The following is a 115343-nucleotide window of genomic DNA, read 5'->3' as shown; positions in this document are numbered from 1 at the left end:
ATCCTGTCATAACGCGCTTTCCGGCTCTTTCCAGGTAAAAGCTACCCACGATGGTGCCCCCGGGTGTTTCCGTGTACCTGCTGAAGTCAATGCCCCCGGCACTCGGCATAATCACCTTTCCGGTTACCATAAATTGCTGGTAAGCCGTATTGCCCGGCGGCTGGTAAAGAAACCAGGGAATGGAATCGCCCCAGTTGAGATGGCCTCCGGAGGGATACCCGGTCCATTTCAAACTTAAGGCAGCGTCTGCAGGTCCGTTATTACCGGAAGATACCACGGCTGCATCCAGGTTGTGTATGCCCTGTGCCAGTACAACACCCAGTGGAACCGTGCCGTGCAGCCAGGGGCCGTTGTCGATGCGGAAGGTGACACCTTCAGGGCCGATATAAATATTGGATACCAGTATATATAGTCCTGTACCGGGTCCTTTCAACGTTACAGAAACGGCTACCGGGTTGCGTGCGGGCATGCCTGAGGGGGCTGTATAAACGGCTTCTGAACCAGCGGGGCTCAGTGTACCGGCTCCGCCCAGTTTCCACTCTTTAATATACGCTGCGGTTACGTCATGCTGTGGACCGATAGGGCGGGGTGTGCCCGGAACAGGAGGAACGACAAAATCATCCGACAGGTTATTGTTTACACGCAGCTCCTGCGTTTGCCCCGGATTTACAGCACCGGATGTGGGATAAAGTGTAAACGCCTTAAACAGGCTCCAGTCACTAAAATGAGTAGTGCTAACGGATAATGTATTTGCCGTCGCATCTTTTGCGGCACCCTGTCCCCACCACACGCCTTGTTCATCCTGGTAGGCAATGCCCACAGCCTCAGGGGCTGTGCCTTCAAAAACAAGCGTGTCATATTGGAAAGACAGTGTAACCGGTTTTGAAAAGGGAACACCATGCGGCAGTAAGCGGTAGGCAGAACCTGTTCCGGCAATATTGGTGTTCGTGATCCGCTGGATGCTGAATCCCTGGTTTGCAGAAACGGCACCGGCAGGTATGGTGATGTGCAGCCGGCCGTCGGCAGATTGGAGCGTTCCGCCGGCAGGGCCGATCATTGTTGTTACAGCGGCTTCAAGCGGTTCCCCGATGGGTGTTACCTGGCCGCTATTATTGTTCGTTTCAGGAATCGGAGGATCTTCGTTCCCGGTTTCCGGAATCAGCGATATTTTTTTGCAGGATGCCGCAATGAGGATCATAAAGCCCAGCAGCAACAGCAGGATCCGGAAGCGCCCGGAAAAAGCAATTCTTTTCATTTGTTTTGATTTTATAATAAGATTGAATCGAAAGCCCGTCCTGCTCATCGCTGTGCACAGCAGGATGCCGGGACGAATGATGGGTGCAGGATTAAAATTTCAGCAGGAACGAAAGCGCATCGGCCGTGCCCTTCATTTTAAGACGAATATGCTTTGTGCCATTGGGTTCCGTTCCCTGTTCATATGTGTATTGGGTTTCTTTAGTAATCTCGCTGTCAGCCAGGTCCCGGTTCTCCGTGGTCTGCCCGTTTTTGGTTTGTTTGTAATGCGCCGAATGGGCGTGTGTAACGATGGTTTTACTGGCCTCGTTTATTTCCACGGTTCCTTTGGTAACCGACTGGTGGTAAGTGGCTACACCACCTGATACAGTTTTGGAAGTGAAATACTGCTCATACGTGCCGTTGACGTTGAATTTAAAGGCAATGGCTAATTCAAAACCGTTGCCAATATACTCGGCCGGGTTCTGATTCCAATACTCCGTAGTGGAAAAGTAGCCATACATCCAGCCGCCCTGTAATGCAGCAGGAACGGGTGTTTTGGGGCCATCGCCATAGGCGCCGGAAGCATCGGTTTGGTTTTTTTCGCAAGCACCCAGCAAACTTGAAAAGGTTAGCAGGGTAAATAAAATTGTTCTGTACATGATGGATTGTTTTAGAACACAAAACTATCCCGGCTCTAAAAGATGCATCACTCCATCTGCAGTGAATTGATGATTTGATGTGATGAATTGCTTGCGACACCTGCCTTGTGTGTATACAGTATAATCGCAACGCAGTATCAATCGGCAGGTACTTCAGTCTCTTGATCTGTTAGATCTGAGTTTAAATCAGCGGGAATCTGCAGGACGGAAATGCATATAGATGACCCGCGTATAGATTCAATCCGAACAAAAGTGTGCCCGTTCTTAATCATAAATTGCTAACTTTCAGGAAAAGTTATTCAGTACCATGATCCGCCGTTACAATAATCTGCTGCTCTTTGTCCTCGTGCTGCTTTTAGGTGCAGGTATCGGATATAACCTGCATACGAGCCACCGCGCTGTGGTTATTCCCGGCGATGTGTTGAAGATTATCAGCCACCATTATACCGACACAGTGGACGTGTCAGATCTGGAACGGATTGCACTTAATAAGATGGCGACCCGGCTCAATGGTGTTGCAGTTACTACAGGACGGGCCTCCGGCACTGGTGCCATAGATAGTGAACAGCCGGTGATCACGGTTGTAAAAACAGAACCGCGGACAGCTTATATAGAGTTGTCACCGCTTGCTAAAGGAGCCTATACAGTTTTTGTAAAAAAACTGGAAAGAATCAAATCCGAAGGCGTTAACAGGATTACGTTGGATCTGAGAGGCGTACGCGGCACTTCATTTGACGATGCCATAGAAATTGCTGATGAGTTTTTGGAAGGGGATAAGCGCATCACTTCTTTAAAACGGGCACATGAGCGAGAAAAGATATACCGGGCGAAAAGAGCAGGCATGTTTGAAACAGGAGCGTTAACCGTGCTGGTAGATAGTCTTACCGGCGCCGCCGGTAAACTGCTCTGCGCGGCACTTCGCGACTGGAAGCGGGCACAAATAACGGGCAGCCATTTTACAGATTCTGCTATTGAAATGAAACGGTTCTCTGTTGGGAAACATTATGAGCTGTTGCTGCCTACCGGAAGATATTATGCGCCACTGGGTGAAAAGTTGTAAAGACTACTGCTGTATCAGGCGTGTCTTCTTTTAACCTGCAAAATCAGATTACACATTTTATCCGGAATTTATTTTTAAAACCTTATCCGGTCCATTCCTTCATCAGTTTTTCAAAAGCTTCTTTTAATGCAGCCAGTTCCCGCTCCACCACCTGCAGCCGTTCTTCAAGGTGGCTGTTGGAAGCTGCTGCAGGAGGTGCTGTAGTTTCCGCTGTATAGGTTTCCAGTAGCGCTTCATCCGCAAATAAATGCATATAACGGGCTTCTTTTTGTCCCGGCTGCCGGGATAACTGCCGTACATAAGGCGTTGCTGCGGTAGATAATTTTTCCAATACGGATTGCACCTCGGCCAGGTCATCAAATTCATATAGCCGGCCGGAGCTGCTGTTGATTTCGCCGGGGGTGAGCGGTCCTCTCAGAAAGAGCAGGCAGAGCACCGCCAGCTCATCCGGTGTAAACTGATAATTGAGGGCAATGGTATGCCGGTATTTAACCACCCGGCTGCTGCCCCCGGTAACGGTTGCCGCCAGGTTTTTCCGTTTTAACCGGTCCAGGACCAGGGTAACGGTTTGCTCATCATAATTCACAACGGGATAACGCGCTGTTTTCTGGTTACAGGCGGCGGTTAGTCCGTTTAAGGTCATGGGATAATACTCCGGCGTGGCCTTTGATTTTTCCATCAGGGCCCCCAGCACGCGGATTTCTTCGGCATCCAGCACCGGTAATGATTTCGATTCAGTTAATTCGTTGCTCATGCGGGTAAAAATACGATAAGAACGGCGAGTTTCCGGTGTATCAGGGCAAAATGTTATGTCTTCCTGGTACTACAGTATTTGGCCACGAAGGACCGAAGACGCCAAGAAACACTAAGTTTTTTTTCTTTGAAGGTCTTTGTGACTTAGAGTCTTGGTGGTTCCATCGTATTTGTCCACAAAGGCTGAGTTCCTGTAAATGGTGTAAATTTATAGAAGCAATGGCGGACGCCTGCCCCACACCTGCCCTTTAAAAATAGCCCTTCTTTTGTAACCTTTTAAAGCGATACAGACTCTAATAGAGTAACAGCAAAAAATAAGTTATGGAATCAACCAATACCGAGCAGTCTTTGAAGCCCGTCTTCAACCTGTTACGCATTACCTTCGTCATTGTTCCCATTGTTGCAGGGCTTGATAAATTTACCAACCTGCTCACCAGCTGGGAGCATTATATCAATCCTTCCATTGCAACAATGCTACCCTTTCCGGCGCCTACATTTATGAAGATCGTGGGCGTTATTGAAATCGTGGCAGGCTTCATTGTATTGCGGAAAGCCGCGCCTGGAGGGTATATTGTTGCGGCCTGGCTTACACTTATAGCGGTAACATTGCTGGTTGGATTTCATTATCCCGATGTGGCCGTAAGGGACCTGGTAATGGCCATCGGGGCATTTTCTATGGCAAAAATGGCCGGAGTTTTTTCATCGGGCAAACAGTAGCATGACTTCATTTAAACGGCTTACAGATACAGAAACGATCCGGCGGGTGCTGGAAGGCGAAACGGCACTTTACGAAATCCTGATCCGGCGGTACAATCCGTACCTCTATAAGATCGGCCGATCCTATAACTATAATCATCAGGATACGCAGGACCTGATGCAGGACACCTTTATCGACGCCTACAAAAATTTAGCGCAGTTTGAAGGGCGATCCGAGTTTAAGACCTGGATCATCCGGATCATGATGCATAACTGTTACCGGAAGCAACGCAAGGCCGGGTTTAAAAATGAGATCGCAACGGATATCAATGATAATGCAATACCCATGTTTACAGGTTTTGATAACGATACAGGAAAAATGGTTCAAAACAGCGAATTGGGCCGGGTAATTGAAGAAGCGCTTGGCCGGCTGCCGTTCGATTATCGTATTGTATTTTCTCTTAGGGAAATGAGCGGCTTAAACGTATCCGAAACCGCTGGTTTGCTTGCAATCTCCGAGGCCAATGTAAAAGTGCGGCTGAGCCGGGCAAAGGCAATGCTGAAGCATGAAATCGAGAAAATGTATGCACCTTCTGAAATCTTCGAATTTAACCTGGTTTATTGCGACGTGATCGTTGCAAATGTTATGAAAAAAGTCAACACACTTTAATGGAATTACACAGGATGGAAGCAGTTATAATCCCGGAGGCGGAAACGTTTTTTGCAAACACCCCAATGCGCCCGGGTGCCTTTGAACAAAGCGATACCGAAAAGATCAGTGCGGTCGAATATCATTTTTCGCAGATCCTGCAAACCCTTGGACTCGATTTAAATGACAACAGTCTGAGTGGAACACCGGCGCGGGTGGCAAAGATGTTTGTGAAGGAACGCTTCAGCGGTCTGAACCCCGCCAACAAACCCCGTATCAGCCTTTTTGAAAACAAATACGGCTATCACCGGATGCTCATCGAAAAGGATATTTCCCTGTATTCCTGTTGTGAGCATCATTTTGTACCCATCATTGGTAAAGTGCATGTGGCCTATATTCCCGGTGACCGGGTCATCGGGCTTTCCAAGATCAACCGCCTGGTGCAGTACTATGCCAAACGGCCCCAGGTGCAGGAGCGGCTCACCATCCAGATCGCCGATGGATTGAAAGCGGCGCTGTGTCATCATGATGTGGCCGTGGTTATAGAGGCCGATCATTTATGTGTGGCGGCCCGGGGCATTAGGGATGTGCAGAGCAATACGGGTACTTCAAGCTATTCCGGGAAGTTCCAGAATGAAAACACCCGGGCGGAATTCCTCGCATTCATCCGCAATAAATAAACCCTTATTTATTAAACTCCGGGTAAGGGAATCCTTTCCCGGTTTCGCAAAGAAATTTCAGGCTTCTGAAGAAAAGTGCCCAATCGTAACTGCAGGAAGCAAACTCCGGTGTATAGTCCTTCCACCCGTCGTGATGAAAGAGCAGCACCGTTCCTTTGGCGTGTGGCTGCAGTTCAAAGCTCAGGGTGGTGCCAATCCAGTCTTCATACCCTTTTAAACAGCGCCATTTTATGCAGGTAAAGGGAACCAGTTCCGCTACCTCCATCTCCTTAAAATAACCAGGCCCAAATGCAAACCGCAGTATACTGCCTGTTTCCGGCCTGGCACTGGTATCCGGCGTCCACCAGCCGGCCAGCCCTTCCTGTGTGGTCAGTGCTTCATAAACTTTTTCCGGCGGAGCCTCAATGAGTAGCCGGTGATAGATACTTTTCATTGTTGAGGGATTGTTGAAATACAAAGGTAAGAGCGGGAAACAGCAGCTGCCGGATGTAAATTGGACCCTTTGCCCGGGCAATCCGGACATTTTTGATGCTTGTATTGGCGTTTAAAAGAAAATAGGAATAAAAATTTGTGTAGTTAAATGACTACATGTATATTTGTAGTCAAATAGCTACACAATGAATTTAAGACGCGATGTTTTCCAGGCCATAGCCGATCCTACAAGAAGGGCGATCCTGCTGCTGGTAGCAGCACAATCGATGACCGCCGGCGCCATTGCGGCCAATTTCGATACCGCCCGGCCCACGGTATCCAAACACCTGCAGATTCTTACGGAATGCGAGCTGCTGCAGCAGGAGCAGAACGGCCGCGAAATGTATTACCACTTTAATCCCCAAAAAATGAAAGAAGTAGCCGACTTTATCGAGCCGTTCCGCAAGATGTGGGACGACCGGTTCAACAAACTGGAAGACGTAATGAAAAAATACAAATCAAAAAAATAAAAACGATATGGAACGGAAAACAAAAATCAACGCCGAAGACGGGCGGCAGGACCTCGTGATCACCAGGGAATTTGACCTCCCGGTAGACCTGTTGTTCAGGGCCTATGCAGAGCCCGGATTGGTAGAACAATGGATGGGCACCAAAGTGCTGAAACTGGAAAACAAACAGCATGGCGGCTACCAGTTTGAAACCAGCAATGCAGAAGGAACCGTGGTCTTTCGCGCCAATGGTGCCATTCATGAGTTTGTACCGGAAAAGCGCATCACCCGCACTTTTGAAATGGAAAACGCGCCCTTTGGTATCCAGCTGGAGTTTCTGCAATTTGAGCCTTTATCGGAAGATACCAGCCGGCTCATTATGCAGGTGGTGTACCGGTCGGAAAAACACCGGGCCGAGCAACTGAAACTGCCCTTTTCCTATGGCATCAATATGGCGCACGACCGCCTGGAGCAAATCCTGAGTAAGTTAAAATAACCGTTGATGCGGATACCGCATTCAAATCATGTAAACCATTATTATGAAAAAAAGAGATCAAATCATTTACTGGATTGCCACAGTCTGGCTGGCCCTGGGCATGCTGTCTACCGGCATGGTACAGCTGATCCAAACAAAGGAAGAAACCGCCCTGATGGCGCACCTGGGCTACCCGGCATACCTGCTTACGCTGCTGGGCATCTGGAAAATACTGGGCGTAGCGGCCGTGCTCATGCCCCGCTTTCCGTTACTGAAAGAATGGGCCTATGCCGGTTTTTTCTTTGCCATGACCGGGGCTATTGTTTCGCACCTGGTGCTGGGCGACGGCGGTAAAGATCTTTTTGGCCCATCCTTACTGCTGGTACTTACCATGGTGTCCTGGTATTTCCGGCCGGCAAGCCGCAAAGTCAATAAGCCTTCCTAACTTTATAGCAGCAGATCAAAAACTTGTATATGAACCCTAAAACCGATTTCTATTTTAATAAAGGAAAATGGCAGGAGGAAACAAAGCTCCTGCGGACGATTGTGCTCGATTGCGGTCTTGCCGAAGAGCTCAAATGGGGCTGTCCCTGCTATGTTTTTGAAGGACGCAATATCGTGCTCATCCATGTGTTTAAGGAATATTGTGCCCTGCTGCTTTTTAAAGGTGCCCTGCTGCAGGACCCTGCGGGCATCCTGATCCAGCAAACAGAGAATGTACAGTCGGCCCGCCAGATCCGTTTTACGGGCGTAAAGGAAATTAAGGACCAGGCAGCGGTCATTAAATCCTATATTTATGAAGCCATCGAAGTAGAGCGGACGGGTTTAAAAGTACCGCTGAAAAAAACAAAGGATTACGCCATGCCGGAAGAGTTTCAGCAAAAGCTGGATCAGTTGCCCGCACTGAAGAAGGCCTTTGCAGCGCTCACACCCGGCCGGCAACGGGCATACCTGTTTTATTTTTCGCAGGCCAAGCAATCCAAAACCCGGGCCGCCAGGGTGGAAAAATATATACCAAATATCCTGGAAGGAAAGGGGCCGGAAGATTAGCCCTGCGCTGTTTTACAAAAATGCTTTAATAACCGTAATGATGCTTACAGCCATTCATCCCAAATTACCCATGCGGAATAAAGCCCTTACCAAGGCGTTTTATACCGGCCAGCTGGGCTTTCAGCAAATCGGGAACGATTATGAAGGCTACCTGATGGTGGGCAAGGAGGCTATCCAGATTCATTTTTTTGAGTTTAAGGAACTGGATCCCGCCGAAAACTACGGGCAGGTATATATTCGTACCAATAATATCGACGCGTTGTACCAATCCCTGCTGGACGGCGCCGTAGCCATACACCCCGCGGGGCAGTTGCAGGTAAAGCCCTGGGGTCAAAAAGAATTTGCGTTGCTGGATCCGGATAATAATTTGCTTACGTTCGGGCAGTCTGTTTAACCGGATACCGGCGAAAGAAGAACCTTTAAACAGCACAACATGAAATCTTCAAAAAAACAATTACCCGCATCACAGGCGGCCACATTACTCGGCATCCTGAAAGCCCGCTTTGAAAAGCATAAAGGCCGGCATAAGGGCTTGGAATGGTCCGCCGTACAGGCAAAGCTGGAGGCCCGGCCGGAAGCGCTCTGGTCGCTGGAGGAAATGGAACGCACCGGTGGCGAACCGGATGTGGTAGGGTATGATAAAAAAACGGGGCAGTACCTGTTTGCAGACTGTGCGTCCGAAAGTCCCAAAGGCCGGCGGAGCCTTTGTTTTGACGGAGATGCGCTGGCATCCCGGAAGGAGCACAAGCCGGCAGACAGCGCTATGGAAATGGCAAAGGCCATGAGCATTGAACTGCTTACGGAAGAACAGTACCGGGCATTACAGGAGCTGGGCGCTTTTGATCTCAAAACCTCCAGCTGGATACAAACACCGTCCGCCATCCGGAAGCTGGGCGGCGCGCTTTTTTGCGACCGGCGTTATGATCATGTGTTTACGTATCACAACGGTGCCGAATCTTACTATGCGGCACGGGGCTTCCGGGGAATGCTAAGGGTATAATTGGTATGGGCATACGAATGTCGTCTCCTTAAAGGGATCCGAAAGTATTTTTTATACATCAGAGGTTCTGACATGCTGGTAGCTGTATGCAACCGCAATGGTCACCCAACGAATACGCTAAGCGGATTTTTCAGCATTCAGGTTCCCGTTGCGCGCATCGCGTTCAATCGAACCACAGGGTTCGTGCTGTTTAAAAATATCTTGGAGACGGCGTGCAACCAGCATGACAAGCAGCCTCATCATAAGCGGCCTTTCATCTGCGAATCAGCGGCCTTGATTAGGAAAACAAAATATCCTGGCTCCCGGCACCGCATCTGCAGTAATCAATAAAAATCGCTTAAAGCAACAACATGGGGTGGCATACAGCCATCTCCTGTTTTTAATAGAGCACCCTGGTTTTAATGGTGTGCTCTATTTTTTTTAATTCTTTCAGTAATTGTTTATCGTAGTTCTTATCAATGTCAATAATTGTATAACCCGCAATAGCATTGGTCATCAGGAACTGCGCGCTGATATTGATCTGGTGCCGCGCCAGCAGCAGGTTCACCTGGGCCATAACCCCCGGTACGTTCTTATGAATATGGATGATGCGGTGGGTATTGTTCACGGCCGGCAGCTGCAGTTTGGGAAAATTGCAGCTATCGCTGATGGCGCCCTTGTTCATAAAGTCGATCATGCGTTGCGCCGGTTGCCCGTTGGTTTTCGCATTGCCAAATACCACGATGCCCATTTCGGTGCAAAGCTCCAGCGGAACGCCGGTTTTCATCTTCCCGCTAACGCCGATCGCTTTTAAGCGGGGGGCTTTTTTTAATTTTTTTGCGTCCAATACCACATCCGGGGTTATCAGCAGCATGCTGGCCTGTTGCAGCGCTTTATCATCCGCATCCTGCTCATACACCAGGGTAAAGCCTTCCTGTACCAGGGGCTGCAGGTCCTTTTCCGGTACTGCGCCCAGTACCAGGCAATGGATCCGGTTTTTGGGGTAGGAGATGGAGCCCGGCAATTTGTTGAGGTATAAAAATTCATCAAAGCTGGGTGTTACATGGTCGGCCTTGGCCGTTACGCTTTTGCGGGAAATATTTTCAGTATAGGCAAAGAATTTTTTAATGAGCCCGCTTTCCCGTAACTGGAAATCGGAATAGCCATCGCCAATGCCATATAGCTCGCCCTGCAGGTTCAGTTCGCGGATCAGGATCACTTTTCCTCCCTCTTTGCTCAGCGGGTTCTGGTCATCATACCCGATGATCTTTCCCGCGGCATCAAATACAAACGTGTTGGCGTAAATATTTTCCTTTTTGATATGGAATTTCTTCACCACGGGGGTTATAAATTCCTTAAATCCGCCGGAAACGATCAGTACATCTTCCGCATGTTTTTTAAAGAAGGCCGCGTTGCGCGAAAAGGATTTGGATACTCTCTTTTTCAGGTGCACCACCAGTTTTTTCAGGTGCGATTTGTTGGCCTCCAGCAGTTGTACGCGGGCGGCCAGGCTGTCTGAAAAAGACATGGTACCGTTCATGGCCTGGTTGGTAAAATCTTCAATCTTTTTATAAACAGCCTCCCGGCTGGGATTGTCTTTTAAAGAGATGCGCACCAGTTCATCCAGGGCTTCCACCTGTGTAAACGTGCTGTCGAAATCGATGATGTAGTATTTTTTTTGTTTCATCCTTCAATCTTGGGCAATTTCGGTGCAAAAGTAGGGGCTAATACCGTTCGGCAGCCGGTTTTTTTGCCGGCAGCAGTCCGAAAACGTTGTAGCAGGTTTTTTAGTTCCCCGACATCTTTGTTTATATATTTATACAAATGTTTGTTTGCTTGCTGCTACAAGCGCTTGTTATCTGATACATAAACCCTAAAACTAAAAAACGATGAAAAAAAGATCAACGATTGGCCTCGTGGCCATTGCCTGCGCCTTTGCCCTGCCCCAGTGTAAAAAAGCATCCGATGCGGCACCTGAGCCCGCTACCGGCACCAGTGCCCGCTCCGTTACCTCCCTGTTGTTTGACGGTGCGGCTTCACAGGGTTCGGCCAATGTATGGAAAGACATCAACATTGAAGGTTCCGGAACCGTAACCACCATTAATGATGAAACCAGCACCCTTTGCTGGAAGTTTTTAAAACCCTCCGGCAGCCATCGCACGGAAGGGCATGGCGCCAAGAACTACCAGGCCCAGGACGGGGATGAGATCTACATCGGGTGGACGAGCAAGCTCTACATGCCCTCCACCTTACAAACCGACGCGGTATTCCAGTGGAAATCTTATCCCACCGGCACCACGGCCAACCATCCCATTATGCTGCGCACCAAAAACGGTAAGCTCGACCTGCAGTACTTCGACATCAACCATGTAGCCTATGTGCCCTGGTCGGTAACCCTTTCCACCAGCAGCTGGCTGCGGTTTGTGTTGCGCATGAAACTATCTTACAGTGCCTCCACCGGCTATATCGAACTATGGTACAACGGCACCAAGCAAACCTTTTCAAACGGCAGCCAGCGCTATTATTGCCGCACGATGGATGCGGACTACTGCGATCCCAAATGGGGCGTGTACGGCGGAGATGAAGCCCAGGTTACAAATATCGTTAAAGGCATCCGCATTGGCACCAGCTATGCCGATGTAGCGCAGTAGCCAAAACGGCACGGCGCTGCGGATGACTGATGGCCTGTTCTATAAAGTGGTTGTCTCAAAAGTCCGTCATTTCGAACGTAACGCAATGAAGCTGAGAAATCTCCTGTATGTCATTTTCAGATAATGAGATTTCTCCTCCCGATAGTCGGGGTCGCTTCGTTCCGCAAAAAAGGCGGGATCGAAATGACGGTTTCGGACTTTTGAGACAACCACTTTTGGTTTTATGTCCGTCATTTTTTGCATCCAAACCACTTATCTTTAATGCCATGACCTACCTGCAAAAAATACAACGGCTCTATCACCTGGAGCCCAACGATCATTCCGGCTTTGCCGATGCTGAGCTTGCAGCACTGGAACAGCAGTTGGGCACGGCCCTTCCGGTCCCCCTTAAAAACTATTATACCGCCCTGGGCAAACAGGAGCAGGTGAACCATAGCTATAACCGGCTGTTACCGCCCGGTAAGGAAATGGATTTTTCGGCAGACGGATACCTGGTGTTTTATGAAGAAAACCAGGCCGTATGCTGCTGGGGTATTCAGAAAGAAGACCTGGCGCAGGATAACCCGCCCGTTTGGGGCAACTATGGTACCGAAACCGCGCCGGACTGGCACCAGGAAGCCGGCACCACCGAGGATTTTTTCCTGCTAATGGCGGTGTATAACGGCACCATGGGCGGGCTGCCGTATAACGCCAACTGCCTGGGAACCGTAGACCCGGCCATGGTACGGTTTATAGAAGCACGCTACACATTGGTTCCGGCAATCAGCTGGGAGCGGCAAAGGGTATATACGGATGATTTTTACGAGGTACTCAGCCTGTCCTTTGCTGAGGCCGGTCATTGTAATGCCCTCTTCGCCGGCACCAGCGATGCCCAACGGTTTGGCCGGCTGCTGGATGCAATCGATGTGGAATGGTCTTATATTGCGGATGAAGAATAAGGAGTCCGTTTTAAGACGATTGGGAGGCGGGCGAAATAGCGGCTGGTGCCCGGCCTTGCTGCCTCCCGGTCTCATACCTCCGTTCGGTTGTTTTGCGGCTTGCGTTCAGATCGCCGATACGAGTAGCAAGGCATACTTAACGGTGCTTTTAAAATGTTGGGTATATTTATTGTTCATAACTAAGCTAATCGTATAAAACCACGAGTGTATGAAAAAAAGCAAATTACTGGAAATGAATAATATGGGCATTGTGGTGGAATCACTGGACAATGCCATTGCCTTTTTTGAAGAAATAGGATTGAAGCTTGAAGGACGCGCGATGGTTGAGGGCGAATGGGCCGGCCGCGTAACCGGGTTGGGCAACCAGTCGGTAGAAGTGGCGATGATGGTTACCCCCGATGGTCATTCGCGGCTTGAGCTATCCCGGTTTCTTGCCCCGGCTCCAGTAGCAGATCACAGGAGTGCGCCTGTAAACACCCTGGGGTATCTCCGCATCATGTTCCGGGTAGATCATCTCGACGAATTGCTAAGCAGGCTGAAGCCGCATGGTGCTGAACTTGTTGGGGAAGTGGTGCAGTATGAAAACCTGTACCGGCTATGTTATATCCGCGGGGTGGAAGGGCTTCTTATCGGGCTGGCCGAGCAGCTTGACCAGCCGGAGGCTGCTGATCGTTAAAGCTCAGAAACCTGAACGCTTCAGAGATCCGGACGAGGCAGCCAAGGCGTTTCAGCCGTGTTTCAATGCTTGCGAAAATCCAGGAAAAGAAGGGGAGGTTGAATTTACATATCCTCATTTACATGAAGATTGGCTCCATGTGATGCTTTGACAGATAGAGGAGAATCTCTTTCTTCCGAAACAGGACCAATAAACCGTAAACGAAAATAATATCTAGAATGGAAATTGCAGACATTTGCTACCTTGATGGGTCTAAAATTCAGGTGCAAACTGTTCAAAAAGGCGAACTGGAGCGATTATTGAATAGCCAAAATATAAAACATAAACCCACAGATTACTGGGATGATTGTTATGAGCTTAATGGTGAGTATCTTATAAATATCGAAGATGCTGGGCTTATGTTTGAAAGTGTAGAGTCCATGCTTAAATTCTTAGGCAAAACTAGTTTTCTTAAAAATCCGCTCAACAGGCAGTTTGTTTTTTTTGAACTTGTTGAGAAGAATGAGTTGAAATTACTTATGAATGCTCCTCCAAAAGGATTTAAAAAAAAAAGAAAGTTTTATGTTTGAAGAGATGTATCAATTCGATGATGGACGAATATTGTTTGCGGATAAGTATTTGAGGAGTGGTGAAATCTTTATGACCGAGAGAGACTATGGCATGTACAAGCAGTTGATCCATGGTGAGTAATTGGTAGTCTTTTAAAAGTTTTATAGTAGTTATTAAAATAACACCGAAATTCGAGAACGTAAATTGTTAGTTGATGATTGCATTGTTTAACTATCAAAACCAATCAATAATTTTTTAGTCAATTATCAAGAGTAGTTCCAATTCAGAAAACAAAGGTAAGTATGATAGATTGGGGGCATTAACTAATTTAACAATAGAGTATATGAAAGTTTTTTGTCATGACGATCGAATCATTGAGGTACCTTATGATAGTTTAACGGGGGTATCACTTGATAATTTAAATCTGCATCGTGCACAACTCGAGAGTATTGATCTTTCAAACTCTAGCTTTGAAAATGCCAATCTAAGGGGGCTTTTCTATTTAGATCGAAGATGAAAGAGTGCAATCTATTAGCTACAAACCTAATTGTTGCAGACTTGAGAGAGACTGATTTGTCAAATGCAAATTTGAAAAAGTGCTTAGCTCTTTCTACGCTGTTTGAAAATGCAAATCTTCAAAACGCGACTTTTGAGGGAGCAAATATTGGAAGGGCAAATTTTAAGAATGCAAACCTTCAAGGAGCCAATCTAAATTGTATTGGAGTAGAACAGGCAATTTTTGAAAACGCGACGTTTGATGGTGATACCATTTGGCCGGATAACTTTAGCATAGAAGCTTGTGGTGCGGAAAAGGTTTAGTAAGATGAACTTGCAGCGGTGGCAAATTTTTTCTGAATATTTTTCTATACCTGGCTAAAGACGATCGATAATTCAGATATTCGGGTGGGGATAGGCACTATAAAAAATAGTAGTTTCCTTTACTGTCCCCTCGGTCTTACGAGTCGCCCAATAAAAAGCATTATTTTCCTTTGGTCAACCGCTCAATATGATCATCAATTTCCTGTTCGGTTACCGCGTCAAATACGGCTCCGAACTGGGCAAGGCTGTAGCCCAGTGCACCCAGCAGGCGATAGAGGGTAGAACCTTTGATATCTGTTTTAGCAGTAATGGTGTCAGAAATAGTGCCTTTACGGATACCGGTGCTGCTTGATAGTTTGCCATAGCTGTCATCTGCCCGGGATGGGGTGTATTGCCGGACGCGAGGTTCAATTGCTTATTCGCCTGAATAAGTTTTTGCAGCGCCACTGCATACCTGAATACATCTAAGGAGCTTCTACCTATTAATTGGGCGTCTTTCGATGGAAATGCCGTCTTGAAAATTTATGTAATTTTTTTTTGGTAATATTATTTCTTATTGTACATTTACTCTAATATCGAAAAAGTATAAAATTAACTATGTAACACAAAATGACCTAAAAACAGCTGTCTATGAACGTTGAATATTAACCTCAAACCTGCTGGAGGATTCTGCTTACACCAAAAGGAAGATTGCGAAAACAACTTCATAGCTGATTATTGTTCTATAGTTGTGGAATAAAGTGAAGATGGCCTTTGTGGGGCAGTCAAGTAAATCGTATATCGATAAATGGTGCTGCCGCTTGAATGCCACTCCATGTGATATGGCCGTGCTTATAGGAACAGAATTAAAAACTATATAAGGAAAATAAAACTGCATATCGGAGAAGAGAAACCATTCTAATATTTTAAAAGCAACATGATGAAAACACGTATATTTTTTCTGATGCTATTACTGTCGTTGGAGGCAGCAGCACAAGATGAAGTCCAGTTGGCAAATCTTCCAAAAGTTGTTCCGGCTTCGCCCACAGCAGCAAACCTCGGAATGTATAAGCAGGAGGATGTTAGCTATTATACGGGTACTCCAAATATTAATATTCCTCTTTTTGCCATTAATACTGGACACTTGAATTTACCGATTAGTTTGTCTTATCATGCAAATGGAATTAAAGTAGAAGAGATGTCGTCTATTGTTGGTTTGGGGTGGAATTTAAATGCAGGAGGGTCAATAACCCGATCTATTAATGGTTCAGATGATTTGTTTGATTATACTGGAGGGGCGGCTAATTATATAAGCCAGACCGTGAAGCTGCGGGATGTCTTCAATAATCAATCTACTACTCAAAGTAAGGAGATTATGGCCCGGATTGCTGCAAAACAATATGACGGGCAACCGGATGTGTTTTATATCAATTGCAACGGTTTAAGTGGAAAGTTTTTTTATAATCAGGATAAGGGTGGATTCATTTTTAGCCCCAATCAGAATGTAAAAATTTCCTATGATAACCATGAACAAAGTTTCACTCTCACAAATACATCTGGGATCGAATATACATTTGATGTAGCAGAAGTAAATACTCAGGATTTAAGTACCGGGGGTGTTGTCCCTGTTACCACTGCATGGTTTCTGTCAAAAATTAAGGATTTAAAGTCTCAAGAGGAATTATTAATTGCTTATGAGCCGGTGAGCTATAATTTTGAAACCCTGGGCGTTGAAACGAAGGGAGAACAGTTTGATTACTTTGGAACGGATCCGCAGCATGTATTGCCGGACAACATTACGATGCGGGTGGCACCATATAACTCAAACAGAATGTCGACTTTCAGAGTAAAGAGGATAGACTTTAAGAACGGGTATCTTTTGTTTAATAAATCGACCTCATCTAGATATGATATAGTCAATGACTATAGTTTAAATTCAATAGAGGTTTATAGTGGTCAGACTAAAATAAGAAAGATTGATTTTTATCAGTCTTATTTTAAGAGTGACGATGTAACGGATGTATCTAGTCCATCAGCACGTACTAAAATCAGACTGAAACTCGATAGTTTAAAAATCTGGGATGGGAGTAACGTCAATAGCTTCCAGCCATATAAGTTTAAGTATTATGGTAATGGGGCGATTGTTGATCGTTTGTCCCGGGCGCAGGACTATTGGGGCTATTATAACTATAGTAACGGGCAGACGATGCTTCCACCGGTTCAATATGAATATTGGCCCATGCCTGGTAACGACAGGAATGCAAATCCCAGTTTCACCGGTACAATTAGTGAGATTTCTTACCCAACAGGAGGCTTTACAAGTTTTGAGTTTGAGGGAAACCAGATTGCTGCACCTGCTAATCCAGCGGAGCCGTCTAATTTAGATTATATGGCAGAACTCCTTGCGGGCATTGAATGGTCAACTACCTATAGTAATGGTCAAAGCCAAATAATAATACACAAATCTTATTTTGAAAAGCAGATTGGTTTTGATAGCAGTCAAAGCATAACGGTGAATGGCGATGTGCCTGCTTTATATTTGTATGTCCGCCCACAGAGCCCTTCGGAAATAGAAAATTTTAGATGGAATGCGGATCCTAACGGCTATTATCCTAATGAAATATTAAAACCTGAAGTAAAATTTTTTAATGTAAACAACCCAGGCACTAATCTTTTGAGCAGTGCTGTGCCTGATAATGCTCAGGGAGATGGGTGGTACAGGCTTACTAACGTTCCGGCGGGTGTATATAAGATGATGGTCGATTATTCTGAAATCGTTAACAATGGTTTTGCCTTGGCTGCGTATTGTGAATTGTATTCAATGTATAATACGGCAATACGAATTCCTTTCCTGGGTTCTAATCCAACAACACCCGTGTGGCAGAACAAATATGTTGGGGGGCTTCGGATAAAGCAAATTTTGGATTACCCGTCGGCGAGTAGTGCTCCATTAATCACAAAATTTACCTATAATTCAGATCAAGGGCTTTCCACTGGAGCTATCCAGTTTGTTCCTCAATTCTATTACAAAGCAGCTTATTTTGATCCTCCCATGGGTGGATCGGGTGGGTTTCAGGACTTCTTTACCTACCTAAAGCGCTTTTCTATGCCAAATGTGCCGATGGCTTATACGCAGGGAAGTCATATTGGGTATCAAAGAGTGACTGTAGAGCAGGTCAATTCCAGTTCTACTGAAAGCCAAAGAAAGATATACTTTTTTTCTACATTCAATAACTATCCCGATGATATACGCAATAGTTATCCTTTTTGCAGGGGGACAAATTTCGATTGGAAACGAGGGTTACTCGAATCCGAATTGACGTTTAAAAAAGAGGGAAACTATTTTAAGCTGGTAAATCAAAAAGATTACGAATATAAAACGGTAATGCCTGCAAGCTCAAATGCAACCAAATCCATAGGCGTTGATGCCGGATTTATGTTTGGCGACGAATATGTGTTGGATGTGCGACCAGACCCAGCATTGCGGGCTCAGTATCCAATCGTTGCTGATAGTTATGAGGTGATTTCGGAGGATTTTAGCCTGGCAAAAAAGACAGAGATCACATTCGATGATAATAGCAGGCAGGTAATATCTTCAAAAGAATATTTTTATGACATTCCTGCACTGTTGGTTCCAACCAGAGTAAGGACTAAAAATAGTAAGAATGATAGTATAGATGTTGTATCGAAGTATCCGCTAACTTACAACCCGACTGCAGCCGATAATGCTGGAATCAAAGGCCTGGTGGACAACAATATTTATACACCGATTGAGCAATATGAAGTAAATCTGAATAAAAATACGGTTGCACCTGGACAGGTTACCTATTATAATGGAAATCTGAACCCTAAAGAAATTTGGGCACTGCAGCCAATCAATCCGATTCCGAAAAGTAATTTTTTGGAAAGCAAATTAGTAAATAATGTTCTTCAGACAGATCCTAACTATGGGCAACGATTGAAGTTTAATTTATATGATGCTTATGGTAATGTTTTAGAACAGCAAAAGAGTTATGATGGAAAGGAAGTCTTCTTATGGGGATATAACAACCAGTATCCTGTGGCCAAAATCGTTGGCAGCGATTTCGCAACTGTGGATTTGGTGGTAGACATAGATTTATTAAACAACCCAGTTAGTACTGAGGCCCAGATCCGTGCCGAACTGAATAAGCTTCGCACCGACAGCCGTACTAAAAATGCACTAGTAACAAGTTATACCTATAGACCTTTAATTGGTGTTACTTCGGAAACTGATCCTTCAGGGAAGATTACTTTTTATGAGTATGACGGATTGGGCCGCCTGAGTTTTATAAAGGATGAAAAGGGCAATATCCTAAAGACAATCTGTTATAACTATGCGGGTCAGGTGGTGAATTGTAACCAGTAAACCTAAAAAATTTTGTTATGCAACTTTTAACTAAAAATATACTTTTGTCAAGAATTTGCAGATATACCATATCCGTAGTACTCTTGTTAATTGCATCCTTGTTGGCAAAATCGCAGGTTACGCCCTCGGGTAATCAGAACTATGTTTATACTCGTACCATTTTAAAGGACAACGTCAAAACACAGGGTGACCTGGATGCACTTACATCAGCGGATGTTCGTGCGGAAATACAGTATTTTGACGGGCTTGGCCGGCCAATGCAAAATATAAGTGTACAAGCGGCTCCCGGTTTTAAGGACATTGTTACTCCTATAGCATATGATGCTTTTGGGCGCCAGGATAAAGGCTATCTTCCGTATGCTGCTTCGGGTACAAGTGGTTCGTACCGGAGTAGCGGCTTAACAGAGCAAGCTTCGTTTTATGGAACGGCACAAACATCCATTCCGGTTATTCCGAATCCATATTCACAGAAAGTTTTTGAAGCGTCGCCATTGAGCCGGGTATTGGAAGTGGCGGCCCCGGGTCAAAGCTGGGCCTTGGGTAGTGGGCATACGGTGCAAACCAGGTATGAAGTCAATGGCCCCGGTGATAATGTAAGGCTTTGGGATATACAGAATAACGGAATGGTAAATACAGGAGCTGTAAGCACCGGCTATTACGATGCGGGTCAATTATATAAAAATGTGACCCTGGATGAGCACCAAAACGAGGTGGTGGAATACAAAGATAAAGAAGGACAAGTGGTTTGTAAAAAGGTACAGGATGGTGGAACTACAGGTTCCCCGTCCTATATGGTTACTCAATATGTGTATGATGATTTTAACCAACTGGCCTATGTGATACCGCCGGCATTGGAAAGTATAACAAGTTTTACGGAAAGTGACCAGGACTTTTTAAAATATATCTATGCATATCACTATGATGAAAGGCTCCGGTTGGTTGAAAAGAAAATACCAGGGAAAGGCTGGGAATATACGGTGTATAGTCTTACTGACCGGCCGGTGCTTACGCAGGATGCTGCGCAGCGGGATCGTGGTGTTTGGGCCTTTATTAAATATGATGCCCTGGGCAGAGTGGTTATAACGGGGGAGACAGCTAATCCTGATTCGAGGGCTGCGCTGCAGCTAAACGCCAATGGCAGAACGGTTCATACAGAAGCGCGGGATAATACACAGCCATGGGGATACTCAAATGTTGCGATTCCAACAACGGTAACCAAGGTGCTGACGGTTAACTATTATGATGATTACAGCATTTTCTCAGCCACCAATCCCTTTTCGACCTTCTTTACCCAACCCAACGGCACACAGAATGAAAGTCAGCGGACCAAGGGGTTGCCTACGGTAACGGCCACGAATGTCCTGGGTACTACAACCTATCTGTATACGGCCACTTACTACACCGACGATAAAGCGAGGGTGAGCAAGGTAGTGAAACAGCACCAGCTCAATGGTGTGGATATTACGACCAGTACTTATAACTTTGCAGGCGAGCTAACGACAATCGTTCGCCAACATTACAATAATAACAATACGGCTAGTCCTGTTGTTATGGTAACTACAACTAACCAGTACGACCAGGCAGGACGGCTGAAGCAAACGCAAGAAATCATCAATAGTCAGCAGCCGGTAACGACCAATTATACCTACAATGCGGTAGGGCAGCTGGAACGCAAATCGGTTGGCGGCCAGGATATAGACTATCAATACAACGCCCGAGGGTGGTTGGCCCGACAAAGCTCGGCTCTGTTTACCCAGGAATTGAAATATGACGACGCCAGCCAGAACGCACAGTTTAATGGCAATATAGCACAGCAATTATGGAGCACTAACGGGCAAAACCATAATTATAACTATAGCTATGACAAGGCCAATCGTTTACTGAGCGGGATCAGCGATGAAAATAACAATGAAACGATGGGCTATGACAAAATGGGAAATATTACCAGTTTGTACCGGCAAGGCGCGGCTGCTATTACATCTGGCTTAGGAACCCTTTCCTATACCTACAATGGTAACCAGCTGCAAAGCGTGAATGGAGGTTATGTAAAGAACTACCAGTACAATAATAATGGCAGTATGACCAGCGATGGAATGTTTGGTTTTCAATATAATGAGTTAAATTTGCCCAGGCAGGTGACGGGTACGCCGGTGGGCACGGTTACCTATACCTACGATGCCAGTGGAGCGAAACTTACTAAACAAACAGTGAGTGAAACACGACAGTATGTTGAAGGGATCGAATATACCGGTGGCAATATAGATCTTTTACATATCTCTTCAGGGTTGGCGCGTAATAGTGGGGGAATCTACAACTATGAATTTTTCCTCACAGATCATTTAGGTAATACAAGGGTGGTGCATAATGGGGCGGGAACAGTGTATCAGCGAACTGATTATATGCCGTTTGGGATGAGCATAGGTCGTGTTGCCAATACGCCGAATAAGTATTTATACAACGGAAAGGAGCAGCAACAGGAGCTTGGCGGTACAGATGGTGGACAATACGATTATGGCGCGAGGTTCTATGACCCGGTAATTGGTAGGTGGCATGTGATTGACCCGCTGGCGGAGAAGATGCGACGACACTCTCCTTATAATTATGCTTTTGATAATCCGATAAGATTTGTTGATCCGGACGGAATGGAGGCTGACAATTGGTATAAGGCGAAGAACAAAGAAGGGAAAGAGACTTACATGTGGGTGGAGGGGAGTAGGGAAATTGAAGGGGCGGAGAATATGGGACAGGAATTGAGCCTGGAAACAGTAGGTAGACAGAGTGGTAAAGTATATGATTCATATAATCTCAATGCTGATGGATCTATAACAAATAATATAACATCAGAAATTACGACCAATAAGATCGTGACTGAGAATGATGTTACAATAAAGGGAGCTGACGCACCGGGACTTACGACTTTTGGTATTCATAATTCAGCAGTTGGTTTGCTTGGTACTTCCCCTTTAAAAATAGGCAGCCTCATCAAATCAATAGTTGGTCTTTTTAAGTCGCCTCAATCTGTTGAAAAAGCTGCTATAGTTGGTGATGAAATTGTACAGGTTTTTCATAAAGGTGAACTAAGTGGAGGAGTAGTGTCTTCTACACGAAGTCTTTCTACAGGATTAGATAAAGCTGCTGTAGAGGCCCTGAATAGATCTGGAAAGGTTTGGGAATTTAATATCCCCAAGACCCAGTTTTTGAAGTGGAAGTATGCTCAGAAACTTGAACTCTTCAGAGATCTGGACGAGGCGACTAAAGTCATAAATGAAGAAGTGCGTTTTTCGCCAGAGCTAGCTCCTTTTTTAAATAAGTATTTAATTAAACCATAAAAGATGAAAGCTGATTTTTGCTGTTCAATACTCACGGAAAATATTGTTGAAGCAGGGCGAAAAGGATTTTCTGTTATTCCCTTCAAACATGAAGATGATCTTTATACTAATGACCTGTATAGCTTTTTGCTGCAGTTTAGGAGTATGGATTTTGCCGCTGATAACAAATGCATCATGGCACAGAGAGCAATTGCGTATTGCCCTTGGTGTGGTACCGAGTTGCACCAATTGACCCGTATAAACGAGGCCGGATTGGAATATTACGCGAAAAGGAATCAGAAGTTGATTATTTGATGAGTATCTAGTAAAGTGTGTGAGTGAAACCGAATCCTAACAGGTTATCGCGACATGGCGGTACTAAATTTAGGGCATGCTATATGATAAAAAGTTTGGCATTAGACAGAAGAAGAGAGTTTGTTTTAAATTGAGTTGGGAAAGTGATTTGTTAACGTCAGAAGTAAAAAAATGGTGAAGATATTTTCACTATAGGGATAGATCGGGACTTTGCAATAACGAAACCCTCTGATTTGTTACCATGGAAGTGGGTTGTGCATGGCGCTTTATTTGTAGGTACTGCGTATTATATAGCTAAAATGGAAAAAGAAATGGAAGGTATAATGAGGCGTGCAGGAGGTCCTCAAGGTTATATGTATTCGCTTACTGCTAATGTCTCGGGTCAATATCCTGTTTTGACATGGGGGAATAAGGCTAATTCGACAACACATCTGAATAAGGACGCAGTATGGAAATATGGTGAGACCTCCTCGAAAAGTGATAGATATTCAGCTGCAGAACTGGGAAGAATAGGAGCCGGAGGAGTAACTCCAAACCCCTTGGTTTACGGTAATCAAATCCAAATAAAAATTGCAGAAAAGGTTGCTATCTATGGCTATTTTATACAAAATGGACATCTTCCACCCGGTAATAAAATTTTTAGATAATATGAAGTTTAATATTAGTTTAAGACTTTTCGATATTTCTATTTCCGACACTGCTCGTAAGCATACAGAAAAGGTGGTTAGCGAGTTAAGGGATAGTATAAATGCCAGTTTAGAAAAACAAGATTACGGAAATAGTATTCTTGAATATGAAATTATTCTTTATGTTATAAATATGCCGAAAGGATACGAACATTTATATACAGATTTTAAACCTAAGTATATGGAGCGTAAATTATTGACGAGTAAACTTACAGGCGAAAAATATGAAATAAATAAATGTTTTAACTACAGCATAAAAATTGAAGGCGAATTATATAGCAAATTTATAAGTTCAGTGGCTAGAGATAGCAAGCGAATTTTGGCTTCTGAGATCCTAAAATCTTTATCGTATTTAGATGCTTTACCAAAGAAAGTTAATGATTTTGACAAGGAACGATTTAGAGCGGATATGGAGCGCTTCTTAGATAAAGAAATCTGAAGTTACTAAATGTCATTGCCGTTTTCACCTTTAATCTCATACCGGATCAGGTCAATGGCATTTTCTGCGGCCTCCTTGTTACTAAATATACTTATGGCCACATTTCCAGAATCGACTTTATGCAGGTGTAAGTATCCCTAAAAACCAGACAGTTTAAAATTAGAGAGATTTACTAAATTTAAACTGTAAAAAATGAAAAAGACAAGATTCACAGAGACACAGATTGTTTCAGCCTTAAAGCGCCAGGAAGGCGGTATACCGACCAAAGAACTCTGTCGTGAGCTGGGCATATCCGAAGCCACTTTCTACAATTGGAAGAGTAAGTATGGCGGCATGGAAGCCTCAGATGTGAAGCGCATGAAAGAGTTGGAAGAAGAGAATGCCCGATTAAAACGCATGTATGCGAACCTGGCAATGGATAACGAGATATTAAGGGATTTGTTCTCAAAAAAAGGCTGGGCCCTGCCACCAAAAGGCAATTAAGCAAGGAGCTTGTAAAGGAGCGAAAGATACCGGTGAGCCGGGCCTGTAAGATAATCTCATTACCACGATCCCAATATTATTATTCGTCAGTCAAGGACGACTCAGCAGTAATAGAAGCCTTGCAGGAGTTGGCATTTGCCCATCCATCGTATGGCTTCAGAAAGCTCTTTGCATATTTACGGCGCTCAGGAAAAAACTGGAACCATAAAAAGGTTTATCGTGTGTATAAGCAGTTAAAACTTAACAAAAAACGCAAGGGTAAAAGAAGGCTCCCGGCACGTATAAAACATCCCCTGCAACAACCCGAAACGGTAAATAAAGTATGGAGTATGGATTTTATGAGCGATAGCAAGACAGGTAACCGGAAGTTCAGAACCTTCAATGTAATCGATGATTGCAGCCGGGAGGCATTGGCTATTGAAGTGGATACCTCAATATCTTCAAGGCGGGTGATCAGGACACTCAACAGGGTTATCGAAAGCAATGGTAAGCCCATGGCCGTAAGAGTGGATAATGGTCCGGAGTTTACCTCAAAGGATTTTGAACTGTGGGCGAAGGGACAAGGGATTAGTATCCTGTATATCCAACCCGGAAGGCCTATGCAAAACGGCTACATTGAACGATTTAACCGACTTTACAGGGAAGCTGTATTGGATGCATATTTGTTTTTTGATCTCTACCAGGTAAGGGTACTAACACAGGAATGGATGGAAGAATACAATCACAAAAGACCACACGAGTCACTGGACAACCTGACACCGCTTGAATACAAAAAGTTGGCTGGTGAAAAGAAAAATACTCAACTTATAGCTGTCTGAAAAAGGGGGTACTTACAAAGGGATTTTTATTTCAGCAGCAGGTGTTCGGTGTGTGTGGCAACGTCATGATTTAGAAACGTTTGAAAAACGCTTGAAGGCATTAGAAGCCCGGATGGCTCAGGAAGGTCTGGTGTTAACAGAAGCCCAGATGATGGCCATGGAACGTAAGCGGGAAAAGCAGGAAGCTCATGGCGAAATAGAGACAGAGCACCCGGGTTATCTTGGCTCCCAGGACACCTACTATGTTGGAACCATCAAAGGTGTTGGGCGTATTTACCAGCAGACTTTTATCGACACTTACAGCCGGGTCGCCTTTGCAAAGTTGTATACCAGTAAACATGCCATCACATCTGCTGATATCCTTAATGACCGGGTAATCCCATTTTTTGAACAGCAGGAAATCCCGCTGCTGCGTGTACTTACGGACCGGGGCACAGAGTTTAATGGCCGGCTTGAACACCATGAATATGAGCTCTATTTAGAAATCGAGGGTATTGAGCACAGTAAAACCAAAGTCCGTCATCCGCAAAGTAATGGTATTTGCGAGCGCTTTCACCGGACGATTCAGGACGAATTTTACGCGGTCACATTCCGAAAGAAAATTTATCAGGATCTGGAATCGCTTCAGGCAGATCTGGATCATTGGATTGCTTATTACAACGAAGAGCGTCCGCACAGCGGCAGATATTGTTTTGGCAAAACGCCGATGCAAACTTTTGCTGATTCCCTTAACTTAGCAAAACAAAAAATGCTCAATGAAATCGGATCGGCAGCTTAAATTTTTAATCCTAACCCTTTTGAAAATTTAAAAAATCATTCCTTACTGTCGGATCAAATCGTGACTTTTACAAATAAAGACATCGCTACATTGCGAAAGGCATTGCCGAATCTTGGTCCCCATTACTTTGCCGCCACCACAGCCGCCAGTAAGATACAATCGATAAAAATCTCTGCTTTTATGTATTTTTTTGTCGGCTCCTAATCGTAATTATCCTGATTTCTTTCTTTTCCTCCTCTGAGGCGTAAAAGTTTAATAATGTTCTACGTAAAAAAGAGGAGGCTTTGCTTAGTGAATTTTTATAGTTTGGGGCGGGCTCTTTCAAAGAAAACCCATTTTCATTTTTGTAGCGGATCTATTGGTGCTTTACAGATAATGCATATGCGTTACGAACAGCCAAACGGTTCGTCATTGCGAGTGGAGTGTAACGGAATCGAGCAATCTCTTTTTTATTTAACAGATTTCTCCACTCGCTCCACTGCCCGCCCGGCTAAACGCCATTGGTCGGACGTTACGCTCGGTCGGAATGACGGTTTCAATCCAAGCAGTGTTTCAGGGCCTGCCAGCTGGTATTAAATGTAAAAGCAGTAGCCCGTTCCTGTTCCGCTGGCTTCTTTTGCAAAAGCAGGATCATTACTTCCCCATTTTACATTTAACATTCGATATTTTATATTCTATACTTCTACCTGCCCCCCGGCGGACAATACATTTTTAAATAATTGGTATAAAGCGTTGACAGATGTTCGTGAGTGCCCTCGCCTTCTGAAATGGAATGCGTGCGGTTGGGATAGCTCATCAGTTGAAACTGTTTGCCCTGGCGGATAAGCTCGTTGATCAGCATTTCTGCGTTCTGGTAATGCACATTGTCGTCGCCGGTGCCATGAATATAGAGCAGGTTGCCCCTGAGGTTTTTGGCGTAGGTGATGGGGGAGCCCTTTACAAAATCTTCATTGCTGGTAACGGGCACCCCCATATACCGTTCCTGGTAAATATTATCATACAGGAGCTGGTTGGTAACGGCTGCAATGGCAATACCGGTTTTATAGATCTCCGGGTACTGGAACATCAGGTTGAGGGTGGAAGAGCCGCCGCCACTCCAGCCCCATACGGCTACACGACTGGTGTCGATAAAATTCCATTTCAAAATTTCTTTAGCCCCCATGGCCTGGTCGCGGATATTGATGCGGCCAATATTCCGGTAAATGGCCTTACGCCACTGGCTGCCCTTTGGTGCGGGTGCGCCCCGGTTTTCCAGTGAAATATATACATAGCCATCATTGGCCATACTGCCTTTATAAAGGAAGTTTCTTCCGGCGTTGAAATTGTCCAGCACGGTTTGGGATGCGGGCTCCCCGTATACATAAAATACAACCGGGTATTTTTTGGTGGGATCAAAGGGAACGGGTTTTACCATCCACCCATCCAGCTCCACACCATCCGCTGTTTTGATCTTAAAGAATTCAGCCCTGGGATCGCCGGCATTCACCGCCATGGTCCGCTTGGCAGGCACCAGCTCCCGGTGATCCGGAAGGCTTACCACCGCTCCGTTAGCCAGTTCGGTGGCGCTGCTATGGTTTAGGATCGCAATCTTTCCATTGGGTGAAAGGGTGTATTTATTAGTGCCGCCCAGGTTATTGGGCGTTACCCTGCTGGCTTTTCCGTTACCGATATGGACTTTATACAGGTAGTTTTGCGTGGCATTATCCGGAGACGCTGCAAAATAGATGGTCTGTGTAGGGGCATCATACAGGTAAAACTGGATCACGTCATAATCGCCCTTTGTAATAAGGGTTTCTTTACCGGTAAGATCCAGCTTGTAGATCTGCCGCCAGCCGTTCTTTTCAGAAAGCCAGAGAAATTCACCGTTGTCGTTGATCCAGTCCCATCCACCGGGGTCATTATCATTCCACCGGCTTTTGATATCGATCCAGGCGGCATCGGTTTCCTGGTAGATCTGTTTCGACTGCGCGGTAGCGGCATCCACCAGGAAAATCCGGCTATCATTCTGCTGGCGGTTCAACTGCTGCACAACGATCGACTGCCCCTTAGGAGTCCATTCCATCCGGGGAATATAATGCTGTACCGGATCGCCTTCGATGCCTGCATGCCGTGTTTTACCGGTAGCCACATCATAAAACCAGATCGTACAGGAACTGGGATCCTGGCCCACTTTCGGATATTCTACCGGTATGGTAAACGGGTAAAGCGAATCGGTGTTATTGATCATGAGGAAATTCCGGATGCTTCTTGCATCCAGCTTCCAGTAGGCGATGCGGGAGCCATCCGGCGACCAGCGGAACCCGTCCTGGCAGCCAAATTCTTCTTCATAAGCCCAATCGAAGGTGCCGTTGATCAGCCGGTCGGTTCCATCGGTGGTAACCGGCGTTTGTTGATGGTCTGCCAGGTTTTCTATATAGATATTGTGTTTCGACACATAGGCCACTTTTTTACCGTCTGGTGAAAATTTGGCAAACATCAGCGAGGATTCGGGAAGTCCTTTTCCCAACTGCGTCAGTTTTTTGGTGCTGCGGTCAAATACCCAGTAATCGCCCCGGGTATTTTCGCGCCATACGCGCCGGGTATTGGCAAACAGGAGGATCCGGTTGCCGTCAGGAGCAATGGTAAAGCTCTGTACGGTGAGCGCCCTGGTTGCTCCTTCGGGAGTAAGCTCCTGCTCCGTCATGAACACTTTGTTGTTGCCGGGCGCAACCGGATCAATGGCTGCAATACCTTTCTCGGAAAAGCTGTAAAAGCTGTTGCCATCCGGGGTCCATTGAAGTTTTTGTGCAATGGCGCTGCCGGTATAGCAAATAAAAATAACGAGGACCAGGAAGGTTCTTCTTACCGAAAAAATCATGTGTTACTATTTGGGGCCTAAATTAACGGGCTTTTTCTATACAGCCATAAAAAATCGATAAAGGAGTTGCGGATAGCATTGCGTTTTGTTTTTTTACCGCCAGGGACGCAAGGAACGCTAAACGCCATCACAATGGTTTTAATAGCGCGCCTTGCGTATTCGTTGCGCCCATTGCGTTTTATTTTTACCGCCAGGAACGCAAGGGGACTCGCAAGGGACGCTAAACCATTATAGAAATCCTTGCGGCTCCTTTGTGCCCCAGTTGATCTTTAACCGCAACGTTCGCGAGGCATCCGCGAGGAACGCAACGGGTACGAATATCTTAGCGACTCTTGCGTAACCTTTGCGCTCATAGCGGTTAATATGAACTGCAAGGGTGCACAAATAACCGCAAGGTTCGTGGTTCATCTATCCTCATTCCTTCTCCTTCCATTTCCGGATCTTATCGCCGGCCATCTTTACAATTTTAGGCGTGAATTTGCCAACCACGTCTACCAATGCCCGCTGGCTTTTCATTACGACCTCGATGTCTTTATACGCGAAAGGCGCTTCATCCAAACCGGCACTGATCAGCGTTACGCCATGCTTAGCGAGCTCTTTTTTCAGCTCCGCATCCGTAATACTTTGAAGAGCCTTGCTACGGCTCATTTTGCGGCCGGCACCATGCGAGGCCGAGTTTACAGCCGCCGCCTCGCCACGGCCTTTTACAATAAATCCCGCAGCGGTCATGCTGCCCGGAATGATGCCGAGCACGTCTTTCCTTGCCGGTGTGGCCCCTTTCCGGTGTACGATCACTTCTTCACCATCCAGCAGTTCCTTCCAGGCAAAGTTGTGATGGTTTTCCACCATTTTTACCGGTTTGCGTCCCAGCTGTTTGGCAATTTTTGCATGGATGATGTGATGGCAGGCCGATGCATAATCCCCCGCCAGGTTCATCGCCAGCCAGTATTCCTGTCCTTCCTGTTCGTTCAGATCCAGCCAGGCCAGGTTCTTGGCATCCTGCGGCAGCCTTCTTTTGCTGATGGCGATCTTTGTATAATGATCGGCAATGGCTGCTCCCAGCGCACGGGAACCGGAATGGGATAAAAGGCCAAGATACAAGCCGGGTGCGACGCCCAACACATCGTCCTGCTCCCGGATTTCAACAATGCCAAATTCCACGAAATGATTACCGCTTCCGCTGCTTCCCAGTTGCTTCCAGGCACGGCCATGCAGCGGCTTTAAAAAAGGCAGTTGCTGAAACGCCTCGTGGTCCATTATGGCATGGTCTTCTGCCCTTGTAAACTGGGCGCCGCTGCCAAACAAGGTAGCCTCGTTCAGCTCCCGCACAAAATAATGCGCGCGGTTGGTGAGTTCTTTTGGATCGATATCGAAGATGCTCAGGCACATCCTGCAGCCGATATCCACGCCCACACCATAGGGGATCACCGCATTCCGGGTGGCCAGTACGCCGCCAATCGGTAACCCATAGCCATAGTGTGCATCGGGCATCAGCGCGCCGGCAACCGAAACCGGCAATTTCGCGGCCGTATACATCTGGGCCAGCGCGCCTTCTTCAATATGCTCCCGCCCGAAGATGTTAAAAGAAATCCCCGACTGGTTCAACGACACCGCCACACCGTCGTCTTCTTTGGGCGGCGGTGGCAGCAACTGTGCCGCAACAGGGGCCAGCACCGCATCGGATACAAAATCCGCAGGGGTCTGCAATACGTTTTTTAAAATAGTAAAAACGGCTTCTTTTAATGCGTATTTATAATGCTTTTGCACAAGGTTCATCGCTATACTGATCACCGGACCTTCCGGGTATCCCAGTTGTCTTAATTCTTTTCCGGTTATTTTTAATTTACTCATGAAAGTGTTTTTAAATAACAAAGGGTTTGCTTTATGATTAAAATGCAAATTTCAATCATGTCAGTGCAATCTATTTGCACAGCAAAAAATATTTTTAAATGAAAGAGTGCGATGTACAAAACGCTCCCCCGGAGGGAGAATCGCAGACAAGATGATATGTAATTATTGAGCACGCATAACGGCCATTAATACAGCCGGGCGAAAAAAGTAACCCAACGTTTATCCTTTAAAGAAATCGGTGTGTTGCAGTGTATTGGGTTTGAGATAAATAAATTGCCGTTCTGCGTCGATGATGAGGTTGAACCGTTTTAGAAGATCACCTCCCATAAAGCTCATTTGCTGGGTGCCCAGTTTTCCTTCAAAGAAACCAACCGGTACATGGTTAAAGCGGAATTGACCGATGATTAATTGCGGAGCAACGGCTTTCTGCACTTTTACAATATTGCCAAAAGCGTCCTTTAATGCTTTTGTATCCGTTACTTTCAGTAGTTCATTTAAATGATTTTTTATTACAAAAGCATCGTCCAGTAACAGGTCGCCGGAATAACCGGTATGCAGCAGGTATTGGTTGAGGTAGGTTTTGCCGCCAATACGAAGGCTTGCTTCAACAAACAGCATTCCGTATTTATGAATCAATTTAAATTTTTTATAGCCTTCTGTTGGAAAGCGATCATCAATGGCGATTTGTTTTTTATCGAAGTCGATAAGCACGGCCTTTTTATCAAAAAGGTGCGGCCCAAACTTACCATCGGTTCCCTTTCCGGAGTACTGATCCTCCCATATCGGAAGGTGCCCCCAGGTATGATCGCCGATCTGAAGCTGGTTGTTGCTGCTAAACCGGGATGCATTTCCCGTGCCGCCCCAGCTTGAAACGCTATCGGTGGTTTCAAAGCGAACGGAAGTGATTTTTCGTGTCGTCTCCGCTGTTAATGTTACCGCATCTGCTGCAAAATGAAACATCAGGTGCAGGCTGTCGGTGCCGTTTAGCCGGACGGGAACAGACAAATTATTCTGGGCGGTTAATTCAAAGAGAAAACGGAGGGGTTTCTCCTGTGCTGCAGCTGCAAGCCGGGTTAGTAACGCAGTTGCAAATAGTAGGGTTTTGATCAGATGTATCTTCATGATTTCGGACGTAAAGATATAAAGAAAACTGGTCTTATTTGTAATGGGTGGTCCCGTCAAGGGGTATTCCAAATGGTCGCACTCCCACAAACTGCAATGTCATCCTGTCCGCCGCGGCGGATCAGGGGCTATTGAACAATAATATGCATAGGTCTTAAATAAATTGCTAATGACAGATTATACGATGCGTTGATACCCCGTCGCTATTCTTTCTTTTCTTCTTCCACTTTTGCTTGACCAAAAGTGGAGCAAAAGTCAAGGTTTTGCGGTATAAATCGGCAATTAGCGCTTAACTTTAGAGAAGATAAAAACACGGGGGAATAAGTACAATATGAAACAGGGAATCGGGGCATTCCTGTTATGGTTGGTGGCCGCATTGATGCCTGGCTGCGCACAGCTGAGGGTAGCCACTTACAACTATAATGATGCCGTTGGAAAATACTATACCATCAGGGGATTTCGTATGTATACAGAAGTATACGGCCAGGGCCAGCCCTTGCTGATGATTCATGGGAATGGGGGCGATATGAGCGCTTTTGCCAATAACCTTCCGTATTTCTCAAAAAAATACAAAGTGATCCTGGCCGATAGCCGGGCGCACGGACGTTCGGTGGATCCTTCCGATTCGCTTAGTTTTGAAATGATGGCTGATGACTATAGTGCTCTGTTGTCGGCGATGCATATTTCTTCGGCCTATGTGCTGGGCTGGAGCGATGGGGGTATCATTGCACTGGAACTGGCCATGCGCCATCCGGAAAAAGTAATCAAGCTGGCCAGTACGGGCGCTAATCTCAGTGCCGATTCGATAGGGCTGCGGCCGGATGTGTGGCGCGATGGTGTGCGGGATTATAATGCCTGGCAAAAACGGATGCCACTTACCGGTGATAAAGAAAAAAACGATTATAAAGTGTTTATGCTGGATTATGAGCAGCCCAATATAGCGTTCAGTGAACTGCGGAAGATTCAGTGTCCTTCGCTGATCATCGGGGGCGATAACGACCTGATCCCCGTGGCACATACCCGGCAGATTGCGGCCAATATCAGGAGGGGGGAATTGTGGATCGTACCCAATTCCGGGCATGCCACCCTGGTAGATCACAGCCGGGCTTTTAACAGAAGAGTGGAGGCCTTTTTCCGGAAGCCTTACCGGCACCGGCGCCATTAAGGGTTACACCAGTATTTTTTCGTATTTGAGTTTATAGTCTACCGGCGTCATACCCGTGATGCGTTTAAATACATCACGGAACGCTTTTACATCATTATAACCCACATGGTACATGGCCTCCTGTATGGTTTTGCGGCCCTGCTCCAGCATTTTTTTTGCGGCTTCGATCTTTACCCGCTGGATGTACTCCACCACGGTATTGGTGGTTGCTTTCTTAAAGCGCCGTTCAAAGGTGCGGCGGCCCATCGCAAAACGTTCACAAAGCAGGTCCACGGGGAGGCGTTCTTCAAAATTCTGTTCAATGTATTCCTGGGCCTCCCGGATGGCATCGTCACCATGATCGCGCATGCCGGAAAAAATAATAAAGGGCGACTGGCTGCTGCGCTGGATATCGATCTGGAAATATTTAGAGCAATAAATAGCCACTTCCCGGCCCGCATATTTTTCAATAAGATAAAGCACCAGGTTGGAGGCAGAAAAGGCGCCGCTGCTGGTGTATACGCCGTTTTCATCGGTGAGGATCTTGTCGGCGACCAGGTTTACTTGCGGAAAGAGCCGGGCAAAATCGTTGCTGGCCTTCCAATGGGTAACACAGCTTTTATGATTCAGCAGCCCGGTGCCGGCCAGTAAAAAGGCGCCCATGCAAAGACTGGCAATTTCAGCACCTGCCTCGTACTGCTCTATCAGCCAGGGGATAATGCTCTGGTTCTCCTGCACGTACCGCCCGATCGGCTCCTGTAATGCCGGTACAAGAATGAGATCGGCGTGGTGAATTTCGTTGACCAGGAGCTGGGCCTGTACTTCGTAAAGCCCGTTATTTAATTGAACCTTTGGTTCCGCTGCAGCCAACTGTACCTGGAACAATGGCTGGCGGCCGTTGGCAACAAGGTACTGATTGGCTTCTTCAAAACCCTGCCTTGGATTTTCAATGCTGGAAAGGTTAGCGCCCTTGAGCAGGAGGATGACTACTTTTTTCATTTCATATTTTTTTAGCTCAGCAAAGATAAATGAGAAGAATGTCGTAATCAACCCCAGGTATTGTCGTATTTGCGTATCTGAAAATGGGTATGACTGTTGTAGGTTTGTATGTAAAAGGAAGACACTCAAAACAGATCTTTATGAGCAGGATTTTTGTTTTTAACTGGATTTCTGTCGACGGTATCTTTTCAGGTCCAAACGGGGAAACGGATTGGTTTACCGTTGATCCGGAGCTGGAAAAGGCAAACCTGTCGGGCCTGGACCGTGCAGATACCATTTTATTCGGACGCACAACGTTTAAAATGATGGAGGCCTTCTGGCCTACGCCCGGTGCTGCCGCGCAGTATCCGGAGATTGCGGCATATATGAATGAAACGGCAAAGCATACGTTTTCAACGACGGTTGACAACAGCAACTGGCCGCATAGCTTTTTTCATAAAGCGCTTAACCGGGACACGGTGAACGGAATAAAAGAAACAGCAAAAAAGGATATTGTGATTCTTGGCAGCGGATCGGTAAGTATGGCGCTGCAGGAACTGCAGTTGATTGATGAATATATCCTGCTGCTGGATCCGCAGCTGCTGGGTAAAGGGATGCCTTTTTTTAAGAATGCCGGTCCCACTGCTTTGCAATTGCTGGATACAAGAACATTTCCATCGGGCATTGTCCGGCTGCATTATAAAGTAGTTCCATAAACCGTGTTAAAACTCAGGGGATGAAACGGATCGAGATTTTTAGAACCAATGTTTTCGATAAGGCTACGGCAAGGATGCTGGTGAGGAACCTCAAGCGCGTCTTTCCCCGGTCGAAAATTAATTTTGACCTGGAAGATTGCGACCGGATCCTGCGGATAGAATCCCGTCAGCCGATTGATATCCGGCGGGTTCATTTTTCATTGAAATTAGAGGGGTATCGCGCGGATATTTTAAATTAAGAACGGCACCTCCCGAATCATTCATTAAATTATTTTTTATGCAAACAGTAACAAACGATACCACAGCATTGCTCCGCGATTTTACAGCGGCAGCGGATCATTTTACAAACCTCCTGGAATCTTTTTCTCCGGAAGTGTTGAACCGGGTTCCGTTTGAAGGCAGCTGGTCGCCGGCACAGGTGGGCGATCATGTATTGAAATTTTTAAATGGTACAAAAAGTGCACTATCCGTTCCGAAAACAACACCCGGGCGTGCCCCGGATGCGCATGAGCCGTTGCTGCGGGAGATATTTTTAAATTTTGAACGGAAAGCAAAAGCTCCGGCAGTAGTGTTGCCTTCAAATGAACCGATCGACAGAGCGCCATTGTTACATGCATTAAAAGAGATCCGTGAATCGCTCGGCGCCCGGATCCGCGAAGAAGACCTGCTGATGCTTTGCGCGGGTGTACCGTTCCCTACCATCGGTGACCTCACCGGCCTGGAGTGGGTATTGTTCGCCGATTATCATTTGCGGAGGCATACGCGTCAGTTACAGCAAATGCAGCCGTATTTTAACCAGCAATAATCAGGCGTTATGTCAAAAGGCACATTAAGGATCTGCGACAAAGGGCACCGTTATTATAAAAGCAGTAATTGCCCGGTGTGTCCTGTATGCGAGCAGGAAAAAAAGCCATAAAGTGGTTTTCTTTCCCGGTTGGGGGCTCCGGCGCGGCGGGCACTGGAACATGCGGGGATCGGCACTGTGGCAGCACTGGCACAACACACCGAAAAAGAAGTCCTGGCGTTACATGGCATCGGACCTACGTCCATGCCGGTTTTAAAAGCCGCACTGGAAGCATCCGGACTAACATTCAGGAATGGAACAAATAAAATGGTATGATTAATACTAAATTTACAACAGTAGATGCTTATATAAATGCGTTTTCCGGCATTCGGAAAAAGCGACTGGAAGAAATGCGCAGGATGGTAAGGCAGGCGGCTCCCAAAGATGCCGTGGAGGTGATCAGTTACAATATGCCGGCCATCAGAACAACAACGGTACTGGTATACTATGCGGCATACGAAAAGCATATCGGTTTCTATCCCACCGGGTCGCCGATAACGGCCTTTGCGGACCGGTTAAAGGATTACAAGACATCAAAAGGTACCGTGCAGTTTCCCCTGGATATAGCGTTGCCCGGGCATTTGATTAAAGAAATGGTTGCCTACCGGGTAAGATCAGAAGAAGAAAAAGCGAAAACAAAAAAGGCGCCGGCAAAGAAAACGGCATTAAAAAAATAACTCCTTACTAAAACGATAAACGTCATGACTCATTTAATTTACCCCTGTATCTGGTTCAATGCAAACGGAAAAGAGGCGGCCACATTTTATAGCAATATTTTCCCCGATACAACGATCAGCGCAGACTCGGGCATGGTAGTAACCATCGATTGCAGCGGCCAGAAACTGATGCTGCTGAACGGAGGCCCCGTATTTACACCCAACCCGTCTGTGTCTTTCCTCATTGCGAATGAAGATGAAACAGAGACGGAACGGTTATACAATGAACTGGTAAAAGGCGGCTTTGCCCTGATGCCGTTGAACGCATATCCCTTTAGTAAAAAGTACGGCTGGGTGCAGGATAAATACGGTGTGTCCTGGCAACTATATACCGGGGAAAAGGGTGCCACTACTCAGTATTTTACGCCCACGCTGATGTTCATCAACCAACAGAACGGATGCGCGAAAGAAGCGATTGGTTTTTATACGGAGCTGTTTCCCGGTTCAGCAACGGAGGGCATTATGGAATACCCGGAGGGGGGAGGCGATACCGCTGGTCATGTACAACATGCCCAGTTTCATATCAGTGGTTATACCCTTGGGGCGATGGACAGTTCGCTGGCGCATCCTTTTAATTTTAACGAGGGCATTTCCCTGGTGGTGGAATGCGACACCCAGGAAGAAATTGACCGCTATTGGAATGCATTGATTGCAGATGGCGGCGCAGAAAGCCAATGTGGCTGGTTAAAAGATAAATTTGGTTTGAGCTGGCAGATCATTCCTGCCCGGTTGGGCAAACTGATGGCCGCCGGAAACCAGGAGGCCTCCGGACGGATGATGCAGGCTTTAATGAAAATGAAGAAGCTGGATATTGCCGCACTGGAAGCTGCTTACAATGGCACCAACGGGTGATCCGTTAAACCCCGGTTCATAATATTTTAATCAAAAAAATATGGAAACCTATTCGTATAAACAACAAATCCATGCGCCTGCACAAAAAGTGTGGGACATACTCTGGAATAACGATACCTACCGGCAATGGACGGCCGCTTTTGCGCCCGGTTCTACTATGGAATCTGACTGGAAAGAAGGAGGGCGTACTCGTTTCCTGGATGGAAAAGGAAACGGAATGGTGAGTACCATCCGCCGCATCCAGGCGCCGGAGGAACTGGTGTTTGAACATCTTGGTTCCATAGAAAACGGCGTGGAAGATACCACCAGTGAAGCGGTAAAAGAATGGGCCGGCTTCCTGGAGCGGTACTACCTGAGGGAAGAAGGCGGCGGTACCACGCTCGAGGTATTGGTGGACGTCGATCCGAAGTACAAGGAAATGATGGACAATGGATTTACCAAAGGGCTGGAAACAGTAAAAGCACTGGCCGAACAGTAGCCGACACCAATTTCCAAATGCTCAAATCTCAAATCTGAATTCTCGATTCTCAAATCTAAAATCTCAATAAAACAAAATACAATGGCAAAATTAAATCCTTACTTAAATTTTGATGGCCAGGCCGAAGCCGCATTCCTTTTCTACAAATCTGTTTTTGGAGGCGAGTTCGTGGGAGGCATTATGCGCATGAGCGATGCCCCGGGTACTGAAAACCTGCCGGAAGATGAGAAAAGGCGGGTGATGCACGTAGCGCTTCCTGTTGGCGGCGATCTGCTGATGGCCTCAGACATCGTTCCTTCCATGGGGCACAAGCTAACGGTAGGCAATAACAATTATATTTCCATTTTCCCCGAAAGCCGGGAAGAAGCCGATCGTTTGTTTGGTGCCTTATCCCAGGGAGGAAAGATTGAAATGCCGATGGCAGACCAGTTCTGGGGCGATTATTTCGGAAGCTTGCAGGATCAGTTTGGTGTATACTGGATGATCAACTATTCTTCCCGCCAGGCCAATCAATAAAAACAGAGTGATCAGCTGAATGCTAAATGCTGAAAGCTGAAAGCCACCCGACCTGGTCCTTTAATTTTAAAAAAAGAAAAAATGGAAACTACCGTTAGCCGGTTACAGCTGATTATTCCAGCTTACCGGATGCATACACAACAGTTTAATAACGCCATTGCGGGAATCAATGAAGCCGATGCATTGAAGCGGGTTGAAGACCGTACCAATCATATCGTATGGATGGCTGGTAATTTGGTCAATTGCCGGTATTGGCTGGCCAATATCCTTGGGATTGCCGATAAGGATCCGAATGAAGCGCTTTTTAAGGATGCGAAAGCGTTGGATGCAACGGCCACCTACCCAACCCTTGCCGCGCTAAAAGAAGAATGGCATAAAATATCGCCCCTGCTTTTTCAGAAATTGCAAACCGTAACCGACGCGGAGTTAAACGAAGCATATCCTTTTGGGATGGGCGTTGGGTTTGTTGAAGAAAATAAATTGAATATGGTAGGGATGTGTATCGGGCGTGAAGACTACCTGTTTGGTCAGATCGGCCTGATGCGCCGCATACTGGATTACCCCGGGATGAAATACGATGTGGACGAAAGCATCCCGTATTAATTTCTGTGTTGGTTTCCTGCAGATGGGATCAGGAACGTATCTGCGGAAATCAGCGGAGAATATCTGCGCAATCAGCGGGAAAGATGCCCGCGGATGACGCGGATAAAAGCGCCGCAATGGTGATCTGAACCAGGGCAAAGATTCGCGGAAATCAGCGGAGAATATCTGTGCGATCAGCGGGAAAACAGCCTGTAGATGACGCGGATGAAACATCGCAATGCTGGATCTGAAATAGAGCAAATATTTGCACGATCAGCGGGAAAACAGCCCGCAGATGACACGGATAAAAACGCCGCAATGGTGATCTGAACCAGGGCAAAGATTCGCGGAAATCAGCGGAGAATATCTGCGTAAATCCGCGGGAAAAATACCCGGAGATGAAATGTTGCGGGAAAAAATTAGTTCTTTGGCGGGTTTCTTACACCATTACCCAGCCAAAGCAGCGTATTCAGCACCAGCTGGTTTTGTACAGGATTGACAAACGTAAAGGATAGTTCCCGGTTGGTATGGTGCTCATAATCGATATCATTATGGCCCATGTTGAAATACACCATACGGTATTTGTTATTACTCCATACCACCGGGTAATACCCGCTGTGCCATATCTCCTGGAGTTTGGGCCCCGTACCCAGCGGGAAGCTGCTGGAATCGATGGACAGGAGGATATCAATATCCGGGTTTTTCCGCAGGTCGTATTGCCAGCGGTACCATTCATTCGGTGCCGAGCGGAATACCGAAGGCATCCCTTTCAACACGGGATTTTTTTTAAATTCTGTTTTTAAAACGGCAGCAGTCGGGCGCCAGGTATTGCTTACATAGTTGCCCGAGCCCAGGAACTGGTTGTGGTACCAGGGCCAGTTATCGGGAACAGCCGATCCCGGCAGGGCAAATGCTGCAAAATGAAAACCCATCCAGCCACCTCCCCGCCGCATGTAGGCTTCAAATGCTTTTCGTTGCTCCGGCTGTTCCGGCCGGGTATCCAGGAAGAGTACAACCTGATACCGGGCAAGAAACGTATCATTGAGGTTATTCCAGTTGTTGGTGGAATCATACCGGAAATGATATTTCAAGGCCATTGCCGGGAACCACTTGTTGGCCTCGTGCACAAAACTGATATGTGCCGGGTCATTCCGGGCCGTAAAAAAGGCAATGACCTTAAATGCCGGCTGATCTTGTTGCGCCGGACATTTATGAATCACCAGGATCGCAAAAAGAAAGAGAAAAAGTCTTTGAATCGTTTTCATTTACCTGGTCAATCGCTGGAAAATAAAAGCAGCAGGATGCAGACTATAAGCGGATCTAAAAAGCTGATGGATCCTTAGGCCCCGGTTCCGCATCTCAAATCTCAAGTCTCAAATCTGGAATCTCCTTCCTCAGGCCCAGGCGCCCCAGTCGATATTTATTTCAATATCCGGATGCAGGCTTTTAGCCACGGGGCAGGTATAACCAGTGCGTTTCAGGATATCGATGGTTTTGGCATCGATCACGGCCAGGTTCCCGGGAATATGTACTTTCAGATCGATACCGCTTACCCGCCGGGGGTCGGCCGCCATCTTTTTCAGTACTTCAATTTTTACATCATCCAGGTCAAAATCCATGGTACGGGCCTTGATGCCCATCACGGTGATCATACAGGCCGCCAGGCTGGTAGCCAGCAGGTCTGTGGGGGAAAACCGTTCGCCTTTCCCGTTGTTATCGGTAGGCGCATCTGTTTCAAAATGCGATCCGCTTTTTAAGTGGGTGCAGGTAGTGCGCAGGTCTCCATTGTATAGAACTTCTGAAGTCATTGTTTATTTATTTAATGCGTAAAGATAGTTTTTTTGAGATCGCCGGAGGCGATAAAATGGGCAGGTGCGACTACAAGTTGCACCCAGCGACGAATAATTTATGGAAAGGGCTCGTTGTGCCGCAGTATTACTGGTTGAGATCCGTATCTTTTTTGTCAGGATGCTTGAATACGATCAGGTAGTAGCGTTTTTGCATGTCTACATAAATATTGCGCGTTTTCTGCCATTTCGCAAATCCTTCAAAATTAAACGTCATGTTTTCCGGCACAATCATCACCATATTATATTGTTTCATTAAGAACTCCGGGAGATAGCCAGCCCTTGCTACCTGATTGATAGTACTAATGAACATTGCAATATTATTGTCGGCACTGAAATCTTCATTTTCACATGCTTCCAATTCCTTTAAAGCTGCAAGGTGCATGGCCAGGTATAAATCAGGAAAACCGGAGGCCCGTTCATTTTCAGGAATATGGGTGTTGACCCATTCCAGCTTTTTGAGTCCGCTTTTAAGAATATACTGAGCTCGCTCCCTGTCTTTACCCAATCCCGGCGCTACAAGAAATTCTGACTTTGCGGGCAGTGGTTTTAGTGCCGTCAGTGAAGTAGGGTCATAACAGTCCAGGATCCGTTGCTCCAAAGCTGCTATACTGCTGTCATTCAAACCTGTTGATCCAAGCCGTATTTTTAAGAACCAGGCACCGCATTCATATAAAATGACCTGATTGTTTTTATATTCGCCTTTTGCACCGTAGCGTGCTTTGAATCCGTTACAAATATATTGAGGACCCTTTCTCCGGATCGGGCCCTGGTCGAAACCAATGGTTCGTGTGGTATTCGTTGAAATTGTTTGGAGGGCTTTTAAATATTCATTTCTTAGCCGCCCTTCGGCTCCGTCTCCAGCCGGATATATTTGAATGGCTATGGATATGCTGGATGGAGTTTCATACATTACTTCAATATTGTCGTCTTGTTTTGTGAGCGAATAAATGCTTTTTCTTGGTACCGTTTCAATTTGTTCCGGAAAGGTCATTCCTGTAGCAATATGTAAATAAGCGCCTTTTGATTGAAGCGGCTTGGGGTGTTTTCGTTGTTGCCCATGGAGATGAACCGGAATAAGCAGCAGGATTAAAAAAACAGCATAGTGCCTCATTTTTGCGTGTTATGGTTTTTAATATTGAAACAACAGTTTGTTTATTTGCAGGGAAAACCGTTGAGTGTCAACGAACAAGGGTAACATATGGGTCTGCTGTAAACGGCACATCGCGGGAAATGTCTTATTATTTTGTTCCGTTACCTGTTAGCGCTGGTACTTGTCTGGTTGTTTGCATACGATCATGCTTTTTACAAATTTAGCCAATCGTGTTCAGATTTGGCGTAGAGCCGGACTTTCTGCCGGCGGGTTTGCGCGCACAGTTTCTAAATGCTGAAACACCCGTACAGCTCCTGGTCCGGATGCGTTTGACATGGCGGATGCTACTTTTTAGTGCGTTCAGGGGCGTTTTCCTGATCGGGTATCTGCTGGTGAACAAATCGTTGCTACCTGTTGTTAGTAGATGGGCTGCCCGATGTGCAGGGTTTAGCCCCGGGTGAGGCCGGGGCCGCAGCCCGGAGCAGCGGGAACTGCGGCTGGGACCTGTTCTGAAGCCCACAGCCCCAAATGAAAAATAGTGAGCATAAATTATAGTATTTTCGCGTCATGATCGAATTACCGGTAACAACGAAGATAAAGAAGCCTGACTGGCTGCGGGTGAAACTGCCCATTGGCGAAAGCTATAAGCATGTGCGCGGCCTGGTGGACCAGCATAAATTACATACCATCTGCGAAAGCGGCAACTGTCCGAATATGGGCGAGTGCTGGGGAGAGGGAACCGCCACCTTTATGATCCTGGGAAATATCTGTACCCGCAGCTGCGGATTTTGCGCCGTGGCCACTGGTCGCCCGGAGGCGGTGGATTATGATGAACCCCAGCGTGTGGCGGAAGCTATTTACCTGATGAAGGTAAAACATGCGGTGATCACATCGGTAGACCGGGATGAACTGAAGGACGGAGGCGCCTCCATCTGGTTCAATACCATCCGCGCGGTAAAAGCGCTGAACCCGGGAACAACCCTGGAAACCCTGATTCCCGATTTTAAAGGAAAAAAAGAAGATATCCAGACCGTGATGGAAGCGGCCCCGGAAGTGATTTCGCACAATATTGAAACCGTGGAGCGGCTGACCAAGCAGGTGCGCATCCAGGCTAAGTACTGGCGCAGCATGGAAGTGATCCGTGCCCTGAAAGAAGGCGGTGCGCGTACGAAGAGCGGCATCATGCTGGGGCTGGGTGAAACCCGGGAAGAAGTGCTGCAAACCCTGCGGAACCTGAAAGATAACGGCTGCGATGTGGTGACCATTGGGCAGTACCTGCAGCCTACACCCAAACACCTGCCGGTGCAACGTTTTGTGCATCCTGATGAATTTGCCTTTTATAAAGATGCCGGTTATGAAATGGGATTGGATTATGTAGAAAGCGGCCCCCTGGTGCGCTCTTCCTATCACAGCGACCGGCATGTACATCCCGGGCTGGGCCGGATCCAGTGGGAGGAAAGCAAGCGAATGGTGGGATAGCCGTTTTATAAATTATTTAGATCCAGGGCCGCCCGCATTGATCCGGGCGGCCTTTTGTTATATGGCAGTGTAAAGATCTGCGGCAATCCGCAGGGAGGATAGCCCGCAGATTCGCGCTGATGAAATGTGGAGGGCTTCTGTGGGAAACGACTGACAACTCTATGGCGATCCGCAGGGAGGATAGCCCGCAGATTTAAGCTGATGAAATGTGGAGGGCTTCTGTGGGAAACGACTGACAACTCTATGGCGATCCGCAGGGAGGATAACCCGCAGATTTACGCTGATGAAATGTGGAGGGCTTCTGTGGGAAACGGCTGAAAGATCTGCGGCGATCGGCGGGAAAAATAGCCCGCAGATTCGCGCTGATGAAATGCGGAGGGCTTCTGTGGGAAACGGCTGAAAGATCTGCGGCGATCGGCGGGGAAAATAGCCCGCAGATTTACGCTGATGAAATGCGGAGGGCTTCTGTGGGAAACGACTGACAACTCTATGGCGATCCGCAGGGAAGATAACCCGCAGATTTACGCTGATGAAATGTGGAGGGCTTCTGTGGGAAACGGCTGAAAGATCTGCGGCGATCGGCGGGAAAAATAGCCCGCAGATTCGCGCTGATGAAATGTGGAGGGCTTCTGTGGGAAACGACTGACAACTCTGCGGCGATCCGCGGGAAAAATAGACCGCAGATTCACGCTGATAAACGAAACAGATGCTGGTATTTAATATTTAGATCCTGGATACTCGATTCTGAATTCCCAACTCTCAATTCTCAGCCGTCCGTTTGTTACAGAAATGAAAAATCCGGATAAACTTAATCTATGTTATTTTTTGAGGAACAACATTGCGGCAGCTTTGCACCGGCATTTGTAACGCTGTATATGTTCTTAAAAAATTATAAACAAATGAAAAAAGTTTTTTTATTCCTCGCGGTTTCAATCTTCAGTATTCAGCTATTTGCGCAAACCACCTGGTCGGCAGATCCCATGCATTCGTCCATCAACTTTACCATCAAGCATATGGGGATCAGTTTTGTTACCGGAAAGTTTGATCAGTTCCAGGGAACACTGGAAACTTCAAAAGCCGATTTCTCTGATGCAAAGATTCGTTTTACGGTAGCCACCGCCAGCATTAATACCGGTGTGGCTCCTCGCGATAAGCACCTGAAAACGGCGGATTTTTTTGAAGTGGAGAAGTTTCCCGAAATGAAATTTGTGAGTACCGGCTTTAAAAAGAAGTCCGGCAACAGGTACCTGCTAAAGGGCAATCTGACCATCAAGGATGTAACAAAGCCGGTTGTGCTGGAAGCTATTTATGGCGGGCGTACGAAAAACCAGATGGGAAAGGATGTGATCGGTTTTCAGACAACGATAAAGATCAACCGGTTTGACTATCATATACCGTTTGATCCAACAGGGCAGGCCGTTGCCAAAGATGTGGATGTGACCATTTTCCTGGAACTGCAGCCCCAAAAATAGCAGCGACACAGGGGACGATATCGATTTTTTTATCAGGTTCAAATAACAGCAGGTATTATGAAAATTATTGAGCAGCTCAACTGGCGCTATGCGGCCAAGGCCATGAACGGGAAGAAGATCCCGCAGGAACAAATGGACCGGATTTTGGAAGCCGCCCGGCTGGCGCCCTCTTCTAATGGGCTGCAACCCTTTGAAATTATTGTAATCAGCAGCCCGGAACTGAAAGAAAAGATCCTTCCGGCGGCGTTCAATCAGCCACAGATCACAGGCTGTTCGCATCTTTTGGTATTTGCCGCCTGGGACCAGTACACTCCTGAACGCATCAACGAATTTATTGCACATACAGCTGCAGAAAGAGGCGGTGATCCGGAACGGTTGGAACGGCAACGGCAATCGTTGCTGAGCAAATTCGCGGGCATGGATAAAGACCAGGGATATGCGCATGCGGCCCGGCAGGCCTATCTTTCATTAGGCGTAACGGTTGTTGCGGCGGCTGCAGAAGGTATTGATGGTACACCCATGGAAGGCTTTGATCCCGAACAGCTGGATGCGTTATTGGGGTTAAAACAAAAAGGATTGCGGAGCGCTGTGATCATGGCTTTAGGGTACCGGGACAAAGAAAAAGACTGGTTGGTCAACCTGAAGAAAGTCAGGAAGCATAAAGCGCAATTCATAACTGAGTTAAATTAAGTTGTAGGTGTTGGTTGTGGTAAAGCCTGGCCCGGTTGTTCTGGTGCCAGGCTTGCTTTATATTAGATCTCTTATTTGCCGGGATAGTCCAGCGCCGGGCTGGCTGCTATACCGGCCTTGCTCAGTGCTTTGGGACCGTGTTCAAACCGGTCCATAATGCGCAGGCCCGTACCGTAACAACACAACGACGGATACAGCCGTGGCAGGGCATAAGCCATCGTCGAGCGGTAGCCTGCCATAGCGCCGTTATGACCATACCCCAGGCCTTTAATATGCAAGCAGACAGGGCATACGGGTTGCCGGCATCCCCCCTGGCTGGAAGAAGCGGGTTTCGCGGCGGGCACACGGCACCGGAAGGGAATTGTTCCGGGCATGAAGCATTGGTTTCGCCTGGCACCGCAGATCAACGGAATAGCCGGTCTGCAAGATCAGCCAGGTAATTACATTTTTAGAACAGCTACCAGTGGCTTATTTATTGCGCTGGGTATAACCTCCAACAATTAGAAAAACAAGGATAATAAGAATAAGGGTAAGCATAACAGGTATATGTGAAGGGATTTTATCCGGAAGAGATCATGTTCAGGCTTTCTTCTTTTTAAGAAAGACCGGCAGGGAAGCGATACCGGCAATTATAACAACCACTTTGTATAAAAAATCCAGGAAATCCCACATAGAAACTTTTTTTAAAGATAGGGGATTATCGCGAGGAAACGGAGCAGGGAGGGGACGTATGCCTTCGGGATGCCGTAGTGGATGGGTTCCACATATGAGCGGCAAGGCCGCCGGTTTATAAAAAAGCGGAAAGATTTCGCTATATGTTTAAATGTATGTACATTTGGGCAAAATAATGATCAGCTGCCCGGTTTGCATTATTTTAGTAGTATCGCCTTTCCGGTTGCTGCGCCAGGTTGTGCAGTTAAGTAAGGATTGGTTGGAGACAACAGGTACATATCCGGGCGGCAAACAGCAATACAACGATTATGACTGAACCTACTCAGACGCGCACGGAGACCCGCAAAAATATTCCACAATTGTGCAGAAAAAGCGGGCAGCCATTGATGCCACAGCAAATAAACGGCATCTCTTCCGAAGCCGGTGCGTATTCCATGTACCCGTTTCATTCCCTCGGAGCAAATAAGATCCGGCAGGGATACGCATCCCTTGCTGACTGGATCCTGGAGCAGAAAAAGGTAGTGATCGACGGTTACAGCGGGGTGCTTTGGGAAACCGTATATCGCTCTTTAAATACCGCGTTCCAGGAAAAGGGAGTCCGGGTACATTGGATCTTTACGGATGACTATTTAAAACCCGAGATAGAAATCGACGCTTTGGTAGCCCCTTTTTTAGGAGCGGAGGATGCTGTTTGGGGAACGCGCTGTACCCGTTCGCTATCGGACTTTTTTGATGTGAACCGTTTAGCCGCCATTGAACCCGATGCTACTGCTGACTGTACATTGGTGGTGGGTACCGGTGCTGCTTTATGCGGCTGGGAGGCACCGGTGGTTTACCTGGATGTACCCAAAAATGAAATCCAGTACCGCATGCGGGCGGGGGCGGTTACCAACCTGGGAGCAACAACGCCAACCCTGGCCGCCCGGATGTACAAGCGTTTTTATTTTGTAGACTGGGTAGTACACAACGCGCACAAGAAGCAAATTCTGAACCGGATAACGGTTTTGGGAGATGTGCAATGGGCAGATACCTTAAGCTGGGCGCTATCAGCTGATATCCGTCCCGCATTCGCTCATATGGCAAGGAGCAGTTTCCGGGTGCGGCCCTGGTTTGAACCGGGGGCGTGGGGCGGACAGTGGATGAAGGACCACATACCGGGATTGAATCCGGAGGAAGTGAATTATGCCTGGTCTTTTGAACTGATTGTACCGGAGAACGGAATTGTTTTTGAAAGCAATGGCTGTTTACTGGAGCTGGCTTTTGATTTCCTGATGCTTTGGGATGCGGTCGCGGTTATCGGGCGGCACGCTGATTTTTTTGGAGATGAATTCCCCATCCGGTTCGACTTCCTGGATACCTGGAACGGAGGCAACCTTTCCATCCAGTGTCATCCCCGGCTTTCGTATATCCGGAAACATTTCGGAGAGCGGATTACACAGGATGAAACCTACTATATCCTGGATTGCCAGAACGATGCAAAAGTATACCTCGGTTTCCGTGATGGAATTGAACCCGGAGTTTTCCGGGACGCGCTGGAAAACAGCCACCGGAACCAGGTTGAGGTTCCGGTAGCCGAATTTGTGCAGGTACATAAGGCTCATAAGCATGACCTTTTCCTTATTCCCAACGGAACGGTACATAGTTCCGGAGCCAATAACCTGGTATTGGAGATCAGCTCCACGCCCTATATTTTTACTTTTAAAATGTATGATTGGTTGCAGGTGGACCTGAACGGCGAACCACGGGCCATCAATATAGAACATGCATTTAACAATCTGCGTTTTGATTACAAGGGGAGTTATGTGTCAAAAGAACTGCTTGCCCATCCCCGTCTGATCTCCAATGGCGACGACTGGGAGATCTATCACTTACCCACGCATCCCCATCATTTTTACGATGTGCACCGGGTGGAATTTGATTCCCGCATTTCATTTACTACCGACGAAAGCTGTAATGTGCTGATGCTGGTGGAGGGCAGCTCGGTAACCGTTCAGGTAGCCGGGGAGGAGCGGGTATATCATTATGCGGAAACTTTCGTAATCCCCGAGGCAGCGAAAAGCTATACCGTGATCAATAATGGAACCCAACGCGCTAAAATGGTGCGGGTATTTATAAAAGAATCCATTGATCATTTAAAAATTGATGACAATGATGGTCGTTAAGCGCTGCACTGTGTAATTACAATGAAATATATTCAGAACGATTCAATTTCTGCCAATGCCTGTATCTATTAAACGATCTTCCATTCTTACCATCACCTTCGTGGCATCCCTGGGCGGCTTTCTTTTCGGGTTTGATATGGCCGTGGTTTCCGGGGTACTGCCGTTCCTGCAGAAGCAGTTTTCTCTATCGGCCTTTGAGGAGGGATGGTTTGTATCGGTTGCACTTATTGGCTGTATTGCCGGTGTAGCAGTTTCCGGTGAGCTAAGTGACCGCTGGGGCCGTAAAAAGCCCTTGTTTATTGCAGCGCTGCTCTTTTTTTTATCAGCCCTGGGTTGTGCTGTAATGCCTTCTTTAACCGGGGTAATCGTATTCCGTTTCCTCGGTGGCGTAGGCATCGGTCTGGCTTCAAACGTAGTACCACTCTATATTTCGGAAATAGCACCGGCGCGGATCCGGGGCCGTCTGGTGACCTTTTACCAGTTTGCGCTTACGCTGGGCATCCTGGCTGCCTACCTCAGCAATGCAGGCCTGGTTCGTTTTGCTTCCGGCCATGCGGTACAGGAGCAGGGCCATTGGATGGAAGTGATCTTTGGCGCAGAAGTGTGGCGGGCAATGCTGGGAATGGGAACCATACCTGCCATCCTGTTTTTATTGGGTTTGTTCCTGGTGCCGGAAAGCCCCCGTTGGCTGATACAGCAGGGGAGAACAGCAGAAGGACGGGCTATTATCAATGCCATTTCGCCGGATGATGCAATGGGAGCAGATCAGCAATTACAGGCCGCCGGCACCGAAGGCTCGTACCGGGAACTGTTTGCACCGCGCTGGCGGAAAGCATTGCTGCTGGGTGTCCTGCTTCCGCTGTTTTCACAATTCAGCGGTATCAATGCGATCATTTACTATGGCCCCAGTATTCTGAGCAATGCCGGTGTATCGTTGAGCAACTCGCTGTTAAGCCAGGTGATCTTTGGATTTGCCAATATGATATTTACCCTGATCGCCATGTGGAAAGTGGACAGTGCAGGACGCAGACCTTTGTATCTTTGGGGCACGGCGGGGGCAACCATTGCATTATTCTTAACCGGCTTTTGCTTTGCAACGGGCGCTACCGGTTCAATCTGGTTGCTGATCTGCGTGATGGCCTTTCTTGCCTGTTTTGCTTTTTCGATCGGCCCGCTGAAATTTGTGGTGGCCGCAGAAATCTTCCCGGGTAAGATCCGCGGAAGGGCCATGGCCATCAGCATTATGGTAATGTGGATCGCCGATACCATTGTGGGGCAGGTGACGCCCGTTCTTTTGAAAGCAGTGGGCACAGGTGGGACGTTCTGGATCTTTTCTGCTTTTGGCATCATTGCATTCATCACAGTATTCCGCCTGCTTCCGGAAACGAAAGGAAAATCGCTGGAGCAGATCGAAACGGAATGGAAGGGCGCTGCCACCAAATCAGGGGCAACCTCCGGCGATCCGACTGGTAATATATAATGCGTCTTAAAAAATGAACAACCTTGTACTGGCGGCTGATATCGGGGGAACCCATATTACTGCAGCACTGATCGATGTAGGTAAACGGCAGATCATCAAGTCGTCGCTGATGCGAAAGCCGGTGAATTCGGGGGCCGCCGCCGCACCGGTCATTCGCAGCTGGAGTGCCTGTATGCAGGCTGCTATGCAGGATGCCACGGTCTCCAAGATCTGTATAGCCATGCCGGGGCCTTTTGATTATCATAATGGCGTGAGCCTGATGACGGCCCAGGGAAAATACGATGCGCTGTACGGGCTCAACATAAAGCAATTACTTGCTGCTGCACTGGACAGGGTGCCGCAGCAGTTCTTTATTAAAAATGACGCCGCCTGCTTTCTCCAGGGCGAAATATTTGCCGGTGCTGTAAATGAAAGTTTTGACCAGGTGTTGGGTATTACCCTTGGAACGGGCCTGGGCTCGGCATTTTACAAACAGGGTATTGCAGAAAACGCCGATCTGTGGAAGCATCCGTTCCGGGAAGGGATTGCTGAAGACTATTTATCTACAAGATGGTTTGTGCAGCGGTATGCTGCCTTGTCCGGAAGGGTGCTGAACGGCGTACAGGAGATTGCCGCTTGTGCTGCAACCGATGAAAACATCCCGCTGCTGTTTAAAGAATTTGGAAAGAACCTGGGTGCATTTTTAAAATGCTTTATAGAAATGAATCCAGCAGAAGCGGTGGTGATCGGGGGAAATATTACCAGGGCCTATGAGGCCTTTCAACGGGAAATAGAACTGGTCCTGCACCAACAGTTTCCGCTTGTAACAATCCGGCGGTCTGTATTGGGAGAGGCGGCGGCACTATACGGCGCGGCAGCCAGTTGGCTGAGCCAGGAGGTTGCCGGCAGGTAAGGTTGGTTTATATAAATGATTTAAAGGTGCAACGACATTCATTTTTACTTTCGGTTTATATAACCGCTGTATTTGTTTTACTGGGCAAGCACTCGCTTGCGCAAAAGGATTTTACACAGTTTGTAGATCCGGGAATCGGTACGGCACACTGCCGCTGGTTTCATTATGCACCCGGGGCACTTCCTTTTGGTATGGCAAAGCCCGGACCGGCTACCAATGGAAGCTATGGCAATGCCAGTGGCTGGGAAGCAACGGGCTATGATTACCGCGACAGTTCCATCGAAGGCTTCCCGAATTTTCATGAATTTCAGATAGGCGGTATCGTGTTTGCGCCCATTACCGGGGTCTTACAAACCGTGCCAGGAAAAAGGGAAGCTCCGGATAGCGGCTATCGGTCGCGTTTTGATCGGAAAGATGAGATCAGTACGGCGGGCTATTATTCTGTATGGCTCAAAGACTATCGTATCCGTGCAGAACTAACCGCTACTAAAAGGGTCGCCTTTCACCGCTATACCTTTCCTGCAGCGGAACAGGCCTACATCCTCTTTGATATCGGTAATCAACAAGGAGAAAGCGGGCCTGTAAAGGATGCCGATGTACGCGTGATGCCGGATGGCCGTATTGAAGGTTGGGTAACCACCCTGCCCGCGTATATTCAAAAGTATCAGCCTGGCGCATCGGTGACACTTTACTTCTCCGCAGTGATTGATAAGGCATACAGTGCTTACGGAGCTTTCAACGGAACGGCGATACATGCATCCGTAAAAGAAGCAAAGGGAAAAGGCGCCGGGGTCTATCTTGGCTTTTCCACCAAAGAACAGGAGGCGGTAACCATTAAGGCGGGCCTCTCTTATACATCGGTTGAAAATGCACGGCTGAACCTCGAAGCGGAGGCCACAGGGCTTTCTTTTGATGAGGCCCGTGCACAGTCAAAAGCAACCTGGAATGATCACCTGGGCAGGATTGAAGTAGAAGGTAAGCGCAAAGCCGATCTTGTAAAGTTTTATACCGGGCTTTATCATGCGGTATTGGGGCGGGGGCTTGCCAGTGATGTAAACGGCGCTTATCCAAAAAATGACGGCACCACCGGGCAGATCCCGCTGGATAAAAATGGCCGGCCGCTGCACCAGCATTACAACACGGACGCGGTATGGGGTATTTACTGGAACCTGGCACAGCTTTGGGCGCTGGTATACCCGGAATATTATTCGGATTTTATCAAAAGCCAGTTACTGGTATATAAAGATGCCGGCTGGTTGGGCGACGGCATAGCAAACAGCCGTTATGTTTCGGGTGTGGGTACCAATTTTGTAGGACTTGTTTTTGCATCGGCTTATATGGCCGGCATCCGAGATTTTGATGTGGCGCTGGCTTATGAGGCGGCACGGAAGAATGAGCTGGAATGGAAGCACCGCCCCTTCGGAGCTGGAAAGATGGACCTGGACCGGTTCCGGAGGTACGGATATGTCAACCACCTGGATTCCGGAACCGGCAGCAGTGAACTTTGGCAGTTCTCGGTTTCGCACACGCTGGAATACGCCTTCAGCAGTTACGCCGTAGGGCAATGGGCCCGGATGCTGGGAAAGAAAAACGACCAGGATACGTTGATGCGTTTATCAAAAGCCTGGGAGAAAGTATACGATCCGGCGTTAAAACTGGTGCGGCCCCGGCTGGCAAATGGCCGGTTTGTTGAACCCTTCAACCCGTCCCAGCCCTGGCGTGGGTTCCAGGAAGGTAATGCCTGGCAATACACGTATTTCGTACCCCATGATATCGAAACATTGGTTCGTACAATGGGGGCGCAAACGTTCAACAAGCGGTTAGACAGTATTTTCACGGTCGCGCAAAAAAATATGTTTGGCGGTGGCGCCACAATCGATGCCTTTGCAGGTATCGGAGGTATTTATAATCACGGTAACCAGCCCAACCTGCACACCTCCTGGCTCTTTAATTTTTCCGGCCGGCCGTCGCTTACACAAAAATGGGTACGGGCGATCTGCAACCAGTTTTATGGTACCGGAGGTGTACATGGCTATGGGTTTGGCCAGGATGAAGATCAGGGGCAGCTGGGCGCCTGGTTTGTAATGGCTTCCGTGGGCCTGTTTGATGTAAAAGGGTTAACCGGTTCGCATCCGGAAATGGGTATTGGTAGTCCGCTGTTCGATCGCATCAGGATACGGCTTAGCCCAAGGTTTTACAGCGGCGGCGATTTTGTTATTGAAACAAAAAATAATGACAGTAATCATATTTATGTACAATCCCTGTTGCTGAATCAACAAAAGCTGCATACACCTTTTATACCCTGGCAACAGCTCATAAAAGGCGGGAAGCTGGTATTGGAAATGGGGAATATGCCCAACAACCGGTATTAGGGTCAGCGTATAATGCCGGCTTCTTCCAATCGCCGACGCCGGAGAGCGTTGAATCCGCGATCCTCTATGAGCCTGCAGGTTCCTGGTTTTTCTTCATTTTATCCGCTGCAAGGTCGTCCGGTGTAAGATTATTCATGGCTACATTTAACTTGTTTTTAAATCCGGAAATGACCATATCTGCATTGTTCATAAGCGCATGATACCCATCCCGGGCTACGATGGCCGGATCGGCCAGCTGACTTTTATCCTGAACTGCTTTTGAATCCGTCATTCCAGCCTTGTTAAAAAAGTCGGTGTCTGTGGTTCCCGGCAGTAACGCGGTTACGACAATGCCTTCGTCCTTTACCTCGCTTCGCAACGCTTCCGTGAAGGATTGAACAAACGCCTTGGTGCCATGATAAACGGATTGCCAGGGCCCGGGCGATTTACTCGCAATAGATGAAAGGTTGAGGATCTTTCCATCGCCGCCCTGTGCCAGCATATCCTGGAGATACAATTTGGTAAGCACTACCAGCGAAGCGATATTCAATTGGATAATGGCCAGTTCCCGGTCGATATTGGTATTTTCAAACAAGCCGTACAAACCCTGGCCGGCATTGTTTACCAGGATGTCTACATACAGGTTCTGTTCGGTTGTTTGGCGATGAAGTTCAAAAGGAGCGCTGGGATTAAAAAGATCTTTTACAATGGTAATGATCTCCACCCCTGTGTGACTTAAAGCTGTCAGGGTTTCTTCCAGCTCCTGCTGACTGCGCGCCACAAGAATCAGGTGATGTCCGTTTTCTGCAAATACGCGAGCAAGTTCCCGTCCGATGCCCAGGCTGCCCCCGGTTATAAGCGTGTATTTTTTTAAAGTATTCATAACATTGATTTGGATGGATAATATAACAGTAGCTGCATGCGCGGCGTTAAAGCCATATTGCAGGCTGTTATCCCTACGAATCAATATTTTCAAACATTGTACCATACCGGATGAGCGGGTCTGGGCGGCCGTCGCCGGTAGCATGAAAAAATGCCACGCAATCCAAGGTATATTGGAATTGGGGAAATTGTTCCCCTTTTTTTGCCTTATTGATCCTAATAGTCAACAACAATTTGAGAAATAAAGCATGAAATCGCCTTAAATAACTCAGGAACGGTAATTGTTGATACCACTATGTGTTTGTAAGTTGTAAATCATTTTGGTTAAACCCGTTAAAATAATCGCATATGAAAATCGCAATGAAATTGCTGATCGTTGGAAGCGCAGCGGTGATCTGGAGTTGTAATGGCCAGCAGTCAAAAGACCCCACAACCCGGGCCGATAGTACAAACGAGGAGATGATCGACAGCAGTCACGCTGCCGGTGCCGCTCCGGCCATTGCTGAGAAGGATGCAAAATTTGCCGTAGATGCTGCAAACGGAGGAATGGCAGAAGTGCAGCTGGGCGAAATGGCGCAAAGCCGGGGTGCTGATTCCAGTGTGAAGGCGTTCGGAAAAATGATGGTGACGGATCATTCCAAAGCAAACGACGAGTTAAAAATGATCGCCGCAGGAAAAAACATCACGCTGCCGGCAGCACCGGATAACGAAAAGCAGAAAGTTGCGACGGATCTGTCTTCAAAAAGCGGAGCGGATTTTGACAAAGCTTATATCAAACAAATGGTTGATGATCATGAAAAGACCGTTAAGCTTTTTGAAGACGCTCAAAAAGACGTGCAGGACAGCGATCTCAAGGCGTTTGCTGTAAAAACACTCCCGGTATTAAGAACGCATCTTGAACATGTTAAAGCACTGAAAAAGACAAAATAAGTTCCGGGCCGTTTCTAACCAGGCGCTACACTAAATCTACTTTAATGAATCGTATATTGATGGTGCTGACTTCCCATGCGGGAATGGAAAATACGGAAAGTACCACCGGCGTTTGGCTGGGTGAGTTTACCGACCCGTATTATGAGTTTACGGATGCCGGCTGGCAGGTAACCTTATGCAGCCCTGATGGGGGAAAACCGCCGGTGGACCCTTTAAGTACCGTAACAGAGAATATTACCCAATCCAACCGGCGCTTTATCGACGATCCGGTGGCGAAGGCTGCTTTCGAAAATACGTATACGCTGCGTGAGATAGATCCGACTATGTATGATGCGGTTTTTTACCCCGGCGGACATGGCCCGTTATGGGACCTGGCTTCAAACGAGCTTAGCGGACGGCTGATCCTTCATTATTTGACAGCCGGGAAACCGGTTGGTGCGGTTTGTCATGGTCCGGCTGCATTGATCATGGCTGCAGAGCTAAAACCATCATTGCTGGCCGGCAAAAGAATTACCGCGTTCACCAATGAGGAAGAAGTGCTGGCATTACGCGCCAATCATATCCCCTATAAACTGGAAACCAGGCTGAAGGAATTGGGTGCGGATTTTCGTAGTGCAGCCTTGCCTTTTGTGAGCCATGTGGAAGTAGATGGCCTGCTGGTAACAGGGCAGAACCCGCTTTCTGCAGGTGCTACGGCCCGAAGGTTGATTGGCCTGGTAAATGAACAATCCGAAAGTTTATCCGCTCATAAATGAAATAGCGCGTTTTGATGTGTAGGTCGGAAAGCTGTTCCAGAAATTTTTACCAACGGTCCGGTAACGTTAGCACTGACTGTAAACGCTTTTAAAATCGGCATTTTTTTTGGTTGGATGGGCATAAGAGGTGTATTAAGCAGCCGAAAAACAGGAGTCATGCCTTCCACCGTTATTGCACACTTCAATTATCATGCTGAAACAAAAACACTGAAGATCCGTTTTGTTTCCGGGGCAGTATATGATTACTATGAGGTGCCCGAAACCATATACCAGGAATTGAAGACGGCCTCAAGTAAGGGTACTTATTTCAACCAGTATATAAAAGATGTTTACCCGTTTGAACGCAGGGCCTGAGCTTTTGTTTCTACAGATCCCGGATAAATCAAATATCTAAAAATAAAAAACAGGAATTATGGCAGCTACTAAGAAATCGACACAAAAAAAAACAACCCGGTCTCAAAAAAACAACGGGAACATGTCTGAAGCGGAATCGGCATTGATGGAGCTATTTGTGGATGAAATAAAAGACATCTATTGGGCGGAAAAACACCTGGTAAAAACATTGCCAAAGCTTGCGAAGGGTGCCGCATCTGAAGCTTTAAAAGATGCAATTAATGAACATCTGGAAATAACCAAAACGCATGTTTCAAGACTGGAAGAGGTTTTTGAGTTACTGGATAAACGGCCGCAGGCAAAAAAATGCGAAGCCATGGAAGGGCTGGCACAGGAAGGAGCCAGTGTGCTTGAGGATACGGAAGCCGGAACTGCCACACGGGATGTTGGAATTATTCTTGCGGCACAAAAAACAGAGCATTATGAAATCGCAACCTATGGAGGGCTTTCGGTACTGGCCAAAACCCTGCGCCTGATCGATGTAGCGAATCTGCTGGATCAGACGCTGGCGGAAGAAAAAGAAGCCGATGAAACATTGACCAGCATTGCTGAAAACAGCGTTAACATAGAGGCGCTGGAAGAATAAGAAGCGCATCGTCTTTCAGGTGGAAAGGGCTGGCAAAGTCTGTTGCCTGTAGCTCCGTTGTTCCCGGTCAATTCTGCATATTAGAAGAAAGCAGGTCGAAGAGCGGGAACAACCCGGGAGCGGACAGCATATGCATCCGGGCGATCACCGGACGTTCGTCTGCTCCCGATACCTGAAATAGCGTTGGTTTAAAGCCTCCCTTAAAGAAATAGCCGCTTTGCCTGAAGGTCCATCCATATTATTGATGAAAGAAGTACTGCAACCGTTTGCAGGTGCACGGATCACCAATGCGCGGGGAAATGCCAAAATAGATATGGGAGTGCTGAAAGGAAAAAAGCTGATTGAAATAAAAACCTTTGGAAAGCAAACCTTCCTTGTTTTGGATACTGTAAGTGTCAGGATCCATCTACTCATGTTTGGCTCCTATAGTGTTAACGAACAAACAAAGCCGGATAAAAGCCTGCGCCTGGCATTGTTTTTTAAAACGGGTGCCATGTATTTTTATACCTGTGCCATAAGGCTGGTGGAAAATGCATTCCTGGAGACGATCGACTGGAAGGCCGATGTTTTAGGCAGCGACTGGGATGCCGGCCATGCCAGAAAAAAATTAAAGCAACTGCCTGATATGATGGTTTGCGATGCCTTGCTGGAGCAGGATGTTTTTTCGGGAGTAGGAAATATCATCAAAAATGAAGTGCTGTTCAGGATCGGGGTGCAGCCGGAAAGCTTGGTAGGAAGCTTACCTTCTACAAAACTAAATGCAGTGATCACAGAGGCCCGGAACTACAGCTTTGAATTCCTGGAGTGGAAACGCGCATTTGTATTAAAGCAACATTGGCTGGTGCATACAAAACGCATTTGCCCGAAATGCGGAGCGCAACTGGTAAAAAAGTACACGGGTAAAACGAAGCGGCGTAGCTTTTATTGCACTACAGATCAACGGTTGTACAATTAAAGAACCATTAAAAGCAGTTGTGCCCAGATTTTACCGGCGCCTTTTTATCGGCCTGCCGGTATGGGGCTTACCTGCCTGTACTATGAATCGCCTGGCATGCGCTACCCTGAAAACTGCAGCTTTTATTTCGGGTAGCCTGGAACGATTCGACAAAATATTGAACAAAATAATCCGCCGGTATTTATTTTCTTCGCTGCACTTTACATCCGGGTGTAATGCCTGGAGAAATTGTTCAATTCAGCGTTAGAAATATTTGAGATGCGTTTGCCACTATTGTTTTTTTTGTTCATTCTTGCCATTTATTCAAATGCCCAGCAATTGGTATTACCGGGCGATCACCCCGATCCTTCCGTGGTTAAAATAGGCGATGAATACTGGGCCGCAGGTACCACTTCAAACTGGTTCCCGGCGTTTACGTTGTATCGCTCCAGGGATCTTGTAAGCTGGACGGCTGCAGGGCACGTCTTTACAAAGATGCCGGGTTGGGCCGGCTATTATATGTGGGCTCCGGAAATTAGTTATGACAACGGTAAAGTGTACATTTATTATGCTGCACGTAAGAAAGAAGGAAGTATGTGTATTGCTGCAGCCGTTGCTCACCAGCCGGAAGGTCCGTATCGTGATCTTGGACCTTTAATGTGCGAGGCGGATGGATCGATCGATGCGTTTCCTGTACGGGATGAAAAGGGAAAGTTGCATATCCTGTGGAAAGAAGATGGGAATAGCGCAGGAAAACCGACTCCTATCTGGGCAGCCGAAATGAAAGAGGACCGGACGGGCCTGATTGGAAGAAAAAGGGAACTATTCAGGGCTGATATGCCCTGGGAGCGGGGCTTGGTGGAAGGTGTGTCTGTAATCAGGCACCGGGATTATTTTTATGCGTTTTATGCCGGTGCGGCATGCTGCGGCAGAACCTGTAGCTATGGTACCGGAGTGGCCCGTTCAAAAAGCCTGTATGGCCCCTGGGAAAAATACCCGGGGAACCCGGTACTGATTGGAAATAGCAAATGGAAATGTCCGGGACATGGAACCCCGGTTGAAAAAGATGGCCGGTTTTATTTCCTGTATCATGCATATAGCACCGGCAGCGATGTATACGCCGGGCGGCAGGGCCTGTTAAACGAGTTTGAATTTACTGCCGATGGATGGTTGCGCTTCCTGAATCAACCCGATGAGACAGAAGCAGTAATGAGTCATACCATTAACGATCATTTTTCAGCAGACCGGCTGGCTGGTAACTGGCACTGGAGCATCTTCCGGGAAGTGAACTGCTCGGTTGCCGGAAATACATTGAAGCTGCAGGCGCTGCCTGTTGCCTGCGGCGCCTATATTGGTCAATCTGTTTTAACCTCCGATTATGAAGCACAGGTGACACTGCTTGGTAAATCTTCTTCAGCAGCCGGACTTGCATTGATTGGTGATGACCGGAATATGGTTGCTGCAACCCTTTACAACGGTATGCTACGTTTGACGCAATTAAAGCAGGATAAAGCGGAGGTGCTGGCAGAAAAGAAGATCAATAGGCCTGTGCGGCTTGTATTTAAAGTGAAGGTGGTAAATAATACGCAGGCTTTTTTTACGTACAGTATGGATGGCAGGAAGTTTCATACATTAAATAACCTGCCGGCGGATATTTATTACCTCCCTCCCTGGGACCGGGCCCTGCGTGTGGGATTGGTTTCGAAAGGAGATATCGGAAACGCCGCATTTTTCAAAGATTTTGTTTTAAAAAACCGATAGCTGTATGGCGCCCGCGGCATCCTGCAGGATTGCGGTTGGCGATTTTGGAACGATTCGACAAAATGTTGAACAGAATATATCGGGTGTATTTATTTCCTTTGTTCGATAATGAAGCTAACTGAAATAGCTTGCCTTTTTTGCTCAGACGCATTGTTTGTAATTGAAGTTTTATTTCAGGGCTTAACGAAAGAAGAACTGTTTATTGAAATCCAGGAGATTCAAAAATAGTGTATTGCGGATGCAGGTCCGCCCAGCCATATATTGATTTATAAACACGAGATAACGCCATATGAAATTTCAAAAAAGAAAACATTGCTTTTTCATGTTCTTGCTGTTTTTCGGCAGTTTTTTTCATGCCTGCAAAGACAAGGATTTAATCAGGACGGATAATTATGATCCGGGAAAACCCACGGTGTTTACTGATTTTTCACCAAAGCAGGGTGCCATAAGAACCCGCCTTTATATCTATGGAGATAATTTTGGGACCGATGTTTCCAGGATACATGTATATATCGGCGACAAGGAGCTCAAAGTAGTAGGCGCTAATGGAAAGCAGATCTATTGTTGGGTTCCCGGTCAAACCAATACCGGGCAGGTACGGGTGGTTATAGATGGCGGCTCTGCTACGCCGGTAGCGCATACATTTAAGGATGTCTTCACTTACATCAAAAGTACCACGGTGGGTACACTGGTGGGTAATGTGGATGAGTTGGGCAACTCTTCCATCGTGGATGGAGATTTTGAAAATGCCCGGTTTTCTTACCCGGCCTGGGTAACCTACGAACCGGAAAGCAATGTGTTGTTTGTAACAGAGCTGGATCGCGCGGTAAGAAGAGTTGATCTGAATGCACAAATGGTATCAACCCTTATTACCAACGGACAGGCGGCCTTTACCAAGATGCAGACCACCACGCTTAGCGCTAACAAAGACACATTGTTTCTTTCAGACGACAACGGAAATCTTACCAGCAGAACCAAGGTTGCAGTGGCGTATACCCTGCGTTCGGAAAACTATCGCCGTGTACATCCCTATATTTATGACCCGGCCTGCTTTTCCACAGCTCCGCATCCGGTAACCAACGAGATGTTTTATAATGGCCTGCAAGGCATCGGTATCAAGAAAGCGATACCGGACCCGGTAACCGGGGAGCTAACCCCGAAATTACTGTTCAGGGTAGGCGGCAGTACCAACCAGTCTTCGTTGATTTTTTTCCATCCCTCCGGTGACTATGCCTATATCGTATCATTTACCCGCATTTATAAAAGCATTTACAATTGGCAGACGAGGGAACTGGAGCCGCCTATTCTCTTTGCCGGCAGCGCCACTGCAGGCGATGTGGATGCTATCGGCACTTCGGCGAGGATCGGCAGGGGATACCAGGGTGTATTTGTAAAAAACCCGGCTTATGCCGGGCAGGCGGATGAATATGATTTTTATTTCTGCGACCAGAACAATCAAAGCATCCGTACACTGTCGCCCGCCGGGGTGGTGAGCACGTTTGCAGGCAAGGGGAGTCCCACACCCGATGGCAGCGTTAAAGGTTATATCGACGGCGACCCAAGGAAGGAGGCTCGTTTTGCAGATCCGACCGGAATTGATTATGACGCGGAACGTAAAATCTTCTATATCGCGGAGCGCGACAATAAACGCATCCGTACTATAACCGTAGAATAAAAACCACTGTTGATCATCTTTATTTTTAACCAATTGTCTTGATGAACGAAGTCCCCCAGGTTTTAGGGATGAAACTGCCAGGCAATTACTGAATACCGATTAATGAGACAAATTGTTTTTATACTGATAGCGATTGTTGGCATTGCTGCCGGCGCCTATGCGCAGGATACTACCCAGGTGGCTGTTACTATTACCGGTACGGTGCTCAATGAGCAGCATGAACCGATGCAGGGTGTAACCGTTGCCGTTAAGGATCAGCCCGGGCTGGGTATCAGTACCAACGAAAAAGGGGCCTATACGATAAACGCTAATAAATACCAGTGGCTGGTATTTTCTTACGTGGGCTACGAACAGCAGGAGATCCTGATAAAAGATGCCTTGAAAATAAATGTAACATTAAAGGCATCGGAACAAAAGGCCATGGATGAAATTGTGGTAACGGCGTTGGGCCGGCAGAAAAAGGCCACGGTGACTGGTGCCATTACTACAGTTGATCTTACTACGCTTAAAACACCCACTTCCAGCATTACCAATGCACTCGCGGGTAACGTGTCCGGGGTGCTGGCCATGCAGGGAAGCGGGCAGCCAGGCAGTAACTCCTCCGAGTTCTGGATACGAGGTATCTCAACTTTTGGCGCAGGTACATCCGCCCTTGTATTGGTGGATGGTTTTGAAAGAAGTCTCACCGAAATAAACATAGAGGACATCGAAACTTTTACCGTGCTTAAAGACGCTTCCACCACGGCTATATATGGTTCCCGCGGAGCAAACGGAGTGGTGTTGATTACTACCAAAAAAGGGAAGATGGATAAGGTTAGTATCAATGGTAAATACGAAGCCTCCTACAATACCCGTACGTTTACACCTAAATTTGTAGATGGGTATACCTACGCCAGCCTCATGAACGAAGCCCGCATCACCCGGAACGAGGAGGCGTTCTATTCCCCTGAGGATCTTACCCTGATCCGGAATCAGTTGGATCCTGACCTCTTTCCTGATATTAGCTGGATGGACCTGTTCCTGAAGCCCGGCGCGTTTACCCAGCGCACCTCGCTCAATTTTGACGGCGGCGGTGCCCTGGCCCGTTACTTTGTATCCGGCAGCTATATCAATGAAGGTGGCATGTACGAAACCGATGAGAACCTGAAAAGCTACAACACCAACGCCAATTATAAAAGATGGAACTACCGCGCCAACGTAGATATGAACCTTACCAAAACAACCCTTGTGCGGGTGGGGATAAGCGGTTCTTTGGGCAAACAAAACCTGCCGGGGGGAACCTACAACGAAATATGGGCCTCACTGATGGGACAAAACCCGATTTCCATTCCCATTAAATATTCTAACGGTAAGGTAGCCTCCCGTGGCGGCGCCGAAAAGCAGAACCCCTGGGTGCTTATTACCCAACAGGGCTATATTGAAAACTGGGAAAACAAGATCCAGACCAATGTGACCCTGGAGCAAAACCTTAAATTTATCATGCCCGGCCTGCGCTTTGTAGGGCGTTTCGGTTACGATAATAACAACAAAAACTATATCCGCCGGATGAAATGGCCGGAGGGCTGGATTGCCGAGCGGCAGCGGGAATCCAACGGGGATCTCCGGCTAAGGCGTACCATTACCGAACAATTGCTTACTCAGCGGTCTGAAGCTAGCGGGGACCGGGCCGAAACCTTACAGGGAGAGTTGCACTATACTAAAACGATTCAACAGCATACCCTGGGAGGCATATTGCAATATACCCAGGAGAAAAAAGTGAATACCTCCAATTATGGCACCGATATTATGCAAGGCATAGAACGTCGTAACCAGCGTGTGGCCGGCCGGTTTACCTATGGTTACCAGTCGCGGTATTTCTTCGATGTTAACTTTGGATACAACGGTTCTGAAAACTTTGCCACGGGCCATCAGTTCGGGCTGTTCCCCGCTGTTTCCGGTGCCTGGAACGTAGCCGAAGAGAAGTTCATCCAGGATCACCTGAAATGGATGGATATGTTCAAGATCCGTTATTCATACGGAAGAGTGGGGAACGATTATATCGGAGGCAGCGATAATCAGCCGATCCGCTTTCCCTATCTTGCTTCGTTTACCGATTCTGCCGGCGGATATAACTGGGGCGATCTCGAAAGCGGAAATGCATACTCCGGTCTTACCTATTCAAGGATCGCATCCAATACCATTACCTGGGAAGTGTCAACAAAGCATGATCTCGGGCTTGACTTTTCTTTTTTTGGCGATAAGTTCAGCGGTGCCCTCGATTATTTTCATGAGCAGCGCGATGGGATTTACATGGAGCGGCAATACATTCCGGATATAGTGGGCCTTCGGGGGCAGGATCCCCGGGCCAATGTAGGCTCTACCCTATCGAAAGGTTTCGACGGACAATTGAAGTTTTCACAGCAGATTAACAAACTGAACCTGACCGCGCGCGGTACCATGACCTACAGCCGGAATGAAATCCTGGAAGCCGATGAACAGTATAGCAATTACCCCTACACCACCCGTGCCGGATTTAGGGTAAATCAGAACAAGGGACTGGTGGCCCTTGGGCTTTTTAAAGATTATGAAGATATCCGCAACAGCCCGACCCAGAATTTTGGCAGGGTTGCCCCCGGCGACATCAAATACAAGGATATCAACGGCGATGGTACTATTGACGACAATGACATCGTGGCCGTAGGCGCCACCCGCTATCCCAACCTTGTGTACGGTTTTGGGTTGTCTGCCAACTGGAAAGGTTTTGATGCCAGTGTACTGTTCCAGGGAGCCGGCAAGTCGTCGTTCTTTATCAATGGCTTTACCGTATATCCTTTCAGCCAGGGCGACTGGGGCAATATCCTTACAGATGTGGTAACCTCCAACCGTTGGATCCTGGGTGAAAATGAAGACCCTAACGCCGGCTATCCCAGGCTGAGCTATGGCGGAAGTGCCAACAATTACCGTGCTTCCTCTTACTGGCTGCGTGAAAGCTCGTACATGCGGGTAAAAACGGTGGATGCCGGATATACTTTTCCAAAGATCTTTACCAACCGGATGGGCATAAAAACAATGCGTGTTTACTTCCTGGGCACCAACCTGCTTACATTTTCAAAATTTAAGATGTGGGATCCTGAAATGAACAGCACAAACGGCCAGGCATATCCGCTGGCTAAAACATTTACATTGGGGTTAACCATAAACCTTTAACATAAAAGGCCATGAAGAAAAAACAGATCATAATAGGCATATTCCTGACAGGAGTAATGGCCTCTTTAGGTTCCTGCCGCAAATATCTCAGCGTGGAACATTACTTTGATGACCGCCAGAGCGAGGAGCGCATCTTCAACAGCAAGGATTATACCGAACAATGGCTCGCCAACGCCTACAATGCGTTACTGAATAACAACCTGGAAATGGGGAACACCGGTAATAACATTACCAATTATTCAGACGATATGTACTTTAACGAGTCGGGCGGAGGCAATGGTGACCGGTACCGCAGGTTTAAATTCGGGGAATACGACCACACCTGGCTTCAGTCCTGGTCGCAATCCTATGGCGGCATCCGCCAGGCGTCGGTCATGATTAACCGCATGGCTGAGGGCGGCACATTCACTGCAAAGGAAGTAGCGGGTTATAAAGCGCAGGCGCGGTTCGTACGCGCTTACCTGTACTGGCTGTTGTTGCGCAAATATGGCCCGGTGCCGATTATGCCCGATAAAGGCGTAAACTATGATGACAGCTATGATAACCTGTCGTACCCCCGTAATACCTACGACGAAGTGGCCAATTATATCGCCGGGGAAATGGCTTTGGCCGCAAAGGATCTTCCGTTGAAGCGGGACAACCGCAATATTGCCCGTCCAACACGTGGCGCCGCACTGGCTACCCGTGCCAAAGCACTGCTTTTTGCTGCAAGCCCGCTGGCAAACGGCAATACCGAAATGGCCGATTTTACCAACGATAAGGGGAACGCATTAATTGCGCAGCAATATAACGAAGAAAAATGGGCGAAAGCAGCAGCGGCCTGCAAGGACGTAATCGACCTGGGCACGTATAAATTGTACACCGCGGTGTTCAAAACCCGGGGAACCACGGACTATCCGGCCACGATTCCTCCCCCATATCATGCTGAATATTCTGAAAAGAATTTTCCCGATGGCTGGGCCGATATTGATCCCTTCGAATCTTACAGATCATTGTTCAATGGAGAACTGTATGCTTCTGAAAATCCGGAAATGATCTTTACCAGGGGTGATAACCAGATCAGTTCAGAAGGAGGCGTGATGGCCCTGGCAAGACTCCAGATGCCAAAAACCGGGGGTGGTTATAATTCGCACGGTCTAACCCTGAAGCAGTGCGATGCCTACGCTATGAACGACGGAACGCCTTTTGACCGCCAGGAAATACGGAGCAAATACGGGGCTAACATGTTTGTACAGCCCGATGAAGTAAACAGCTTTAAGCCGTTGCTGGCCAATGTATGGAAAGAGTTTGCCAACCGTGAGCCGCGCTTTTATGCTTCGGTGGCTTTTAGCGGCGCACTTTGGACCATGTCCAGCGCGGTAAACAACCTGCCCACCGTTACCAACCAGCAAATCTTCTATTATCGTGGTGAATTCAATGGCTATATGAACGGTGATACCTGGTTGCCCACTGGTATTGGTATCATGAAGTTTGTAAATCCCAAAGACAATAACAGTGGCAACGGCGGGCGGATCTTTCCAAAAGTAGACCTGGCCATTCGTTATGCAGACATCCTGCTGATGTATGCCGAAGCGCTCAACGAGCTGGGTAGCTCCTACAATATTCCTTCATGGGACGGTAACACCACCCATGCCATATCCAGGAACACAGATGAAATGAAAAAAGCCCTCGGGCAGGTACGCATCCGCGCGGGCGTGCCCAATTATGATATGATTGTATATAACAGCAGGGAAGCGTTGCGTATAAAAATAAAACATGAACGGCAGGTGGAACTGCTGGGTGAAAACCAGCGCTACTATGACCTGCGGCGCTGGAAAGACGCACCGGGGGATGAGGCTGAGCAGATATACGGCTTTAATACTTTTATGACCAGAGATCAGGCCTCTCTTTTTTACACGCCCATACGCGTACCGCTCTTACAAACTACGTTCTCCAGGAAAATGTACTTCTGGCCGGTCGACTGGGATGAATTGAAGAAAAACAAGCGCCTGACCCAGGCACCCGGCTGGCCTTCATTTGATTAATTTAAAAACGGTTGGATCTTGTTATATAAACGTCTCTGCCCGTCTGGTGAGGCGGGTGCCAGATAAAAAAATAAACGAATGAAAAGTTTACGCATATACATCCTGACAGCAGCATTGAGCCTTGTGTTCAGCGCTTGTAATAATGAGTGGAAAGATGAGCTTTATATACAGATGGTTTCTTTTAAAGCCCGGTTAAACAGTGAGGGCGTTTCCCCGGTTTACCTGCGGTACAATAAAAACGGCGAGGTGATCTATAACCTGCCGGTGATTGTAAGCGGGTCGCAACCCAGTCATCAGGATATACAGGTTAAAGTAGGAGTGGATAATGATACACTGGGTATTTACAACCGTGAAAAGTTCCAGCATCGGGCCGATCTGTATTTTAAACAGTTGCCCGGTCAGTTTTTTGAACTGCCCTCACCAACCTGTTTTATCCCCAAAGGATCCAGTGCGGTGAACTATCCGGTGAAATTTAAGTTTGACAACTTAGACCTGGTGGAGCGTTATGTACTGCCACTTACCATTATAGATGATCCTTCCTATATTTCCAACTACCGGAAGGGATGGCGGAAAGCCCTGTTGAATGTGATACCGTTTAACGATTATTCAGGTAATTACTCTGCTACCTCGATGAACGTATACCTGGATGGTCAAACCACCAATCCCCTGGTATCAAGTACCCGTACGGCATGGGTGGTGGACGAAAAATCGGTTTTCTTTTATGCGGGTGTCACCGAAGAAAAATCTGAAGCGCGCGGCGCATATAAAATTGTCATGGAGTTTCTGGAACCTGTAACGGAGGCCAACGGCGATAAAGTAGGCGCATTAAACGTTTACGCCACCAATGACGCCATCCATTTTGAAATGCTGGGGCAGCCCACCTATAAGATTACCCAAACAGTAGATCCTACCAAAAAATACCTGGTAAAGCAATATTGCACCGTAAACCTGCGGTATAAGTATGATGATATTACCACCATGCCCGGCACACCGGTGCGGTACCGGGCTGAAGGGACAATGACTATGGAGCGGCAACGGAATATATTGATACCGGACGAAGATCAGGCCATTGACTGGTAAAATACAGCCCCTAACTAGCATCAGTAAAAAGTACAAACAATGAAACAATTTCTAATAACGGGATGCATCCTTGGGTGTTTATTACTATCGAACGCCTGTCAGAAAACAAAACAACCGTATTACGACCCCATACCCGAAAAACCACAGGAGCCGGAGATTCCCAAGGGCGAGTGGTGGGTTTATACCCTGGACAGTACGTTCAGCAACCCGGTAATGCCGGGCGGCCCGGACCCCTGGGTGACACAAAAAAACGGAACCTACTACTACACCTATACACAGGGCAGTAAACTGGTGATCCTCGTGACCAGGAATTTATCGGAACTGGCGTCGGCGCGCCGGTATGATGTGTGGACCCCGCCGGCCGGTCGTCCGTATTCAAAAAACCTTTGGGCGCCGGAGCTGCATGAAATAGATGGCAAATGGTATTTTTATTTTGCCGCCGATGACGGTGACAATGCCAATCACCGCATGTATGTGCTGGAAAACACTTCACCTACCCCGGTAGAAGGCAATTGGGAATTTAAGGGAAAACTGGCCGACCCGACCAATATGTGGGCTATCGATGGCACCATACTTCGCTACAATGGACAACAGTACATGATTTGGTCGGGGGGCAATGGCGGAGCACCGCCGCAGCATATTTATATCGCAAAGATGAGCAATCCGTGGACCATCGCCAGTGAAAAAGTAATGATTGCAACACCCGGTTTTGCCTGGGAAAAAAATGGCAATCCCATTAACGAAGGCCCGCAGGTGCTCGTTAATCCCAAAGGACGGGTGTTCCTCATCTATTCGGGCAGCGGCTACTGGTCAGACGGCTATTGTCTGGGGCAGCTGACCCTGAAAGAGGGAGGAGACCCTATGAACCCGGACGACTGGTCAAAAAAAGCACATCCTGTTTTTTCCATGAGATCAGAAGGCGGTGTTTTCGGGCCGGGACATAACGGCTTTTTTAAATCGCCCGATAGCAAGGAAGACTGGATCATCTATCACGCCCGGTCGGTGGCCAACCAGGGCGCCTCCGGCGGACGCAGTCCCCGCATACAACGGTTTACCTGGAACCCGGATGGATCGCCCAACTTTGGTCTTCCTGTAAGTATGACCACACAGCAGAAGCGGCCATCAGGAGAGCCCTGGCGCTATATACACGGCAAAAGCAAATGGTCTGTTGCCGGAGTCAGCTCAGAAGAGCCCGCCAACGGCCGCCTGGGGGCCTCTATTATTGATGATAACCTGACCACCATATGGATTACCCGCTATTCGGTGGATCCAACGGATTACCCGGACCATTGGATAACAGTGGACATGGGTGAAATTGCAACTGTAGACGGGTTTGTTATTTCTCAAAAAGACGGAGACCGCAAAATAAAAGAAATGGAGCTATTCGCCGGCAATGACAATCACGCATGGGAAAGTCTGGGTTCGTTTACGCTGAATGATGTTAACCTGCTGCGGCAATTCATCGATCTGCCACAACGCAAACAGTTCCGTTACTTCAGGCTGGTGCCAAAATCCGGTTATGACAGTCAAAAACAGCCCGGACTTGCAGAAGTATCGACCTTCCGGTATAAAGAATAACCGGGGGGCGGTAATGATGGAAGTAAACCTCGAAGCCTGTTGTTCCATGCCTTTTCGGAAAATGATCCTCCTGGTGTGCGACGTTCATGCAGCGAAGCCGGTTGATGCCATAGAAGGGTTTGTTTGCCGGTTCGCGTAAAGATCAGATAAATTTAATAAGACCCATAAAAAAAGTATCATGCACAAAAAGTTTTTTTTAGCGCTGCTGACGGTGCTCTCTTTTCAGTTTTTGTATGCCCAGCGTAGTTCCCTGACCGCTTTCCCAAAAGGCTTTGAGCCGAAAGAAATAGGCAGGCGTCTGGCTTATCACTTCGTAGATGGCCGGCATGAATTGTATGCGGGGCAGTATATCCACTATGCGGAAGTTTGTTCCTGGAACGGAGCGTTGGACCTTGCATTGAAAATAAATGACCGGAAGCTGATCAAATTATTACAGGATAAATTCGAGCCACTTTTTACAAAAGAAAAAGCGTTATTGCCGCCCATGAATCATGTGGACTACAATATGTTTGGCAGCATTGCGCTGAAACTTTATCAGGCAACAAAAGACGAACGTTACCGGAAAATGGGGTTAACCTACGCCGATACGCAGTGGGAGCTACCGGCGCACGCAAAGTCGCAGGAAAAAACCTGGGCGGAAAAGGGGTATTCCTGGCAAACACGTATGTGGATCGATGATATGTATATGATTACGGTAGTACAAAACGAAGCGTACAAAGTTACCGGCGACCATAAATACCTGGACCGGGCAGCAAAAGAAATGGTGCTTTATTTAGATGCGTTGCAGCGCCCCAACGGCTTGTTCTTTCATGCTCCTGATGTTCCGTATTACTGGGGCCGGGGGGATGGCTGGATGGCAGTAGGCATGGCGGACTTGCTGCGCGAACTGCCCCGGGATCACAAAGACCGCCCACGCATTATGGAGGGATATCTTAAAATGATGAGCAGCCTGAAAAATTATCAGCGGCCAAACGGTATGTGGAACCAGCTGATCGATGAAGCAGATTTCTGGCCGGAGACCTCCGGGACAGCAATGTTTACCTATGCATTCATCAGAGGTGTTCAGCAGGGCTGGTTAGATGCAGCTGAATATGCCCCGGCAGCAAAAAAAGCCTGGCTGGCGATGGTTTCGTATATCGATGAACGGAATAATGTAACCGAAGTATGTATCGGAACAGGCAAGAAGAATGATCAGCAGCACTATCGTAACCGCCCGCGCAACGCGGGAGATCTGCACGGGCAGGCACCCTATCTGTGGTGCGCTGCCGCACTTATGGGCAAATAACTGCATGCCGGCTGCTATACAGAGTGCGGCATTACACGGGAAACAGCAGATATTATCGTAATTAAACAGAAAGCGGCAAATGAGTAACTTTACAGGGATGTTCCCGATAGATTGCTGCCTGCAGGGGAAGCAACAGGTTTCAAAATTTCATGGATATGAATCATATGGCTTTAAGAGTGCTGTTTTTTGGGGTTGCATTCTCCATTACCTTTTTTGCAACCGCACAGGATCCGCTCCCGGACTGGGCACTGGGCCCGTTTAAAAGGCCGGCTTTTGCAAACCCGGTACTTTCCCCGGATACAGGAAGTGTGTTTTTTGATCCGATGAGCAGGAAACAACTGGCCTGGGAAGCAGGAGATGTATTTAACCCGGCAGCAGCCGTAAGGAACGGCAAGCTCTATGTATTGTATCGCGCTGAAGACCGGTCCGCGATGGGAATCGGTAAGCGGACTTCCCGGCTGGGGATTGCGGAAAGCCGGGATGGCATTAAAATGAAAAGGAGTCCGGAGCCGGTATTTTATCCGGATGAAGACGCGCAAAAGGAATATGAATGGCCGGGAGGATGCGAAGATCCGCGTATTGCGGTTACCGAAGATGGCTTGTATGTAATGTTGTATACGCAATGGAACAGAAAAGTGGCACGCCTGGCGGTGGCCACGTCAAAAGATCTGAAAAACTGGAAGAAACATGGCCCGGCATTCCTTAAAGCATATAACGGCCGGTTTAAAGATCAATTCAGCAAATCGGCATCCATTGTTACTAAAATAGGAAAGGGGAAGCAGGTTATTACAAAAGTGAAGGGGAAGTATATGATGTATTGGGGTGAGCGGTTCATGAATATCGCCACTTCGGATGACCTCGTGAACTGGAAGCCTGCTGTGGATGAAAAGGGTAACCTGGAAATGATCCTACGGCCCAGACGGGGGTATTTTGATAGCGATCTCACAGAATGTGGCCCGCCTGCAATTGTTACAGACAAGGGCATCCTGGTTTTATACAATGGCAAAAACAGAGGGGGCGCTGGCAGGGATACCTCCTACACCGCTAATACATATGCGGCGGGACAGGTATTGTTTGACCTGGAAGATCCCTCCAGGGTCATCGGTCGCCTGGATAAACCTTTTTTTGTTCCTACGGAGTCTTTTGAAAAAAGCGGCCAGTACCCGGCCGGCACTGTTTTTATTGAAGGGCTTGTTTATTTCAAAAATAAATGGTTCCTGTACTATGGTTGTGCAGACAGCAGGGTGGGGGTTGCGGTTTACGATCCGGGCGCAGGTAAATGATACCGTTTACCGGAAACTTATGCTTTTGGCAACGCATTGAAATACTCAGTAGGGGTCATTTTAAAATGTTTCTGAAAATTCCGGCTGAAAAGGCTTTGGGAGCTATATCCCACCATTTCCGAGATCTCGTATAGTAAAAATTCATTTTTGGCAATCAGGCTGGCTGCTTTCTTCAGGCGTGTGATGTCGATTAACTCTTTTGGCGATAAAGAAGAAAGTGATTTGATCTTACGATACAGCGTGGTACGGCTCATAAACATATGTTCAGCCAGCATATCAATATCAATATTGGATTCATGGATATTGCTTTGGATATATGCATCCAGCTTTTTTAAAAAAGCTTCGTCGGTTTTTGAATGCGCCATTACCCGTACATCCTCAAAAGGCGAGCTGGCAAAATGATCCTTTATTTTCTTCCGGTTTTTGAGCAGGTTGGCAATTTGTACCTGTAATAACCCGGATGAGAAGGGCTTTTGAATATAGGCATCAGCGCCAACCTCCAGCCCCTCGATATGTGCCTTGTAGGTGTTTTTCGAGGTTAATAAGATGATGGGGATATGGCAATACTCAACACTTGATTTAAGACGGCTGCAAAGCTCAAATCCATCGATGCCCGGCATCATAATATCTGATATAATCAGGTGAATGATCTCTTTGTCTAAAATGTGTTGTGCAATTGTTCCGTTGGCTGCAAGATGCAGTTTGTAGGTATCGCCTAAAATTACAGATAAGAATTCCAGCATATCTTCGTTGTCATCAATGATGAGGATGCTTTCTGTCATACTATTTGATCTTTTTCCAGCTGCCTAACTGAAATTCAATTTTTTGATGGATGGGCAGCTGCAGTTCAAAAATAATTAAATCCTGTTCACCGGAAATTAATCGCAGGGATCCGTTGTGCAGTTCTGTAAGCGACCGGGCAAGCGACAGGCCGATACCGGTTCCGGGCTTGTTATTGCCGCGTACCCTGAAAAACGGTTCAAACAGTTGCTGCCGGAATTCTTCAGGAATGCCTTTGCCATCGTTAGTAAAACGGATCCTGAAATATGCATCCGGATCGGTTACCGGCTCAATATGTACAATAGCCCTGGTGGTGGCATATTTAATGGCATTCGATATCATATTCGTACATATTTTTATAAACGCTTCCCTGTCTACAAAGGCCATAAAATGGTGCTCCGGCAATTCCATGTTCAGGTGGATATGGTTGCCCGCGGCTTGTTCTTTAAAACCGGTTACCAGGTCAGTGATCAGTGCAATAATATCTGTTTTTACAAAATTTAAACTAAACTGATCTGCCTCCGTTTTTCTGAAGTCGAGCAGCTGGCTGGTTAATGCCACCAGGCGCCGGGTATTTTTTTCTGCGATAGCCAGGCTTTTCCTGATGTCAGGTTCCTTGCCAAATTTTTTGCTCAGCCACTCAATCGGTCCGGCGATCAGCGTAAGCGGGGTTTGGATTTCATGCGTGATATTGGTAAAAAATTCGATTTTTGCCTGGTAGATTTCTTTTTCTTTTTCATGTTCGAAAAGTTGCAGTTTCCGGAGATTTTTTCGCTCCAGGTATTGACGGTATAAGCGGGTAATGATAAGAATTCCTGCAGTTAGCAGCAAGAGATATAGAAGGTACGCAGTGTTGCTTTTCCAGAAGGGCGGCAGGATCCGTATAAAAAGCCGGCGTTCTTTTCCGGTCCAACTCCTGATATTGCTTTCGGCCTGTACGATAAATTCATATTTACCCGGCGCCAGATCGGTAAAATAGGCATTACGGTTGGTGTTAAGGTAGGTCCAGGTCTGGTCGATACCCTTCATCTGGTATTTATACCGGGTTGCTTCAGGAGCGGAAAAGTTCAGTGCGGCAAATTCAATGCTGAAATTGTTTTGATCGTATGTCAGCAAGATCGTATCGGTGTACAAAATGGACCGGGAGAGGGGGCTGTGCTGTGCATTGGGGGCCACTTCTTTATTATTGATCTGAAAGCCGGTAATATAGGTTGGCGGACTGGGTTCTTGCTGATCAAATAAAGCCGGGTCAAAAGCAATCAGGCCCTTAACGGAACCGAAGTACATTTTGCCGTCTGTATGTTTGTAAGCCGAGTTGTAGTTGAACTGATCCGTAATCAATCCATTGGCTTGTGTGTAGACTTTAACCGCTTCGGTAACGGTGTTTAAACAAATCAGACCTTTGAGGGAGCTAACCCATAAATTTTTCGAATGATCTTCCAGGATACCATATATAACGTTACTGGGCAGGCCGTTTGCGGTGGTGTATCGCTTTATGGTTTTACGGTCGGGGCTTAGTTTTATAAGTCCGCAACCGGTGGTGGCAAACCATAACGCATGGTTGCTGTCCTCAAAAATATTGTATACCGGAAATTCATTGATCGTATGCCCCTTCGTGGTATCGCCGAACTGTAAGCTGCCGTGCCGGCCGGTTTTGGGGTTGTACCAGAAGGCGCCTTCCTTTACACTGCCGGTCCAGATATTTCCTTGTGAATCTTCAAAAATATCATAGACATAGGTATTGAAGGGGATCTGGGGAACGCGGTCGAATGTTTTTTGTTGCGGATGGTATTCAAATAGTCCGGCATTGCGATATGCAGACCCTACCAGCAAACGGTTGCCCTTTGTACGGTAGATGGAGATGATAAAATCGCTTACCGGCCCCCCTTTCGTATCGGCAATCAGCTTAAACCGGTCGGTGATCAAACCGGTACGCATATTCATGATTTCCAGACCTTGTAAAAAGGGACCGATAAATAACTTGTCTTCCCAGGCCAGCAAACCGTGTATATTGGGATAGGAGATGCTCCCTTTTTGGGGAGTAGCTGTATAGTTCGTAAAGACGCCTGTTTTCAAATGCAGCCTACTGATGCCGGCATCTTCAGTGCCGATCCATAAATGTCCCTGGTTGTCGGAGCAGATTTCCCGAACGGCATTGCCCGAGATTGAATTTACTCCCGGTAGCGGATAGTATTTTTCGAACCGTGCATTATCTTTTGAGTAATAATTCAACCCGCCGAAAAAGGTGCCCGCCCACATGCCGCCCTGCTGATCCCTGCACAAGGCATAAACAGCATTGTCTGCAAGGGCATAAGGGTCGCCTGCCCGTTTTTTAAGGTTGATACTCGTATTTGCAGCAAGGTCATAAATGTAAATTCCCGATTCGGTAGCAATCCAGTACCGCCCGTTGTGGTCAGTTGCAATATCCCGGACAAAGATGGCTCTGTTTGGTTCGGCACTCAAGGGTAAAGTGCTAACGGCGCCGGTTCTTGGATTGTAGCTTTTTAAGCCCTGTTTGAAACAGCCGATCAATAGCCTGTTGTGATCGATGGGATATATTTTGCTGATGGACCGGGCATTTGCAGGCAGTGTTTTCTGAACAATCCTGATAGCGGTACCAGGCTTTTTCTGCGGGTCGTAAATATGAATGTTCCCGTCATCATCTCCCATCCATAAGTTCCTGTTTGCATCCAGTGCAATACAGGAGGCTGGTGTTTTGAGGTGTTCCAGCCGGTGTGCAGACTGTATATACCGGTACAGGGAAAACTGGCAGAGAAACCAGAGGTTGTTATCCTGGTCTACCACAAGATTGTTGGTGTATTCTTTGGGAGCGGCCTCCAGTTCTGTAAGCACTTCCCTGTACGGGTCGTATTTGAAAAGGCCTTTGCCCGTACCGATCCAGATCATATTGTTTTTATCTTCAACGATGCTGTTGATTACATCGTTGCCCAGGCTGCCAAATTGATCTCTTTTGTTTTTGTAGGTTTTAAAAGTGTACCCGTCAAAACGGTTCAGGCCGCCGCGGGTTCCGATCCATATCAACCCCTTGCTGTCCTGCAGCACTGCGGTTACTGCGTTATGGACTAACCCGTCATCTACCTGGTAATGCTTAAAATAATATTGCCCCGAACACACCGAGGTGACAAGCAGCAATGCCAGACTTAATGGCCATCGGTAATAAAAGCTCATAATTCGTTCATTCAAAGATATATATAATGGCGTTTATAAAATGAGCACAGGACAGGCGGATAGTGGCGTTCATCCGGACCGGCGATTACGGTACCGGTTTAAATTCAGGGATTTGTTGAAACCGCCACGTTCGGATTCTGAGCAAGCTGGTGCACCGGATGATACAAATCGACAAAAGAATGAACAAAATTTGAAAAGCCGGAGCCCCTGTATCGGAACCTGTAATATGATCAAGTATAAACCGGCCGGATCAGCTGCGCGTAGGTTAAACCAGGCTAATGATGGCTCAAAAAAGGATGTTTTCTGCTTTTTTATTCATGGTGTATTGTAGTAAGCAACAGTTGTTTTGAAGATCTGCAAACAACAGGCCACAAGGCAGGATGGATGTTTCCGGTTGTCTGATGTAACCGGTAAATACAGCCGGCGACCAGCCCGACAGTTGCAGCGGAAGGACAACAGGTGTCAATCATGCGACCTGGTTGTAGTGATACAACGTTTTTTATTACCGTGGTCCGTTAACGGTATGGAACCGCGGTGTCATTTAAAGGGTAATAAAAATCCGTTTGAAACCCTAGACCGGTTAAAATTCAGACCCGGATAGTGGTACAAACGTAAACATCCATTTTACCGGGTTTTGCCAGTTCTTTGCGGCAAAAGAGCCTACAGGTAATTTTATTAATACCCTGTTCCAGCCTTTTTTGAGTAAAATATAGGTTGGCGGCCGGTATTCATACCCTTCATCAGTAAGTGGGATTTCCAGGTCGCCTTTTTGCCCCGGCCTTTTCCAGGAGGGAGGGAGGATTAATTTTTCGTTTACCCACAGGCTGCTTCCCCGGTTGTCCCAGGCTCCTTCGGGTGGGGAATCTGTGGCCATTGAGCGCGAAAGATTATTGAAGCCGATCCAGAATGGTTTTTCCCCTTCGGCATCACTCCAGATAGACGTGCTTGCGTACCAGGTAGTACTGTCTCTGGGATGATCCACTGCTCCTTTAATCAGCGGGTACCACCAATGACGGAGTACAATGGTGCCACCTCTTTCCGTTTTCACCGGCGATAGCTGGCAACTGTCTGCGTATTCGGGGAAGAATGACTGGGAAAGGTTTCCATTATTGTTCAGCGGACCGGTGAGTTTCCACAGGAGGTTCGCCTGTTGGGTATACGGAAAAGGCTTATAGCGAAAGTATTGTTTTTTATGATCGAGCAGCCGGTCTTCAAATTCAGTGAACGCGGTTTCATCTCCATCGCTGATGTTGGCAATCCAGCCGGTCTTTCCGCCGCCCCGCCAGATGCGTTCCGAAAAGGCAATGATTCCGGGGTATACGGGGTTCATTTTTAGAACATCTGTTGCTTCCTGTACCGCCCTGTCGTGCCATACGCATAAAGTAGCTCCGTAAAAAGAAGGTTTCCCTTCTTTGCCGATTCTCCGGTTAAACAGCGAAACTACCGCTTCTAAAGGATCCATATGATTGAGATACAGATGCCGGGAATCAATATATCCGACCTGATCGGGCGGCGAAGAGGCCTGGCGGTCGTCTTTCCACAACTGCAGCAACGTACTGCTGGTAAAGTTGCCCCCGGGCTGCCAGCCGATCACTTTTTTACCCCTTGCTTCGAGATACCTGGTAATTTCCGGCACAAAGTTGGGGTTGGTTATTTTTACTTCATCTGCGCCGATATGTATATACGGAACATCATAGGTATTGCAAAATTCGTTGAGGATCTGCTTTACGTAGCTAATCCCCGAGTCACTTTGCATATCGGTTTTTAAAGCCCGCTTAAATGCTGCGCTATGCCCTGGCATGTCTATTTCCGGAACAAAGGTGATATACCGCTCCCGGCAATAGTCGATCAGGTCCTGGATTTCCTTTTTGGAATAATACATTCCTTTGTTACGCTCCATATTGGCTGGTGCTGTCAGTGCGGGATACCGGTCAATGGCGATTCTCCAGGCGATGTCTTCCGTTGCATGAAAATGAAATACATTTAGTTTATAGTGGCTCATTACATCGATCTGTTCCTTGAGCAGATCGGGCGACATATAATTCCGGCCCACATCAACCATATAGCCGCGCCATAAAAAAGCCGGGGCGTCCTTCACCGTACACTGGTCGATTATATTTCCACTGCGCCATAATTGCCGGAGCGTTTGTATGCCGTTAAAAATACCATGAGGAGCCTTTGCTTTAATAAGGATTCGCACTGCGGTTACCTCCAGTTCATAGGCTTCTGCATTTTCGAATGCCCCGGAAGATTCCAGCCGGAGCTCAATATAGTTTTTACCCGCGGGAGCGGAAGTGGTAATTGCTGCATCATATCCTTTTTCATGTATCAATGCCTGCAGGAGATTGGTTTCGCGTTCCAGGCCTTTTTGCGCTGCCAGGATGGTGTTTTGCCGGCCAAATCGGAAAAAGCCATTGTTCCATACCACCTGTCTGGGCAGGGGGATCAGCGCGGGCTGCGCCCGAACAGTACCATTTAACAGCAGAAGGACAATACTGAGGAAGAAAGGTTTAAATAACATTTTTTTTGCAATGAGGCAGAAAATTATTGATTGAGATAGTTTTCCAGTAGCCGGGTGCAGTACCATTCCTGGCGCGGCAAATGAAATGGCCCTTTGAAGAGATTGCCTTTGGCGGTTTGGGCGATGCTTCCGTCGCGGTGCAGGTAACCAAACCACTCTCCATGTTCTCTGTCATGAAAATGCTGGTAGGAATAGTCATGTATCTGCCGGTGCCATATAGCATATTTCTCATCTCCGCTAACAAGATGGGCCAGCAGGGTGGCAATGATCGCCTCGTTTTGCGGCCACCAGAATTTCATATCCTGCCAGTACTCCTGCACCGGTTTATTGTATACATCCCGGAAGTAAAGAATGCCGCCGTGTTCCTTGTCCCAGCCGCGCTCCCACATATAGTCCAGCATCCGGCAGCCCAGGTCAATAAGGTGCGGATCGTTGTTCCTGTAAAGGGCTTCATGCAAAATAAACCAGGCGCCTTCAATTGCGTGCCCGGGATTGAGGGTGCGGCCGTCGATATGATCGATGATACTGCCGTCTGCCGCTACCTGTTCCATTACGCAACGAATGTCGTCTTTTACAAAATGTGTTTCTATTTCCCTGATCCATTTTGTGATGTACGCATCGCAGCGGGGGTCACCAATGGTTTCCCGTAACTGTTGTGCGGTATTGATCATGATCATCGGTACGCCGATGCCTTTTGCCGGCCGGGTTTCTGTAAATTTGGAAGGCAGTTGCCGTTCACCCTCAGCATACCGGATGCACTGAGTAAACAGATCCCTGGCCCGGTCGGCCGCCTGCAAATCACCACTGGCTTTGGCATAGGCAGCATTAGCAATTACTGCAAAAGTTTCAGAAAAAAAGTACCGTCTTTTTCTGATCGGTTTGCCGCAACGGGTAACATGAAAAAACATCTGCCCATCCGTGTCGAAGCAATAATTGTTTAGGAAATCAATTCCGGATTTGGCGGCAGCCAGCCACTCGGATTTGGAATCCATTGTATTGTACAGGGTGGCCAGCAACCATGCGGCGCGCCCCTGGATCCATACCGCTTTGTCATCGTCGATTAGAGAACCGTCCTGATCACGCATGAACAAATAGCCACCGAACTGCTGGTCGATGCTTCTGGGAAACCAAAAAGGAATGGTGTCTTCCAGCAGTTGTGACCTGTAAAAATCTTTAAGCTGTATTAACTCTTTTGTATCCACAATTTTTATTTTAATGGTTTAATAAACGTGCTTGCAGGCAACCCATCCTTGTTTACCAGATTTGCGTTTGTGTAGGGTTCCCATCCATAGGCAATTTTTTTGACAGGAGTTGCTTTTGGGAGCCGGATTGTAACGGCATTGTTTTTTATCAATGCTGTTACTGGTATGAACAATCCTTTCGCCGTTACCAACTGGAAACCTCTTAACGGTTTGCCATCGGCTGTTTTTAGCCCTGCTGCGTAGTCAAAACATACCTGAACTTCGGTTCCGTTCGTTTTGATAAGGCGAACCATTGGTCCTGATGCGGTAACGTTTTTGTGATAGGTTTTATTTAAAGCAAGCCTTGCCAGTCGCAGTCCCACCGGAATTTTATTCCTGTAATGTACGTCTTCCGGATCTCCCAGGTCACTGGTTACAACCATTCCGGAGTTGCCGAGATCTGCTAATAATTTTCTTTGTGTATCCCTGAAATGATTCCAGGAGGGGCGGTTAATACCGGAAAGCTGTACATAATAGAAGGGGAGATGTTTGTTCCATTTTTTACGCCAGTCGGTTACAAAAACCGGGAATAGTTTTTGGTACAGCTCGGCATTTTCAGCATCGCTTTCTCCCTGGTACCAGATGATGCCTTTAATAGGAAAGGGCAGCAGTTTTGCAATTGCCGCCTCAAAATTGTATGCCGGCTCATAGGGATGCCGTTGAAATACGGAGGTCGCATTCTTTAAATTAACGTCCACGCGCGCTCTGCACCATTGCATCAGGTAATCCGATTGCCTCCAGTTTTTAAAGGCCGGAGCAAACAACGGGTTTGATTCGAGCGCATGCCGGCTTACCCAGGAAATCAGCGGGGAGCCTCCAACGGCCACTTCAATAAGCCCCACAGGCACCTGTTCTTTACTCATGATTTCAGTACCAAATGTGTAGCCTATGGCCGAAAATCCGGATGCCGCTGCTTTCGTGTTCGTGGCCCAGCTTCCCGAAAAGAAATCCAGGTTGTTTGCCCGCTTCAGTTCTTCAGGTGTCCATACGCGGTTGTCGGTTTCTGCAAGAGTGGTATAGTTAAATAGCCGTAAGGGACGTGCCGGGTTTGCTTGAGCTGAAATGCGATCGCCACCAGTGCTTTGCGATAGCGGGAAGTACATATTGGATTGCCCGGCGCAGAGCCATACATCTCCAATGAGGATGTTTTGTAACCGGATCGTTTTTTGTTCATTATGAATCTCCATTTCCTGAGGCGTGTGCATCCCTTTTGAAGCGGGAAAAAAAACCTGCCATTTACCATCATAGCCGGCGGCAACACAACGCCTCATATGCATGAATTTTATTGATACCGGGGTGCCGGCGTTGGCCAGGCCCCAGATCCTGATTGGTTCATCGCGCTGGAGTATCATGTTTTGAGTAAAGAGCGGTGGAAGTTGCAGTCCTCCAAAGTTTCCGGTCAGGTGTTGATAGACCGTTTTGGCAATCATGGCGGCACCGGATTCATTAGGGTGCAGGGTTGCGGCATCGGTAAAAAGATCGGGCCGGTTATGCAGGACTTTGTGCAGGTCAATGATGCGCAGGTTGTTGCTGATGGCAATATTTTGTATCTGTTCCTGCAGCTCCCAATACCAGGTAAAGGTGCTGGATAAAAAACGGCTGTGTCCGGTAAATATGGGCGTTAAGCTGCAGATATAGATCTTTACACCCGGGTTCTTTTTTTTGATGGTATCGATCAGCCGGTTGTAGTCGGGGGTGAATTCATCGCGGTAGCCGGGAAAGTCCCTGGGATCCGTATCGTTAAGTCCCAAATGGATCACCGCTATATCTGGCCCGAAATCCATCATGTTGGAGAAAGCCCTGGTTCTGAAATAGGGGTTATGTCCCTTGCTTAATACGGTGGCGCCGCTGTGTCCGAAGTTTTTTACGATATATGTGGCGCCCAGCAATTGCTGCAACTGTGAAGGATAGGCGGTAGTTTCCGGAGCGTTTAACCCCCATCCAAAAGTAACGGAGTTGCCGATACAGGCGACTCTGACCGGCCGCTCTTTTGCATCCGATGTACGGAAGAGCGTCAGCAAAAGCAGCGTTAACAGCAACCTGTTCGCGATGAAGGGATGACCTGGTTTTATTTTAACTGGGATTACCATTGAACAACAGTGAATAGGATTTCAGTATACTGATTTCGTTCATAGAGTACGCCAATTTTTTTGGCGCTTATTTTTACAATGTCTGAATAGCCGGTCACATCGCCTTTTTTTTCCTGGGAGCAGACCGGTATTTTTTTTGTCCAACTTTTTCCATCGTTTTTGCTGATGCGTAATGTGAGATGATTGCGCTGCAGGGTATCTGCATTGTTACAAAAAGCGAGGATGCTTTTGCCCCGGTTTTTGCCGATTGTGAGGAGCGAACCCTGGCATACGGGGTCCGGCAGGTTCCGGTCGAATTGCTCTTGCTGCCAGCTTACACCGCCATTGCCGCTGATTGCGGTGAAGCGCGCTTTGACGTGGCCCTGCTGATTCCGGAGATTCAGCATCAGCCTTCCTTTGCTGATTTCCGCCGCCATATTCTCATTTCCTCCTTCAAGATTTACATTGTTACTGATATGAAAGGTTTTTCCATGATCATCGGTGTAGAACCCGTGGGCACGGTAATCCTTAAAGCGGGGCAGGGGACTGCCGGCAGAATGATTGGCTGCGACATAAATGCGTCCTCTGTATGCACCATATATGAACTGCATTGCATGGCCCGGCGTGTTGGCATAGCTTCTCCAGTCTTCGGGGAAGTTGTATTGAGGGTTGATTTCTGGCTGTCTGGGCCGATGTGTTTGCAAAGTGATATTTACAGCGGAGCTCCAGGTAAGCCCTCCGTCGGCTGAAGTTTTGTACCAAACTTCCCTTAATCCATTGCCTTTACGCACTTCGCCCTCGTGGTTATTGCCGGTATTATAGAACAGAAAAATACGTCCTGCCGGATACATCGGGTCTGTCAAGTCCACGACCGGCGCGGGATTCCCGGCTTGCAGCAAACCTTCATCCACCACTACTTTTAACGGGCTCCAGCTGTTTCCGTTGTCATCGCTTGTTTTTAATACAATGTTAATATCACCGAAGTCCCCTGCGTTATGTACCCGGCCTTCTGCAAAAGCCAGCAGCTTGCCCGAAGGCAGCCGGATGATAGCCGGGATACGGTAGTTTTTATGCCCCTCCCGGCCGGCAATAAAAACCGGCACATCTTTTTGTGCATTTGCCTGCAGGGATGCAGTAAGCAGCAGTGTGCCGAGGAAGAAAGTAGCTGATCTTCGAAAAAGCCTTACGAGGCCGGTCCATGTTAATGTCCTGTATTGTAACGTTGATTTCATATGATACTTTTTTTATACTGCGTTTTGTACCCGGGGTTTTAAGATGCATAACTGCAGGAATATGGCAACAAGGACGATGCCGCCAAGTGCGGCGAACCCGGATCCGAGCGCCCCTTTATCAGTAAACCGGCCTAATAACTGGGTTACGGCTGCTCCCGCAAACACGCCGGTCATGTTCATAAACCCATAGGCCGTAGCCCGGAGTTTTGAGGGTACGAACTGGCACAGGATCGGCATATTGTTGGCATCAAATATTCCAAAACCAAGCCCAAAGCAAACGGCGGCTCCGATGACCGTTGGCAGGCTATGGCCGATGCCTAAAAGCAACAGGGCCGGTACGGTAAGACCCAGTCCGATTGCACTGGTAAAAACACGTCCTTTAAGATGGTGTTGCACCCACTGGTCTGAAAGCATGCCTCCTAAAATGACACCGGTAAATGAAGCAACCGCAATGGTGATGGTCGACATCGGGCCTGCCTGTGCCATGGGGATTTGAAGCGCTTCTGCAAATAAGGTGGGTAACCAGTTTTTAGTGGCCCACCCGGGAAGGCTGGGCGCTGCAAAGTAAAACAGGATTACCCAAAAGGCTAAATTGGAGAAAAGCGCTGCAAGGCCTTTGGTTAATGGCAGCGTTTCCGGCCGGGTATTGCTCCGTGCCGTTTTTATATCTTTTAAAAACACCATCAGTACAAAGGCATAGGCAATGCCGATCATGCCAAACCAGTGAAAGGCGGTGTGCCAGGAATATGCCGCGGCAACCGTTGCGCCGAATCCTCCCAGCGCCTGGCCGGCATATAGTCCGGTCATATGAACGCCGATGGCCAGCGACCGCGTTTTGCCGGTATGGTAATCTGCGATCATTGCCAGGCCGGCAGGCAGGTACAATGCTTCGCTAAGGCCCATAAAGGCCCGTAGCCAAAGCAGCTGGTTAAAACTGGTGGCAACGCCCATACCATAAGTAACGGCAGACCATACCAGCAGGCTGCCAACAATCAGCCATTTACGGCTGATGCGATCAGCAATGACGCCTGCCACCGGGCTGGCAAAGCCATAGATGTACAGAAAGATCGCCATCAGAAAGCCAAAGCTTTTGGCGGATTCAAGCTCCTGTATGTCGCCCTGCATCGATTCCCGCATGGTACTGAGCATTTGCCGGTCCATATAGTTGAGCAGTGCTACAACCCATAATAGTGCCACCACCACCCAGGCGTAGGTGGCGGATTGTTTTTTGTTAATTGTTGTATCTGTTGTCATATTTTACCGGATCGTTGCTTCAAGTATGGCCGGGCTGCGTACACCCGCTTTTATTTCCCCGGATGGAATCCATATCCTGCTGCCGTCTTTTACCGCCGTTGTTGTTACCGGAACATTGAAGGGAATCCTCCCGCTTGTTGCCCACAAGTCGTTATTAATGTCGTAAAGCAATAATTCGTTGCTAAAGCCGGGGTGGGTTATTTGCACCTGATTTTTTTGCCGGATCAGGGCTTGCTTTCTAACAGTGTCGTGTTCTTTGTTAATTGCACTGATCAATAGCTCGGCTTTATGAAATGTTGTTCCCCGGTCTCCTCCAAAAAGGGCGATATACCTGTTTTCAATTATAGTGCCGGTTCCGGCGCTCAATGCATAGGGCAGGTTTTGTTTTGCCGTCCAGTGATTGGTGGCAATATCATATTCAAAAAGATGGTTGTACAGTTCGCTGATACCGGTTTGTGTTTTTTTCCGGCCACCTGCCAGGAATATTTTTCCCTCTTTTCCGATGGATACCAATACCGCATGCGATACCGGTTTCGGAATATCGGGTAGTGACTGCCAGCCTTTGAGCGTGTCTTTTAAATCCAGTTTGAAAAAACGGGAAGACACCGCGGTTCTGGTCTCTCCACCAGCGACGTAAATATTGTTTCCGATTGCCGTAGCGGCAGCATTGGTAAGCGCCAGGGGCAGTGAGGGAAGGAAACTAAACACCGGCACGCCTTTCTCCAGCCGGATATGCAGCACCAGATTTGACGGTCCATTATCGGCTTCACCACCCGCACATATGATGCCTTCGGACGTGCTGCAGTTTGCGCTGTAGGCGACCTTATACGGAAGGCTATACGCGCTGAAAAAAGGAGATGTCCCGTTAATACTTGTGACATAAGCTTCGCTATAATACTGTTTTTTACCGCCTTCCCAGGGCATTCCATTTGGAAAATTGGCGCCACCCCCAATGAATAGCATATTGCCCTGAATGCCCGTAACCGGACCGGCATAGCCAAGGGAAGCCAGGCCTCCTGAAGAAGGCAGTACACCAAACTGCTTCCATTGAAATGCGGGTTTACTTTCATGCCGGGGATGACAGGCTATCAATTGCATCATCATTAGAAATAGTAAATGATATAGATGTGAAATGTTTTTGAACATATTACGCGAATCATTTTAAGCCGGGTGCCGGGAGCGGAAATTTTCAAAACCAATGGCTGCAGCTTCCTGTTTAAAGCTTTCGAAAGCCGCGTCGTTCATATTAGACACTGGTAGCCGGAACCGGCCGCAATCAACGCCTGCCAGTTTCATAAAGGCTTTTCCGGTAGCAATGCCTCCGTATTTGCCCAACAACCGGATCATCTCGATGGAAAGATACTGCAGGTCTCTTGCTTTTTCCAATGCGCCGGTTTTAAACGCATCGATAAGTTGATGATACAACGGCGCTGCGTAGTTATAAGTACTGCCTACCGCGCCAAAGCTTCCCAATGCCAGTGCAGACAGCATATTTTCATCACGCCCCCAAAGCATATCGTACCTGCCATGATCCAGGTACATGCAGGAAAGAAAGTCCATAAAGTCCTCATGTGTATACTTGATACCGGCAAAATTTGGAATGGACCCGTCTACCGCTTTTAGCAAGTCGTACATGCTGATATTGCAGCCGGTTAACACCGGAATATGATAATAATAGAAGGCCGTTTGAGGAGCCGCCGCGGCAACGATCCGGCAACACTCGGCAAGCGCCTGTGGCGAATGGGGTTTAAAATAATAGGGAGCGGTAAAAGAAACAGCATATAATCCCGAACGGGCAGTATGTGCTGCCATTTCAATACAATCCTGCATTGATGTGCCGCCTACCAGATTGATGACTTTAAAGGTTGCATCGTCACGGGTAGCTTCGGCCCAGGCTTCGGCCACCATTTTTTTCTCCTCCCTCGTCTGGGAAGCGCCCTCACCGGTGGAACCATTGATAAAGGCGCCGATGATATGGTTATGTTTTAAGAAGCGGTAATATTCCGGTATTATTTTCAGATTAAGACTTCCGTCTTTTTTCATGGGCGTAAATGGAGCCGCGATTAAGCCTTCTAAGCGTTTAAAATTCATGTGTAATGGATCTTTGGTGAAACAAGGTAAAGAACGATCCGGGGATGGCCCGGCTCGCTTATGTACCCGGATACCCCGGGTTTTGTTCAATGGTCGGATCTTGTGCCATTGTAGACCGGTCAATAGGCCAGAGCAGCTTATAGGCCTCTGTGGCTTTGTCCAGTACTCCGGTCAGCGGCAAATCCTTTCGGAAGGCCAGCGGGTCGCCGTTGGCGCTTTGCATCCGGCGCAGATCATACCACCTTGAGCCTTCCGCGGTTAATTCTTTTCCACGTTCGTCAAAAATGGCCAGCTCATTTTGTTCAAAACTGCCATTGGTATACACGGGCGCTGCATTTATTCCGTAGCCCCGCTGGCGTACGGCATTGATTTCGACAGACGGGTCCTGTCCCTGTTTGTTTTTAATTTCAGCAAGGATGAGCATCGCATCCGCCCAGCGGTAGATGGGATAGTCATCGGCAAAGGAGCGGTTTGTGCCATCCATTGTGCCCAGGAACTTGCGCAGGTTGACAAACTTATTATTTGCGACCGGGTTTTTATAAAAATCAAAAAAAGTACTTCTTGCACGCATGTCGGAAGCAGTATCGTATTTTGCAAAAAGATCATACCTGTATTCATACCGGATGATCGCGCCGCCACCGGCTATTTTTAGCGGATCCGAGGCGGATGCACCAGCCTGATCCGATGTAAGCGGCTGACCGCCTGCAGTTACAAAACTGGCCATGGGATCAGTTTGGGCATATATAAACTGGCCAAAGGAGTTGGTGGCTTCACCTACCTGATACCGCAGGGCAAAGATAATCTCATTATTGCCCTTATTGCTGTATTTGAATACATCTGCAAAATTATTTTGTTTTGAGCACCTGGTCAGGGCGTCTTCAACCGCGGCCCGTGCTGTGGTTAAATCAGCTGTTGTGTTGGCCGGGTTGGCTCCATCTGTTTTAACCTTGGCTGACCACAGGTAGACTTCAGCTTTTAGCATCTGTGTAGCGGCCAGCGACCATTGTGCTTTTTGAAACCTGATGGTGTAATCGCCATTGAAGTTGGTAACCGATTTGTCAATATCCGACTTGATAAAATCCAGGGTTTCTTTCTCTGTAGCTGAACGGGCCAGGTAAGCGTCGGCAGCAGAAGCAGGCGCATTGATCATGACTTTGGGTTCTGTTGCCAGGGGCACTCTTCCATAAGTACGGAACAGGTGGAAATAGTAGAAAGCCCGGATGCCATATGCCTGACCGAGGTAATATTTTTTATCGGTATCTGATAAGTATGTTGCGCTTTCTACCTGGTAAATAAACAAATTTACCTGGAAAATGGCACCGTACAAGCCGCCCCAGTTGCTGATACCGGGGGCCGACTCCCGGATATCCTGCCGGATAACCTGAACGGAGTTTAAGGATGAGGTTCCCGTGGCGCCGGTTCCATCTTTGAAATGGCCGCCACGCAGTTCACTAAGGGTAAAAAAAGTAAACTGGTTCCCCCTGAGCTGGCTGTGTATGCCTATCATGGCACCATCGACCTGTGCGGTTGTTTTCCAGAAATTGCCGCTTGCATAAAAGTCTTCCGGACCCAGGTCCAGTTTGTTGCAGGCATTAAAGGTGCTGATCCATATAAACAGCATTAGTACGTTAAATATCTTTTTCATTGCGTTGTTGTTGAAGTAATTAAAATGTCAGTTGTGCCCCTAAAATAAATACGCGCGGTAATGGATATCCACCGCTGCCTGCTGCAGTGTTGGGAATACTTCCTGATTCCGGAGAATACGTCGTTGATTTACTCAGGTATCCCAGGTTCTGAACGGTTAATGAAAAATTAACAGCCTGTCCTTTGATGGAATGTACCCAGTTAACCGGGAGGGCATAGGCAATGTTTAATTCGCGGAAAGCCAGGTAATCGCCTTTATGATAAAACATACTGGACTCCCTGAGCACGTTGTTTTTGAACAATTGATCTGCCCAGTAATACGTGGGGTATTTGGCATTTACATTTTCCGGAGTCCAGGTATCGTATACATCCGTAATGGTGTTAAACGTACCCTGGGCATTGCCCATAAACCATGCCCTGGGACCATCATAATTTACAAAGCCCAATGCATAATCAAACCGTGCACTCAGCGACAGGTTCTTCCACCGTGCAAAGGCGCTGAAGCCACCCGTCCAGCGGGGAACCGTTCTGCCCATATATACCCGGTCGCGGTAGTCAATCGTATCATTTCTGTCGATATCGCGCCATTGAACGTCCCCAAGCGCTATCGGGTAATATTTGCCCTGGTCTGCTGCTGAAAGGGCATTGTATTTGCCTGTTCCCAATAATACCTTTGCGCCGTTCAGGTCAACCCTGTTTCCGTCGGCTTCTAATTGGGCCTGGTTTCTGTACAGATCGGATACCTCGTAGGCGTATGCTATATTCGGATCCTGCCCTTCCTGGAGCCCACCCACCCAGATCAGTTTCCCGGATTGGGGATCATATACCTGAAACCCTCCCTGCCGGTTATTTTCCAATCCGTTATCAGGAAGTTTGAGAATCTTGTTTGCATTATAGGCAACGTTTGCAGAGAGATCCACCTGCCAGTCATTGCTCCTTACGGCCCGGTAATTTACTGCAACTTCAACGCCCTTATTCTGCATACTACCGTTATTGGTAGTTAACGATGTCACTCCGGAGGTGGCCGGTAGTGAGAACGACGAAATTTTGTCGCTGGTTTTTCTGTTGTAATACGAAGCGATAATATCCACCTTATTTAGAAGTGTGGCCTCAACGCCATATTCATAGGTGGACGACCGTTCCCATAACAGATCAGGAAAGGGAGGAGAAGCGAACAGGTAACCGGCGGCAGAGTTGTACCGCGTAGTGTTGTATCCACCCTGCAGGCCATAGGCGCTGATGTCGCTAACATTCCCGTTTTGTCCCCAGCTTGCTTTAAGTTTCAGATTGTTTATTACACCGGAGTGAAAGAACTTTTCTTTATGTACATTCCAGCCGGCCGAAATGCCTGGAAAAGTACCCCACCGGTTATTGATCAATTTAGAATAGCCATCCCTTCGTACCGAAAGCGTAAGTAAATATCGGGAATCGTAGTCATAGTTAACCCGGCCAAGAAATGACAAAATACGTTGCCGGGTGTGAGAGGAACTAACCGAAGGCTGTACATCTTTATCTCTTTTAACATATTGCAATGCCATGAAGTCATCGGATGCTGCCTGCGAACCGGAGGCTGCTAAACCCGTGGAATAGATGTCGTAATACTCAGACCCGGCCATAACGTCTATATTATGCTTATTTCCGAGTTTCGTATAATAGTTCAAAACGCCGTTGTAAGTCTGGCTCAGATCCCTGCCAAAGGATGCAGAGGAGTTTCTCGTCCGGTTATAGTTGCCGGGGCTTTGAAGATAATCTTTATTAAAGCTCTCATAATATCCCTCGTTGTAAAAGAAATTGCCGGAAGCTGTCAGCGACAGATTGGTCAGGAAATCAATCTTGACACTTTGGATCATGGTGAATTTATCGGTGTTATTACGGCGGATAAATTTGTCATCATTGACCGCCGGATTCCCATCGCCAAAATCCCGGCCCACCAGCAGATCCCCGTTTTCATTCCAGCCACGCATCGTGGGCGGAGCGCCCAGCGAGCGGGAAAGATAGTTGCCTTCGGAGTTGGTGACCGGGTCGCGCCACTTGGCATCTGCAAAGTTCAGGCTGGATGTAGCGGATAGCCACGGCTTAATCTTATACTTGCTGTTAAAGAGAAAGGTAAATCTTTTATAAAATGTGTGAATCGGCAACCCCTGCTCGTTGTATGAACCAATGCTTGCATAGTACTGTCCTTTTTCATTTCCTCCAGACATGGAAACATTATAGTCCTGCGTTAAGGACCGGGGTCGTAACGCATATTTTTGATAATTAAAATCGTAGAAAATCAACGTATCTTTTCCGTTTACCGGATCCATCATGGTCTGCCAGCCGTCGTTCAATTTGTGGCGGTTGGTGTTATCCAGGATCATGGTGCTCCAAACGCCCAGAGTGTTCATATTTCCATCTATCACATTATTGTTGGCATCTAGAAATTTATTGCCCGTGCCAAAAGGCCCTGAGTTTGTGAGTTGTGATAGCCGGGAGGCGTCATAAGAACCGGAGGTTTTTACTGCCAGCCTGGACCAATACAAATAATCTTTTGCATTTAAATAGGTGAAGGGCAGGTTCAATTTATTGATGCCCACTTTTGCATTTACAGTGATGCTGGATTGACCCGATTTGCCTTGTTTTGTAGTAATCAGGATCACTCCGTTGTTCGCCCGGGCTCCGTAAATAGCGGTGGCTGATGCATCTTTCAACACCTCGATGGACGCAATATCGTCCTGGTTAATTTCACTGAAGCCCGACCGGAGAAAGCCGTCCACGACGACCAGCGGCGAACCCGATCCGTTATAGTTGGTTCCGCCCCGGAGCACAATATTCGGTACTGCGCCCGGACGTCCGGAAGTCTGCTGCACACGTAATCCGGGGATGGTGCCCGCCAGTGCCGATGCAGGATTGGACCGGACTCCTGTTTCCAGCACCCGTGGATCCAGCTTGCTTACCGACCCGGTGATCTTGGATTTCTTTTGGGTGCCGTAACCGACAACGACCACGTCATCCAGGCTGGAGGTGGCAGCAACAAGCGGTATTGTCATGTCCGTTGCTTTGGTTACCGTTATTTCCTTTGTTGAATAGCCGGTATAGGAAATTAGAAGCACATCGCCCGCGCCGGCATTAATGGAGAAGGCGCCTTCGTTACCTGCAATAGCCGTAGTGGTTTTCCCTTTAATGGTAATGGTTGCGCCGGCTAAGGCGGCTCCGGTGGCTTCATCGCGGATCACACCGGTAATCGTTTTGACCTGGGAAAATCCCGGCAGCGCAAATAAAACAGCCAGAATCAGCAAGCATCCTTTAGAGCAGAGTTTCTGCATAATCGACAATTTATCGTTTTAGTATTATGTATAACATAATAAAGGTAAGGGCAATTTTTGAATCGCCAAATTTTTTTAATTTTTATCCGGTTCTGCGCTTATTTAATTTACTTTACGTCATTATTGAATAACATGGAACGAATATTTACCGCAATCGAAAACAGGAGCCTTGTAGACAAGGTAGAAGCCAGTCTGATAGAATTATTGCATCAACGCAAATTGAAGGTGGGCGACAGCATCCCTACTGAATTGGAACTGTCTACTGCATTGGGGGTTAGCCGAACGGTTATAAGAGAAGCGCTAATGCGGCTCCGTTTAATGGGTCTGATTGAAAGCCGGAAGAAAAAAGGAGCAGTGATTACCAATCCGGATATTTTTGGTACGCTGGCAAAAAGTATGAATCCCTATATTCTGAGCAATGATACATTAAAGGAGATCTTTGAAATAAGGCTGGTGCTTGAAATTGGGATGGCAGACCTGCTATTCAGGTACCTTACGGAGGATGATATAAAGGAATTAAAACAGATTGTAAAAAATGAACCGGCCGCTACCCGAAATCATATGTTTGAGGCTTCCTATGAAATCGCATTTCACGGGAAATTATACCAGATCAGCCGGAATGAAACATTGATGAAGTTTCAGAAATTGCTGTTGCCGATATTCGACTATGTTGAAAAAAGCTCTCTGTTTGCCCCGGTTTTGAATCCAAAAAAATTTGTTTCCCATAAACAGCTGATCAGTATTCTTGAAAAAGGAACACCCGAAGAATTTCGGAATGGCATGCGCAACCATCTGGAAAATCATTTCATTCGGCTGAATCTTGCAACAGCCAGGTGAACGCTGCCCGCATTATATGGCTGCTTTATAACAACTCCTGAATTTCCCGGCCGACACCGGTTTAGCCGGCCGGCTTTTAGTATGGGCCCGGATACGTTTTTTTGAATAGCTTTTGAGTACAATTTTAAATTACCAAGCCTCCGATTGAATATAGCATTTGGCGCACCCGCTCCTAAAGAAGCAGAAATAGTGCGCTAAATGACCGTTCGCATTTTAAGCATCTTACTTCCATATGGTTTTTATCAGCATCCGTCTAGGGTTGCTTGTTTTCCATATTAGCACGCAGTTCTTTTTCGCGATCTGCATCCCAATAGGCGCAGTCCAACTGAAGAAACACTGATGAATAGGGGATGGTTTCTGTGGTTTTCAGTACTAATATTTTAAACAGCCGTGAGGCATCATCCATCTTTTTAAAAATGGAGTCATGCAAAATGGTTTGCACCAGCCCGTTCCCGAAAAGGGCGCCGGATGCCTGCAGGAATCTTGTTACTCCAGATGCCTGGTTCTCGGTAATGAATTGCAGCTCACGGTCGCGGTAAATAATGGGCCGCACGTGGGCAGACGCATTTACCTGCTGTAGTACCTGTTGCAATACCGGCAATAACTTTTCGTTGGTCTGGATTACTTCTATGCCGCCGGCGTTCAGCTGAGGATAGGCCTGGTCGGCAATGATGATCCAGTTGCGATGGCCCAGCAGAGGAAGGCTTGCCTTCAGTTGCTGTCGCCAGCCGGAAACTGCCTTGTGCGGGCCCGCCGCCGGTGCTTCGGGTTGCCGGCAGGCCACAAAACAAAATGTGATCGCTATCACTGCAGCGGGAGTTCGAAATCGTTTCATTACTGTTGCTTTTATTTCCGGGGTTTTAAGTAATGCTGATGATCAGCGATTGCCCGGAGGCAATAGTGGCTGTATCTTGCAGTTCGATGATTACGTCGGTTTTGTTTCTGCTTAGTTTCGCAGGAATGTTTTTATTGCCTGCAGTTACTGCCACGGTTTTTCCGGTTGTATTTGCAAAAGACAGGGTGCGCAGGACGATCTTCCCATAGCTAACCGTTATGGTATGTATGCATTTTTCCCCTTTTGCAGATTGCTCATAACGACCCCAGCCTTCTGCAGCGGTAAAGGGTGCCTTGAAGTTTGCAGCATTCCACTTGGGTGCAAACCGGATATAGCCATGTGGCCCGTGGTACTCGAAACCGCAAGCGGTAATGAATGTGCCATAGCTGGCCATGGCCCGGGCGTAATGATCGCTGCATTCAATTTCATTAAAAGGATTTCTTTTGGCTGCATGGTAGCGGTCGTGAATAGCCCGGGTAAGCACCAGCGCCTCGTCCGTCATTCCCTCTGCCATCATATGACTGGCCACCTGGTGCTCAAAGCCGCTCATGCACTCATGAAAATAACCCAGTTGCCAGGTAACATTGTCGCCGTAGGGTCGCGGTTCGTTTTTGGGGTTGGTATTCATGATCATGCCGCCCTCGCCCGCCAGGGCATAGGGGCGGCCACCTGTATGCGTTTGGATATAGGGTCCCACATCCGGGGCGAAATTATATTTCCAGAGCGCCCGGAGGGCCGACAGCGTTTTGTGCTGATCCCAAAGTCTTCCCAATCCTGCCTGAAAGGCCCAGCTTTGCCCGTAGACCTGGTCGATATGGCAGGTATTATAGGAGCCCAGTTTTTTTCTTCCCTGTACGGGATCCGGCCGGTGTATGAAATATTCGCCGTTAAATAAATGCTGTTCCATATTGCGGCAGCCCTTTTGCACATAATCGCTGCAGAGGGCTGCAAAGGCCTGGTCATTCATTTCTTCGGCCATCCGCTGTGCGGCTTTCGCGGCTGCAATACAGAGGCCGGCGATCCAGGCGATTTCTCCTTCCCACACGGCATCCAGGGTGTTTTCCATAGGCGTATCCGTAAGGCCATCACCGTTTTTATCCTGCGCCAGCATAAAGCGGGTGGCCTTCCTGATCTGCTCCCAATTGTTTTTTAAGAAGCTGTCATCCTTGCTCATTTGGTGTTCACGATAGATACGCAGAATAGTGCCTGCCTGCCCGTCGATAGCCGGCCGGCCTTCATATTCTGCCCGGAAAATAATGCCGCCGTCGGCGCTCATAGCAATGCCAAGGTCGGTACGTTGCCGTGCGTCTCTTTCCAATTCCGGAAACAGCCGGCCCATGGCCTGCGCATATTGCCACACATGGGTACATGTGCCCTCGCAGGCGTTAACGCCTTCCCAGGCCCAGAAACGGCCATTGGCAAAACGATAGGTATTGGCCGTGGCCAGCGTGCCGGTATTCAAAAGTGTTCTTTCCAGGAACCACCAGGGCAGGGTGGAGTCATACCAGGTCTGGTGCCATAAAAGGGTTTGAGAATGGAGTTGTTTAAAATGTGCCGCAACATAAGCGCTCACTTCGGCGGCATTTTTATATTTTGCGCCAAAATAATAGCCATTGCCGCTGCTTACCTCTTTTAGCTTGTTAAGCTTTTGGAGGGGATGATTAAAATGCCAGCTGATCACAAAATTCAGTTCCGCTGTTTTACCGGGTTCAATTGCGCTCAATGTGGTAATGCTGCCTACCAGTTTTTCTGTTGCGTCGCCTGTGGATGGACGTTCATTTGTTTTTGCAAACAATGCGGTTGTAAGTGTCCAGGGATGGGCATTGGTATTGGCGGTGGCATCCGTACCAATATAAGTGAGGCAGGTGCTGCCCGCATCGCGCCGGCGGCGGACGTCTTCCTGTTCTGCCTTAAATACCGAATAGATGCTGACCGATCTTTCGTCCCTGATCACCGTGTTTTCTTTCCTGCCTTCCCCGTCTTTGGCGGTTATTTTTTGGGCGCCATTCTCCAGCCATCCCGTAACGTAGGCCTGCAGGCGCTGATGGGTGTTGTTTTTAAGCTGTATGGAATAGATGGTGCAGGGCAGCGATGAGTTTTCCGCATCCAGCGGGATAAAAATGCCCCCCGCTTTTACAACGACGGCTAACGGAAAGCCGGGATCGCTGTAGTGAATGGTAGCTACCGGATAGGTAGCTTCAAACCGGATCTCCTCCCAGTCGCCTTCCTTTAGTTCCTTGATCAGTGTGTCCTTGCCCGTTTTAACCATTACGGCAAAGCCTTGTGCCAGCACGCGTTTATTATCGGCAATGGTTGGTTCCACATAGTTGGCTCCATCGCGGTTGCGCACAGGTACTTCCCTGGTGCCGTCATTCCAGAGGACGGTCTTGGGATCCACGCCTTCGCGGTCATCATTATAAATGCCCCATAACCACAAACGCCCGTCGCCACCCAGGTAAACCGTTCCCGCATGCAGGCCGCCGGCGGGCATGCCGATGTATTTTAATTCGTTCCTGCTTTTGTAGTAGGTGCCCGGCCGGCCTCTCTCATAGAGGGACCGTACCCATTTCGGGTCGAGATTTTTTTCTGCAGGAATATTATGAAGCGGCGTGGCGGGAGCGAGCGGTCGCTTTGCCCACGAAAAGGGGGTGAGCAGCAGGAAGCCGGAACCAGCTAATCCCGTTTGTTTTATAAATTGCCGGCGCGATGAATGGCGAAGGGTCATATTTTTTGTGCGTTTAAACCGTTTGTAAGATCGGAATAAATTTTAAACAATGCTTTATAAGGGCAGCCAGTATTTGTATCCTCTGGCCCGTACCTGCTCCCAGCTTTGCGGGGAGGCCCAGTAGGCAGAAGGCTGCAGGGTAAAGTCGGGGCTAACGAAAGTAAGCACATCCGTATAGTCGTTCCCTATCACATTTTTATAGTGGATCGTGAGTTGTTTCAACCGGGGGTCGTAAAAATTGTCATAGCTCGATTTCTGCTCGGTAGCGTATTGAAACGTATAATAGGGGAAGTCGTTGTTCCCCGGCAGGATCGGGTCCAGCTGGTAAAGGCCAAAGTCCTTATCGAGCAGGGTTAGTTTGTTATACATCCAGCCAACACTGTGAAATCCATAATAATCAAAACTCCAGGCGGCGGTGCCCCAGATCATATACTTGTCATTCAGCGCAGGGTTGTCGGCTGTATCCAATGGCGTAATATACTTATGCGTGCGCAGAATGCCATCATTGCTGTTTTCTGATGCATTCCCGGCCACCATTACCGAATAATAAGTGCCCCTGGGTAGTTTGGGTATAGGGAAGCCCTGCCAGTTCACCACAATGCCGGTATCTACCAATAGCCCGGCAATAAGGAATGAAGTGAATTGCCTGCTCAGCGGCACTTTGTCTGCACGCAATATTTTCAGCGGAAACGCGAAGCTGTCATATTTTGCAACACTGTCCCTTTTAAGCGGCACGCTGAAAATAAGGGAGGAAGACGAAGTCCCTTTGGGAATATTCACCACGAACCCCTGCTCCTGGTTATTGTAAGGGATATTGGTGGTATAGAGGGAAGGCCCGGGGATATACTTACCTGTATTTTTCAGGATATTGTAATCTGTAAGTTCGCTTGAATCAAAGCCTACCACGATCTTCATGTCTTCGGCAGCGGGCAGGGATCCGCCTATTCCTACTTTGAACTTTACCTGGGCCACAAATGTGCCCTTCGCCCTGATGGTGTCCGAATTGTACTGGAGGTCTTTGTATTTGATGGTGTCAACGAACGAGTGCGCCGGCAGGTTGCTGATGTCCCTTTCGGTGGCGGAGGTGGATTCGGACGCAATAATGTAGGCTTCCTGCTTGTAAAACTCCTTGCCCTTATAATCCTGTTTAGCGCAACCGGTGATTAGTTGCATGCCCATTGCGAAGGCGGCTATATATTGAATGCGATTCATATTAAAAGTTTAATGCGTTTACCAACCGGGATTTTGAGTCATGGTGCCCCAATGATTAGCCACTTCCTGATAAGGGATGGGTAAAAAATAATTTTTGAACCTGAATGTGTATCCGTCGATAACCGTGCGATCGTAAAAACGGCCGTCCTGGGCAAGGTAATTGCAGCCGTATACCTGTCCGGCCATTCCCCTGCTGTTGCCCCAGATATCGCGATCGGCCTTTGCGGCTTCTTTCCAGCGGCGTGAATCGAAATAGCGTTTGCCTTCAAATGCAAATTCAACATATCGTTCATGCCGGATCCGGTTGCGGTTCTCCTCCTGGGTAGATAGGGTATAACCTGGCAAGCCCGCCCGGAATCGCACGAGGTTCAGGTATTTTATAATATCCGGATTGGCAGGATCGTATTCATTCAAAGCCTCTGCATAGTCGAGATAGATTTCTGCCAGACGGAAAACAGGATAGGGCTTGTCAAAACTACCGTTTACTTTCTGGTCTTCATCCGACACCCATTTTACAATGGGGTAGCCCGATCTTGTGGAAGGCCTGTCTGACTGGAGGTAGCCATCGAGCGCATTGGCTTTGTAATCGGCATAGTAAATGGTGCCGTTATTCTGCAAATAACCCCTTCCGATAAAGCCGATCGTGGCATAAAAGCGTGCTTCACGGTTGAGGCAGCGATTGGGGACCGGTAGTTTGGGATTAGCGTCGCCCCGTTTGAAATTGGTCATGATGGGGGTAGCCGCTTCCTGCCCGTTTCCGCGAATATAATATTGATCGCCGCCGTCGGCTGTAGTAGCCGTGGGGCCAAGGTCGTTGTATAAATGCGTATTTTCTTCCTCGATGGTGGCACCATTGTTCATGAAAAAGGCATCCACCAGTTTTTGGGTGGCATACAATCTTGCGGTATACGTAGCGCCTTCACCGTTATTGTAATTTCTCGGAAATCCAAGGGAAGAAAGATTGGTGCTTTGTGAGGGCAGGTTCACCGCCCAGATCACTTCCTTGTTCCAGTATGATTTTCCGCCAGCAAACAACCCTTTTACAGAACGGTAAGGGTCGATCCCCGAAGGGCCGTTGGGCCAGGGTATATCGTTGCCGGAAAAATTGCCAAGCGGCACGGTTGTATAACCGGTGCCATTTGCAGGTACAGTGTGCAATTCAAATTTATTCAGGTCGATGATGGCTTTTGCTGCCGCCGCTGCTTGCTTCCATTTGTCCGGGTCCGCAGTAGTTGGGAAATAGGGCTTTCCGCCGGCGTCAACAAATGAAGTATAATCGGGATTCCCGTTCACCAGGGGGCTTGCATTCCACAGCAATACCCTTGCTTTCAAGGCCATGGCGGCTTCACGGGAGGGCCGACCCATATCGTTGCCCAGTATCTTTTCCGTGGCCGGCAGGGTACCGATACAGGTATCCAACTGCGCCACAATAAAGGACGCACAATCATCTTCGGTATTCCGTTTGGTAGGAAGGGCCGCAGTGTTTGAATAGTCGACCGTTTTGTCCACAATCACAAAAGGACCATAGAGTTCCAGCAACTGGGTATAATAAAAGGCCCGCAGGTAGCGCGCATCAGCGGCATAGCCGGCTGTTTCGCCCGGTACTAACAATTTATCATCGGCTTTTTTATAATTCTCCAGGAATACATTACAGACCCGGATGGATTTGTAATATTTGGTCCATAGGTCGAACAGGGGATTGTCTGCGTTGAATTTTCCCTGGGCGAAAATCAGGCTGGGATAGTTGTCCAGACCGGCATGGCCTTCATCGTAATTGCAATTAAAGGGCCATGACCAGATCATATCCGTGTAATTTGGCATGGCGCCAAAACAGGCCGCCCAGGCTTTACGGATATCGCTTCTTTCCGTCCATACATCATTCAGGTTGTCTACTTCGTGCAGGTATTCATCGGCTGAAAGGTATTTTTTACAACCTGCTAATTGCAGTGCGCAGATGCACAAGACGATTAGTTTAAGGGTAAAGTATTGATTCTTTTGCATAACTATTTTTTTTAAAGGTCAAAGCCGATTTCCAGGCCTGCAGAAAAAGTTCTTTTTAACGGATAGGCATAAGAGGACAGCTGTTCCGGGTTCCAGTCTTTGAACCTGGAGAAGGTAACTACATTATCACAGCGGAAGTAATAGTAGATCGTTTTAAATAATGAATGGCTGGCCTTCGGCTGCCAGTTATATCCCAGTTCCGCGTCGGCGATCCGTACATATGTGGCTTCCCGCAGCCAGAAGGTGGAGGTTTGGGCATTGTTCTGGTTATCGGTGCCATAGCCCAGCAGGGGGTACTCGGCGTTAAAATTTTCCGTGGCTCTGGCGCCGGAATAGGATACGGGTGTAAAGTGATTTTTTGCGGCGGCGATATACACGGCGCCGGCATCGATGCCGCCTGCATTGTAAGGATTAAAAGGAATACGCCCACCATTGATCGAGCGGTAAAGGTCGGCCTTACCGATAGCTCTTGTGGCGAATGTCCATTTTTTGTAACGCAGGTCAATGGCCAATGAATAGCTCCATTTCGGGTAAATATTACCTACCCAGATGCGGTCGTTAGGGGTAATAATTCCATCACCGTCAATATCCTTATATTTTATGTCGCCGGGCAATACCTTGTTCCAGGTTTGCACGGGACTGTTGTCAATATCGTTCTGATCTTTGAACAGACCCAGGGCTACATAGTTCAGGCTCCGGCCCCAATCCAGCCCGATCCCGCTCTGGTAGGCCACTTTGGGGTCGAGTTGGCCATTTTCAAGGATTTTGTTAGTGGTATAGCTAATCAGCCCCTTGATATAGTTGATCCGGAAATGCTTCCAGGATTTGGCATAAGTAAGATCGAGGTCAATTCCTTCCGACTGTGTTTTCCCAAGATTGGCCCTCGGTACGGAAGGCAGGCCCAGTGTGGCCGGCAGCCTGTTCAGGTCGATCAGTTGATCCCGGTTCACATACCGGTAGGCGTCCAGTACTAATTTAACGTTTTGAAAAAAGCCAATCTCCGCTCCCAGGTTTAGTTTGGTGTCGCGCTCCCAGGTAAGCCCCAGCTGCTCCAGCCGGTATTCACCCACGCCCGGGATATAAACACCGCTGCCGGCTGCACGGCCAAACCCGAAAGTATAACCATCTACCGGGCCGGATGTGGCCAGGTAGCCGAAACGGCTGGCATTACCCACAGAACCTACTACACCATAAGAGGCTCTGAATTTCAGGAAATCGACTGTTTCCGACAGGGGTTCCCAGAACTTTTCGGAGGAAGGTACCCAGGCGAAACCGATAGAGGGAAAGCCGGACCATCGCTTATCGGGCGTAAACATCTGTGACCCCGTGGCGCCAAAATTGATATCAGTGAAATACCGGTTATCCCAACCGAACGTAACGCGCCCTGCGATCGATTGCTCCCTGGTAGGTAGCGCATTGATCAGCAGTGTGCCGCCGCTGCCTGAAGGCGCGTCTGACATGGTTTCTCTTTGTTTGTATAAAATAAGCCCGGTGGTGGACAGGTTTCTGAAAAAAGTACGCGCATAATTGATGCTGGCCATGGCTTCAATCACGCGGTCGCCGGTAGGGGAAGTAGCAACAAATCCCATTTTGTCGTCTATATCCGGGGTTTTATTAATGGTTACAATGCGGCCAAGACTATCCCTTCCCGTATTATGATAGCTGTGCGACAGGTCGGGGTCGGGCCCGTGCCGCTGGTAATTTTTTACATAATGGTGCTCATAAAAATTGCTCTTCGTAAATGAGGCGATCCCGTTCACATACAGCCCGGGTGTAATGAAGTCGAGTTTTTGCGTAAGGTTCAGGTTCGTGGACATATAGTTTGCATACCGTTTCAGGAACCCGGTTTTCGTCAGCAGGGAATAAGGATTGGTAATGCCCGGCGGCTCTTCCGGCGCCGTGCCGTTGGAGTATGCTGCAGGGAAGAGGGTGGGATTGATCCGGTTCATAATGTCCAGCAGGCTGTTCACACCCTGGCCGGGTTCCGTAGTGGTATTGTACCGGCCGTCAAACCCCAGTCCCAGTACGGTGGTGGGGGAAAGGTCAGCCTTAAGATTGGAACGGAAATTAAACTGGTTATAGTTGGCATTGGACGCATTTTTGCTGTTGAACATGCCTTTTTCGGTATAAAACCCGCCGGACATATAATAGGTAACGGCATTGCCTCCGCCGCTGATATTAAAGTTTGCTTTTTGGGAGGGATTGTTTTGTTTTACCATGGTTTTATACCAGTCTACATTTGGATAAAAATCATTGTCGCCATCGCCGAATTTGGCAATATCATCCGCGGTATAATAGGGTTTTTTACCCCGTACCTCCAGGGCTTCATTTCTTAGCCGGGCGTAGGTTACGGCGTCGACCCATTTGGGTTTGTAGGAGGCATTGTTGATGGATGAGGAGTAGGAAGCCCGCACGCTTGGTTTTTGCGCGGCCTTTCCTGTTTTTGTAGTGATCACAATAATACCATTGGCGCCTTCAAGCCCGTAAACAGCGGTAGCCGATGCGTCTTTCAGGATGGAAAAGGTAGCTACGTCGTTAGGGTCAACATCATCGAGGTTTCTCCGCAGTCCGTCAATGAGTACCAAAGGGGTGGTATTGCCGGTAACAGAGTTGATGCCTCTTATGATAAATGAAGCGCCATCCTGCCCCGGCTGGCCGGATTGCTGTACAAAGGTTACGCCCGCCACGCGGCCTGCCAGCTGGGTGGTGAGTGATCTTGTCGGTGCTTTTAGTTCTACCGGATTGACGGTGGTGATGGCTCCTACAACACTTATTTTTTTCTGGCTTCCCACCGCTGTAACAACGATCTCATTTTCGTTTTTTGCAGCGTCTTCTTCCATTAAAACCAGGAGCTGCTTCAGGTTGGCGTCCTGTATAGTATCCAGGTTTATTTCGCGTTTGCGGAACCCAAGCATCGTCACAACCAGTGTTGTTTTCCGCGGAATATTGCTGATGCCAAAATATCCGGCAGCATCGGTTATGGTTCCGATTAATGTATTGGAGCGCAGGTATACACTGGCCCCCGAAAGAGGCCTGCGGCGCTGGTCGGTTACAGTGCCAGCGATGTCGATAGCCGCCCTGACCTGGGGGACGTTTCCAGCGTTTCTGGGCTCCGGTGCAGATGGCTTTGCTTTGATCACGATTGTTTTATCAACAATGGTATAGGTTAAGGGCTGCTGCTCAAAGATCTTTTCAAACACCTCACTCAGGGAAGCGCCCCGCATGTTGATGGTTACTTTTTTGGCAGTTTTTAAATCATTATCGAAATAGATTACATTATAGCCGCTTTGCTTTTTTATATCTGCAAGCACTTTTTTCAGCGGCATGTCGGAACCCGAGATGGAAACCTGCTGGCTGTAGCCGGCCGTCCCTGCCAGCATACAGAAAAGGAGCAGGAGGAGCGAAGCTCTTTTCTTCATATTGAATCGTTTTAGTTTATACGTGTTGTTGCTTTTTGTTGTTAACAGTTCCCTATATTGTATTAGTTTCCTGTGTGGCCACTGCTGTTGCGCTGCCACATGAAAAGATCACTGATCAGGTAATTATTAATTGGGCTTAACAGTAATGACTCTGCCGTTTATTTCAAACCTGACCTTGCCTGTAGCTTCTAATATTTTCAGGAGTTGCCTGAAATTGCCAGAACGGGGAAGGCTGCCGGAAATTGTTTCATTTATTTTTCTTTCATATACAATCGTTACATCATACCATCGGGCCACCTGGTTCATAACCGTTTCCAGGTCTGTGCCGTTATAGAGGAAGAGCCCATTTTTCCAGGCCAGTACCTCTTCCAGATCCACCTGTGGTACCAGGGAAATAGGGTCCTGTCCGGCCTTTACAATGGCCTGTTGTCCCGGAACCAGTGTTGCCCGTCTGCCGGCAGTATTGACTTCCACCCGCCCTTCGATCAGCGTGGTTTTTTCGACAGCCTCCTCCCGGTAGCTGTTGATATTAAAATGAGTGCCCAATACGGTTACAGTTGTTTTGCCGGTCTTTACATGAAAAGGTTGGGCGGGGTTATGTTTTATTTCGAAATAGCCCTCACCCTGCAATTCCACATTCCGCTCGTTACCGGTAAATGCAGTGGGGAATTTTAAGGAGGAAGAAGCGTTCAGCCACACGTTGCTGCCATCCGCCAACACCAGTTGGTACTGGCCTCCTTTTGGAGTGGCAATGGTATTATAAAGCGCGGCCTCGGCATTGTTTGCTACGTCAGAATTATAATGAAGTTTGCCGTCCAGTTTAATGACCTTGGTAGCACCCTGGTTGGTGATATCTCCGTTATGAGCTGTGTCCAGCGCTATTTGCCGGCCATCGGCAAGGGTAAGGATGGCTTTATCTCCGCCCGGAACAATAAGCGCAGGGGTCTGCGCGGTTGTTTTCGACTTTTCATGTTCCTGCCAAAGCCACCAGCCCGCTGTTGATAAACACAGCAACAGGGAGGCTGCCACGGTAATGCGGGTCATCAACCTTCTTTTTCCACCACGCACCCGTTCTACAGTGCGGGCCCCCTTCATGATAGTGGTAAATAGCCTGTCAAAATGCGGCTTTTCATCCGGATTTTCCGTTGCCGTCTTTTCCCATTGTATTTTCAGGGCGTCTGCCAAAAGTGTTTCATTTGAACGGGCCAGCTCCAGCAATTGCTCAAATTCCTCCCTGGAACAGGTATCATTCATATACCGTTCTACGATCGCCATTATCTCCTTTTCAGAAAAATTGTTATTCATCTTTTTCAGCAATAACCGTGTTAATAATTATAAACGAAGAAAAAAGGGCCTGCTACTACCGGTCCCTAAAAATTATTTTTTTGGGCGATCCCGGAGAGGATGGTCAGCATGCTAAGCACATCAAAATGCCGGCCCAGGTAGGTGGTAATAAATTGACGGGCTTCTACAATGGTATTGGCAACGGTGTTTTTTGAAATGCCCAGTGCTTCGGAAATCTGGGCATGCGATAGGTTTTCTTCCCGGCTGAGCTGAAAGATCTTCTTGCGCTGGGGCGGCATCAGATCGATTGCTTCCTTCAGTTTGGCATTAAATTCCTGCATCAGCAGCGATGCGTCTGCGGTGTTTTGGGCCGGGATCTGCATTTTTTCCCAAAGGATGTCGGCAAAGGGTTTGTCTTTAGCCGCAGCCCTGAAAAAGTCGATGCTCTTGTTATAAGCAATTTTGAATAAAAATCCGTCGAAGTTTTCGATACCAGGCAGCAACTCCCGCGCTACCCACAATTTCAGAAACACATCCATCACCAGTTCTTCTGCGGCTTCTTTTGATTTTACTATTTTGAGTATGTATTGATGCAGCCGGAAATGATACCGTTCGTAAAGTTCTTTGAACGCTTTTTCATCCCCCAATGAACATTGGTTTAATAAATCAGCCGCTGTAAAATCGGATGTCAGTTTACTCATTTGGGTACCCTTTCTGCAGTTTTTCATCCCTCCGGAACGCGCCGAAAATACAGAAATCTTTGATCAAATGTGTGATTTGGCGGCGAGCCGGTTCTGGGTTAGCTTCGAATTAATAGAGCGCTGCCAGGATCAATGTCCGGTAGGCGCCGAACCCCGGCGGCTCCTGTTTACGTAATGCCGGGACTTATAAATTTCTGCAGCGCCCCGGGCTTTGCAGCCCCCTTTGGAGCACTTGCGGGTGCTGTGTACTGGATCCGTTGTGTTGACCAGTTTTTTGATTCAGGCAACCTGATCCGTAACGGTACCGCTGCCCGGGAGTCCAAAACATTATGAAAGGAAATAAAAACAGGATGGTGTCGGTTGTAACGTAGCTGGGAGGGGATTTTTGCCGGTTTCAGACATGAAAAAACCGGGCTGAAAAGCCCGGTTTTGTACCGCGTACGGGAATCGAACCCGTGATTCATCCGTGAAAGGGATGCGTCTTAACCCCTTGACCAACGCGGCGTTACCCGTTTTTTGGGAGTGCAAAGATAATGGACCAAAACGTATTGGCCAAAAAAAAATAAAAAATAATTGCTTTTTAAAAAATAGGGGTGAAAAATCGAAATCGTTTAATATGTATTCCGTACAAAATGCTGTAACTTTACGCCTCCAAAAATTGTTCTTACTTTAATTAAATTTTTTACACAACTATGAGTACAGTAAAAGTAGCCATCAACGGCTTCGGCAGAATCGGCCGTTTGGCTTATCGTCAAATCTACAATCAACAAGGTATCGACGTTGTTGCGATCAATGATTTGACCAGCCCCAAAGTATTAGCTCACCTGTTAAAATACGACTCCGCTCAGGGCGGTTTCAATCAAGATGTAAAAAGCACTGAAAATTCCATTATCGTTGATGGTAATGAGATTAAAATATATGCACAAAAAGATCCTTCCCTGATTCCCTGGAAAGATCATGATGTAGATGTAGTACTGGAATGTACCGGTTTCTTCACTGATAAAACAAAGGCAGAAGCACACCTCGCGGCCGGCGCTAAAAGAGTGGTGATCTCTGCTCCCGCAACCGGTGACCTGAAAACCGTGGTGTTCAACGTGAACCACGATATCCTGGACGGAAGCGAAACCATCATCAGCTGCGCTTCCTGCACAACCAACTGTCTGGCTCCGATGGCAAAAGTATTGGATGATACCTTCGGTATCGAACTGGGTATCATGACCACCATCCACGCCTACACCAACGATCAGAACACCCTGGATGCTCCGCATGCCAAAGGTGATCTGAGAAGGGCAAGAGCGGCTGCGGCTAACATCGTTCCCAACAGCACTGGTGCTGCAAAAGCGATTGGCCTGGTATTGCCAAGCCTGAAAGGAAAACTGGACGGTAGCGCACAACGGGTGCCTACCATTACCGGTTCTATTACCGAGCTGAATGTAACTCTGAAGAAACAAACCTCTGCTGAAGAAATCAATGCAGCAATGAAGGCAGCTTCTAACGAAAGCTTTGGTTATACCGAAGATGAAATCGTAAGCAGCGATGTGATAGGTACACACTATGGTTCTTTGTTTGATGCTACCTTAACCAAAGTGATGACCGTAGGTGACAAACAACTGGTTCGTACCGTTTCCTGGTATGATAACGAAATGAGCTATGTATCGCAGCTCGTTCGCACGGTTGAGTATTTTGCGAAACTGATCAGCAAGTAAAGCTTACATAAATAATAAAGGCGGAACAGCTTGTTCCGCTTTTTCTTTTATTAGACCGGCTGCAGGACAAATGGCATCTTTGTTGCTACGCTCAGTTTAACTGCAGCACATGTGGCGGCCCTGTCCCGGCAGTTACCGGTGCTCAAATCTCAGATCTGAAATCTGAATTCTCAAATCTCAAAACCGTTAACAATGTCAAAATTTTCAGACTATAACTTCAAAGATCAGAAGGCGCTGATACGGGTCGACTTTAATGTTCCATTGAATGAGCAAATGGAAATTACCTCAGACGCCCGTATGAAGGCCGCCGTTCCTACGATCAAAAAGATCCTCAACGATGGCGGAAAAGTGATCCTGATGTCGCATCTCGGTCGCCCGAAAGGCGGACCGGAAGATAAATTTTCCCTGAAGCACCTGGTAAACCACTTAAGTGAATTACTGAGCGGCGCTACAGTTCTGTTTGCCAATGACTGCATTGGAGAGCAGGCGTATCTCACGGCAGATATGTTACGTCCGGGAGAGGTGCTGTTGCTGGAGAATCTCCGATTCTACAAAGAAGAAGAGAAAGGCGATGAAGCCTTTGCCGAAAAGCTGAGCAAGCTGGGAGACGTGTATGTAAACGATGCTTTTGGTACGGCGCACCGGGCGCATGCTTCTACCGCTGTAATAGCAAAATTCTTCCCTGCTGACAAAAAAATGTTTGGGTTGCTAATGGAGAATGAAGTAAACAGCGCACAAAAAGTATTGACTCAAAGCGAGAAACCGTTTACGGCAATCCTGGGCGGGGCAAAGGTTTCCGACAAGATCCTGATCATTGAAAATCTGATGGAAAAAGCTACGGATATCATTATTGGTGGTGGAATGGCCTATACCTTCTATAAAGCGCAGGGAGGGCATATCGGTGCTTCTCTTTGTGAAGAGGACCGGCTGGATACTGCAAGGGAGATCCTGGCCAAAGCAGCGGAAAAAGGCGTGTGTATTCATTTGCCCAGCGATAGCATTATTGCCAATAAATTCGCAGCGGATGCCGATACGGCGGCCTCACCCAGCAACGCCATACCCGATGGTTGGATGGGACTGGATGTTGCTGAAAACGCCCGTGAGCAGTTCACCAACGTGATCAAAAGATCCAAAACCATCCTGTGGAACGGACCGATGGGCGTGTTCGAAATGGAAAAATTCCAGGCGGGTACCAAAGCGATTGCTGAAGCAGTTGCAGAGGCTACGCAGAACGGCGCCTTCTCACTGGTAGGTGGTGGTGACAGTGTATCGGCGGTGAACAAATTTGGTTTTGCTGATAAAGTAAGCTATGTTTCTACCGGTGGCGGCGCCATGCTTGAGTTCTTCGAGGGTAAGGTGCTTCCGGGTATTGCGGCCATCGAAGAGGCATAAATCTTATCTTTTTAATTGTTTTAGAGTGCGGGGCCCGTCGGCTCCGCATTTTTATTGGGAATGATTGATCCTGCTTAACTTGTTGCAGGAGTTGGTTGGCCGGCTGGACTTTTTAATATATTTACGCGGTCTAAATTTTTATGATGAAAAAGCAGTTGGAGCGGTTAAGGCCGCGCTATTTCAGGTATGGAGTGATGGCCGGTTTGTTGTTGTTTGCAGGCATTGTCCGCAGCAATGCACAGGAGATCACTAACCGGCTGCAGGGGTATTTTAAAGCTACATCTGATACCACCTTGTACAGCCACTTTACGTTCGATGGAAATGGTAAAGTAGATATTGTGGGGCTGGGAGACGGGTACTATTTTCAGAAGGGCGATAGCCTGATCATTTACCCGGATAAAAGCATGTTTAAATTTTTAGTCAAGGGCGATCAGCTGGTCGGCGTTTCCGAGTGGGTGGGTGGAGGTGTTTGGATATATGTAAAGGATACAGTCGTTGAAAATAAACGTAGCGACCCCGAAGCGGCAGACCGAATTGCAGGATTGATGAACCGGTACTATGATGTAACAACAAAGAACGAAATGGCTTTCCTGGACGGAACAGGAGATGACTTTTCCCTGGAAATAAAAAACCTTTGCGACAGCGGCCTTTCCAAGGCCTGTTTGGATTATGCAGGACTGAAAATGATCGAAAATATGGGAGGGCTTGGTGCCATACTGGAAGGCAAGGATGTGCCGCTCAAAAAAGAAGGAGACCCGGAGGTGCTGGCGCTGATCGAAAAAGCACTGCAGCTGGGTGATATGGAGGGGTATGCGGTTTTGGGCGGATATTATTCCATGCTGCAAAACCAGGAAAAAGCAAAGGAAGTACTGGAAAAAGGAAGCGAACTGGGCTGCCGCCGTTGTGTATGGGCAGCCTTTTCACTGGCATTGGAGCAGGACGCCCAAAAAGCAAAGACCGGAGAAAAAAAGGAAACACCCAAAAAAGGGGTAAAGAAGAAGCAATAAAGTGATTGAACCGTTTAAGTGCGGAGGTGCCAGATCGGCGAAAAATTCATTACCCGAAGATTTAAATGGGTTCAGTAAAAATTGGTATTAGAACGCAATTCCGGGGGCAGTCCAGATTGTCGCGATCGTCATGCCGACTGTAATGGAAGCAACTGCCCAATATATATGAGACCGCTCCCTACGGTTAAGGTGACGTCCAGAAAAATAATTGCTTCATGCCATAATTTAGAATACACCCTTCGGAGGTTCCGTTTTGGTCATTTATCGTAGCTTTGACTATGAAGCGCCCATTTTCTCTGAATAAACTATTGCGAAGTTTTGGATATGCAGTCCGTGGGATAAAAACCGCATTCCGGTTCGAGCAGAATTTCCGGATACACGCGGTTGCTACCCTGCTGGCGGTATTGCTTGCCTTCGTTTTCAGGATAACGGTTTATGAATGGCTTGTTATCATTCTTTGCATTAGTGTCGTAACCGGTGCCGAGCTGATCAACACCTCCATCGAAAAGATCTGTGACCTGGTGCATCCGCAAACAGATTCCCGGGTTCAATATATTAAGGATATATCGGCCGCCGCCGTGCTCCTGACAGCAGCTGGTGCACTCATTGCGGGTTTGCTGATCTTTGTTCCCAGGCTGGTTGCCCTGATCTGATTTTTATGAAACGATTTCTTATACATTGGATGCTGCTCGTGTCTGTTCTGGCCTGTCAGAACAGGAAGCCACCTCCCGCCGCACATACCGCAGTGCAACCGTTGCTGCCGCAGATGGGGTTAGGTATTTCCGAAGACCGGGAACAACTGGGGCGCCTGCTCAATCTGAACCTGTATCCGCCTACGGGCGTTACATACCAATGGAATGGGCAGAACAGGAACGGACTGGAGGCTGTTCTTTATTATGATGAAAAAACGTACGGGGAGATCCTGAATGCTTATATGGAAGCCGGATTCCCCAAGGGCAACTCTATAAAAGAGCAGTTTAGCTTTTCCTGGCTCGACAGCGCGCAACAGGCAGAACTCCGGTTCAGCAAGCCGGATTATACAGGCAACCCGGATATTTTCCTGGGAACCCAGGGAAAGGGCATGCTTTGGTTCCTAGACAAAAAGATATTACTGAAAGTGGCTCCCTAAGCATGTTTCTTAAAGCGTGGGCGGGGAATCTGGTCTTATTTTTGGCTGAAAACCAGCTGTTTATAAGTATGCCCGGGAAAACTGCGGTTTTTTCTGTTAAATAATAAGCATTAAGATCGTAAAATGACTACCTTTGCACCCCCAATCAGTTCTTTTATAGTTCCTGTGCCGGCAAGTACCGGGGTAAAACAGGACGGAGGAATTTGGGAGTTCCGGTGATTGCCGGAACGTTTGAACCAATAAATCGAATAAAATGGCAAAAGAAATCTCTGGCTTTGTAAAGCTACAGTGTAAAGGCGGTCAGGCCAATCCTGCACCTCCTATTGGGCCGGCGTTAGGTTCCAAAGGTGTTAACATCATGGAATTCTGCAAACAATTCAACGCCCGCACACAAGACAAAATGGGAAAAGTACTTCCCGTATTAATCACCGTTTACAGCGACAAAAGTTTTGAATTTGTAATCAAAACGCCTCCTGCAGCCATCCAGCTGATGGAAGCCGCTAAAATTCAGAAAGGTTCTAAGGAAAGCAACCGCGCCAAAGTGGGTAAGGTTACCTGGGAGCAGGTAGAGGCTATTGCAAAAGACAAAATGCCCGACCTGAACTGCTTTACCGTTGATTCTGCTATGAAAATGGTAGCCGGTACAGCGCGCAGCATGGGACTGAATGTTGAAGGAAAAGCCCCGTGGGAAAATTAATCCATTTTAAGAACCCGCCTGCCGGCTGGCAGGCCTAAAAAGAATTGACAAATGGCATTCATTAGTAAAAAAAGAAAAGTTGCAAATGCAAAGGTAGACGCCAATAAAGCGTACACCCTGAAAGAAGCCTCTGCATTGGTAAAAGATATAAGTGTGGCAAAGTTTGACGCTTCTGTAGATCTGCACGTACGTTTGGGTGTAGATCCTAAAAAAGCGGATCAGGCCATTCGTGGTACGGTAACCCTGCCGCACGGAACCGGTAAAACAAAACGGGTGCTGGTACTTTGTACGCCCGATAAAGAAGCGGACGCAAACAGCGCCGGCGCTGACTATGTAGGTTTGGACGAATTTGTACAGAAAATTGAAGGTGGCTGGACAGATGTGGATGTAGTGATTGCTACGCCTGCTGTAATGCCGAAGATCGGTAAACTGGGTAAGATCCTGGGGCCGCGCAACCTGATGCCGAACCCTAAAACAGGAACCGTTACCAATGATGTAGCTGCTGCTGTTAACGAGGTGAAAGGTGGTAAGATTGCTTTTAAAGTGGATAAAGCCGGTATCGTGCATGCTTCCATCGGTCGTGTAAGCTTCAGCCCCGAAAAGATTGCTGAAAACGGCCAGGAGTTTTTAAATGCCATTATTAAGGCAAAGCCCACCACAGCAAAAGGTACTTATTTAAAAGGAATTTCTATGGCCAGCTCTATGGGCCCTGGAATTGCTTTGGATACAAAATCTTTTGTACAGTAATCACCCGGCTTAACCGGTTCTAATTTTTAAAATCAGTCAAACCGCAATAAAATGACTAAAGAACAAAAAAATGAAGTAATTGAGGTATTGAAGGGGAAATTCTCTCAATACAGCAACTTTTATATTACAGATACCGAGTCGCTTAGTGTAGACCAGGTAAGCAAATTGCGCCGCGCTTGTTTCAATAAGAACGTGGAAATGAAAGTGGCCAAGAACACCCTGATCCGGAAAGCGCTGGAAAGTCTGGATGCAGAAAAATATGCAGGTGTGTATGATTCATTGCACAAGGTAACAGCCCTGATGTTTTCTGAAAACCCCAAAGAGCCCGCTGTAATCCTGAGCTCTTTCCGCAGCGAAGCAAAGAAAGAAAAGCCCGAACTGAAACTGGCGTTTATTAACGGCGATCTGTATACCGGCGATAACCAACTGGCTGCCCTGGTTAAGATCAAAACGAAGAATGAACTGATCGGTGAAGTGATCGGCTTGTTACTGTCTCCGATCCAGCGTGTGATTGGTGCGTTGCAGAACAGACCGGAAGGTGAAGCGGCTCCCGTAGCAGCAGAAGCCCCGGCAACTGAAAGTGCAGCAGCTCCTGAAGCGGAAGCACCTGCAGCAGATGCAACTCCGGCGGCTGAGTAATTTTAATATAGTTACGATCTATATTTAATAAATAAACAATTTTTTTAAACCCGCCGTCGGATTCGCCACAGGTGAAAATGAAGACGGTAAAAATTAAAGCAAAATGGCAGATATCAAAACATTAGCAGAAAGCCTGGTAGGTTTAACTGTAAAAGAAGTACAGGAATTAGCAGATTTTTTAAAGACTGAGTACGGCATCGAGCCTGCTGCAGCTGCGGTAGTAGTAGCTGGTGGTGGTGAAGGTGGTGCGGCGGCCGCTGAAGAAAAAACAGCATTTGACGTAATCCTTAAGAATGCAGGTGCTTCTAAATTGAACGTGGTTAAGATCGTTAAAGATCTGACTGGTTTAGGTCTGAAAGAAGCAAAAGAACTGGTAGACGGAGCTCCGAAGCCAGTAAAAGAAGGTGTATCTAAAGCGGAAGCTGAAGACATCGCTGCTAAACTGAAAGAAGCAGGTGCTGAAGTAGAAGTGGCTTAATTCTTTTGTAAAGCATATTTGTCCTGTAAGGTCTTCGGATCTTACAGGACTTTTTTTTGAAGAAGATGCCGCAGAAAACGCTGAAACACGGATTTATTGCTGCTATCTGGCTGGGATCGCTTCGCTCTTCAGTATTCCGGTACCTCAGCAGCCTTTTGTTTGCCACAGGAATGCGGCGGCGCCGTTTTTTAGGGCCGCTCTATATCTTTAGTGTTTCAGTGCCTCAGTGGCTTTAATAAAAAATTACCCGCCTGATCTGTAACCGCATTTTTCCAAAGTTCAGGATAAGCCCTATTTTGCATCTGGAGCATTTCAGATGATTGATGGTTTGCACCAGGTCTTCCACCGCTAAGCTGCCTTCCCTGACTTTTATTTCAAGAATAATGCGGTTGAGCAGGACGGCGTCTGCTCGAAAGAAGTGCGGCAAAACAGCGTCTTTGTACTGGATTTGGTATTTCCTTTCTCTTTCATAAAGGATGCGGTTCTTTCTGAACTCATATTCGAACGCGTCTTTATAAACGATTTCAAGAAAACCACCCAAGGGTCTTATGGACCCCAATACCATATTTTATGATGATAGCGGTTTCCGCTGCAGGGGATAGGCTTAAGGTGTAACGTTGTTGTTTTGCATAAGGTCATTTTTTGTTTGCCAAGAAACACAGAGATTCTGATTTTTCAAGGCCGTTATTGGACGAGCTTTAAACCTTCGGTGCTTCAGTGCCTCAGCGGCTTTGTTTGCCGCAGAAACACAGAGGCGCAGGTTTTATACCGTTACTTGATCCGGCAGCTTCAAACCTTTAGTATTCCGGTGCCCCAATGGCTTCTACCTGAATATAGGGCTTCAGTTTTTCAAACACATCATTGGTTAGCATAACTAGGGCCGGCAAATCATCTACGGCGATGGGCGCTGCTTTCCGTTGTTTAACGATGAGGTAGGCCAGCTTGCTGCTGATATAGGGATGTGCATTTAATGCTTCATAAGATGCCGAATTGATGTTGAGTTTCCGCAGATATGTATTATTGAGAACCAGGAAAGGTTTTATTTTTTGAAACGTTGAATCCGGAACACCGTAGGTTTCCCCCACCTGGCTGATACTGTAAAAGCCACCCAGTTTTTCCCGGTATTGAATGATCCTCGCCGCCAGCCTGCTGCCAATACCATGCAGGGCTTTATAAGCAGTGGTATCCGCTGTATTGATATCGATGGGTTGTGGCCTTGAATATATAAAGGTGTTACCGGCTGGAGAAGCAACAGGGGGCGTATAACCAGCCCGCCGGGATGTTGCAGCAAGGGTAATATAAGGTCTGATCCGCTCAAATTCATCGGCGCGCAATCCATAAATTTTCTGCAGGTCTTCCGGTTTGCGGAAGTGTCCTCCTTTGTTGCGGTAACGTATAATGGTTTGAACCGTACGTTTGCGTAACCCCAGTTTTAACCAACCTGCTTCGTTCAATGTGTTGGGATCAAAGTTAAAAAGTACCATTGCCGTCAATGATTGATTGGTTCGTTTCTTATATGCGGTGGCATCGGCAGGCAACAGGTCTGTATCCGTTTTGTCAGGATAACCGGACGCTTCAGTAGTTGTGGCGATCTTGCTGAAGTCCGCTTCTGATAAAGGTTTCAGCGGTTTCCTTTCTGTTGTGGTTTCAATAAAAGGCTGTATGGCAAAAAGCAACACTACAAGGATTAATAGCAGCAAACCGATACGTTCTTTTTTTGAAAACCGTAAATACGTTTTCATAGATTAACATTTTAGCATTGGTGAAAGAGAGGTGTTGCTTTAAATGTAATAAAAATAAGGATCAGAAAAAAATAAGAAAAAAAAATTAACAAAATTTGGTTTATTGCCTTTGGGAAGTTTATCTTTACTTTCGGCTATTGCATTGTAAACCTACTTTAACTATTAAAACTACTTAATTTCCACACTGTGATAGCTTGAAATGAAGAAGCCCCTTTAGTAATTATTCTTCATTTAGGTTTTGTGAATGTGCGCCAAAGCGCTGTGTTTTTGGGATTGCTCAAAACCGGCTAACGTGAGTACATAAATCGAAATATAAAGGTAAGGCTATGTCCTGTTAACAGGGCTGCCGGCTAATGCGCTGTATTGTGCAGGTGAATTGCACATCGCCTACGGGCGTGTGTATGCGACAGGTGCAATATGGAATTGGTATTTGTATTGTAAAGATACCCGGGACTTGTTATGTCCAGGGATGTAAATTATATATAATTATATCTATTATGAGAACCAATCAACCTCTTGACACTGTCCTGAAAAAGGTAGCTTTATGCCTGTTATTGCTAGCCATTATCCTCTCAAAAGGATCCGTTGCTGATGCACAGATAACGGCAGCTCCTTTTAACCTGTATCAACCAGTAACTTCTCCAACGTTTTCAAATCTGACGGTTACAAGCAGTCAGGTTCCGATACTGGGGGGAGATGAATTTAGTAACAAAGGTAATGTAACAAATTCGACCACTACCGATGTGGCTTCCTGGACCGCGGTGCTGGGCGGCAGTGCCTGGTTACAGGTTGCGGATAATGCGGCAACCGGAGGCAATGTATACCCGGCCGGAGCTTATGTCGGTTTTGTAATCGGCAACAGTTCACTGGTTAAATTAACAGGGAATACGGTTACGGTGACTACTTATTTAAACGGAGTTGCAACCGGCGATTCCTATACCGCGGGTGATGATCTCCTGGCGGTTTCGCTGCTGGGAAGCCAGAAAGTTAAAGTAGGTTTTGTAACCGGCCAGGCGTTTAACAGCGTACGGATTACCATCAGTAACGGGTTGACGATTGCTTCAACATGGAATATATATTACGCGGAGATCCTGAGGCCACAGGCAGGACCGGTGCCCGTTTGTAATACCAAAACGGCATTGGTGCAAAGTGCATATCCGGCGGTGGTAACCACTGGTTCCAGCGGCCTTGCGTCTTTAAACCTGGGAAGTTCCAGCATCTTTTCAAATGTAGAGAACATTGTAAATTCCAACACCAGCGATGCGGCCACCATGACTTCTTCTGTAGCCAGTGTTGGAACTTCTGCGTATGTGTCTGTTAGGAATGCGGGCTCCCAGTTCCCCGGCGGCTATTTCGCCGGTTTTGATGTAGCCAGCTCGAATGTATTATCACTTAGCTTGCTTTCGAATTTTAAAATTGCAACGTATCTGAATGGTACGCTGCAGGAAGAAATGTCGGGCAATAACCTGCTGCTTTCAGCGCCACTGCTGGCTGCAAATGAAAGAACAACGATTGGTTTTGTAACCAATAGCAGCAAACCCTTTAATGAGGTTCGGTATATTTTGGAGAAAACGGTAAACGTGGATCTCGGAACTCTTTCTATTTATAATGCAGTAATCAAACAATTCTGCGCCGGGTCACTTGTTTGCAATACGCCAACAAGGATGAATTCGGTACAACAGCCGGTGTATATCGATGCCGTTAATTCAGGGTTCTCTGGTGCTGTATGTGCCGCATGTAACCTTACCGGTGTTGACAATGTGATTGACGGAAATGCGGGTACCGCAGCTACAATGAGCTTAACAGCTGGTGTAGGTACCACCGGTAGCCTGGCTGTTGCCGATGCAGTTACTACCTATGCCGCCGGAACATTTGCAGGATTCGATATCCAGACCAATACACTTCTGGATGTTCAGGTGCCTAACGCAATACGCATTGACCTTTTAAATAACGGAACTGTGGTTCAATCCACTACCGGGCCGGCCTTGCTGGCAGGCGTTTCCACCAGTCTTCTCACAGACCCGTCGCGGCAGATCGTTGGAGTAATTGCAGCGGTGCCCTTTGATGAAGTAAAGATCAGCTTTAACAGCCTGCTGAATGTGGATCTTGGTTTAATTCAGATCTATGATGTGATCTGGCAGAAGAACTGTGAAGTGCCGTTGCCTTGTAACCAAACCATTCTTTTGAAAGCTCCGGATTATGGTGTGGTTATTAACGGACAGCATACTGGTTTTAGTGGGGCGGTAAATGCTGCAGGATCGGTACAAAACCCCTGGAATCTGGTAAATAATATTACTTCTGATTACGCACGCATTCAAACCGTTGCCAATGTAGCTGCAC

Annotated in this window: 98 protein-coding genes, 1 tRNA gene and 1 pseudogene (2 of these 100 running past the window's edge); 65 read left to right on the top strand and 35 right to left on the bottom strand. The window is 47.5% G+C overall.

The annotated features are described in order from the left end of the window. Together LL912_RS11685 and LL912_RS11680 are read right to left on the bottom strand one after the other, a co-directional pair. A protein-coding gene (locus tag LL912_RS11685) for a hypothetical protein (RefSeq protein ID WP_235553753.1) crosses the window boundary here: on the bottom strand, positions 1 to 1255 show its 5' portion. It extends 68 nt beyond the left edge of the window; the window shows 1255 of its 1323 coding nt (coding positions 1-1255); it begins with the start codon at positions 1253 to 1255; its stop codon lies off the left edge, out of view. Positions 1256 to 1346: 91 nt separating this feature from the next. Next, the gene (locus LL912_RS11680; protein WP_235553752.1) at positions 1347 to 1895 is read right to left on the bottom strand and encodes a hypothetical protein; all 549 of its coding nucleotides are present in this window, start codon (positions 1893 to 1895) and stop codon (positions 1347 to 1349) included. 307 nt (positions 1896 to 2202) lie between these two features. Between LL912_RS11680 and LL912_RS11675 the strand changes: the two genes are divergently transcribed. After that, positions 2203 to 2955 (top strand): S41 family peptidase, encoded by a 753-nt coding sequence (locus LL912_RS11675; protein WP_235553751.1) that lies wholly within the window; start codon positions 2203 to 2205, stop codon positions 2953 to 2955. An 82-nt stretch (positions 2956 to 3037) separates the two neighbouring features. Here the strand turns inward: LL912_RS11675 and LL912_RS11670 are convergent, their stop codons facing one another. Further along, the gene (locus LL912_RS11670) at positions 3038 to 3709 is read right to left on the bottom strand and encodes a YceH family protein (protein ID WP_235553750.1); all 672 of its coding nucleotides are present in this window, start codon (positions 3707 to 3709) and stop codon (positions 3038 to 3040) included. Between the two features lie 320 nt (positions 3710 to 4029). Here LL912_RS11670 and LL912_RS11665 point away from each other — a divergent pair, with 320 nt between their 5' ends. Genes LL912_RS11665 through folE form a run of 3 tightly spaced genes read left to right on the top strand, consistent with a single transcriptional unit; the run spans position 4030 to position 5733 of the window. Next, positions 4030 to 4425: a hypothetical protein gene (locus LL912_RS11665; protein WP_235553749.1), complete on the top strand. Its 396-nt coding sequence runs from the start codon at positions 4030 to 4032 to the stop codon at positions 4423 to 4425. A gap of 1 nt (position 4426) precedes the next feature. Continuing rightward, positions 4427 to 5074, top strand: a complete 648-nt coding sequence (locus LL912_RS11660) for a sigma-70 family RNA polymerase sigma factor (protein WP_235553748.1) — start codon at positions 4427 to 4429, stop codon at positions 5072 to 5074. 14 nt (positions 5075 to 5088) lie between these two features. Further along, positions 5089 to 5733: a GTP cyclohydrolase I FolE gene (folE, locus tag LL912_RS11655; RefSeq protein WP_235553747.1), complete on the top strand. Its 645-nt coding sequence runs from the start codon at positions 5089 to 5091 to the stop codon at positions 5731 to 5733. 4 nt (positions 5734 to 5737) lie between these two features. Here the strand turns inward: folE and LL912_RS11650 are convergent, their stop codons facing one another. Beyond that, a complete protein-coding gene (locus LL912_RS11650; protein WP_235553746.1) occupies positions 5738 to 6166 on the bottom strand; it encodes an SRPBCC family protein in 429 nt (142 codons plus the stop codon). A 184-nt stretch (positions 6167 to 6350) separates the two neighbouring features. Here LL912_RS11650 and LL912_RS11645 point away from each other — a divergent pair, with 184 nt between their 5' ends. Genes LL912_RS11645 through LL912_RS11620 form a run of 6 tightly spaced genes read left to right on the top strand, consistent with a single transcriptional unit; the run spans position 6351 to position 9178 of the window. Then, positions 6351 to 6674, top strand: a complete 324-nt coding sequence (locus LL912_RS11645) for an ArsR/SmtB family transcription factor (RefSeq protein ID WP_235553745.1) — start codon at positions 6351 to 6353, stop codon at positions 6672 to 6674. Positions 6675 to 6681: 7 nt separating this feature from the next. Next, the gene (locus LL912_RS11640; RefSeq protein WP_235553744.1) at positions 6682 to 7149 is read left to right on the top strand and encodes an SRPBCC family protein; all 468 of its coding nucleotides are present in this window, start codon (positions 6682 to 6684) and stop codon (positions 7147 to 7149) included. 43 nt (positions 7150 to 7192) lie between these two features. Continuing rightward, the gene (locus LL912_RS11635; protein WP_235553743.1) at positions 7193 to 7573 is read left to right on the top strand and encodes a DoxX family protein; all 381 of its coding nucleotides are present in this window, start codon (positions 7193 to 7195) and stop codon (positions 7571 to 7573) included. A 29-nt stretch (positions 7574 to 7602) separates the two neighbouring features. Further along, on the top strand, positions 7603 to 8178 hold the full coding sequence (locus LL912_RS11630; RefSeq protein ID WP_235553742.1) for a YdeI/OmpD-associated family protein: 576 nt from the start codon (positions 7603 to 7605) through the stop codon (positions 8176 to 8178). Positions 8179 to 8215: 37 nt separating this feature from the next. Further along, positions 8216 to 8572, top strand: coding sequence for a bleomycin resistance protein (locus LL912_RS11625; RefSeq protein WP_235553741.1), 357 nt, complete (start codon positions 8216 to 8218; stop codon positions 8570 to 8572). Between the two features lie 39 nt (positions 8573 to 8611). After that, positions 8612 to 9178: a DUF4256 domain-containing protein gene (locus LL912_RS11620; RefSeq protein ID WP_235553740.1), complete on the top strand. Its 567-nt coding sequence runs from the start codon at positions 8612 to 8614 to the stop codon at positions 9176 to 9178. 379 nt (positions 9179 to 9557) lie between these two features. On the opposite strand, the gene LL912_RS11615 is transcribed toward LL912_RS11620, so the two are convergent. Continuing rightward, positions 9558 to 10844, bottom strand: coding sequence for an HAD-IB family phosphatase (locus tag LL912_RS11615; RefSeq protein WP_235553739.1), 1287 nt, complete (start codon positions 10842 to 10844; stop codon positions 9558 to 9560). Between the two features lie 202 nt (positions 10845 to 11046). Here LL912_RS11615 and LL912_RS11610 point away from each other — a divergent pair, with 202 nt between their 5' ends. The 14 genes and pseudogenes from LL912_RS11610 to LL912_RS11550 all read left to right on the top strand — a co-directional run. Beyond that, positions 11047 to 11808 (top strand): heparin lyase I family protein, encoded by a 762-nt coding sequence (locus LL912_RS11610; RefSeq protein WP_235553738.1) that lies wholly within the window; start codon positions 11047 to 11049, stop codon positions 11806 to 11808. 266 nt (positions 11809 to 12074) lie between these two features. Beyond that, positions 12075 to 12746 carry a hypothetical protein gene (locus LL912_RS11605; protein ID WP_235553737.1) on the top strand — a complete coding sequence of 224 codons (672 nt, stop codon included), beginning with the start codon at positions 12075 to 12077 and terminating at the stop codon, positions 12744 to 12746. A 208-nt stretch (positions 12747 to 12954) separates the two neighbouring features. Beyond that, positions 12955 to 13422: a VOC family protein gene (locus tag LL912_RS11600; RefSeq protein WP_235553736.1), complete on the top strand. Its 468-nt coding sequence runs from the start codon at positions 12955 to 12957 to the stop codon at positions 13420 to 13422. A gap of 218 nt (positions 13423 to 13640) precedes the next feature. Beyond that, positions 13641 to 13991, top strand: a complete 351-nt coding sequence (locus LL912_RS11595) for a hypothetical protein (RefSeq protein WP_235553735.1) — start codon at positions 13641 to 13643, stop codon at positions 13989 to 13991. A 323-nt stretch (positions 13992 to 14314) separates the two neighbouring features. Next, positions 14315 to 14488 (top strand): pentapeptide repeat-containing protein, encoded by a 174-nt coding sequence (locus LL912_RS26215; protein ID WP_406603609.1) that lies wholly within the window; start codon positions 14315 to 14317, stop codon positions 14486 to 14488. Further along, a complete protein-coding gene (locus LL912_RS11590) occupies positions 14485 to 14790 on the top strand; it encodes a pentapeptide repeat-containing protein (RefSeq protein ID WP_235553734.1) in 306 nt (101 codons plus the stop codon). The genes LL912_RS26215 and LL912_RS11590 overlap by 4 nt, the downstream gene beginning before the upstream one ends. A gap of 187 nt (positions 14791 to 14977) precedes the next feature. Beyond that, positions 14978 to 15142, top strand: coding sequence for a hypothetical protein (locus LL912_RS11585; RefSeq protein WP_235553733.1), 165 nt, complete (start codon positions 14978 to 14980; stop codon positions 15140 to 15142). Positions 15143 to 15706: 564 nt separating this feature from the next. After that, a complete protein-coding gene (locus LL912_RS11580; protein WP_235553732.1) occupies positions 15707 to 19156 on the top strand; it encodes an RHS repeat domain-containing protein in 3450 nt (1149 codons plus the stop codon). 44 nt (positions 19157 to 19200) lie between these two features. Continuing rightward, positions 19201 to 22485 carry a DUF6443 domain-containing protein gene (locus tag LL912_RS11575; RefSeq protein WP_235553731.1) on the top strand — a complete coding sequence of 1095 codons (3285 nt, stop codon included), beginning with the start codon at positions 19201 to 19203 and terminating at the stop codon, positions 22483 to 22485. Between the two features lie 3 nt (positions 22486 to 22488). Beyond that, on the top strand, positions 22489 to 22779 hold the full coding sequence (locus tag LL912_RS11570; protein WP_235553730.1) for a hypothetical protein: 291 nt from the start codon (positions 22489 to 22491) through the stop codon (positions 22777 to 22779). Between the two features lie 299 nt (positions 22780 to 23078). Beyond that, a complete protein-coding gene (locus LL912_RS11565; protein ID WP_235553729.1) occupies positions 23079 to 23426 on the top strand; it encodes a hypothetical protein in 348 nt (115 codons plus the stop codon). 1 nt (position 23427) lies between these two features. After that, on the top strand, positions 23428 to 23904 hold the full coding sequence (locus LL912_RS11560; protein WP_235553728.1) for a hypothetical protein: 477 nt from the start codon (positions 23428 to 23430) through the stop codon (positions 23902 to 23904). A gap of 192 nt (positions 23905 to 24096) precedes the next feature. Next, positions 24097 to 25205 (top strand): IS3 family transposase gene (locus tag LL912_RS11555; RefSeq protein ID WP_406603608.1). Its coding sequence is split into 2 segments (ribosomal slippage): positions 24097 to 24349 and positions 24349 to 25205, totalling 1110 coding nucleotides; the frame shifts between segments, so codons are not numbered across the junction. A gap of 16 nt (positions 25206 to 25221) precedes the next feature. Then, positions 25222 to 25983: pseudogene (locus LL912_RS11550) on the top strand (integrase core domain-containing protein); the annotation flags it as partial. A 682-nt stretch (positions 25984 to 26665) separates the two neighbouring features. Here the strand turns inward: LL912_RS11550 and LL912_RS11545 are convergent. From LL912_RS11545 to LL912_RS11535, 3 genes are all read right to left on the bottom strand, one after another. Continuing rightward, on the bottom strand, positions 26666 to 28840 hold the full coding sequence (locus LL912_RS11545) for a S9 family peptidase (RefSeq protein ID WP_235553726.1): 2175 nt from the start codon (positions 28838 to 28840) through the stop codon (positions 26666 to 26668). Between the two features lie 414 nt (positions 28841 to 29254). Then, a complete protein-coding gene (locus LL912_RS11540) occupies positions 29255 to 30691 on the bottom strand; it encodes an RtcB family protein (protein ID WP_235553725.1) in 1437 nt (478 codons plus the stop codon). Between the two features lie 219 nt (positions 30692 to 30910). Then, the gene (locus LL912_RS11535; protein WP_235553724.1) at positions 30911 to 31813 is read right to left on the bottom strand and encodes a hypothetical protein; all 903 of its coding nucleotides are present in this window, start codon (positions 31811 to 31813) and stop codon (positions 30911 to 30913) included. A 331-nt stretch (positions 31814 to 32144) separates the two neighbouring features. Here LL912_RS11535 and LL912_RS11530 point away from each other — a divergent pair, with 331 nt between their 5' ends. Next, entirely contained in the window at positions 32145 to 32978 is an 834-nt protein-coding gene (locus LL912_RS11530) for an alpha/beta fold hydrolase (protein ID WP_235553723.1), read from the top strand. Positions 32979 to 32981: 3 nt separating this feature from the next. On the opposite strand, the gene LL912_RS11525 is transcribed toward LL912_RS11530, so the two are convergent. Beyond that, complete coding sequence (locus LL912_RS11525) at positions 32982 to 33956, bottom strand: GlxA family transcriptional regulator (RefSeq protein WP_235553722.1); 975 nt, start codon at positions 33954 to 33956, stop codon at positions 32982 to 32984. Positions 33957 to 34096: 140 nt separating this feature from the next. Here LL912_RS11525 and LL912_RS11520 point away from each other — a divergent pair, with 140 nt between their 5' ends. The 9 genes from LL912_RS11520 to LL912_RS11480 all read left to right on the top strand — a co-directional run bounded on the left by LL912_RS11520 (position 34097) and on the right by LL912_RS11480 (position 38660). Then, positions 34097 to 34651 (top strand): dihydrofolate reductase family protein, encoded by a 555-nt coding sequence (locus tag LL912_RS11520; protein ID WP_235553721.1) that lies wholly within the window; start codon positions 34097 to 34099, stop codon positions 34649 to 34651. 20 nt (positions 34652 to 34671) lie between these two features. Continuing rightward, positions 34672 to 34890, top strand: a complete 219-nt coding sequence (locus LL912_RS11515) for a hypothetical protein (protein ID WP_235553720.1) — start codon at positions 34672 to 34674, stop codon at positions 34888 to 34890. Between the two features lie 38 nt (positions 34891 to 34928). Further along, on the top strand, positions 34929 to 35456 hold the full coding sequence (locus tag LL912_RS11510; RefSeq protein WP_235553719.1) for a DinB family protein: 528 nt from the start codon (positions 34929 to 34931) through the stop codon (positions 35454 to 35456). A gap of 129 nt (positions 35457 to 35585) precedes the next feature. Beyond that, on the top strand, positions 35586 to 35771 hold the full coding sequence (locus LL912_RS11505) for a helix-hairpin-helix domain-containing protein (protein ID WP_235553718.1): 186 nt from the start codon (positions 35586 to 35588) through the stop codon (positions 35769 to 35771). After that, positions 35768 to 36172 (top strand): iron chaperone, encoded by a 405-nt coding sequence (locus tag LL912_RS11500; RefSeq protein WP_235553717.1) that lies wholly within the window; start codon positions 35768 to 35770, stop codon positions 36170 to 36172. Before LL912_RS11505 ends, LL912_RS11500 begins: the two co-directional genes overlap by 4 nt. Positions 36173 to 36196: 24 nt before the next feature. After that, positions 36197 to 37063, top strand: a complete 867-nt coding sequence (locus LL912_RS11495; RefSeq protein ID WP_235553716.1) for a VOC family protein — start codon at positions 36197 to 36199, stop codon at positions 37061 to 37063. Between the two features lie 40 nt (positions 37064 to 37103). Continuing rightward, positions 37104 to 37541, top strand: a complete 438-nt coding sequence (locus tag LL912_RS11490; protein WP_235553715.1) for an SRPBCC family protein — start codon at positions 37104 to 37106, stop codon at positions 37539 to 37541. Between the two features lie 81 nt (positions 37542 to 37622). After that, positions 37623 to 38057: a VOC family protein gene (locus LL912_RS11485; protein WP_235553714.1), complete on the top strand. Its 435-nt coding sequence runs from the start codon at positions 37623 to 37625 to the stop codon at positions 38055 to 38057. An 81-nt stretch (positions 38058 to 38138) separates the two neighbouring features. After that, entirely contained in the window at positions 38139 to 38660 is a 522-nt protein-coding gene (locus LL912_RS11480) for a DinB family protein (RefSeq protein ID WP_235553713.1), read from the top strand. Positions 38661 to 39058: 398 nt separating this feature from the next. Here LL912_RS11480 and LL912_RS11475 read toward each other — a convergent pair whose 3' ends face one another. The 3 genes from LL912_RS11475 to LL912_RS11465 form a co-directional block, all read right to left on the bottom strand. Next, a complete protein-coding gene (locus LL912_RS11475; protein WP_235553712.1) occupies positions 39059 to 39904 on the bottom strand; it encodes a ThuA domain-containing protein in 846 nt (281 codons plus the stop codon). Between the two features lie 129 nt (positions 39905 to 40033). Continuing rightward, a complete protein-coding gene (locus LL912_RS11470) occupies positions 40034 to 40447 on the bottom strand; it encodes an OsmC family protein (RefSeq protein WP_235553711.1) in 414 nt (137 codons plus the stop codon). 127 nt (positions 40448 to 40574) lie between these two features. Then, positions 40575 to 41600: a hypothetical protein gene (locus LL912_RS11465; RefSeq protein ID WP_235553710.1), complete on the bottom strand. Its 1026-nt coding sequence runs from the start codon at positions 41598 to 41600 to the stop codon at positions 40575 to 40577. 546 nt (positions 41601 to 42146) lie between these two features. Between LL912_RS11465 and lipA the strand changes: the two genes are divergently transcribed. The 3 genes from lipA to LL912_RS11450 all read left to right on the top strand — a co-directional run bounded on the left by lipA (position 42147) and on the right by LL912_RS11450 (position 45220). Next, complete coding sequence (gene lipA / locus LL912_RS11460; protein ID WP_235553709.1) at positions 42147 to 43058, top strand: lipoyl synthase; 912 nt, start codon at positions 42147 to 42149, stop codon at positions 43056 to 43058. A gap of 899 nt (positions 43059 to 43957) precedes the next feature. Then, positions 43958 to 44530: a YceI family protein gene (locus LL912_RS11455; protein WP_235553708.1), complete on the top strand. Its 573-nt coding sequence runs from the start codon at positions 43958 to 43960 to the stop codon at positions 44528 to 44530. 57 nt (positions 44531 to 44587) lie between these two features. Beyond that, complete coding sequence (locus tag LL912_RS11450; protein WP_235553707.1) at positions 44588 to 45220, top strand: NAD(P)H-dependent oxidoreductase; 633 nt, start codon at positions 44588 to 44590, stop codon at positions 45218 to 45220. A gap of 71 nt (positions 45221 to 45291) precedes the next feature. On the opposite strand, the gene LL912_RS11445 is transcribed toward LL912_RS11450, so the two are convergent. Continuing rightward, entirely contained in the window at positions 45292 to 45594 is a 303-nt protein-coding gene (locus LL912_RS11445; RefSeq protein ID WP_235553706.1) for a hypothetical protein, read from the bottom strand. A gap of 606 nt (positions 45595 to 46200) precedes the next feature. On the opposite strand from LL912_RS11445, the gene LL912_RS11440 reads away from it, so the two are divergent. Genes LL912_RS11440 through LL912_RS11425 form a run of 4 tightly spaced genes read left to right on the top strand, consistent with a single transcriptional unit; the run spans position 46201 to position 52798 of the window. After that, a complete protein-coding gene (locus tag LL912_RS11440) occupies positions 46201 to 48054 on the top strand; it encodes a class I mannose-6-phosphate isomerase (RefSeq protein WP_235553705.1) in 1854 nt (617 codons plus the stop codon). Between the two features lie 55 nt (positions 48055 to 48109). Beyond that, positions 48110 to 49534, top strand: a complete 1425-nt coding sequence (locus LL912_RS11435; RefSeq protein ID WP_235553704.1) for a sugar porter family MFS transporter — start codon at positions 48110 to 48112, stop codon at positions 49532 to 49534. A gap of 13 nt (positions 49535 to 49547) precedes the next feature. Continuing rightward, the gene (locus LL912_RS11430) at positions 49548 to 50426 is read left to right on the top strand and encodes an ROK family protein (RefSeq protein WP_235553703.1); all 879 of its coding nucleotides are present in this window, start codon (positions 49548 to 49550) and stop codon (positions 50424 to 50426) included. A gap of 26 nt (positions 50427 to 50452) precedes the next feature. After that, the gene (locus LL912_RS11425; protein ID WP_235553702.1) at positions 50453 to 52798 is read left to right on the top strand and encodes a GH92 family glycosyl hydrolase; all 2346 of its coding nucleotides are present in this window, start codon (positions 50453 to 50455) and stop codon (positions 52796 to 52798) included. A gap of 64 nt (positions 52799 to 52862) precedes the next feature. Here the strand turns inward: LL912_RS11425 and LL912_RS11420 are convergent, their stop codons facing one another. Then, on the bottom strand, positions 52863 to 53660 hold the full coding sequence (locus LL912_RS11420) for an SDR family NAD(P)-dependent oxidoreductase (RefSeq protein ID WP_235553701.1): 798 nt from the start codon (positions 53658 to 53660) through the stop codon (positions 52863 to 52865). Positions 53661 to 54007: 347 nt separating this feature from the next. On the opposite strand from LL912_RS11420, the gene LL912_RS11415 reads away from it, so the two are divergent. From LL912_RS11415 to LL912_RS11355, 13 genes are all read left to right on the top strand, one after another. Beyond that, positions 54008 to 54589: a DUF4142 domain-containing protein gene (locus LL912_RS11415; RefSeq protein WP_235553700.1), complete on the top strand. Its 582-nt coding sequence runs from the start codon at positions 54008 to 54010 to the stop codon at positions 54587 to 54589. 44 nt (positions 54590 to 54633) lie between these two features. Continuing rightward, the gene (locus LL912_RS11410; RefSeq protein ID WP_235553699.1) at positions 54634 to 55344 is read left to right on the top strand and encodes a type 1 glutamine amidotransferase domain-containing protein; all 711 of its coding nucleotides are present in this window, start codon (positions 54634 to 54636) and stop codon (positions 55342 to 55344) included. 156 nt (positions 55345 to 55500) lie between these two features. Beyond that, positions 55501 to 55698 carry a KTSC domain-containing protein gene (locus tag LL912_RS11405; RefSeq protein ID WP_235553698.1) on the top strand — a complete coding sequence of 66 codons (198 nt, stop codon included), beginning with the start codon at positions 55501 to 55503 and terminating at the stop codon, positions 55696 to 55698. Between the two features lie 58 nt (positions 55699 to 55756). Next, positions 55757 to 56323 carry a YciE/YciF ferroxidase family protein gene (locus tag LL912_RS11400; RefSeq protein WP_235553697.1) on the top strand — a complete coding sequence of 189 codons (567 nt, stop codon included), beginning with the start codon at positions 55757 to 55759 and terminating at the stop codon, positions 56321 to 56323. Between the two features lie 217 nt (positions 56324 to 56540). After that, entirely contained in the window at positions 56541 to 57278 is a 738-nt protein-coding gene (locus LL912_RS11395) for a DNA-formamidopyrimidine glycosylase family protein (RefSeq protein WP_406603607.1), read from the top strand. Between the two features lie 258 nt (positions 57279 to 57536). Then, the gene (locus tag LL912_RS11390) at positions 57537 to 59018 is read left to right on the top strand and encodes a glycoside hydrolase family 43 protein (RefSeq protein WP_235553695.1); all 1482 of its coding nucleotides are present in this window, start codon (positions 57537 to 57539) and stop codon (positions 59016 to 59018) included. A 289-nt stretch (positions 59019 to 59307) separates the two neighbouring features. Next, positions 59308 to 60693, top strand: a complete 1386-nt coding sequence (locus LL912_RS11385) for an IPT/TIG domain-containing protein (RefSeq protein WP_235553694.1) — start codon at positions 59308 to 59310, stop codon at positions 60691 to 60693. Positions 60694 to 60795: 102 nt separating this feature from the next. Further along, entirely contained in the window at positions 60796 to 63879 is a 3084-nt protein-coding gene (locus tag LL912_RS11380) for a SusC/RagA family TonB-linked outer membrane protein (RefSeq protein ID WP_235553693.1), read from the top strand. A gap of 11 nt (positions 63880 to 63890) precedes the next feature. Beyond that, positions 63891 to 65903 carry a RagB/SusD family nutrient uptake outer membrane protein gene (locus tag LL912_RS11375; RefSeq protein WP_235553692.1) on the top strand — a complete coding sequence of 671 codons (2013 nt, stop codon included), beginning with the start codon at positions 63891 to 63893 and terminating at the stop codon, positions 65901 to 65903. 78 nt (positions 65904 to 65981) lie between these two features. Then, entirely contained in the window at positions 65982 to 66983 is a 1002-nt protein-coding gene (locus LL912_RS11370) for a DUF4973 domain-containing protein (protein WP_235553691.1), read from the top strand. Positions 66984 to 67022: 39 nt separating this feature from the next. After that, the gene (locus LL912_RS11365; RefSeq protein ID WP_235553690.1) at positions 67023 to 68561 is read left to right on the top strand and encodes a family 43 glycosylhydrolase; all 1539 of its coding nucleotides are present in this window, start codon (positions 67023 to 67025) and stop codon (positions 68559 to 68561) included. A gap of 178 nt (positions 68562 to 68739) precedes the next feature. Further along, a complete protein-coding gene (locus tag LL912_RS11360) occupies positions 68740 to 69846 on the top strand; it encodes a glycoside hydrolase family 88/105 protein (protein WP_235553689.1) in 1107 nt (368 codons plus the stop codon). A gap of 155 nt (positions 69847 to 70001) precedes the next feature. Beyond that, on the top strand, positions 70002 to 71129 hold the full coding sequence (locus LL912_RS11355) for a glycoside hydrolase family 130 protein (RefSeq protein WP_235553688.1): 1128 nt from the start codon (positions 70002 to 70004) through the stop codon (positions 71127 to 71129). A gap of 17 nt (positions 71130 to 71146) precedes the next feature. Here LL912_RS11355 and LL912_RS11350 read toward each other — a convergent pair whose 3' ends face one another. The 11 genes from LL912_RS11350 to LL912_RS11300 form a co-directional block, all read right to left on the bottom strand. Further along, complete coding sequence (locus LL912_RS11350) at positions 71147 to 71911, bottom strand: response regulator transcription factor (RefSeq protein WP_235553687.1); 765 nt, start codon at positions 71909 to 71911, stop codon at positions 71147 to 71149. Between the two features lies 1 nt (position 71912). Continuing rightward, positions 71913 to 75098: a ligand-binding sensor domain-containing protein gene (locus tag LL912_RS11345; protein WP_235553686.1), complete on the bottom strand. Its 3186-nt coding sequence runs from the start codon at positions 75096 to 75098 to the stop codon at positions 71913 to 71915. Positions 75099 to 75678: 580 nt separating this feature from the next. Continuing rightward, positions 75679 to 77619, bottom strand: a complete 1941-nt coding sequence (locus LL912_RS11340) for a family 20 glycosylhydrolase (protein WP_235553685.1) — start codon at positions 77617 to 77619, stop codon at positions 75679 to 75681. A 23-nt stretch (positions 77620 to 77642) separates the two neighbouring features. After that, complete coding sequence (locus tag LL912_RS11335) at positions 77643 to 78821, bottom strand: AGE family epimerase/isomerase (RefSeq protein WP_235553684.1); 1179 nt, start codon at positions 78819 to 78821, stop codon at positions 77643 to 77645. Positions 78822 to 78826: 5 nt separating this feature from the next. Then, entirely contained in the window at positions 78827 to 80950 is a 2124-nt protein-coding gene (locus tag LL912_RS11330) for a GDSL-type esterase/lipase family protein (protein WP_235553683.1), read from the bottom strand. Beyond that, positions 80944 to 82161: a sialidase family protein gene (locus LL912_RS11325; RefSeq protein WP_235553682.1), complete on the bottom strand. Its 1218-nt coding sequence runs from the start codon at positions 82159 to 82161 to the stop codon at positions 80944 to 80946. Before LL912_RS11325 ends, LL912_RS11330 begins: the two co-directional genes overlap by 7 nt. A gap of 12 nt (positions 82162 to 82173) precedes the next feature. Further along, complete coding sequence (locus LL912_RS11320; RefSeq protein ID WP_235553681.1) at positions 82174 to 83415, bottom strand: MFS transporter; 1242 nt, start codon at positions 83413 to 83415, stop codon at positions 82174 to 82176. A gap of 3 nt (positions 83416 to 83418) precedes the next feature. Further along, positions 83419 to 84519: a kelch repeat-containing protein gene (locus LL912_RS11315; protein WP_235553680.1), complete on the bottom strand. Its 1101-nt coding sequence runs from the start codon at positions 84517 to 84519 to the stop codon at positions 83419 to 83421. 57 nt (positions 84520 to 84576) lie between these two features. Further along, positions 84577 to 85506 carry a dihydrodipicolinate synthase family protein gene (locus LL912_RS11310; protein WP_235553679.1) on the bottom strand — a complete coding sequence of 310 codons (930 nt, stop codon included), beginning with the start codon at positions 85504 to 85506 and terminating at the stop codon, positions 84577 to 84579. 58 nt (positions 85507 to 85564) lie between these two features. Continuing rightward, the gene (locus tag LL912_RS11305; RefSeq protein WP_235553678.1) at positions 85565 to 87151 is read right to left on the bottom strand and encodes a RagB/SusD family nutrient uptake outer membrane protein; all 1587 of its coding nucleotides are present in this window, start codon (positions 87149 to 87151) and stop codon (positions 85565 to 85567) included. 19 nt (positions 87152 to 87170) lie between these two features. Further along, positions 87171 to 90452, bottom strand: coding sequence for a SusC/RagA family TonB-linked outer membrane protein (locus LL912_RS11300; RefSeq protein ID WP_235553677.1), 3282 nt, complete (start codon positions 90450 to 90452; stop codon positions 87171 to 87173). 132 nt (positions 90453 to 90584) lie between these two features. Here LL912_RS11300 and LL912_RS11295 point away from each other — a divergent pair, with 132 nt between their 5' ends. Beyond that, positions 90585 to 91289 (top strand): FadR/GntR family transcriptional regulator, encoded by a 705-nt coding sequence (locus LL912_RS11295; protein WP_235553676.1) that lies wholly within the window; start codon positions 90585 to 90587, stop codon positions 91287 to 91289. A 253-nt stretch (positions 91290 to 91542) separates the two neighbouring features. On the opposite strand, the gene LL912_RS11290 is transcribed toward LL912_RS11295, so the two are convergent. The 8 genes from LL912_RS11290 to LL912_RS11255 all read right to left on the bottom strand — a co-directional run bounded on the left by LL912_RS11290 (position 91543) and on the right by LL912_RS11255 (position 103970). Further along, positions 91543 to 92124: a hypothetical protein gene (locus LL912_RS11290; RefSeq protein WP_235553675.1), complete on the bottom strand. Its 582-nt coding sequence runs from the start codon at positions 92122 to 92124 to the stop codon at positions 91543 to 91545. 25 nt (positions 92125 to 92149) lie between these two features. Continuing rightward, a complete protein-coding gene (locus LL912_RS11285) occupies positions 92150 to 94849 on the bottom strand; it encodes a GH116 family glycosyl hydrolase (protein ID WP_235553674.1) in 2700 nt (899 codons plus the stop codon). 54 nt (positions 94850 to 94903) lie between these two features. Further along, complete coding sequence (locus LL912_RS11280) at positions 94904 to 96061, bottom strand: DUF1735 domain-containing protein (protein WP_235553673.1); 1158 nt, start codon at positions 96059 to 96061, stop codon at positions 94904 to 94906. 18 nt (positions 96062 to 96079) lie between these two features. Beyond that, the gene (locus tag LL912_RS11275; RefSeq protein WP_235553672.1) at positions 96080 to 98062 is read right to left on the bottom strand and encodes a RagB/SusD family nutrient uptake outer membrane protein; all 1983 of its coding nucleotides are present in this window, start codon (positions 98060 to 98062) and stop codon (positions 96080 to 96082) included. An 11-nt stretch (positions 98063 to 98073) separates the two neighbouring features. After that, entirely contained in the window at positions 98074 to 101481 is a 3408-nt protein-coding gene (locus LL912_RS11270) for a TonB-dependent receptor (RefSeq protein ID WP_235553671.1), read from the bottom strand. Between the two features lie 126 nt (positions 101482 to 101607). Further along, complete coding sequence (locus LL912_RS11265; RefSeq protein ID WP_235553670.1) at positions 101608 to 102786, bottom strand: FecR family protein; 1179 nt, start codon at positions 102784 to 102786, stop codon at positions 101608 to 101610. 65 nt (positions 102787 to 102851) lie between these two features. Further along, a complete protein-coding gene (locus LL912_RS11260; RefSeq protein ID WP_235553669.1) occupies positions 102852 to 103466 on the bottom strand; it encodes an RNA polymerase sigma factor in 615 nt (204 codons plus the stop codon). Between the two features lie 432 nt (positions 103467 to 103898). Continuing rightward, positions 103899 to 103970 (bottom strand) — tRNA-Glu (locus LL912_RS11255). Between the two features lie 188 nt (positions 103971 to 104158). Between LL912_RS11255 and gap the strand changes: the two genes are divergently transcribed. The 9 genes from gap (at position 104159) to rplL (ending at position 111261) form a co-directional block, all read left to right on the top strand. After that, positions 104159 to 105172: a type I glyceraldehyde-3-phosphate dehydrogenase gene (gap, locus tag LL912_RS11250; protein ID WP_235553668.1), complete on the top strand. Its 1014-nt coding sequence runs from the start codon at positions 104159 to 104161 to the stop codon at positions 105170 to 105172. 192 nt (positions 105173 to 105364) lie between these two features. Next, complete coding sequence (locus tag LL912_RS11245) at positions 105365 to 106564, top strand: phosphoglycerate kinase (RefSeq protein WP_235553667.1); 1200 nt, start codon at positions 105365 to 105367, stop codon at positions 106562 to 106564. 140 nt (positions 106565 to 106704) lie between these two features. Then, on the top strand, positions 106705 to 107571 hold the full coding sequence (locus tag LL912_RS11240) for a hypothetical protein (protein ID WP_235553666.1): 867 nt from the start codon (positions 106705 to 106707) through the stop codon (positions 107569 to 107571). 278 nt (positions 107572 to 107849) lie between these two features. Beyond that, positions 107850 to 108224, top strand: a complete 375-nt coding sequence (locus tag LL912_RS11235) for a diacylglycerol kinase family protein (RefSeq protein WP_235553665.1) — start codon at positions 107850 to 107852, stop codon at positions 108222 to 108224. A 5-nt stretch (positions 108225 to 108229) separates the two neighbouring features. Beyond that, positions 108230 to 108700, top strand: coding sequence for a hypothetical protein (locus tag LL912_RS11230; RefSeq protein WP_235553664.1), 471 nt, complete (start codon positions 108230 to 108232; stop codon positions 108698 to 108700). A 253-nt stretch (positions 108701 to 108953) separates the two neighbouring features. Then, entirely contained in the window at positions 108954 to 109397 is a 444-nt protein-coding gene (gene rplK / locus LL912_RS11225; protein WP_231004469.1) for a 50S ribosomal protein L11, read from the top strand. A gap of 51 nt (positions 109398 to 109448) precedes the next feature. Continuing rightward, the gene (gene rplA / locus LL912_RS11220) at positions 109449 to 110144 is read left to right on the top strand and encodes a 50S ribosomal protein L1 (protein ID WP_235553663.1); all 696 of its coding nucleotides are present in this window, start codon (positions 109449 to 109451) and stop codon (positions 110142 to 110144) included. A 51-nt stretch (positions 110145 to 110195) separates the two neighbouring features. Then, positions 110196 to 110783, top strand: coding sequence for a 50S ribosomal protein L10 (gene rplJ, locus LL912_RS11215; RefSeq protein WP_235553662.1), 588 nt, complete (start codon positions 110196 to 110198; stop codon positions 110781 to 110783). A gap of 103 nt (positions 110784 to 110886) precedes the next feature. Beyond that, entirely contained in the window at positions 110887 to 111261 is a 375-nt protein-coding gene (rplL, locus tag LL912_RS11210; protein ID WP_235553661.1) for a 50S ribosomal protein L7/L12, read from the top strand. A 232-nt stretch (positions 111262 to 111493) separates the two neighbouring features. On the opposite strand, the gene LL912_RS11205 is transcribed toward rplL, so the two are convergent. Further along, positions 111494 to 111820: a GxxExxY protein gene (locus LL912_RS11205; RefSeq protein WP_235553660.1), complete on the bottom strand. Its 327-nt coding sequence runs from the start codon at positions 111818 to 111820 to the stop codon at positions 111494 to 111496. Positions 111821 to 112058: 238 nt separating this feature from the next. Continuing rightward, positions 112059 to 113003, bottom strand: a complete 945-nt coding sequence (locus LL912_RS11200; protein ID WP_235553659.1) for a helix-hairpin-helix domain-containing protein — start codon at positions 113001 to 113003, stop codon at positions 112059 to 112061. 497 nt (positions 113004 to 113500) lie between these two features. On the opposite strand from LL912_RS11200, the gene LL912_RS11195 reads away from it, so the two are divergent. Next, a protein-coding gene (locus tag LL912_RS11195) for an Ig-like domain-containing protein (protein WP_235553658.1) crosses the window boundary here: on the top strand, positions 113501 to 115343 show its 5' portion. Its footprint extends 1724 nt past the window's final position; only the first 1843 of its 3567 coding nucleotides appear in the window; the start codon lies at positions 113501 to 113503; the stop codon falls past the right edge of the window.

The sequence above is a fragment of the Niabella agricola genome, assembly GCF_021538615.1.
Lineage (GTDB): Bacteria > Bacteroidota > Bacteroidia > Chitinophagales > Chitinophagaceae > Niabella > Niabella agricola.
This window is presented reverse-complemented; position numbering and strand designations above follow the sequence as displayed.

What these genes read in the sequence shown, in the direction of transcription:
- LL912_RS11485 (WP_235553714.1), top strand. Translation starts at nt 37,623, where the DNA reads ATGGCAAAATTAAATCCTTACTTAAATTTTGATGGCCAGGCCGAAGCC.
- LL912_RS11330 (WP_235553683.1), bottom strand. Translation starts at nt 80,950, where the DNA reads ATGGTAATCCCAGTTAAAATAAAACCAGGTCATCCCTTCATCGCGAAC.
- LL912_RS11565 (WP_235553729.1), top strand. Translation starts at nt 23,079, where the DNA reads ATGGAAAAAGAAATGGAAGGTATAATGAGGCGTGCAGGAGGTCCTCAA.
- LL912_RS11400 (WP_235553697.1), top strand. Translation starts at nt 55,757, where the DNA reads ATGGCAGCTACTAAGAAATCGACACAAAAAAAAACAACCCGGTCTCAA.
- LL912_RS11450 (WP_235553707.1), top strand. Translation starts at nt 44,588, where the DNA reads ATGAAAATTATTGAGCAGCTCAACTGGCGCTATGCGGCCAAGGCCATG.
- LL912_RS11265 (WP_235553670.1), bottom strand. Translation starts at nt 102,786, where the DNA reads ATGAATAACAATTTTTCTGAAAAGGAGATAATGGCGATCGTAGAACGG.
- LL912_RS11630 (WP_235553742.1), top strand. Translation starts at nt 7,603, where the DNA reads ATGAACCCTAAAACCGATTTCTATTTTAATAAAGGAAAATGGCAGGAG.
- LL912_RS11345 (WP_235553686.1), bottom strand. Translation starts at nt 75,098, where the DNA reads ATGAGCTTTTATTACCGATGGCCATTAAGTCTGGCATTGCTGCTTGTC.
- LL912_RS11320 (WP_235553681.1), bottom strand. Translation starts at nt 83,415, where the DNA reads ATGACAACAGATACAACAATTAACAAAAAACAATCCGCCACCTACGCC.
- LL912_RS11410 (WP_235553699.1), top strand. Translation starts at nt 54,634, where the DNA reads ATGAATCGTATATTGATGGTGCTGACTTCCCATGCGGGAATGGAAAAT.
- LL912_RS11325 (WP_235553682.1), bottom strand. Translation starts at nt 82,161, where the DNA reads ATGAAATCAACGTTACAATACAGGACATTAACATGGACCGGCCTCGTA.
- LL912_RS11435 (WP_235553704.1), top strand. Translation starts at nt 48,110, where the DNA reads ATGCCTGTATCTATTAAACGATCTTCCATTCTTACCATCACCTTCGTG.
- gap (WP_235553668.1), top strand. Translation starts at nt 104,159, where the DNA reads ATGAGTACAGTAAAAGTAGCCATCAACGGCTTCGGCAGAATCGGCCGT.
- LL912_RS11290 (WP_235553675.1), bottom strand. Translation starts at nt 92,124, where the DNA reads ATGAAACGATTTCGAACTCCCGCTGCAGTGATAGCGATCACATTTTGT.
- LL912_RS11420 (WP_235553701.1), bottom strand. Translation starts at nt 53,660, where the DNA reads ATGAATACTTTAAAAAAATACACGCTTATAACCGGGGGCAGCCTGGGC.
- LL912_RS11275 (WP_235553672.1), bottom strand. Translation starts at nt 98,062, where the DNA reads ATGCAAAAGAATCAATACTTTACCCTTAAACTAATCGTCTTGTGCATC.
- LL912_RS11380 (WP_235553693.1), top strand. Translation starts at nt 60,796, where the DNA reads ATGAGACAAATTGTTTTTATACTGATAGCGATTGTTGGCATTGCTGCC.
- LL912_RS11660 (WP_235553748.1), top strand. Translation starts at nt 4,427, where the DNA reads ATGACTTCATTTAAACGGCTTACAGATACAGAAACGATCCGGCGGGTG.
- LL912_RS11610 (WP_235553738.1), top strand. Translation starts at nt 11,047, where the DNA reads ATGAAAAAAAGATCAACGATTGGCCTCGTGGCCATTGCCTGCGCCTTT.
- LL912_RS11600 (WP_235553736.1), top strand. Translation starts at nt 12,955, where the DNA reads ATGAAAAAAAGCAAATTACTGGAAATGAATAATATGGGCATTGTGGTG.
- LL912_RS11645 (WP_235553745.1), top strand. Translation starts at nt 6,351, where the DNA reads ATGAATTTAAGACGCGATGTTTTCCAGGCCATAGCCGATCCTACAAGA.
- LL912_RS11560 (WP_235553728.1), top strand. Translation starts at nt 23,428, where the DNA reads ATGAAGTTTAATATTAGTTTAAGACTTTTCGATATTTCTATTTCCGAC.
- LL912_RS11375 (WP_235553692.1), top strand. Translation starts at nt 63,891, where the DNA reads ATGAAGAAAAAACAGATCATAATAGGCATATTCCTGACAGGAGTAATG.
- LL912_RS11490 (WP_235553715.1), top strand. Translation starts at nt 37,104, where the DNA reads ATGGAAACCTATTCGTATAAACAACAAATCCATGCGCCTGCACAAAAA.
- LL912_RS11415 (WP_235553700.1), top strand. Translation starts at nt 54,008, where the DNA reads ATGAAAATCGCAATGAAATTGCTGATCGTTGGAAGCGCAGCGGTGATC.
- LL912_RS11270 (WP_235553671.1), bottom strand. Translation starts at nt 101,481, where the DNA reads ATGAAGAAAAGAGCTTCGCTCCTCCTGCTCCTTTTCTGTATGCTGGCA.
- LL912_RS11340 (WP_235553685.1), bottom strand. Translation starts at nt 77,619, where the DNA reads ATGTTATTTAAACCTTTCTTCCTCAGTATTGTCCTTCTGCTGTTAAAT.
- LL912_RS11650 (WP_235553746.1), bottom strand. Translation starts at nt 6,166, where the DNA reads ATGAAAAGTATCTATCACCGGCTACTCATTGAGGCTCCGCCGGAAAAA.
- LL912_RS11525 (WP_235553722.1), bottom strand. Translation starts at nt 33,956, where the DNA reads ATGAAAAAAGTAGTCATCCTCCTGCTCAAGGGCGCTAACCTTTCCAGC.
- lipA (WP_235553709.1), top strand. Translation starts at nt 42,147, where the DNA reads ATGATCGAATTACCGGTAACAACGAAGATAAAGAAGCCTGACTGGCTG.
- LL912_RS11360 (WP_235553689.1), top strand. Translation starts at nt 68,740, where the DNA reads ATGCACAAAAAGTTTTTTTTAGCGCTGCTGACGGTGCTCTCTTTTCAG.
- LL912_RS11350 (WP_235553687.1), bottom strand. Translation starts at nt 71,911, where the DNA reads ATGACAGAAAGCATCCTCATCATTGATGACAACGAAGATATGCTGGAA.
- LL912_RS11445 (WP_235553706.1), bottom strand. Translation starts at nt 45,594, where the DNA reads ATGCCCGGAACAATTCCCTTCCGGTGCCGTGTGCCCGCCGCGAAACCC.
- LL912_RS11515 (WP_235553720.1), top strand. Translation starts at nt 34,672, where the DNA reads ATGAAACGGATCGAGATTTTTAGAACCAATGTTTTCGATAAGGCTACG.
- LL912_RS11595 (WP_235553735.1), top strand. Translation starts at nt 13,641, where the DNA reads ATGGAAATTGCAGACATTTGCTACCTTGATGGGTCTAAAATTCAGGTG.
- LL912_RS11260 (WP_235553669.1), bottom strand. Translation starts at nt 103,466, where the DNA reads ATGAGTAAACTGACATCCGATTTTACAGCGGCTGATTTATTAAACCAA.
- LL912_RS11280 (WP_235553673.1), bottom strand. Translation starts at nt 96,061, where the DNA reads ATGAATCGCATTCAATATATAGCCGCCTTCGCAATGGGCATGCAACTA.
- LL912_RS11545 (WP_235553726.1), bottom strand. Translation starts at nt 28,840, where the DNA reads ATGATTTTTTCGGTAAGAAGAACCTTCCTGGTCCTCGTTATTTTTATT.
- LL912_RS11455 (WP_235553708.1), top strand. Translation starts at nt 43,958, where the DNA reads ATGAAAAAAGTTTTTTTATTCCTCGCGGTTTCAATCTTCAGTATTCAG.
- LL912_RS11675 (WP_235553751.1), top strand. Translation starts at nt 2,203, where the DNA reads ATGATCCGCCGTTACAATAATCTGCTGCTCTTTGTCCTCGTGCTGCTT.
- LL912_RS11300 (WP_235553677.1), bottom strand. Translation starts at nt 90,452, where the DNA reads ATGCAGAAACTCTGCTCTAAAGGATGCTTGCTGATTCTGGCTGTTTTA.
- LL912_RS11510 (WP_235553719.1), top strand. Translation starts at nt 34,929, where the DNA reads ATGCAAACAGTAACAAACGATACCACAGCATTGCTCCGCGATTTTACA.
- LL912_RS11310 (WP_235553679.1), bottom strand. Translation starts at nt 85,506, where the DNA reads ATGAATTTTAAACGCTTAGAAGGCTTAATCGCGGCTCCATTTACGCCC.
- LL912_RS11520 (WP_235553721.1), top strand. Translation starts at nt 34,097, where the DNA reads ATGAGCAGGATTTTTGTTTTTAACTGGATTTCTGTCGACGGTATCTTT.
- LL912_RS11470 (WP_235553711.1), bottom strand. Translation starts at nt 40,447, where the DNA reads ATGACTTCAGAAGTTCTATACAATGGAGACCTGCGCACTACCTGCACC.
- rplA (WP_235553663.1), top strand. Translation starts at nt 109,449, where the DNA reads ATGGCATTCATTAGTAAAAAAAGAAAAGTTGCAAATGCAAAGGTAGAC.
- LL912_RS11500 (WP_235553717.1), top strand. Translation starts at nt 35,768, where the DNA reads ATGATTAATACTAAATTTACAACAGTAGATGCTTATATAAATGCGTTT.
- LL912_RS11285 (WP_235553674.1), bottom strand. Translation starts at nt 94,849, where the DNA reads ATGACCCTTCGCCATTCATCGCGCCGGCAATTTATAAAACAAACGGGA.
- LL912_RS11620 (WP_235553740.1), top strand. Translation starts at nt 8,612, where the DNA reads ATGAAATCTTCAAAAAAACAATTACCCGCATCACAGGCGGCCACATTA.
- LL912_RS11385 (WP_235553694.1), top strand. Translation starts at nt 59,308, where the DNA reads ATGAAATTTCAAAAAAGAAAACATTGCTTTTTCATGTTCTTGCTGTTT.
- LL912_RS11465 (WP_235553710.1), bottom strand. Translation starts at nt 41,600, where the DNA reads ATGAGGCACTATGCTGTTTTTTTAATCCTGCTGCTTATTCCGGTTCAT.
- LL912_RS11235 (WP_235553665.1), top strand. Translation starts at nt 107,850, where the DNA reads ATGAAGCGCCCATTTTCTCTGAATAAACTATTGCGAAGTTTTGGATAT.
- LL912_RS11570 (WP_235553730.1), top strand. Translation starts at nt 22,489, where the DNA reads ATGAAAGCTGATTTTTGCTGTTCAATACTCACGGAAAATATTGTTGAA.
- LL912_RS11230 (WP_235553664.1), top strand. Translation starts at nt 108,230, where the DNA reads ATGAAACGATTTCTTATACATTGGATGCTGCTCGTGTCTGTTCTGGCC.
- LL912_RS11580 (WP_235553732.1), top strand. Translation starts at nt 15,707, where the DNA reads ATGATGAAAACACGTATATTTTTTCTGATGCTATTACTGTCGTTGGAG.
- LL912_RS11530 (WP_235553723.1), top strand. Translation starts at nt 32,145, where the DNA reads ATGAAACAGGGAATCGGGGCATTCCTGTTATGGTTGGTGGCCGCATTG.
- LL912_RS11365 (WP_235553690.1), top strand. Translation starts at nt 67,023, where the DNA reads ATGAAACAATTTCTAATAACGGGATGCATCCTTGGGTGTTTATTACTA.
- LL912_RS11200 (WP_235553659.1), bottom strand. Translation starts at nt 113,003, where the DNA reads ATGAAAACGTATTTACGGTTTTCAAAAAAAGAACGTATCGGTTTGCTG.
- LL912_RS11390 (WP_235553695.1), top strand. Translation starts at nt 57,537, where the DNA reads ATGCGTTTGCCACTATTGTTTTTTTTGTTCATTCTTGCCATTTATTCA.
- LL912_RS11440 (WP_235553705.1), top strand. Translation starts at nt 46,201, where the DNA reads ATGACTGAACCTACTCAGACGCGCACGGAGACCCGCAAAAATATTCCA.
- rplK (WP_231004469.1), top strand. Translation starts at nt 108,954, where the DNA reads ATGGCAAAAGAAATCTCTGGCTTTGTAAAGCTACAGTGTAAAGGCGGT.
- LL912_RS11480 (WP_235553713.1), top strand. Translation starts at nt 38,139, where the DNA reads ATGGAAACTACCGTTAGCCGGTTACAGCTGATTATTCCAGCTTACCGG.
- LL912_RS11430 (WP_235553703.1), top strand. Translation starts at nt 49,548, where the DNA reads ATGAACAACCTTGTACTGGCGGCTGATATCGGGGGAACCCATATTACT.
- LL912_RS11245 (WP_235553667.1), top strand. Translation starts at nt 105,365, where the DNA reads ATGTCAAAATTTTCAGACTATAACTTCAAAGATCAGAAGGCGCTGATA.
- LL912_RS11585 (WP_235553733.1), top strand. Translation starts at nt 14,978, where the DNA reads ATGATCATCAATTTCCTGTTCGGTTACCGCGTCAAATACGGCTCCGAA.
- LL912_RS11535 (WP_235553724.1), bottom strand. Translation starts at nt 31,813, where the DNA reads ATGAAGATACATCTGATCAAAACCCTACTATTTGCAACTGCGTTACTA.
- LL912_RS11625 (WP_235553741.1), top strand. Translation starts at nt 8,216, where the DNA reads ATGATGCTTACAGCCATTCATCCCAAATTACCCATGCGGAATAAAGCC.
- LL912_RS11605 (WP_235553737.1), top strand. Translation starts at nt 12,075, where the DNA reads ATGACCTACCTGCAAAAAATACAACGGCTCTATCACCTGGAGCCCAAC.
- LL912_RS11635 (WP_235553743.1), top strand. Translation starts at nt 7,193, where the DNA reads ATGAAAAAAAGAGATCAAATCATTTACTGGATTGCCACAGTCTGGCTG.
- LL912_RS11295 (WP_235553676.1), top strand. Translation starts at nt 90,585, where the DNA reads ATGGAACGAATATTTACCGCAATCGAAAACAGGAGCCTTGTAGACAAG.
- LL912_RS11615 (WP_235553739.1), bottom strand. Translation starts at nt 10,844, where the DNA reads ATGAAACAAAAAAAATACTACATCATCGATTTCGACAGCACGTTTACA.
- LL912_RS11305 (WP_235553678.1), bottom strand. Translation starts at nt 87,151, where the DNA reads ATGAAAAAGATATTTAACGTACTAATGCTGTTTATATGGATCAGCACC.
- LL912_RS11475 (WP_235553712.1), bottom strand. Translation starts at nt 39,904, where the DNA reads ATGAAAACGATTCAAAGACTTTTTCTCTTTCTTTTTGCGATCCTGGTG.
- LL912_RS11355 (WP_235553688.1), top strand. Translation starts at nt 70,002, where the DNA reads ATGAATCATATGGCTTTAAGAGTGCTGTTTTTTGGGGTTGCATTCTCC.
- LL912_RS11665 (WP_235553749.1), top strand. Translation starts at nt 4,030, where the DNA reads ATGGAATCAACCAATACCGAGCAGTCTTTGAAGCCCGTCTTCAACCTG.
- LL912_RS11540 (WP_235553725.1), bottom strand. Translation starts at nt 30,691, where the DNA reads ATGAGTAAATTAAAAATAACCGGAAAAGAATTAAGACAACTGGGATAC.
- LL912_RS11680 (WP_235553752.1), bottom strand. Translation starts at nt 1,895, where the DNA reads ATGTACAGAACAATTTTATTTACCCTGCTAACCTTTTCAAGTTTGCTG.
- folE (WP_235553747.1), top strand. Translation starts at nt 5,089, where the DNA reads ATGGAAGCAGTTATAATCCCGGAGGCGGAAACGTTTTTTGCAAACACC.
- LL912_RS11495 (WP_235553716.1), top strand. Translation starts at nt 36,197, where the DNA reads ATGACTCATTTAATTTACCCCTGTATCTGGTTCAATGCAAACGGAAAA.
- LL912_RS11315 (WP_235553680.1), bottom strand. Translation starts at nt 84,519, where the DNA reads ATGATGATGCAATTGATAGCCTGTCATCCCCGGCATGAAAGTAAACCC.
- LL912_RS11640 (WP_235553744.1), top strand. Translation starts at nt 6,682, where the DNA reads ATGGAACGGAAAACAAAAATCAACGCCGAAGACGGGCGGCAGGACCTC.
- LL912_RS11240 (WP_235553666.1), top strand. Translation starts at nt 106,705, where the DNA reads ATGATGAAAAAGCAGTTGGAGCGGTTAAGGCCGCGCTATTTCAGGTAT.
- LL912_RS11370 (WP_235553691.1), top strand. Translation starts at nt 65,982, where the DNA reads ATGAAAAGTTTACGCATATACATCCTGACAGCAGCATTGAGCCTTGTG.
- rplJ (WP_235553662.1), top strand. Translation starts at nt 110,196, where the DNA reads ATGACTAAAGAACAAAAAAATGAAGTAATTGAGGTATTGAAGGGGAAA.
- LL912_RS11405 (WP_235553698.1), top strand. Translation starts at nt 55,501, where the DNA reads ATGCCTTCCACCGTTATTGCACACTTCAATTATCATGCTGAAACAAAA.
- LL912_RS11590 (WP_235553734.1), top strand. Translation starts at nt 14,485, where the DNA reads ATGAAAGAGTGCAATCTATTAGCTACAAACCTAATTGTTGCAGACTTG.
- rplL (WP_235553661.1), top strand. Translation starts at nt 110,887, where the DNA reads ATGGCAGATATCAAAACATTAGCAGAAAGCCTGGTAGGTTTAACTGTA.
- LL912_RS11670 (WP_235553750.1), bottom strand. Translation starts at nt 3,709, where the DNA reads ATGAGCAACGAATTAACTGAATCGAAATCATTACCGGTGCTGGATGCC.
- LL912_RS26215 (WP_406603609.1), top strand. Translation starts at nt 14,315, where the DNA reads ATGAAAGTTTTTTGTCATGACGATCGAATCATTGAGGTACCTTATGAT.